A 115,343-nucleotide genomic window follows, 5' to 3' on the forward strand; every position below is an offset into this window, starting at 1 on the left:
ATGCCTCTCTGAAAATGGAACGGCAGCGGGGCACTACCTATCAATCTGGAGATGATTTTGTAGCGGCTTTTGCTCAATCAGACCCAGGGGATGTAACTCCCAACACCAATCTTGACAACACCGGTCCCGGGGCTACCGATGTTGAAACCACGAAAATTATGGGAGAGCGACAGTTGCAGGTAGCGCAACGCCTGTTTGATGCAGCCAGCACGCCCTTGATAGGGCCGATTGACTCACGTCAGATCTATGTGGATTTCAGTAACTTGGAAGTAGCTGACAGATTTACCGGAGCAGGTGTTCAGCACACCTGCCCCTCGGCCTATGGCTATTCTTTTGCCGGGGGTTCCACCGAAGATGGTGGTGCGCATTTTCTGTTTGAAGAAGGCATGACCGAGCAAAAGGCCTGGTTGGACTGGCTGATTCGCGCGGTGACAGGTGCCCCCAAATGGACTCAAGCGGTGAAAGACTGCCAGCGACCCAAGCCCATCCTCTTTGAATCGGGTACCGGAAACCCGCCCATGCAGTCCCAGATACACACGGTAACCATTGCCCGCATCGGTCAGTTAGTCATTCTTGCGTTGCCTGCAGAGGTAACGACAATGTCCGGTCGACGTCTAAGAGAGACCGTGTTGGCAGAGCTGGGTGACTGGGCGCAGTACTATCAACTGGCTGGCTATGCCAATGGTTATGGTGGCTATGTGACAACGCCGGAGGAGTATCAACTGCAGCAGTACGAAGCTGCGCACACCCTGCACGGGCAGTGGAGTTTGCCCGCCTATCAGCAAGTTGCTAGCGAGTTGGCTCAGGCACTGGATGCAGGCTCGCCCCTAGATTCAGCATTGGAATATGACGACTGGCGTGGAAAGTCGCTCGGACAGCCTCTGCCGATGGGTACTGCGCTCAATGACAAGGCTGGCACGCGTCTTGGGCAGACTAAATCACTGAGTGACGTTAAGGCTTCTGCTGGGGATACCGTGCTCGTAGAGTTCTGGTCAGCAAATCCGACGGCAGCTTATGGGGCAGTGGACAACTTTATGGTGGTTGAGTTCAAGACTCCCAATGGCTGGCTACCGGTAGCACATGACGGTGATTGGAGTACCCGTATTAGCTGGAGCAAGAAGGCTGGTGGCTATCTCGCCCATGTTTCCTGGCAAGTATCAGATGAGGTGAGAGCCGGGACTTATCGTCTTGTTCACTTTGGATACGACCCAATCCATGGACATTTTTCGGGACGCTCCGATGAGGTTCAGGTTAGCCGGATTCAGCCTTGAGAGTATTGTCTATAATTGTCAGAGTTTAGTCGGGTTACTGTGCCGCTGTATACGTAGCGCGACGCCCTGTATATGCTTACCTGAAGTCCGTAGCAATGGAATTAACTGATGAATAGAATACTGCTAACAATAATACTTTTAACGGCAAGCTTTCCCGGTTTCAGCCACGATGTTCCTGCACCGCCTAAACCGCTGGCATTGGATGATCTGATGAGTGCGTTCGGTTGGGACATGTCAAAAACAGAGATCACGACTGAGAAGGTTAGTGACAACCTCTATGTCTTGTTTGGGCTGGGCGGCAATATCGCGGTCAGTGTTGGCGACGATGGTGTGCTGGTTGTGGATGATCAGTTTCCCCAATTAATGCCAAAAATAAAGGCTGCGATTGGCAAGGTTGCCGCCAAGAAAGATGGCAATGACGTGGACTTCGTTATTAATACCCATTGGCATTTTGATCACGCTGAAGGCAACCTCACACTGGGGCCTGAAGGAACCTGGGTGGTCGCTCAGACGAACTCCAGAGAGATGATGAAAAACGATCACCTGATTAATCTGGTTAGCGCCTCTTACGAGCAGAAAGCGTATCCCGAAGACGCCTGGCCTGCGATTACCTACGACGACACCATGCACTTCCACTTTAATGGCGAAGATATCGACTTGCTCCACTTTGGCCCGGCACATACGACCGGTGATACCGCGATCATCTTCCAGAGCTCAAATGCGGTTCATCTTGGGGATGTCTTCAACAATGCGGGATACCCCTTTATCGACGCTGGTAACGGCGGGACACTGGATGGCGTGATCAAATTCTGCTCTGAAACGCTGAAGCTGATTAATGAAGACACGACGGTTATTCCTGGTCACGGGCCGATAACAGACTACCAGGCATTGTCAGATTATATTGCCATGTTGACGACAATTCGCGAGCGTATGATGACGTTGATAGCAGCGGGGGCTACGCTTGAAGATGTCGTGGCTGCCAATGTCACGCAAGACTGGGATAAAAAGAACGGCGATAGCTCAGGTTTTGTAAACCGTTCTTATATGAGTCTTACCCATAAGATTGTTGATCGCTAGTGACTGCGAGATAGTGCTTACATAGCAAGAATAGTCATCAGCACACTGGCGAAAGCCACTGGCTGATCAAGCATCAGATGGTGCCTGGCATCTGGGATGGCGATCATTGGTATATGGCCGCCACCGCACTCGCGAACATAGTCAGCAGAATCTGCATCGAATAAGGCGCTTTGCTCGCCGTAAACAATCACTAACGAACCAGGTGCGCTGGCGATTCGCTTACCTTGGCCCAGTAAGCGCTCATGCAAATCATTGCTGTGTTCGAAGACGCTGGGGTGGAACTTCCAGGACCAACCGCCCTCAACCTCTTGCAGAGAGTGGTAGGCCATGTAGTCAAATAGATACGCTTCGTTTACCTTTTGCGGCGGCGACAAGACAAAGCGGCCTTTGGCAGTTTCATAGTCCGGGTATATTTTATTCGGACGTTTAGGGTCCTGAGATCCCGGGCGTTTGTTGTTGTCGGTATGCGCCTGCAAACGCTCAGGGCGCAGGGTCATGAGATCGCAGATGACCAAGCGTGAGAAATGCTCGCCGCGCTCTTCCATGGCGGTCAAACCGATGCCTCCGCCGTAAGAATGAGCAATAATCGTCGGTTTTTGTTGGTTATCAAATAGCCCGGTTGTTGTGGCGACATCCATTAATTCCTGCAGGCGAACCTGGTCTGGATACGAGTCGCGTGTGCCGGAATCTCCCATACCTGAAAAGTCGTAGGCTACAACGTGGAACTCCTTGGCTAGCAGCGGTGCGATAAACGCGAAACACCGCGAATGTGCCAAAAAACCGTGCAGTAGCAAAATGCCAGGATTGGCTGGCTTGCCCCAGCTAAAATAGTGTACTGGACAGCCCCCCGAGTCCAGCCAGCCCTCGCTGCGCGGCATGGTAAGCGCGTCTTCAAACCACTGTGGGGTGTTGCTTGAATCGGCTGGAATCTCGACAGAGAGGTCCGGAGATTTCGCTATAGTAGTATTCATAAACAGGGGCTCAGAAAAACCAACGCAGTAGTTTACAGTAAAGTGATGCGATATAGACCTCATCTGCGTGCGACCAGGTTAATGTTTGATCATTCTCGATAAACCAGCGTTCCAGTGGCAAGTGCTACCGTGGGAGACCTCATAGAAGTACAAAAGTGCCAATAGCTGCTATGATTTCACGAGACGAAAACGATGAGAATCGCACTGAATGGAATTTCTTGCTGCTATCGGTAGTTGGATATCAGAGCACGAGTCAATGCTGAGTGGCGCGGCGGCCATCATCGTATTGTTCGGTGTGTTGATTTCTGGACTGAATTTTCTGCTGAGGCGGCTGGCGAATTCCAGGAAGCGCGCCGAGGCTGATCTTGAAGTTAAACACGATAAGAAAATTTCCCTCGCTGATCTAAGTGCTCCTGCGCCATATCCGATTAATCACGCCCAGAGCGATGGTTTGCGGATAGCCTATGCCCAGTTTGGCCAAGGTTCTCATAATATTCTTATCGCGCCGGGCATCATCTCGCACCTGAATATAATGTCCAACTTGCCGCCATTTCGCGAAACCGCTGCGGCGTTGGCCAGCTTCGCCAATATAGTAACGTTCGATAAGCGCGGCCAGGGGTTATCAGATCCCAGTCTCACTGTGCCCAGCCTGACTGAGCGAGTGCATGATATTGAAGCCGTGCTGGACGCCGCCGGGATGGATAAGGTGATTCTCTATGGCGTATCGGAAGGTGGCCCTATGTGCGTCAAGTTTGCACTCGACCACCCCGAGCGGGTGCAAGGCCTGATTTTGGTGGGCACCACCGCCCGTTGGTTGCAGGGGGCGGATTTTCCCAGCGGCATACAAGAGCGTGCACTTGACGCCATGGTGCCCGCCTGGGGTACAGCCAAGCTAAGGCGAATCTTCTTTCCCAGTATACCGCCGGAGACAATGAGCGACGAAACTTATAAAAGCTTTGAGCAGCTCGTTGCAACACGCAGCTCCGTCAAACAGTTGGTAGAGTTTATGAAAGAGACTGATGTTCGAGAACTTTTGCCGCAACTGCGGTGCCCTACGCTGGTTATCCATTTCGCCGGGGACATGGCTATCCCAGTGAGACTCGGTCGAGCTATGGCAGATGCGATACCCAATGCGGAATTTCTAGAGCTGCCTGGCACTGATCACGCCGACTTATCTTCTTCGCCTGCGGGCATTGAAAGGATTAAGCAGTTTACCGAGAGCCTCCAGATATAGGCATCGTTCTATTACTACTGCTCACATATAGCACTCAAGCTCACCCCAGTGCGAGTTAGACGTCCCCAGGGGCGGGTTCCATGCAGTCGCCCCAGCAACCAATCTATCTAACGCGCAAAGGTATTTGTGGTCTTATGGTTCAGAAATACCTGCGAGAACTCTCGTCGCGCGCTCAAGTTTCCGTTTGCACGATAGCCGTTGCGGGCACTTTCGCTTGATGCGATGAGACTATTAGGTGTGAATAATGGAAGGCGATGTACTATCCTGCATTAAATCAATTCTAAAGGAACGTCCTATGAAGTCTTTGGTAACTATTGTTTTGTCTGCTTTGTTAATCGCTATGCCAGTGACGAGTTATGCACTGTTCGGTAAGGATGACCCGGATAAGGAGCGCAAGGAGTTGCAGGAGGCCAGACAGTCCGCGCTCGACAAGCTTTACGAGGAGAAACCGTCTGCACGTCAGGAAATCAAAGGTGCCAAAGGCTATGCAGTATTTTCCAGCTTTGGTATGAACTTGTTTCTGATTTCTACTGAGCGTGGCAGTGGCATACTGCGCGATAATCGCAACGGCAAAGACATCTATATGAAGATGTTCTCCGGCGGCGGCGGCATTGGTATGGGTGTGAAGGATTTTAACGCCGTGTTTATCTTTCACACTGTTGCCGCCATGGAAGATTTTCGCGCTGGCGGCTGGGATTTCGCCGGGAAGGCAGACGCCGGTGCTGAATCCGGCGGCAAAGGCGCAGGTGTAGAAGCAGCGGCCACGGTTGTACCGGGCACTACGATTTATCAGCTCACCGATGCAGGTGTTGCGTTGCAGGCAACTTTGCAAGGCACCAAGTTCTGGGAAGATGATGACTTGAACTAAGGTCTGCAGTGGTTAGAGCGGATTGCGCACGCCGTCCGTTAGTGTCAGGTCAGGGGCTGTCACGAATTACTCTCCTGACCTGTTGCCGAGCTCTGGACCGTGTGAATGTGCACATCGCGCTGCGGAAAAGGTATGCTGATGCCCTCGGCGTCAAAACGTAGCTTAACAGTGCGTATCAAGTCCCAGTAGACATCCCAGTAGTCATCGGTCGTGGTCCAGGCCCGAATGATAAAGTTTACCGATGAATCTCCCAGCTCGTGCAGGCGGATAAGTGCTTCCGGCTCCTTCAAGATCATAGCGTTTGAGCTTACTATTTCTTCCAGCACACGCTCGGTTTGCTCGATGTCATCACTGTAGGAAACACCAAAAGTCAAATCCACCCTGCGCGTAGACTGCTTGGTAACATTGCGTATCACGTCGCCCCATATCTTATTATTGGGCACTACAATTGTCTGGTTATCCAATGTCATGATCGTGGTATTGACCAGGCTCATCTGCGCTACCTTTCCGAATACGGTCCCGGCTTCTACAAGATCACCTACATCGAAAGGACGGTAGAGTAGGATCATCATTCCTGAGGCGAAATTAGACAGGGTGTCTTGCAGGGCAAAGCCGATAACGAAGCCCGCTACGCCCAGGCCAGCCAGCAGCGGTCCAAGCGTAATGCCAACCTGCGAGAGGGCGATAAGAATACCCAGCACCATAATGGAATTGCTGGCTATGGAAACAATCATTCGCCGCAACAACTCAGATAGATTTAGCTGTGATTTGAGTAAGCTGTGCGTCACCAAACGCTCGACCAAGTTGGCCAACTTACGGGCAATGAACACGATCACTATGAACAGGAATAGATTAAATAGCAGGGAAGGCGCTTGATCTGACAAGGCTTCGACCGCGCCGCTCCACCAGCTGGCCAGTAAGCCAATCACCACGGAGGGCTTGAGGACATCGGTGGTGATTTCGCCAGTGGACTGAAGCACCAGGGCGCGATACTGGGTAGTATCCAATTCCAGAGTATCCATCATAACAATGACCGCCTCCAAAGCAGCAGCCATGCTAGCTACCCGCCCTTCGGCCAATTGCAATTTCGCGCTCAGCTCTGTGTCACCGGGCAAAACCTCAACGCCTGCCTTCAGAGCCACGACCTGGTCTGCTGTAGCTTCCAGTAAAATGGAGTTACTCGCGGCGCGGCGTTTGACGACAGTGCGCACCGATTCCAGCCGGGCGTCTACCGCGAGCCCATAGTCTCTCGACAGTTCAATGCCGCGAATATCGGCTTCCAGCACCTGGTCCAACAGACGGACGGACCTGAACCAATGTGTGTAAGCCGCGGCCTGTTCTGCGGCCGACAAGCTCTGCTCTGGCAATTTGACCCTGGATAGCAGTGAGGCCAGGGCCTTGTCGGCAATAGCTTCATGGGCCGTTAGCAGCTCTTGGACAGCGTTGTCGAGGTCGACGTTGTCAACGCCTGATTCTTGCTGCTGCTGGGCTGCTTCCACCAAAGCGACGCCATCTTCCAGCAGGGTGCCCCAGGCTCGCGCCAGTCGCGTCTCGAGAATGGTTTTAGTGATGCCGTCGGCGCCGGCGATTCGGGATTCAAGATCCGCAATATCTGCTCGTTTTGCATCCAATGCCGCCATATCCATCGCCAGGCTCTGCGCCGCGGCTTCAACCGGTAACTGCTCGGTTGTAGCCGTCGCAAGGCCCGTTGCAAGTAGCAGTGCGACGCCCGCTAACAAGCTCAACCACACACGGCTGTGCGGATGCTGCCCGGCACTGGGGCCGATAAGAGAATATCCAGCAAAATGGTCAATTATCTTCATGTGCCGCCAACCCAAGTTTGGTGTGTCAATTAGAAGTCATCGCAGTCTACGGATATGACTCCGCTGCGTCATCAACTTTGGCTTTTTGGCGGCTGGTGTATTCCTAAATGAGCAGGGCTCAATCAGGGGGAGGGGCGCGCCACTGGTCGCCTATCACTGGATCCTCGTCTATGTTTTCGTCACTTTCTGTATTCCGTTGCCAGGAGTATTGCTTGCGTACTGGTTTGGGGTCCCAGTTGCGGAATGCGTAAGCAAGCATTGCACCGGCCATCGCTCCGAAAAAGTGAGATTCAAAAGATACTCCGGGATCGCGGGGTAAAATCGTCAGCAACATTCCGCCATACATATAGAACGCTATCATCAGCAACGCAGCTGAACGTCGGTCTCGGCGCAGAATGCCGCTGACAAACAAATAGAAGAATATCCCATGCGTCAGTCCGCTGGCGCCGAAATGGTAGCTGCTCCTGGCAAACAGCCAGACACCGGCCCCGGACAACAGCCAGATGCCTGCCAGAGCCCAGAAACGGGATTTAGGGTAGCCGTACAGCAACATCGTTCCCAAGAGCAGTAGTGGCAAGGTATTGCCTATCAAGTGTTGCCATGAGCCGTGAATGAGGGGCGCACTGGCAATGCCAATTAGTCCACTCAGGGCTCTGGGGTAAACACCCAAATCATACAGTTCTAAGCCGAGGGCAGATTCGAATAGCTTTAGTGTCCATAGCAGCGCAGCGAAAGATGCGGCGATGATAAGGCTGTTGCGTAGCGAACTGTTCGTGGGCATTCCTTATCATTGGGGGTGAAATTGCGATTTTAAAGGGGGTTGGCGATCGACCTCCTCTAATCATGCGGTTGCGCGAAATGACGGCAAGACGATTTTTTCGGGCTTGCCAAATTTGTTCATCAATCGAAGGTAGGTCATAAAAAAACCTGCCGAAGAAACGCGACTTGAGGAAACCCTGCAGTTCTTCATTGCTCTTGAACCGGGCAATCTTCCGCTTTTTGCTCGGAGCGCGTCTGCCTTACGATGCGCGCTGCGAGAGGCTGGTACTGCCCAGAGCATCCGTTCCATTTCTTGCGGCCGCTACTAGTGCCACTGCACCAGTAGTCTTTGCCATCATCGAGAGTCTTGCTGTCTATCCAGGCAAACATGGCATCAGCAAAGCGTATGTTTTACATTGTAAAATATACGCTGTAATATAAACGCATGCCAAGAAAACCGCTCTCCCAAATTGATATCGACAGCTTTCGTAGCGCCTATTGCAAAACCGCCTACGAGCTCTATCAACGCGACGACTATGAATCAGTCACTATGCGCGGAATTGCCAAGGTTATGGGCTGTAGTCCGATGATGGCTTACCGCTATTTTGAAAATAAGGAAGATGTGTTTGCTGCGCTGCGAGCCGATCTATTTCATCGCCTGGCGCAGGCTTTGGAGGAGGTGCCGCTTACTCTGGAACCGCTCGCCCGTCTGGAAGTCCTGGGGCGCGTCTATTCGAGCTTTGCACACGAGGCGCCGCACGCATATCGGCTTCTTTATGTCGTTAACATCCATCAGGCTAAAAAGTACCCGGAGACAGACAAGGCGCAAGAACGAACTCGGAAAGTGCTGTTTGAAGCGATACTGCGTGCCGTTGAGTCAGGATCTATGCAAGGCAACCCTACCTTGCTGGCTCATACATTCTGGGCCTGTATACACGGTCTGGTGTCGTTGGATCTAGCCGGACAGCTTACACAAGGGCACAGTTTTGACGAACTATTGCCAACGATGATGAAAAGTCTTTTAGCTGGTAGTCGCGGCATCTGAGTGTAGAGAGGTAAAGAAAATGAAAGAGTTTGCAGGAAAAACAGCGTTAATCAGCGGTGGTGCGGAAGGCATTGGCCTGGCGATTGCAAAGGCGCTGGGCGAGCAAGAAATGAATATTGTGCTAGCAGATATAGATGAGGGGAATCTGGAAAAAGCTGCGGCGGAGTTAGATCGGTCAGGTGTGCCCGTGCTGGCCGTAATGCTGGATGTTGCAGAAGAGGCGCAGTGGCAAAACGTGGCTGCTCAAGCCGCGGCACGTTTCGGGAAAATCCATATGCTGGTCAATAATGCGGGTGTGGGTGGCGCCGCGGGGTCAATTGAAAGTCAGAGTAGTGACACCTGGAATTGGGCCTTGAGCGTCAATCTCATGGGCGTCGTTTTTGGTGCCAAAACGATTGTGCCGCTAATTAAGGCGCACGGTGAGGGCGGCTGGGTGGTCAATGTCGGGTCGATGGCGGGGATGGGGGGCGTACCCTATAGTGGTGCCTATACCGCCACTAAATCGGCAGTGGTGGCGTTGTCTGAAAGCTGGGCCGGAGAGCTCAAAGGTCATGACATTGCAGTATCGGTACTATGCCCCGCCTTTGTGCAAACCCGTATCTACGACTCTAACCGAAACCGGCAGGCGCGCTATCAAAGTCAGCAGACTGAGGCGACTGACCCAATTGATTTTTTTGGTAAGGCGAAGGCGGCAGTGCAAAATGGAATCGACGCATCAATTGTCGGTCAGCGATTGGTTGAGGCACTTAGGGCCGGGGAGCTCTATATTTTCACCCATCCCAATTATCGACCCGTAGTTGCAAATCGCTCAAAAATGATCAACGACGCTTTTGAGCGGGCAGCTCAAAGTCCGTTATTGCAAGATATTGTTAACCAAAAATTGGAAATGCTCTGACGGCATTCTAGTCTGTCTGGCGCCCATAAACGCACTATTGGAGAGGAAACCCCATGCCTGAAATGATACTACTCGGATGGATACACACCATCATTGCGATAGCGGCTCTAATTGCCGGCTATTACACGCTGGCCGTTTACAAAGTCATAAAGCCTGATCAACTAACCGGGCGGGTTTATTTGATTTGTACATTCCTTGCTGCAGCGACGGCACTAATGATATATCAGCGCGGCGCTTTCGGGCCCGCTCATGCTTTGGCAGTGCTCACCTTGCTGGCTCTAGCGGCCGGGTTCCTTGTGACCAGGATTTCTGCGCTTTCAAAGATTGCCGACTACTTTCAGGCATTTTGCTTTTCGGGAACCTTGCTGTTTCACATGATCCCTGCCATCACCGATGGCTTGCTGCGTCTTCCCATAGGTGACCCGGTATTGACCAATCCCGAGGCGCCTCTGTTGAAGATGTTCTATCTGAGTTTTGTGGCCGTGTTTATCGTGGGGTGGATATTCCAGTGTTATTGGCTGAACAAAAACAGTGATATCGCCTAGTTATCGCGCTGGATTTAGCCCAGTGGTTTGGCTGTCTTACCTCGCACGGTAAGTAAACTTGTGCACTCTGCGCCCTCGATCTCCTGTGCCATACTGTAATCCAGCTTTTCGCTACCGAGTCTATAGGCATGAAAGTATTGGCGCGCTGGTTCGTTTACCCACTGTTGGGTTTCATTGTGTTGGTTCTCACTGTCGCCCTGAGCTATCGCAGCTACAAGCAAAGTAGCATTGAAAATGAGACTCAGATTGTTTCTCCGCGCGGTATTCAAACTCTTGAGCTGGTTGAGTTAAACGGGCTGCAACAGTGGGTTAAGATCCGTGGTCACGATACAAGTAATCCGGTACTGCTGTATTTGCACGGCGGCCCGGGGATGCCGGAGTTGCCCTTCTCACACTTGTTCGACCTCGAGATTGAAGAACATTTTACCGTGGTTCACTGGGACCAGCGTGGCTCTGGAAAGACCAGGCGCCAGGGCTTTAGCAATAAAGACCTAACGGTGCCTGTGTTCATAGATGACACGCTTGCTTTGACCAACCATCTTCGAGCCCGGTTTCAGCAAGACAAGATTTATCTGGCAGGCCACTCCTGGGGTTCTATGCTTGGAACTCTTGTGGTGCAAAGAGAACCGGAGCTATTTCACGCCTATATTGGGTTGGGGCAGCTAACAAATTTGCACGATAACGAAGTGGTATCGCTCAATTTTGTCCGCGAAGAGGCTGTTGCTGATAACAATAAAGCTGCCATAGCTGAACTTGCTGCGCTGGCTCCCCCATATACCGACGACATTGGTCAACTGCGGGTACAGCGTAAGTGGCTCTACTACTACGGTGGAGGGTTTCGCGGTCTGGGATATGCAGATATTTTTCTGGCTGTTTTTACATCCCCCGATTACTCTCTGGCTGACACTTACGCCATGTTAAAGGGCTTGGACGTGTCAGCGGTAATGTGGCCCGAAGTTGCCAGGTATAATCTGGAAGAAACGGCATTAGACTGGCAAGTGCCGGTGTATTTTTTGGCCGGAAGATACGACTACAACACTCCTTCAGAGCTTGCTGAGCGCTACTTTGAGAAGCTTAGCGCGCCGCGGAAGGCGTTCATATGGTTCGAAAAATCTGCTCACATGATGAATCTGTCCGACCCACAGTTTTATCAGGACACTATGATTAATAGAGTACTGGCTGAGACTCAGTAGCCCCAAGATCAAAGAGTGATATGCCAGTGGTGAAGAGCTACCAGAACGTTTCGAATCAACCCCATGCCAAAAGATTGCGCCACTTCCTAATAATATTGGGGCCTAGTGGAATTCATTTATTTCATTTTCTATGCTCAGGAATATTTCTTCAGCTTCAAGAATCTCCTTTTCATGTCTAAGCCACTTCTGGTTTTCCGGTGCTGTTAGTGTGTAGCGTGATTGCGGAAAACCTTGCTTCGCAAAGATTTCCATTCTAGGCCCAAAGGGTATCTCAGCGAACTGACAGAGTCCTTGAAGAGAATCGCTGGGCGATTCGATTAAGGTCTCATAGCTTATTGTGGTCCAGTCGGTTTTTGGCAGTTGAGAAAGGTCCTGCATAATTTTCTTGTTTGTCGCGGCCCATTGCCAAGCGGCAATCTCGGCTATTGATTGGCCGTGCACGTCACGCCATCCTTCCGGCAGCAATAGTGACCAATCTGGTCCGCTCCAATCGGGCAGGTTTCGGTAGGTAACAAACTTCTGTGAATTCCATGCGTCAATCATGCTGCCAATATTTGATCGTGCAGAGCGATGTAGATAAATGAATTTGGCATCAGGAAACATGGCGCGGAAAAATGCAATTCGTAAAGAATTCTTAGGAGTTTTCTCCAAGAATCGTATTGATTTAGGTTGGTACTCTTCGGGTGTTTGTTCGTAGCCAGTACCACCGGGGTTTTGAAGTCTGGCCATAAAGGCCTCCATTAACTGCGCGCCTATCTGTGGAGTATAATCGTCCTTTCCCAGCTCATTGGAGGCAAATTGTCTATTGGCGGGGTGAAGCGAGGAGATGGATTCGACTTCGCGCTGGCTCTCGTCTCCAATGGTCCATAGCCCCTTGTTTCGTTGCAATGCTTCGAAAAGCATTGTGCTGCCAGACCGCGGTGCAGCGACGATAAAAATCGGCTGTTCGAAGGCGGGTAGGCTGAACCTGGCAATGTACTCGTCAAGAGTAAGACCAGATCCAGCCTTGTTTGTATCCACGAAGCTTGTACTAGCTTGTGCTACGGTGTTTTCCGGTTTCAATGCAAGCGCGCTCCGGTCAAACCGTTGCGGCGCGGCCTCACTAGTCATGCTCGTAATCCAGGCCGCGGCCACCGTGTAGACGTCAGCGCTATTGCTGTCGAAACTGGCGTGCTTCAGCAGAGGTCTAATTTTGGCCTTAATGCGCTTAATCAGTAGCTGATAATGAGGGATATACTCAGTGAGGTCCCAATATTGCGCCCAGTAACCAGCCCAATCATGTTTGAATAACTCGATTGCCTGCATCAGGTCGACAAACAGCTTGGGCGACGACCTCTGAAACTGTCCAAGGTCGGAAAGAAGTTCGTTGCACATAGCGTTAACTTCGTCAGGAGACCTAACAGGTAGCGAGTTGAAGCGCTCTAGAGCAAAGTGATTATCGGCTGAATTCTGGCTAAATGGATAGTACTTGATGGCTTGGTGCTGCTCTTGATCTGCGCTACTGGGGTCCCATCCAGATTTTACGGTTGCCCAGAATTGCGAAGAGCCCGCCGTATCTATAACCAGATGAACTCTATCGACGCCGCTGTTGTTGTAGACGGCATGCTCTCTCCAATTATCAAAGGTCCAGGCATCTCCCGCAGCCATGTGGATATCGATATTGTCTATGGATGAAAAAATGACGTCAGGGTGAGTGATGATTGGTATGTGAATACGTAGGCGGTTTCGCCAGGCGTAATTTCCATCGCTGTGTGCTGGAACATCACAACCCGCTTTTAGACGCATTAATCTTGTGCGCCCAACTACAGTCCCAAATGCTGCCATAACCTGCTGTATATAGGGGCAACGCTCAAGCGCTGATGTTGGCTTCATCTCACCCTCGAATAAATTATTATTCTCTCCGTCGACCGAGATAAGAGGCAGCGCGGTGTTGCCGGTTTCTCTCTGGGGGTGGTATTCCCAGTCAGCTTCACCGAACTGCATTGCTTCGCCCTTCAGTCGCTCAATGTCAAAACGCAGCGGGAGTTTTAGAAATGCGGAGCTTAATCTCATCTATCTTTCTCTAGTTCAGGGAGTAACGAAGCGCCATCTAGACGGCCAAATGCTGCATACAAGCGCTTGGTTTAGTCCGGTGTCATCGCGAGCACCTTTCATATGCTCTTCGAGTGAGCAGTTCATGCAGTGGTGATAGAAATCATGATCGGACATCATATTGCGGCAGGACAGGAAACTGAAATATCTTTGAAGCGCATGGGCTCCTGTTCGGATTCTGAGGGGCCATAGATGCGTAAGGGACTGATATGCAACGGTGCTGACGCCGATTCGTTGAATACAGAAATTGAATCTGTACGCGTTAACTGTTTCATTGGCTTCCTTCCATTTTTATTGAGCTAATTCGACAGCTTTTCTCAGCGAGAAATGGTGTCGAAGAAACTCTATGTAGGCTCCCCAGACCATCGAATTTCAATGGTAAATCGGGAGTCTAGCATGCACGGATAGTGGCTGGAGGCCTAATGCCGGAGTATCCACAGGTAGAATAGCGTGGCGCAAGCCAGGCCGCTGGCGCCCCCATAGAATACTGTCAACATCAGCCAGTTGGCGCCACGCAGATGGAGGTCATGCATGCCATGATAAAGGCGATGAGCTGCATGGAAAGCAGGTAGGACAATACACACCAGGATGAACAGAGAACCCCACCAGGAGCGGCAAAATTCAAGCGCCAGAGAATAGCTAAGTATTGGGAGTTCAGCGACTCCCAGCGGTGCTATAAAGCCGGTGATCAGCACTGCGGCCGGTAGCAAAAAAGCGACAACCATGCCGCCGGCGCCAAACAGGCTCCAAACTATGGGTTCATGCGAGCGAGGATATTGACGCTGTGGTTTACTTTGTGATGATAGCATCGCTTCAAGCCCCCCACGCGATGGCGAGGCCCAGCAGCGCCGCGGTCAAGATCAGCAGCCCCAGCCACTGACCAATTAGCATCAGTCTTTCTGGCATGGTCCATGTGCCAATACGCACGACCATGATTTTCGGTGCCAGCTTAAACCAGGTTACCGCATGATAGACGACAGCTGTCAGAACAATCATTTGAAAACCGACTGCTGCAGGATGACTTAGACTGTTCAGCCAATCGCTCCAGGCGGCCTCGCCCTCACTCAGGCTAACCAGGCCGCTTAAAAGCAGCAGGCAATACAGCAGTACCCAAACGGCGGTAGCTTCACGTATCAAGTACAAGGTAAAAAATCGATTCTGCAGCCACCACCAGCGCGATTGCTTATGTTGGTAGGGCTTGCGAAACGTCTGTTTATGCTCGTGATTTTCTGTCATTCCTTTTCCCCACTCTTGGACAGTGACAGGAGGTTCAGCATGTAATCTGTGGTACTGGCTGCTTTGCCCTGATTAATCGCTGCAGCAGGGTCGACCTGCTTGGGGCATACCTCTGAACAATAACCGACGAAAGTGCAGCTCCAGACGCCTTCTTCGGCATTCAGAAAAAGCGCTCTTTGCTCCTGTCCCTGATCACGCGAGTCGCGGTTGTAGCGTGAGGCTAATGCCAGCGCAGCCGGTCCGAGAAAGTCTGGATTGCGCCCAAACTGCGGGCAGGCCGCATAGCACAGTCCGCAATTAATACACTGGGAGAACTGTTGGTACAAAGAAAGCTCTGCCGGTGTTTGTATAAACGCTTGGTTGATAGGCTGACTCGTGTCCAGTTCCTGTGGGTCGTCGCGGATAATGTAAGGCTTGATGGTTTCCAGATTCTCCACAAAACCTGATATATCCGATATCAGGTCCCTCTCAATCGGGAAGTTGTCCAATGCGGCGATATGCAATTCAGAATAATCTCGCAGGAACGCTTTGCAACCGAGTTTGGGCACACCATTAATCATGAAACCGCAGCTGCCGCAGATAGCCATACGACATGACCAGCGAAAACTCAGGCTGGGATCAAGGTGATCCTTAATATGCTGAAGCGCTTCAAGCACAGAGGTATCTGCGGAGAATGGCACCTGATAATGTTGGAGCCAGGGTTCGTTGTCTTGCTCGGGACGGTAGCGCTGTACGGTAACTTTCATTATGTCAGCGGAGGGGGCAGCGATATTCATTAGAGTGCCTCCTTCTTGTCATCTGCGGCCGCGCCGTATGCGCGTGTGGCTGGCGGTGAGCGGGTAATAACCACATCCTGATAGTCGATGGTGGGAGCGCCGCTGTCACTTCGAAAAACCAGAGAGTGCTTTAAATAGTCCACGTCATTGCGCTGGGTCCAGCCTTTTTCTGCGCCATCGAGGCGTTGGTGAGAGCCTCTGCTTTCCTTTCTATTACTGGCTGAATGCGCCATGGCTTCGCCTATATCCAATAGAAAGCCCAGTTCGATCATGCCTAACCATTCGGTATTGAAGGCGTGGCTGCCATCTTTCATCCCAATACGTTGGTAACGCTGCTTGAGCTCGGATATCTGCTGGCAAGTGGCCCGCATCGACTCCTCCTGACGATAGATGCCAAGGCCTGTTTCCATAGTCTCGGCCAGATCATTGCGAACGTCAGCGAGGCTCTCGCTGCCCTGTTGATTTTTTATTGCTAGCCAACCGTTTGCTCGCGCAGCCACATCGTCCTGGTGCGCTTCGGGGTTGGCGGTTGCCGTGCCGCGCGCAAAACGGGCGGCCTGTTCTCCAGCTACCCGGCCGAGGACGCACAGTTCAGCCAGCGAGTTAGAGCCCAGGCGGTTGGCTCCATGGAGGCCTGAACTGGCGCATTCCCCAACAGCGAAGAGTCCTGGCATGCTGGTCTCAGTGTGAATATTGGTGGGTATGCCGCCCATGGTGTAATGCACTGTAGGGCGCACAGGTATTGGGTCGTGTACTGGGTCAACTCCAAGATAGGCCGAGGCCAGCTCGCGAATAAACGGCAGCCTCTCGTTGATTTTGGCTTCGCCCAGATGCCGAAGGTCAAGATTTACGGCGGTACCTCTAGGTGTTTCAACCACTCGTCCTTTTTGTTCTTCATGCCAGAACGCCTGACTGAGTTTGTCCCGCGGCCCCAGTTCCATAGTTTTGTTTCTAGGGTGACCCACGGGAGTCTCCGGCCCTAAGGCATAGTCCTGAAGATAGCGATAGCCGTCTCGATTCGTCAGTACCCCGCCCTCGCCGCGACAGCCTTCAGTCATCAAAATCCCGGATCCCGGCAGACCGGTTGGGTGATACTGAACAAACTCCATGTCACGCAAAGGTACGCCGGCACGATACGCCAGTGACATACCGTCTCCAGTGACGATGCCGCCATTGGTATTGAATCGATATACGCGAGCAGCGCCACCGGTTGCGATAACAACCGCTTTGCCGATAAATCGGGTGAACACACCCTCGGCGATATTGATAGCCAATACGCCCTGAGTAACTCCGTCGTCGATAAGAAGGTCGGTAACAAAGTATTCATCGAAGCGCTGAATAGACGGGTATTTGATAGAGGTTTGAAACAATGTGTGGAGTATATGGAAGCCGGTTTTGTCCGCGGCAAACCAGGTTCGTTCTGTTTTCATGCCGCCAAAGGCGCGCACATTGATGCTGCCATCCGGCTTGCGGCTCCAGGGGCAGCCCCAGTGTTCCAGACGTAGCATTTCTTGTGGGCATTGCTCGACAAAATACTCAACGACGTTTTGGTCAGCCAGCCAGTCGCTGCCGGATACCGTGTCATTGAAATGGTCGGTAAAGGAATCATGAGATTGAATCACACCAGCTGCACCGCCTTCTGCTGCAACCGTATGGCTGCGCATGGGGTATACCTTCGATATCAGCGCGATAGTAAGATCGGAATCAGCTTCCGCGGCTGCAATAGCGGCTCGCAAACCACCACCGCCCGCACCGACGATAATGACATCCGCATGAATCGTTCTCATAGCCGCGTACCCTGCCTGCGATCAAGTAAACGCCCATTTTGCTACAAACCCATCGGCAGGGCGTTGATGTGCATCATTGGGCGCGTTGCAAATTAGCCGCTAGCCATCGGAAGAAGGCATAGTCGGCTGATCGCCATAACCGACACCGACGACTAAATTGTCGAAGCGCCGGTAATATCTGGCTGCTGCTCGACTATTCCCGCTTTGAAGAACGCTGGTATTGGTATGGACTTGCGTGTGTCCGGATCGACAAAGACCTGAGTAAGCCCCCCCTTTGCCAACAGTGTACCGCGGGCATTGTCGTATAACTCAAAGGCAGCGTCAGCACTAGAGTTGCCTAATCTGGAATATCCCACGCAGACGTTAACTTCCGCGTTGCCGCCAATTTCGTCCACGTAGTCACAATGAATATTGACAGTAAAAATCAGGCACGGCAGTTTGTGTGGGTTCATAGCCCCCAGCCCCAGTTCTTCCATATAGCTGCCCAGAACTTCGTCGGCATAGACCATATAGTTGGCGAAATACAGGTGGCCCTGTGCGTCCATATCGCGGAAGCGGACTTTTACAATTTCGCTAAATGGTAGTGAAGTTTGTGTGGCTGTACCCATAATATCGTCGCTCGAGATTGAGTGACTATCGTACCTCAGTTGAGCGCTGTAAGTCAGCGGTGCGGCAAGAAAGCGGGTTTTGTGACCGCGGTTGTCGTACCCTATGTCGAAGGGCTATTCGCCCTGAAATTGGATGGTGATACGTCACCATTCGTTGAACTTTCATGTGGGGGCGAAGTTGATGAAGAAGTTGGCAGTAGATGGTCGGTTCTACAAAGGCCGCGGGCTTGCTTTCGCTCATTGGTTGCGTAAGCCATTGTTGTTACTGATGGCTGGCATGCTAGCCATGGTTACCCATGCCAGTGACTATGCCTTGGTGATAAACCACGGGCGGGTAATCGATCCCGAAAGCGGACTCGATGCCACCCGACATATCGGGGTTCGCGACGGTACTATTGTCGCGGTTTCGACAGCGCCGCTGGTCGGCGACATTACTATAGATGCGACGGGGTTGGTGGTCGCGCCAGGTTTCATTGATCTTCACACACACTCACCGACACAGTTAGGGCAGTATTATCAGGCTTTTGATGGCGTCACTACGGCACTCGAGCTTGAAGCCGGACATTACCCCTTACAAAGTTATGGAGCGCAGATTAGTAGTGAAGCGATGATTAATTTCGGTGCATCTGCAGGCTATATCGGTATGCGCTTGTTCGAGAAAAATGGTCTGGTGATGTCAGGTGGTATAGGGCAGCCAAAGCCGGAGGGGTACAAGGGGTGGAAGACAGCACTGGTAAACCTGATCTGGGGTAACGATGCCGCGTTGGCGCCGACTCTGCGGGAGACGGCGAATCTGCAGGAATTGTCCCAGCTACGGAATTTGCTTGAAACTGATTTGGCGCAGGGCGCGCTGGGCGTCGGGCTGGCACTGGACTATATCAGTGAGGCGGTTGGCGATGCCGAGATAGCTATGATTTTTCAGGTGGCGGCGCAAGCTGGCGTGCCTGTGTTTGTGCATGTTCGGCGCGGCATCGATGGTGATCCCGCCGGTTTGAGGGAAGTGATCAGTCTAGCGGCGCAATATGATACATCCGTACACGTTTGCCACATCAGTCACAATGCCATCAGTAATCTAGACCTGTTTCTTGTCGAGGTGGCGGCGGCGCAGGAGCAGGGGGTTGATATCACTACTGAGGTGCTGCCGTATAACGCAGGCTCAGCGCTGATCTCCTCCGCGGTATTCAGCCGCGATTGGCAAACCATTTTTAATATCGACTATGCTGACGTCGAATGGGCGGCAACGGGAGAGCGTTTTGATAAAGCCATGTGGGATGACTACCGCGCTGATCATCCCCAGGGTCAGGTTATTCACCACTATCTGGAAGAGGCGTGGACCCAGCGAGCGGTGATCGAACCGGGTGTGATTGTGGTCAGCGATCTGCTGCCGATGGAGAGTAAAGATAAAAACGTAGCGCCGCATAACGGGGCGTTCAGCAAGGTGCTCGGGCGCTACGTTCGCGAAGAGCAGTTGCTCGATCTCAGCACCGCGCTGGGTAAAATGACCATTTTGCCCGCTAGGCGTCTTGAACACTTTGCAGAGGCTTTCCGGCGCAAGGGTAGGATACAGTTGGCTATGGATGCCGATATCACCATTTTCGACCCACTGACAATAATGGACAATGCCACTTATCAACAGCCCTACCGCGAGGCAGATGGGATCGCTTATGTGATCGTAAACGGCCATGCAATTATCGCCGAAGGCAAGCGGGTAGAGAATAGTTTCCCCGGTAAACGCATTTTGGCAACAAGCAGTGATTCAACCAACCAAGGTAAAATTCATGATCGGTAAAGAGCGTTATCCCCACTTGTTTGCCCCGCTGGATCTGGGCTTCACTCAGATTAAGAATCGAGCGCTGATGGGCTCTATGCACACGGGTCTGGAAGAAAGTGAAAACGGCTTTGAACGGATGGCTGCATTTTTTACTGAGCGGGCCCGAGGTGGTGTAGGCATGATTATTACCGGTGGCATCTCACCGAATATGGAAGGTGGGGTGGGGGCCAAGTTGGAGACAGCGGAAGAAGCTGCTTCACATAAAACGGTCACTGATGCGGTGCATGCGGCTGACCCGGATGTGAAGATATGTATGCAGATTCTGCACGCCGGGCCATTGGCCAATTCCCCAAAGGTTGTTGGGCCCTCGGCTGTTAAGTCACGAATTGCACGGACTACCCCTGTCGCGCTCGATGAAGAGGGTATTGAGAAGCAGTTAAGAGATTTTGCCAACTGTGCTAGCAAGGCCAGGGAAGCCGGCTACGACGGGGTGGAAATTATTGGTTCTGCTGGATATTTACTGAGTACTTTTTTGGTTGAAAAAACCAACCATCGTACTGACCAATGGGGTGGCTGCTACGAAAATCGCATGCGTTTTCCGGTGGAGGTGGTGCGCAGAGTTCGTGAGGCCGTGGGCGAAGATTTCATTGTCATATTTCGTATCGCCGCAATGGATATGCTGCAGGGCGGAATGTCCTGGGATGAGGTGGTACAGCTGGGCAAAAAGGTCGAGACCGTGGGAGCCAATATTGTGAGCACCCATTTCACCTGGCATGAGTCGGCAGTGCCGACGATTTCTACGCGGGTACCGCGAGCAGCATTTGTTGGCGTTACCGGGCGCTTGCGCCAGGAATTGAATATCCCGACCATTACCAGCAACCGTATCAATATGCCTGATGTTGCTGAGCAGGTGCTCAGTGATGGCCATGCGGATATAGTATCTATGGCACGGCCAATGCTGGCGGACGCGGATATTGTCTTGAAGGCCCTGGAGGGTAGAGAGGACGAAATAAACACCTGTATTGCCTGCAACCAGGCCTGTCTCGACCACACCTTTGCCGGCAAGGAAACCAGTTGTCTGGTCAACCCTCGTGCCTGCCACGAAACGGAGTTGAACTATGAGCCTACCGACGCACCCAAGCGCATCGCGGTTGTGGGTGCCGGTCCTGCTGGTCTGGGTTACGCGACCGTCGCGGCGGAGCGAGGCCATAAGGTCACACTGTTTGATTCCAGTCACGAGATTGGTGGGCAGTTTAATCTGGCCAAACAGGTGCCTGGCAAGGAGGAGTTTCATGAAACCATTCGATATTACAATCGTATGATTGAGGTGTTGGGTATCGACCTACAGCTGAATACCCGGGTTGATGTACAAGGGCTTACCGCCGCAGACTGGGATGAAGTCGTGATTGCCACGGGCATTGAACCGAGGGTTCCAGACGTGAAGGGGATAGATCACCCCAAAGTGGTTAGTTACACCGATGTTATTCAAGGCAATGTTCAGGTTGGCAAAACCGTTGCTGTGATGGGTGCAGGCGGCATTGGTTTTGACGTTGCTGAGTTGATTTTGCACAAAGGTAAGTCGGCGGCTCTGGATATCGAGGTTTTCGCCAAAGAATGGGGCGTCGATTTCGACAATCATCCGCGCGGTGGTGTCACTGGGGTTGAGCCCCAGGTGGCTAAGGCCGACAGGGAAGTGTTTTTGCTCCAACGCAAGTCGACACCGATTGGACGCGGTCTGGGACGAACCACCGGCTGGACCCATCGTATTTCACTGGCCCGGCGCGATGTAAAAATGATCAACGGCGTTGAATACCTTAAGGTCGACGATGAGGGCCTGCATCTTTTGGTCAACGACATGCCGCAGCTGTTGCCTGTTGATACGGTGATTGTGTGTGCCGGCCAGTTACCGCTGCGCAAGCTATACGATGAGCTGCAGGGCAGCGGTTTGAGTGTTAGCTTGATCGGGGGTGCTTATGAAGCGCTGGAGTTGGATGCCAAAACTGCGATTAAACAGGCCAGTTATCTGGCAGCCGCGGTCTAAAACTTGTTGAAGTGAGCCTCAAAATGCCTCGCCCACTGATACATGAACTGCGTCGCTATCAGCGGAGCGGGCAAAGTCGACCCTTAAGTTGATGCGCTTGGCTTTCAGCACCATAAAACGCAGCCCGAGGCCGTAGCTGGGAATAGGCTCATTATCGCGAATGCCGCTAAATGAGCTGCCGACATATCCAACACCCGCAAAACCGACTATCCCCCAGCGTTCACTCAATTCCCAGCGCGCCTCGCCCTGAGCTGAGGCCGATACGGTACCCAGGTAATCCGTTGCCGAGAAACCACGGAGTTTGACGGTACAAGCATCCCAAAGTGGCGTCGTTCCGCTGCGGCGGCATGCTTGGGCTTCCCAGGCTAAGACAAGGGATTCGGATTGCTGATGATAAGATTTTAATACGCTGGCAAGTGACTGATACGTGTCGTTGCTGCCGATCGCCTCGTCGTTGAACAGAGCGTCCAGTTTGAAATAGAGGCCACTCGAGCTGTTCAGTGGGTTATCACGTTGATCATACTCAACGTAGACGCCCAACCCCACCGAGCGCACATTGCCCGCCTCATCGAAATCTGAGTTGGATGAAGTTACCACTGAGCTCTCTATGCTTTGATCGGCGTCAACGACTCGAGTAAGAACACCGCCGTACCAGTCGCCTTGCAGGCGTCTGGCCAGTTTCGCGTAGAAGAACGTGCCTTCTATCCTCCAGTCCAGATTCTTTTCGCTGTTGGTTTGGTCTGTAGTCAGCAGCGTGAGCTTAAGGTCTGCCGCGCCTGCGCCTCCCGTAAAACGCCATTTGTCATCTCGCCAATAGTTCTGCTGTACCACGGCAAAAGCTTTGCTCTCGTTGCTGGTGTACATAGCGCCAATGCCGGTGACGGAGGCAGGCTGCAGTTTCTTTTGCGCTTCGGATTGCGGATAAAAGTAGGCGGCGCCGGCAACCAGCCCCGTTCCCAGCGTTGGATTTGAGATTGGGATTGGAACGGCTACGAAGTCTCCACGCTGAAGTTTTAGATTGGTTTTATCTTCTCTAATATCCGGGGCTATTCCTGCACGTGTATCAGTCGCGTCATTCTGCGCGATAGCTGCAGTAGTCGACAAGATGGTGAGACAGGCGATCGTAACAAGCAGTTTCAAAGTTCAACTCCAGATGGGTGGGGGCTGTGACGGGAGAAAAATGGTCCTGGAAAAATAATGCAGTCATACCGAGACCGGGAGGATACTCTATAAGAGTGTCGCAACTAAAATTTTTCGACATTCATATAAACGGCAAATCAAATGATCTCAGCTGCATTGGTGATTATCGAACAGCTTCTTTCGCTCGCCAAGCCGCAGTACACTGCGCTCTCCGATGATTAACATTTGTATAGGCCGCTACGTGGAACACAGAAAACTGGTACTACCGGAATTTCTTAATGATCAGGGCTACCTGTTTGGAGGCAACCTGCTTAAATGGGTGGATGAGTCTGCGTATATTACCGCCAGTCTGGATTTTCCGGGTAATCGCCTGGTTACGGTGTCCTTGAGCGAAGTGAACTTCAAGAACCCGATTCACCCGGGGGAGTTGCTTTGTTTTGACGTACAGTTGGTGCGACGTGGCAATACCTCGGCGACCTATAGTATTGAAGTCATTGGTGAGAAGCTGGCCGACACCAAAGCGCCACTGTTCGTCACCAAAATCACGTTCGTTAATGTAGCCCCTGACGGGCAACCTATGGCGCTGTCTCTTTCAGCTGATGAGGTTGCTGGTAAGTAAATACTCTTGATCCGGGGGCATGCTCGCCTGAGGGTGCTGCAGGCACAGTTAGAGTTAAATGAATGGGCCTGCGTTTAAGCGTGACTCACTAATGGGTGCTCAATCGCTAGCAAGATGTGGGGTAGGCGCCGAGCGCTTAATTCCGAGCCGGGAAGGCAGGGCCTGCAGGCTTTCAGGCAACGCCAACATGGCCGGGGTCACAATCAGTGTAAGCAGCGTTGCAAAAGACAGTCCAAAAACGATGGCCTGAGATAGTGGTGCCCAAAACATGGCCATCTCACCTTCGGCGGTAATGGTCCTGGATGTAAGATCTATCGAGTATCCGCAGGCCAGAGGTAGCAGGCCGAATACGGTGGTGACGGTTGTCAGTAGCACGGGTCGCAGGCGTTGTGCCGCTGCCCGCACGATCACGGCGCGAGTGTCCAGTTCCGGGTGCTGGGCCCGCACGTGGTTAAACGTGTCGATCAGGATAATGTTGTTGTTGACCACGATGCCAGCCAGGGCAACTACTCCCACACCGGTCAAAAGTGCGCTGAATGGATTTGAAAGCAGCAACAGTCCTAGCAGTACGCCGGCTGTCGACATAATCACCGCCAGCAGAATGAGTGCGCTCTGATAAAAATTGTTGAACTGAGTCACTAACAGGATAAACATCAGAGCAAGTGCCAGCAGAAATGCGGCGGATACAAATGCCATGGAGTCTGCCTGCTCTTCATTAGCGCCTCGGAAGCGGATGTTCAGGGCTGGATCAAAGTCTTGTTGCTGCAGCCAGTTATCGATCTTCGCAACCATGCCGTCGGCCATCACGCCATCTCTCACGCTGGCACGAATCAGTTCTACCGGCAGGCCGTCAATACGCTTGAAGGCGTCGACACCGGGGGCCGGTTGAATTTTCACGAAGTTGCTCAGCGGTATCATGCCCTGAGCAGTGCTTACCCGCAGCTCTTCCATAGCTCGAATGCCGCGCTCACTACTGGGATAGCGCACTCTGATATCGACGGCGTCGTCTGCGTCGTCTGGTCTGTATTCTCCAACTTTGACGCCGTTGGTGACCAGCTGGACTGCCAGACCAGCCGAAGATACGTCAGCACCGAACAATGCGGCCTGTTTGCGGTCAACTTCGACCCGCCATTCGATGGAGGGCAGGGCCGCCGAATCATCAATGTCGACTAACTCAGGCAGGGAGTCTAGATAAGCACGGACGCGGGTCATTGCCGGTTCCAGCAGGGGACGGTCCTGCGAGGTGAATTCTATTTGTATGGGTTTGCCTATCGGTGGGCCTTTTTCAAGTGGCTGTACTTCCACATGAATACCGGCCAGCCTATCGGTACGTTGGCGGATTTCCCGGATGATCGCATTGCCTCCGAGGTCGCGCTGTGATTCCGCGTAGAGCTCCAGAAACAGTGATGCGATTCGATCAGAGCTACTACCCATAAAATCATTGCTCAGACCTGGCAGTGAGGTCTGCGTGTTTATAAAGCGGATGCCGGGGATTTCCAGTATCTCTTTCTCTACGTCGAGTACCAGATCATTGACTTCGCTGGCAGAGAAATTCCCGCGTGCCAGTACCGAAACCTGAATAAACTGAGGGTCCGCATCAGAGAAGAAGATAGTGCCAACGCCAAACTTGCCGTAGGCCCAGAAGATACTAACAAGAACACTCGCAACGATGCCGACTGCCAGGATTGGCCGACCGCATACAAGGCTAAGAAAGCGAGCGAAGCGGCCAGTGAAGGTCTTCAGTTGAGTGGGGTCGCCAGACTCCAGCACCTGCTGCGCGTGTACCACTTCGTTGTTGTGCATGGAGGGTTTACCGAATAAGGTTCCCAGCACTGGTCCAAAGAGAAGGGCGTAGAGCAGCGATCCAATAAGCACCGTGAAGACGGTGACTGGCAGGTAGCCCATGAATTGGCCCGATACGCCCGGCCAGAACAACATCGGTAAAAAGGCGGCTAGAGTGGTTGCTGTCGATGCTGTGACGGGCCAAAACATGCGTTTAACAGACTCTGCGTAGGCCGACTTGTGGTCCATACCTTCACTCATCATACGATTGGCGTACTCGGTGACGACAATGCCCCCATCGATGAGCATGCCCAGGCCCAATAACATGCCAAACATGACCATGAAATTAAAGGTATAGCCGAGCAGGTAGATGATGGTGACCGAGAACAGTAGAGAAAAGGGAATACCGAGGCCAACAATCAGGCCGCTGCGAAAGCCCATAGTAGCGACGACAAGAACCATGACTAGCGCAAGCGCTGTCAGGATATTGCCTTCCAGCTCACGCACCTGTACCGCGGCGAATTCGGCCTGATTTTGAGAAACGATCATCTCGATACCGCTGGGTATACCGGTTCTAGCGGCTTCTACGATCTCAAGGACTTCTTCGACGCTATCGATGACATTGGCATTGGCGCGTTTCTTTACGCTGATAGAGATTGTCTCACTGCCGTTGTAGCGTGCGAAGCTGGAGCGATCTTTGAAGGTCCTGCGCACGGTCGCTACGTCCTTCAGCGTCACCACACTGCCTGCTGAGCTGCGCAGAGGTAATGCCAGAACATCTTCGGCCTGCTCCATAATCGCCGGCACCTTGACCGCGAAGCGCCCATTTTCCAGTTCTATGGTGCCGGCAGGAATCAGCCGGTTATTGCGCTGCAGAATGACCAGTAACTCTTCTGCTGAAAGGCGGTACGCGTTGAGGGCATCTGGATCGATAACCACTTCCAGCACTTCCTCCCGGTGCCCTTGCAGGTCGGCACTAAGCACAGCAGGAACCGACTCGATCTCCTCTCTCAGCGCCAGAGCGGCTTGGTACAGCTGCCGTTCGCTGGCGGTTTCGCTGATAAAGTTTATTTGCAGCATTGGGAAACTATCAGCCGTAAGTTCTTCAACGAATGGCTCTTCAGCGGTGGCCGGCATCTCCGCTCGTGCCGCGTCTACCGCTTCTCGCACATCGCTGAGCGCTTTGCTCAGGTCCTGTGATACGTCAAACTCAATGAAGGCTGAGGCCATGCCTTCGGCCGCGGTAGATTTTAGTTCAACGATGCCCTCTAGCTTGCGCAGTTCGATTTCGAGAGGTTGCACCAGCAAGCGCTCTGCATCTTCCGGCGAGATACCTTCGTGCACTACGCCAACGTAGAACAACGGAAGGTCGACATGCGGATCATTAGCGATAGGCAATGCCAAGCGCGCCATCACACCGATCAAAACCATGATCACCAGTAGTGACATGGTGGTGCGGGTGCGACTGATAGCAGTCTCTATCAGGGAGGTCATCGGCTGGCGATGCGATTGTTCACTTTACGCATGTAAACCGGCTCTACCAGCTGGCCGACAGTCACGTACTCCTGACCGACCGTAATCAGGTTGGCAGTATCGGGCAGCCCGGTAATCCACACACCGTCTGCGGCGTCCTCGATAATGCTTACCTCATTGAATTCGACGCGATTCGCCGCATCCAGGGTTCTGATGCCCAGCGCACCGCTGTCGCTTAGGGTCAGCAGTGAGGATGAGATCAGGTGGGCGTGCACCTCATCGAGCCCAACCTCAATGTTGACGGTCAGCCCGGACCTGAGGCTGTAGTCTGAGTTATCCACTGTGATCTCAACAGGATAGGTACGGGTAACAGGATCGCTTTGCTTGCCAATAAAAGAAAGTTGCCCGCTAATCGCGCGGCCATTTCTAGTATCGCCGGACACCGTGCTGCCGAGCTCCAAGCTCTCGACCTCTGCTTCCGTGACATGTGCCAGCACCAACATGGGATTGAGGTCCATCAGAGTGGCGCAGGAGGCGCCTGGCGTCGCGTAGTCGCCTACATTGAGGTGAATGTGCTCGATAACGCCGTCAAACGGTGCGGTGATACGGGTCCTCTCCAGGTTCAGCACCTGCCGATGCAATTCTGCTCTGGCGGCCTCCTGGCGTGCCTCGGTCGACGCTGTAGCTACCTCAGACAGCAGACTTTGCTTGCCCAGCTTCAAGCTTCCGGCATGCTCGATTCTGGCTTGCTCATACCCGGCGCGGGCTTCTGCAACGGCAACTTCGCGGTCATCTACCGTTATTTCACAGAGCAATTGGCCCTGACTAACGCGCATGCCTCTCTCTACCGGCTGGGAAATGACTTTCCCGGCGATTTCAGCGCTAACCTCCACGGTTCTTTTACTTTCGGTGCTGCCACGCAGAACCACGTGACGCGTTCGCAGCTCTGAGTTCATAACGGTCACACGAACTTTGCTGAGTTCGTTTTGCTCGAAACCAATAGTCTCCGGGGCGGCACTCACAGCCTGCGGCGTAGATTTTGTGTCATTGGTAATGAGGCCGGATCCCAACCACAGCAACAAGACTATTGCGATAATCGAAGCGGAGACGATGTTCTTGGACATACTTGGTTTCCTGGTTGCCGAGTTTGATCGGCTGTAAAAATGGTTGTTGGGCTTCTGGCGAGTTATTGCGCGGGCATAACCGGCCTTTAATGATGCTTGTTACGCGCAATAATCCAAATTGGACGACTCAATTTAGTGATTTCCAGTGACGTTCACGCAAGCGGACAAGATTGGCCTAGAGAACGTCTAGCTTGTGGCGCTCGACTGGAATCGTGGAGGCTGTACGGGGGTGTCACATGCGGGGGGTATCAGGTATTTAGAGCAAACAAAGGGCCGTACACTCTCGTGAACTGCACAGGGTTCGGGGCGAGAAGCCCCTGGGGGTTCTAGTCCATGATCGTGACTCCACCAGTTGCTACGCTATTCATTACGCCGAATACCTTCAGATCACCTTTCTCAGCCAGCCAGCCAGCCCAGACAACAGGGTGCTGCGCTCCAGTATATTGGCGAGTGTGCTGGTCAGGTTGCCCACTTCAACGCTGTCACAAGCACCTTTGACCGCGCCGCACTCGCTGTGGCCTAACACCAGTATGAGCTTCGAGCCTGCCACACTGGCGGCACATTCCATGCTGCCCAGCAGATCGGTGGTAATAAAGTTGCAGGCAATTCGCGGCGAGAAGATATAGATTTCACGAAAGTCAGGTCTATGCGATCTTCTAGGACGAATATCTTTATATTTACGCTGTATAGGTCTGCGGTGACTAATCACCTTTGGGCGGGGTCGCTCGGAGAGTAGACGCCTCTTAGCGCACGTAAGCGCGAGGGCTGGTTCCCGTCCAGCGCTTGAACGCGCGAAAAAATGAAGATGGATCGGAGAAGCCGGCACGGGTGGCTACTTCATCGACACTCATAGAACCCTGTACCAGGTAGTGGATTGCGGTGTCACGTCGGACGGCGTCCTTGATGGTTTGATAAGTACTACCTTCACTCAGCAACCTTCGCTTCAAGGTAGTGGGTGAGCAGTCCAGCGAACTGGAGATACCCTTGAAACTAGGAAATTCGCCTGCGACTTTTTCCTTGAGGATATTTCGGATTTGCGCAGTCAGGGTCTCGTCAGAGTCGAGTTCCGACATCAAATGAATACCCGCGTTCTGGAGAAAAACACATAAGCTTTGTTCATCCTGCTTGATTCTTGCGTCCAAATAGTCAGAATTAAAAAGGATGTAGTTTTCCTGTTGCGCAAATTTGATTTTGGCGTTGAAAAGTGAATTGTAGTCGCTGGCGTAAAAGGGACGTTTTCGTCTGAGGCTAACTTCTTCAATGAGCACTGTTTGGTCCGTTACCCAGCTACTCAGTCTATGGGCAACAGCCAGCGCTAGCATAACAAACAGATCTTCTGAGTAAACTTCTGCAGCTTGTGGCGTAAGCGTAAGTCTTGCGTAGCGTGCTCCGCGCGTAAGTTCCAACGATATTCCTGGGTTGGCTATCGCGGCATATTTGGCCATACGTTTTAGAAAATGCTCTAAGCGTTCACAGTTGATGCAAGCGTGACACAACATGGCAAAAGTGCCAGGTTTCATTGGCTTTTTAAGCAGGCCAAGGTTCTCGTCCTGAAGTTTCAGGGCCACATAGCCTGTAAAGCGAAGATAGTCAGAGCGTGGTATGCGAGCTTTTTCCTCCTGGAGGAGTTCTTTGGGGAAAGCAATTTTGCTCAAAAACACCTCTGGATCGCAGTCGCGATGCGCTAGTGCGTCCAGCATCGTGCTGATGTAGTGTGCAGGGACAGTTGTTATCTCCATTGTCGCCTAAATCGACCCTCCCAAATTATCTTCCAACAAACCTCGGCGCGAGGAAATCCGTGTGATAAAGGTGCAGCTTCACCTATGATTATCGCACTTTGCGGACGTATGCAGGTCAATACGCCCGGCGGCAACGCTCTGGTTAGAATATAGAGCACCATGGCCTCTAGAACCAGAAATATTGGTCCCTGCGGCCACTCCCCTGATCGAACCGGAAGCGTACGATAAGCGCCAAAATGTTCATGCAACAGGGCGACGCAGCAGGGCTCGGCTTAAAGCCGGGAGAGTGGCGGGCAATCTTGTGTCAGGGGCGGTTTTCCAAGGACTTTCACGATATCCATAGAGGGTAACAATAAGATGATTAAAATCACCAGCAGGAGCTTCGTATTCACCAGCATGGCTTTGGCCATCACCGCAGCGTTAGATGTAGCAGCACAGCCGATGCTAGAGGAGGTTATCGTAACCGCCACCAAGCGTGAAGCGAGCATGCAAGATGTGCCAATTGCTATCTCGATGATGAATGGTGAGAAAATCATGGAGCAAGGTATCCAGTCTCTGGAAGAGCTGGCTATCTTTATGCCTAATGTCCATATTGCCGAGGGAGGAGCCGGTGATCAGTTGTTTATTCGGGGCGTTGGCTCGGGCATTAACTACGGGTTTGAGCAGTCTGTAGGAACCTTTATCGATGGCGTTTACTTCGGCCGGGGACAGGCGTCGCGTAGTACATTTTTGGATATCGAGCGGGTTGAGGTATTGAAAGGGCCTCAGAGTACTTTGTTTGGCAAGAACACGGTGGCGGGGGCCATTAACATCACGACAAGGCGGCCGACCGATGAGTTTGAGGGGGTCGTGGAAGCCACCCTAGAGCCCGAATTTGACGGCTGGAGCACCACGCTCACCCTTTCCGGTCCACTCAACGATAACTTTGGCGCTCGTTTGGTGCTCAAGCAAGAGGAAACTGATGGCTACATGAGCAACACCTTCACCGGCGATGACGAAAGAACTGTAGAGAACACAGTAGGCCGCCTTGTTCTCGCTTGGACTCCATCCGATAGTCTGGATGTAACGTTGAAGTACGAAACGGGTGAAACAAAGGCACGCGGCCGGCAGGATGTGGTTTCAATTGCAACAGACTTTGCGGTTGGGCGATATCAGGCTGCTGACCCAAATTTTTCCGCCGGTTTTGGTTATGACAAGTCTTCAAAGAATATCGGCGGGGTGCGGCCCGATACCGATGTCCATGACAGCGAATGGAACATTGTTACGCTCACCGCGGAGTGGTTGGTTGGCGAGCACTCGATCAAGTCGATCACTGGCTACGTTGATTATGAATTCAGCAATTATCTGGACTCCGATTACGGTCCGCTGGCTTTTCTGGGGCGGGGACGAGATGAGAAACACGAGCAGTTCACGCAGGAATTTTTACTTTCCTCCCCCACGGGCGGCACTATTGAGTACTTGGCGGGGCTCTATTATCAGAGTGAAGAGTTAGAGCACGAGCGTTACACAGACGCGGTATTGTCAGCTGCCGGTATCGGGACTGGTAGCTTGGATGCCAGCGGTCTCGGAAACTTTGAGCAGGATGCGGAAACACTGTCGGCATTCACGCAGCTTACCTGGCACATTAGCGATTCGTTCCGGGCAATAGGTGGCCTTCGATACTCGGCTGACGAGAAAGAGATGACCAAGGATGCTTTCGTTACGGATCTGTTCACCGATACGCCAAATAATCAGCTGGCCGGGATTTATGATCAGGTTTTGAATTTTTCTACGGATCATTTCATGGGGCCAGACGGCGCGACAGTCTGTGAAGGCGTAGCCTACGTCTGTACCGATTACCCAGATTTTGATAACGAGCGTACGGAGAGTCACTGGACTGGCGACGTGACGCTACAATGGGATGCTACCGATGAGATTATGACCTACTTCAAAGTAGGTAATGGCTACAAGGCGGGTGGTTTTGATGAGGCAAACGGTCGCGGGCTTATTGATGCACAAGAGTACGGTGATGAAACAGTTCTGTCCTATGAGCTGGGTGCCAAGCTGGATTTACTGGATGGCCGTGCACGTATGACTTTTGCTGCATTCCAGAGTGAATTTGAAGATCTGCAAGTTAGTGCGTTTGATGGAAATGCCGGCTTTATTGTAGGCAACGCTGCAGAATCTGAAGTGAAAGGCCTGGAAGTTGATGGGATGCTGGCGATTACCGATGAACTGACCTTTATGGCCAGCCTGGCTTATCTTGATGCCTCTTACACTTCCTTTGAAGATGCGGCATGTAATGAACCGCAGGTACAGGAATTTATCGCCGCGGGTGGTGCTAGAGCGGATTGCCTACAAGATCTCTCAGGTGAGGCACTGCAATTTTCGCCTGAATGGTCGGCCCACATTGGTTTGGATTACGCTACGCAACTGGGTAGTAACATGGAGCTGCGCATGGGTCTTGATGCAATGTACTCAGACGCCTATGAGGTTGCCAACGATCTTGATCCCGCGGTCGCCCAGGGTTCTTTCAGCAAGATTAACGCGCGTATCGCCTTACTAAGCCTTGAGGACACCTGGAGCGTTGCGGTATTGGGTAAGAACCTTACCGATGAAGCCACCACGACGTGGGGCAATGATGTACCGTTGGCGGGGCAGGGCTTCAGTGAGACCTACTTTCAGCATATTGATGCACCGCGCAGCTATGAGTTGCAGGTACGGTATCGATTCTGATCTTCAAATATGACTGAAATCTGAGATCTTCAATTAGTTTGTTTCGGGGCTCAATGAATTCGGGCTCCTTTTTAGAGGGTGTGATGTGAGTGAGTACTCCCAAGAGGATCGACAGGCTATTTGCGCCAGTTTCGCGCGGCTGCTTGAAGAGAACGCTAACGAGCCCAAGCTGCGTGAGTTGATCGAAACCCGTTCGGGGTTCGATCGCGAGCTGTGGCAGAAGATGGCCGATATGGGCCTGACGGGCATTACAATAGCTCCTGAGCACTCCGGCGCCGGCGGCAGTCTTGAGGAGGTTGAAGCACTGCTGGAAATTGCAGGCGGCTTCTTGCTGTGCGGGCCGTTTATCGAGAGCTGCGTGATTGCTCCGGCGTTATTACTCGCCTGCGAAGACCAGGAGTTTGCTGGGCAGCACCTGCAGGCTATTGCTGCCGGCAGCTCAATATTCGCGGTCGCGGGTTGTGGAAGTTCGGGTGATTGGGACGAGCTGCCAGACGTAGTTGCAGAGCAGCAAGACGGTCACTGGTGCCTTAGTGGCAGTGCCCATTTTGTTGCTTATGCCAACGTTGCCGATCACTGTTTGGTCGCCGCTAATGTCCAGGGCGAGATCGGAGTCTTCCTGGTGGCTATGGAGGATCCTGCCATAACCGCTACCTTGCATAAAAGCTCTGATCCAACGCAGCGACTGTCGACTTTAAGCTTCGATAGTGTTCGAGCCACTCGCTTGGCGGGAGTAGACGAACAGGCGTGGTCCGGGGCTCTTGTCAACGGCTTGGTGGCACTGGCCGGGGAGCAAGTGGGTGGGGCCCAGCGAATTTTTACTATCACCATTGAATATCTTAAAATCCGGCATCAGTTTGGCCAAGCTATAGGTAGCTTTCAGTCGCTGAAACATATGGCTGCAGACCTTTTGGTTGAGCTGGAGTCTGCAACCAGCGTCGCTCGTCATGCGGCTCGCGCCATTGCCGCAGGCAATGAAGACGCAGCGACGATGAGCTATCTGGCTGCTTTTACCTGCGCAGACAACTATCGAAGAATCGCTGCGGACGCCATTCAGTTGCACGGCGGTATTGCTTACACCGTTGAGCACCCCGCGCACTTGTACTGGCGTCGGGCCCAGTCCGGACAATGGGCTTATTGCTCATCTGATCGACTGCGCGACTTGTATCTCGCTGAAATGGAGAAAAACCATGAGTGATAACGTAAAGATTGCCGTTGAAGAATGGTTGGACAGCCACTGGGACAGTGAGAACCGAAGAGAGCTTGGATCTCAAGCCTACGACGAGCGCAGCTGGTTAACGAAAGTTGTTGATGCTGGATATGCCGCGCCATCGTGGTCGCGAGAGTGGTTCGGGCTCGGTTTGAATGGAAGAGACGTTCGAGATATTGAAAAAGCTTTTCAGAAAAGGCATGCACCCGGTTGGGGTAGAGACCGTTTTCATCTGGGTGCAATAACCATCTACAAGTTGGGGAGTGATGAGCTAAAAGGCGAGCTTCTGCATAAGCTTCTTTGTGGCCCCATTTGCTGCCTTTTGTACTCTGAGCCGGGCGCAGGTTCGGACATGGCTGGCATTCGCACCCGGGCGGTTAAAGATGGCGAGGATTTTGTCGTTAATGGGCAGAAGGTCTGGACGTCAAATGCGAAAGAGGCCGAGTACGGCATGTTATTGACGCGTACTGATATCGATGTTCCGAAGCACGAAGGTATTACGTTTTTTATCTTCCCGATGAAACAGGAGGGAGTAGAGGTTCGTCCGATCAATCAAATCACCGGTGAATCTGAGTTCAACGAGGTTTTTATTACTGATGCGCGAGTGCCAGAGCGCTATATTATTGGTGAGTACAATGAGGGGTGGAAATCTTTTCAGGTAGCGATCGCCTCAGAGCGGCTGATCATGGGCATGGGTGTTACGGCTCGAAGTAGCGGTTTAACCTCGGACAAGTCGCCAGCCCTGCTCAGGCTCGCGAGAAAACATGGCAGACTGGGAGAGGCCAGTCTAAGACAAGAAATTGCTCAGGCACTGGCATATCGTCAGCTCAATACTCTAAATATGCAGCGTGCTGTTGAAGACATTAAGCAAAATGGTATGTCGTCGTTGATGTCTTTGGGTAAGTTGTCCATGTCTCGAATTCAGCATGGCGAAGCTCGAATTTCCGCCAAGATACTTGGCCCGCAGGTTTTACTTGAAGACGAAGAGGACGCTCGCAATGCCAATTTTGACGCCGCCAAGGCGTATATGAATTCCATTGGTGGCGGTACCGATCAAATTCAGCGAAACATTATTGCAGAGCGTATTTTGGGCCTGCCCAAATCTGCTGATGTCGATCGTACAATTCCATTCAAGGATGTGAAAACCAGTTGATGCGATGTTCATGAGGATCGCGATACACCGCTTAGAATGCAGGCGGCCCTCATTAAGCAGGCCTGTCAGGCCGGGTCAATCATGCAGTCCCATGTATATCCCAAACACAATCACGTGAGTGTATTGGCTCCTTCTACACGGGACTCGGTTCCAGTTGTTAGTGCTGCCTTTGCCGGCGAACCTATCCCCGGTAACTGTGACAGCTTGCCGTCTAGGGCCTGCAAGCGCAGAAATCTGCGGCATGCGTATTACGGGCCAACGCCTTACCCCAGGGTACGTCTGATTCGATAAAGACTAGGTGAAAATTGCTTTGATGCGGGTCAAGTGCGATCAGGGGTGTCGTTCATAGGCCCTATTTCGGCCGTCACGAGAGGGCGGGGTTGCCCCGTCCTCTCGCATAGATCAGAAGGTCAAAAATATCTTACTGAGGTGAGTGCCTTATGCTGAGGCCTTACGGCGACTTGCCAGGCCGGTCAGTCCAATAAGAGCGGAGCCGAACAGCCAGGCTGCTGCGGGCAGTGGTACCGGTGACACCTGCGAAAATTCAAGATTGTCATAGAACACGCCAGAGCCGTTGTTGTTGGTAGAAGTAGCCCCGAAGCCAAATGTCAGGTTATCGCCAGCCATGTCAGCGGTAATAGCTAGTTCGACAAAGTATCTCATCCATTCTTCTGGCAAATCGGTGGTGTCGTTTGAACTAAAGCGTTCCTTTCCGTCAACAAAATCTTGCGACAGAATGTAGGCAAAAGCACTGCTATCGGCTTCCAGGTTTCCCATCTTCGCGTCATAGCTAAGCCTCCAGATACTGCCGACATCTTCTGCGCCAATTTGCTGCTCTTGGTAGGTCGAGGCTGCAACGTAACCGCCAAGTTGTCCATCCTGGTTGTTGTAATCGCTGTATTTAGACAGTACTACATCACCCTGACTGGGGCCGCCTTGGCCTGTCGCTACTCCCTGGATGGAGCCCGGATCACCATTGGCGGCAGGGTAAGGACCGTATTGGCCGAGGATAGCAGCAGTCGTGTTGTTGTAGGGGTTGCTTGCATAGACGATGCCGTAAATCTGCCAGCCGTCAGCATCCAGATCGTTCACAAAGCCATTGTCGGGGTCTGAAAAACCCTGATTGGGTGTCATGCCCTCAAAATTCTGGGTATAGGTTGTCAATGCGGCGCTGCTGACGGGCGCAAAGGCAACTGTTGTGGCAAAGACCAACGCGGTCAGCGCGGCTCTCTTATGCATATTGTGTGTCATATTCAAGTCCTGTTTTGTGCTAATTATTACTATTTGAGGCCATACACTACCATTCAGCGCGGTGCTTACCTCAGGAATTGCGATGAACGGGCTCTTTTTTGAGACTAACTTCAAGCTTGCGTGTCGGCGAGATAAACCCTCCGTAGCGCCAGACTCTGCAAAATTCAGGGACAAGTTGTGCCTGAAAAACTGTCATTGCTTCAAAGTGACGCTCGATAAGGGCGGGGCGCTGAGCGCGACATTAAAGTGGGTGGCAGCGGCTCCGCGGGAGGCTTGCATAAATTGAAACCGGCAACAATAATATTTTGCGTGTTCCCACGCTCGGAGTAACTAGATTGTCAGATAATGATAAGGACCCACTTGAATCCCCATGGCTGCAGCGCCTGGAGCAGGTAGAGAGCGAACTCGCCATTCGCAACTTGATAGCCCGCTATGGGATGGCGGTGGACTGCGGTGATGCGGAGGCGGCGGCGGCACTGCATACTGAAAATTGCATCTACGAGGTATCTGCGCCTGGTACCGGCCGTGACGACGCGGATATGCACACTCAGCCGAGTCTTGTAATGGAAGGGCGCCAAGCGATTCGCGATATGGTGTTGGGCGCCGGCCATCAGGCGCTGCTGCCTTTTTGTGCCCACACCGTGGGCCCTTTGGAGGTCTCAGTCGCTGGCGATCGCGCGACTGCCATGGGTTATTCGCGGCTTTATCACGATGCAGGCGGCGTCACTCGATTGATGCGCCTGGGCTTCAACCGCTGGCACTTGCTCAAGCAGAACCAGCGATGGCGTATCGCGTGTCGCACGTCTTGCCCCATTGGTAGTGAAGCGGCGCAACAATTGTTGCGTGATGGTATTGGGGACTGGAGTGATATTTAGTGACAAGGTGGTGGCGATCACCGGCGTCGGCCAGGCAGCTTTCAGCGTCTTCATCAGCCAAGTGAGTACGCAGTGTTTCCAGGCGCTGACGATTGGTGCCCATATCGCTGATTCCAAGCCGGGAGGACGAGCGCATCTGGATCACACCGGCCTGCTCATCAAACAATAACTGTACGTCATCACGAAACCGCAGCAGAGGTGTTTTGACCACAGCTTGCACAAAGTCATCCGAAGCTATAGTAATGGTCCAGTTTTTCTGACCAGACAACCATCGCTTAAGAGACTCCCACTGCTCTGCTGTGGCATGCAGTGGTTCAATGGCGCTACTGCCTTCGCCAATCTGACTGTTGACGCAGTTGGGCAGCCCACCGCAGGGTGGCAGGCTTGCTTCGGCAGCAGGTTTTTCTGGTGCACTGGTGCAACCAAAGAGTAAAACCGTGATCAAAGGCAGACAGAGTCGGTGTGTTTTCATACTATGACTTTAACGCGTTCCTACACAAAGTAGTATCCACAGGTATCTATTATGTCCAGACAATCTGTTCGACCCAGTGTATGTGCCACACTCCTTCTGAGTCTGCTGTTTCTGCCGCTGTCAGTTAGCGCGGCACTCGACCTGAAAACCTGGACCGACCTGCTGGCTGAGGCGGTGACCGACGGTGCGGTGGACTACAGTCGCTGGGATAAAAATGCCCGCTTTGACGCATTGGTCGAGCAGATTGCTACCGTCGACACTGGCGCAATGAACCGTCAACAGAAGCTGGTGTTCTATATCAACGCCTACAATATCCTTGCCGCTCAGGGTATTCTCGATGGCAACTCACCTGACGGTTTGCTGGCGCGCTATGCTTATTTTAAACGTGATACCTACCTGGTCTCAGGAGCCCGCATTACGCTCCATGCGCTAGAGCATGAATTGATACGACCATTGCAAGAGCCACGTATTCATTTCGCTATTGTGTGTGCCAGTGTGTCCTGTCCCATTCTGCAGAGTGAGGCCTATACGCTCGAGAATTTGGATCAGCAGCTGCAAGCTGCAACGACGGAGTTTATCAACGACCCGCGGCGCAACCAGTTTGATAGGGCCAACGCTTCGGCGAACCTATCCAGCATTTTCAAATGGTTCGAAGAAGATTTTGTGGAGGCAGCAGGCTCGCTGCAGGCCTATCTGGCACCGCTGGTTGAAAACGAGGAGGTAGCGGCGCTGCTGGAAGATGAGGCGTTCAAGATTCGGTATCAGAGGTACGATTGGAGCCTGAACGGGACGCTTTCTTTACCTTGATTTGCTGCGGCGATTAGCGCTTATACTGCGTTGGGCAATAGCCTCTACTGACGTGTGGAGAGCGAAGTTGTAGATGCTTGGTTTTGCGCCCGCTTACGCGCTTGCGCCAGAGTCGGAACGAGCGTGGTTTAAGGTGGCCCCGCATTAACGCAATCACGGCAGATTCATTAAGACCAAACAACGTCTCTATGGCTTCAAATGGTGTGCGATCTTCCCATGCCATTTCTACTACACGCGACACTTCGCTGGAATGCAGGCACACATCTTTTGGGGGTGGTAGTGGGTTCATATCGGCCGGTATTTCGATCATAACGTTGCGCAAATGTTAAAAGGACTATACGGCGTCAGCGAGTGAGCCGATGACTATACGGATAAAAAGAAGTGGGCTTATAGAGACAGCCGAAGTTGCCAAGCGCGGAAAACAAGGAGTTACTTAAACGACGCTGCGCCGAGCGCGGGGAGTGATTCCCCGGAGTTGCTTGAAGCACCACAGAACCTACTGTGGAATAAGGTCCGGTCGATAGCGAAGAATATCTTCCAGGGTAATAGTAGAGCCAGCAGCTTGCCCTGCCGCCTGTACCTCAGGCTTTTGCATAGAGAAAGTGTCAAAGTAGTCAGCGCAGTATTCAAGCCACCCATTTTTGAAGCGGCGAACGCTTGCACCCCAGGCCATTTCCACCTCTTCACCATCGGGTAAAACGGCCACCTGTTTCCACATCTGTACTGATGTCTCACCGTTCCACAAAATCTCTGACATGGGCTGAAACGTGATATTGCCCATTTTGCCCATTACATCGGTCATCCACGCACGGATCTCCGCCTGTCCCTCAAAGCGACCGAAAATTGGATCGATATACACTGAGTCGGTTGGGTGCATAAGATCCGCAACCACATTGAAGTTCATTGTCATTACTGGATCATTGTGAATGGCATGCAACTCATCATGGCTCAGGCCGCTGGCCTGCTCCAGCACGTCCGGTGCAGAGCCGTCACTGTGAGCCTGCGCCCGGCTCTGGGCCCAACTTGCCGCCGCCGCAGTTAGCGGCTCTGGATCGCCCCGATCTACCGTGGGCCAGTTCATCTGCGGATAGTCTGGCAGAGGTTCTGGTTCTGGCATGCCTTCCGGTAATACGGCATCAGCAGGCGGTGGTGTGCGGCTCGACATAGTGTCATAGATATCCGCCACCCAGGTCATCCAGCCATCTTCAAAGCGGCGCACGCTAAGACCATCCGCCAGCGGTATTTCAACGCCATCCAGCTTGGCTACCATTTTCCATTCATCGATGATCGCCGCGCCGTTATTAAATGATGCTGATTCTTGCTGCGGGACAAACTCAATAAAAGATATTTCTGCCATAGTCGGAAGCAGCCAGCCACGAATATCCTTCTGGCCATAGTTGGCACCAAAGATTGCGTCGAAATACATGGAATCGTTGGGACGCATAAAATCGGCCATCACTTCCAAACCGCGGCCATCAAGGTCGGGATGTGCCAGTACGCTCATCATCGCCTCGGAATCCAGACCACTGGGCGAGGTAACTATACGGTCCAGAGTCATCTCCTGGTCCTTGCGCTCACTCATGTAGGCAGTCACAAAGGCATCCTGCTGTGCACTAAAAGTTGGCTCTTTACTCATACCAAATACTCACGTTGACTAATTATTATGAGCTGAGCATAGACGAGCTGAAGAAAGATTTCCAGAAAACCGGACAATTTGACGGTTTTAAAGCATAGGCAGGTTGGCTTCGTCTATGCCGGCAACTCAACGACCGAAATGAGTGTCCAGGTGGGCTAGGTACTTAGGGTGGGATAAGTGTATGAACCCGGAGGCTAAATTCCTCCGGGCTCACAATCAGGTTACCGATGCTTTAAGCGGAGACCTAGTTGGTTCTATAGTTCAGTGTCAAACCGTAGGTCAGCGGTGGGGCATTGATACCGACAAACCCGCCCATAAGCGGGGCATCAAGGGCAACAACCTGGTACTCCTCGTCCAGCAAGTTGCGGCCCCACAAGGTCACCTCCCACTTGTTATTGGGACCTTGTATACCCAGGCGAGCGTTGACCAGCTCTGTCGACTCCTGCAGCAGGCTTTCATCTAAATCCGATGCCATGTAGAACTCGTCGCTGTAGTTATATTCCAGTCGCGCAAACCAGCCCATGTTATTGCTAAATCGATCCGCAAGCTGGATGTAGGTGCTGGCAGTCCACTCTGGGGCGTTATCCAGTGGTTTATCCGTCAAATCCTGTACGCAGTCTGCGGGAACAAATGGGCTGCCACCGGTGATTTCAAACAGCATTGCGGCTGTACACTCACCCTTTTTGAAATCGGAGTAAGTAGCATCGTTGTAACCCACGGCCAAACCTAAGGTGGCAAGAGAATTCGGAACGTACACCACGTCTAGCTCGACCCCTTTACTTTCCATGGAGCCGGCGTTGCGGACCGTAATGTTGCCCCCATCAAAACTCTGGGATTGGAAGTCTTCGTATTCCACCAGAAATACCGTGGCGTTGACCTGTAAACGACGCTCTAACCAGGTGCTCTTTATACCAAGCTCGTAGTTGGTTGATTGCTCATCATCGAACTCGGGGTCGACTCCAGATGCGACGCGCAGCTGGTTAAAGCCTCCAGATTTAAAGCCCTGACTGGCACTGGCGTATAGCATCACGCCTTCACGTGCAAACCATGACAGCGAAACAGTCGGCGAGAAGTCACTGGCGTCGCGTTGGTCGTCGTAGAAAGTATCGGCCCCGGCGATAGGCGGCGCATCAATGCCCAGTGCGTTTGTGCCAGTAGCAATTTGACTGCCAACGCGGGTCTTTTCTTCGTAGGTTACACGGCCTCCCAAAGTCAGTTTCCAGTCTTCAGAAAATGTCCAGTTGGTCTGTCCAAAAATGGCGGCACTGGTTGTTTCATGCTTATTGGTGTCGGTGTTGATGGTTCCATCGGGGAAAACAAAACCGCCTGCAAACAAGCGGCCTGTTAACGCGGTAAAACCGTTGTCAGAAACGGTGTCCATGCTCGACCCATACAGAAACACGCCCACCTGATAATCCCACTTATCTCCTTCGGGGGAGGTAATGCGGAATTCGGTGGAGTACTGGTCTAGTTCTACGTCAGTAAAATAGTCAACCGCATCATATTGAGTAAAGTCCCCATCCCAACTGCTGAAGGACTCATAGCCTCGATAGGCAGTAATCCAGGTCAGGATGGTCTCATTGTCGAGCTCTTTGACCCACTCGGCGGCGACGCCGTAGACCTTAACATCGTTAACAGAATCAACGTTTGTGGCAATTTTTCGATCAAATCCATCCGCGTTGCGATCATAGGGAATGCCGGTAGCAGCTTCATAGGCTGATGGGGGTAGTCCCAAGGAGGAACCGTCACCTTCATGATCCAGCACGTCCGGCGTGCAGCATGTTGAGTCATTCTCAGAATAGTCCAGGGTAATAGTTAAATCACCAGCGTTGTCCATAGCAAACAAGGTACGGGACTTGAGCCCGTATCGGGATGCATCATTAATGTCTGCGCCGGTAACCGTATTGGTTGCCAGCCCGTCACGCTCAACCCAGTAACCAGAAAGGCGAGTAGCGTGTCCGTTGTCACCCAATGGCACGTTGACCATGCCGCGCAGTTCATGCGCATTGTAGTTTCCCAGTACCCCTTCTACTTCAGCTTCGAACTGTTCTGACGGTGCTTTAGAAATAATGTTCAATGCTCCAGCCGCGGTGTTCTTGCCGTAGAGTGTGCCCTGTGGGCCGCGTAGAATTTCAACGCGCTGAATGTCCATCAAGTCCGCTACGCTCATACCCGCTCGACCCTGATAGACGCCATCGATAAAGATACCGACGCTGGGGTCGATGCCGGCATTGGTGCCGGGCGATCCGATGCCGCGAATACGGATAGAGGTAGAGCGTGAATCTGTAATTGGGGATATTTTTAGACTGGGCGTGTATTGCTCTAACTGCTTCAGATTTGTGGTACCACTGTCCTTGAAAAACTCATCGGTGAAAGCCGCGACGGAAATGGCAACTTCTTGTAGATTTTCCTCTCGGCGATTGGCGGTTACAATGACCTCTTCTAGTTCCACCACCTCTTTGCCTGAGTCAACTTTTTCGGTTTGAGCGAACAGCAGCTGGCTAAAGCCAGCCCACCCGATTAAGACTAGCGTTACACTCTTTCTCATGAATCCCTCACCAATTTAGTTATGCAACATCGATCTGACTGATCATGTTTAACCTTTGGATCTACTTCTTATAATTTTTATATGTGGTTGTAGCTTATAGCTAAAGCCAGGGCTTGCTGAAATTATGATTTCTTATAATTGTGAAGCCAGTGTACGTTTCATTGGTCAGATTGCCAATGCGTGTCTCAATGGCCGCCAGGCAGGTTGAGATATTGCTGAATGGCCACACGGTATTGTCGCCAGCGTTTATAACTATGCGGCTCTAGTCAGAGCTCTGCACCGGCCCTTCATGGGACTGTATCAACTGATACCAACCCGAACCCCTTATCGCCATCGGAATGCCGCCTAACTTTTTGCCGGTTTCCAGGTGTCGCTTGCGCCCTGCCCAGGCATCACTATCCGCTTGCCAATCGTTGAGCACTTGCTCGGCCTCTTCGTAGGTTTCCGCCTCCACCTCATACAGGGAGAGGTAGCCCGATGCTGTATCAATATCCAGATGAGGCCCGCTGAGCTTGAACACGCTGCCCCGAATCATATGCGGACAATGGGCGGTGTCTTCGATGTGCTGATCGATGAACCATTCATCGAAAGCCGCTTGGTCTTTATCAGATTGTGGCTCACAGAGTCCAATAAGAACAAAGCGCGGCATGGCCTATCTCCTTGTGGTCAGTTGAATACGCGAAAGTATAGTGCAAATTTTCCTGTGCGCTATTTGTCTTCCGCCATTCGCGAGCTGGGTGAGACTATTATCCTGCAAACTGATGAGCACATTGAGCAGCAGTAAAGTGGCATTGGCCTGTCGATGCTATGTTGTCGGTAGAGGATCCATGATGGATTTCACTGGTCCAGTTGGGTTAACGTGTCAGCCGTCCATTTTTCGCTCATCAACCAGGCTACAACGCTTATGAATTTCTCGAAACTGTTCGCCTTGTTAATCCTTGCCGGCATGTTGGCGGCCTGTACTGCAGGCGATAGCCCAGCTGAGTTGAACAGCAGAAAAAATAGTCCGTTGGCGGCGGATATTTTTGGTAATGCCGATTACCCAGCGATGGCTTATGGTGGCTATCGTGGTGAGAGCCGAGAGATAGCCCCTACTGCCGCGCAGTTGGCGGAGGATATGAAGATCCTTGCCGCTGTCGGGGTCAAAGTCCTACGTACCTACAATACCTCGCAGTTCCCACAGGCAGCGCTGCTGCTGCAGGTGATCAGCGACCTTAAACGCAGTGATCCCAGCTTCCAAATGTATGTCATGTTGGGCGCATGGATTGAGGCCTCCAATGCCTGGACCGATACTGTTGACCATAGCAAAGGTAATCAGAGCAATAATTCTACAGAGATCAATACGGCTGTCGCATTGGCGAATAAATACCCGGATATTGTGAAGGCAATAGCGGTCGGTAACGAGGCTATGTGGCCCTCGGCGGTGGAGTATTTTGTTTCCCCCAAAATTATTTTGGAGTGGGTTACGCATCTGCAATCGCTCAAGCTAAACGAAGAGTTGCCAGAGGGTGTCTGGATTACCAGCTCGGACAATTTCGAGTCCTGGGGTGGAGGCAAAAAGTCGTTTCAAACACCAGAGCTGGCCGCGCTCGTCAAGGCGGTCGACTTTGTGTCAATGCATAGCTATCCGTTTCACGACTCATTTTATAATCAGGAGTACTGGGGTGTTCTAGGCGACGAAGAAGAGTTGAGCAAACAGGCTATGACCAAAGCAGTAATGCGCCGAGCTGTGGCATATACGGCGTCACAACACCAAGCGGTTGTTGATTACGTCTCGAGCCTCGGCATTGAAAAGCCAATTCATGTCGGTGAGACAGGCTGGGCGTCTAAGGATAGCGGTGTCTATGGCGAAAATGGGTCTAGAGCCGCTGACGAATACAAGCAAAAGCTGTACTACCAATACGTACGGGAATGGTCTGATCAAGCAGGCGTGACCCTATTCTACTTCGAGATTTTTGACGAAATTTGGAAGGAACCATTGGATCAAGCAGAATCTGAAAATCACTTTGGTCTGGTTAGGATTAATAACGAAGTGAAATACGCACTTTGGGATTTAGTGGACGAAGGAAAATTTGATGAGCTAACTCGCAACGGAGAGCCGTTAGTGAAAAGTTTCCACGGTGATTTTTCGGCGCTTTTGCAGGCGTTTCAGCACCCGCCCTTTAAAAGCCAGAGGGCGCTAAAGATGATTTCCACTACCAAGCCGAATTCGATTGCCGGCGAAGTGGTCAGCGAAGCCAACTATGTGATTGTTCACGAGACTATGAGTCCGTCTAGGAACACCGCTGCGCGTTATCCGAGTGCGCCGCTCAAGCTGATCGCCTGGGAGGACACTTCGGAAATTGAGATGTCACACCACGGTATCATCAAAATTGTGCCCAGAGCTGGTGACTGGTGGGGAGCAGGTCTTGAGCTGCAGTCAGAGGTTGGTGAAAATCTTTCCAAATTTCGCACGGGTCATCTGTCCTTTGAGGTACGTGGTGATGCTGACGTGGCCTTTAGTATTGGTTTTCAAACGGGTCGCTGGCTGGCGGGTGACCAGATTAACAACTTTACCGCCTTTGGGCCGGGCACCGATTATCCAGTGAGCGATCAGTGGACGCGCTACCGTATTGCAATCGCGGATCTGGATGCCGGAGGCGATATAGGCGATGTTACAACTCTGCTGGCATTATTGGGCCAACATGGGGAAGTAGATAAGCAGATTTTCTTAAAGAATATTTACTATTCGCAAGACTAGCCGGGCGCCTGTCTACCAGCACGATAGGGAAGAATCCTGGATAACGGAGGAGCTGCTATGGCACGGGGTAAATTTGGTGTTGCATTGACCTAGTGGTCTCATAGCAGGTTTGGCCGGCTCACTTTGTATTGGCCGGGCAAAAGCCAACCCAGCCAATAATCTCAGCTGAGTATCGGTCATTTCAAACTCGGATTTAGTATCTTCTCTGACGTATTGATGCCCAATGTGGTAAAAAGTGTTCACAGACGAAACATCCTACTCGACAGCTGCGGTAAGGAAGCAATAACAATGAAAAAATTGAGTCTAGTTGATAAAGGCTTTTTGGTCAGCGAGACCAAAGACACGCCCATGCACGTGGCGGGCATTAGTCTTTATACGTTGCCGGAAGGGGCGAATGAACAGGAGTTTCTGCATAGTCTGGCGGAAACTCTGCGCACACCTGAGACCTTGCTTTCCCCGTTCGGTGATCGCCTGCGTACTGGCCGTATGGGTCTCGCCGGTGCCACACACTGGGAACCAGATCCCGAGTTGGATATGGACTATCACGTCCGTCACTCGGCGCTACCAAAACCTGGCCGTTATCGTGAGCTGTTTAACCTGGTATCTCGACTGCATAGCACGCTATTGGATAGGAGCCGACCGCTCTGGGAAATGCATTTGATAGAGGGCTTACAGGATCGCCAATTCGCGGTCTACACCAAAACTCATCATGCTGCGGTAGATGGGGCTCGTTCAATTCACATATCGCGCAGCATGCTATCTTCGAATCCCAACCACATCATGACGGAATCGCCACTATCGCTGCAGTCTTGGGAAAGGTACAAATCGGCACTGACAATGGGTAAACCGCCAGAATATGGTCACGGCGACCTGCGTAATGTTTCCGATATGCTGAAATCCAGCTTCGACAGTAGCAGCAATATATTGCGAGCGGTGAAGGGATTTGCTGGCGCATGGAGTGGTGAAGGCGAGCTGTCGCTACCGCATTTGAAAGTGCCTCGCAGTTCGCTCAACACTCCAATTAACAGTAGTCGAAGATTCGTCGCACAGTCGTGGCCCTTCGCGCGCATTAGAGCCATGGGAAAAGCCCTGGGCGGCACCTTCAACGATGCCGTTCTCGCCATGTGTGCTGGCGCGCTGCGTCAATATTTGCAGACCCATGCAGAGCTGCCAGATGATTCCCTAAAAGCGATGGTGCCCGTGTCCCTGCGACAGGAAAGTGATTTGGAGTCGGGCAATGCTGTGGCCACTATTAGTGCTGATTTAGCCACAAATATTGCCGACCCTGCGGAGCGATTCAGAACCATACGCGCCTCGGTACAGGCCGGAAAGCAGTACTTTTCTGAAATGACCCCCAGTGAAGTAGAAATGGTTAGCCTGATAATGCAGGCACCCGCATTGCTGTTGATGCCCATGGGACTAATCTCTCAGTTGCCGCCCTATAACGTGACCATCTCTAACGTGCCCGGGATACGTGAAACCATGTATTGGAACGGCGCAAAGTTAACCGGCTCCTACCCACTGTCTATTGTGACTGACGGTATGGCAATGAATATTACGCTGGTCACCAATGCAGACAAAGTCGACTTTGGCATTATCGCCTGCCGCAGGTCAGTGCCGCAGGTGCAGAGACTCATAGACTATATGGAACTGGCGCTGTCCGAATTGGAGGAAGCTGCGGGGCTGGTTTCTGCCAAGCCAGAACCAAAAGCGCCAAAGAAACGACGCGCTCCAGCCAAGCCTAAAGTGAAAGCCGAGCAAAAAGCGGAGATCAAACCCAAAGCAAAGCTAAAAACCAAGGCTAAACCCAAGACCAAGGCTAAACCCAAGACCAAGGCTAAACCTAAGACCAATCCAACTCACGCAAAGAAGTAGCGATTTGAATCAAGAGTCCATTGGCATCCGAGCTTCCGCAGGTCACGCCATGCGTCTGAAATTTCTGCCTAGCTGAGTTCATTTTCTGTGTATTGGTAGTAATTGGAAATCGCCAGTCCCGCCGCAACGCTGGTGAATGGGTCATGCTCGACCACTTTGCCTCTAAACTGGTTGTCCAGTATGTCCTTGACGGCTGGAATTAGTGAGGAGCCTCCGGTGCGAATAACAAGATCTATATCGTCCGGCCGACAATTGGCTTTCTTGAGGATCACGGTGATCGCCTGCTCAAACTCCAACAGTAAATCAGAAATAATCATCTCAAACTCCCAGCGCTCAACCACCACCTGAATATCTATTTCTGGAATATCCAGGATGGCTGACTCCTGAAACGAAAGCTGCGCCTTGAGCTCTTTGATTGAATCAAAAACCTGATAGCTGTAGTTTTGCAGGATAAGATCATAGAGGCGCCTGAATTTCTCTGCGGCTGGGTCCGACTGCCCCATGCGGTCCATTACCGGAGAGGTATACTTGTTCTGATTGAGCGTATAGCTGATGGGCCAATTGATGAGTCCTTCTTCAAAGTCGCTGAACGGAAATAGGGTATCGATTTCTGCGCCATCCACTACTCTTCTCCAGCGCTCGCCTTTTCCCAGCAAGGGAAACAGGAGTTCTCTAAAAATAGTCTGGTCAATTCTGTCTCCACCTAAAGCAATGCCATGAGTAGCAAGGACCTGAAAGGTGGAGCCATCGCGCTGCAGCACGCTAAAGTCCAGAGTGCCGCCGCCGAAGTCGACGGTTAGCACCAACTCATCATCGCTCTGTGGATTATTGTGCAAAAAACTGAGCGTGGCCGCTGTGGGCTCCGGACAGTAAGATTGCTCCGAGATGCCTGCATAGCCATAGGACTCGCCCAGGCGATCCAAAGCAATGCTATTGCGTCCACTTCCAGTACCCTCAAAATTAACGGGGTGGCCCAGGCAGGCGTGCGTGACCTTATCGCCTACGGCTTTTTCAATCGACTTGCGGATCCCGACAAGAATTGGAGTGACTAAAGCAACCAGTGTAAAAGTCTTGTCAAACACGACTGTTCTTTCAGTTTTTGTGTTTCCCAGTAGTCTTTTTGTGCCGCGGAATAATCTACCCGGTAGATTCGAATCGTTGAATGCCTGCCCGTAGACTGTAGCGGTATCTGACTCCCCGGCACCTCCCATCGCGCTCTCACCGCCGCCGGCACCAGAGCGCGCCTCGCCGAGTACCTCGAGGCTAAGTTCCACCTTGCGGCCCACATTGCCCTCAATGTACGCATCTATGGCTAGTTGGCCAATAGAGCTCTGATAGGCCCTGTCGATATAATTGGCCGACGGCATAACGCTGTCTGGTGCCGCCAATTTGACGAGCCTGACATGCTCGCCATCAAATATGGCGGCAGCACTATTGCTGGTGCCGAAGTCTATGCCGATACCGGGTTTGGCGGATTTTTTGGAAGTAAATAGCATTCAAGGGTCGCAGGGTAGTAAGCAGTTTGCTCTGGTGTCAGCAATTATAGGGTATCTACAGCTTTGCTTTGGCGTTTATTTTGCTGTGTATCCGATAGTAATGCCGAATAGATACAGATAAGATCGCCCCTCAAATCAGTGTCCCCCAAAAGAAGCGAATTTTCATGACCAAAAAGATGGAGCTCTTGGCACCAGGTGGTGATGTTAATGCTATCAAGGCAGCTATAGTAGCGGGAGCAAATGCGGTGTATTGCGGCCTTGATACCTTCAATGCCCGTAACCGAGCGAAGAACCTCTCATTTGATGATCTAATCGGGGTGGTTAGGCTGGCGCATAGATATCAGTGCGAAGTTTTTTTGACGCTAAATGTAGTGATTTTGGAACACGAATTGGCGGGCATGATCAAGCTGTTGAATAAGCTGGTAAACAGCGGAATCGACGGCATCATAGTGCAAGACCTTGGCATGTTTAACCTGGTCAAAAAGCATTTCCCGAGCCTGGATATACACGCCTCAACGCAGCTGACAACGCATAATGAAGGCCAGATTCAGTTCTTGTCTAAAGTTGGGGCGTCGCGCGTTAACTTATCGCGTGAACTAAACCTGAATGAAATCAGGGCGCTAACCAAAGTCGCGCATGATACGCAGGTATTAACAGAAGTTTTTGTGCATGGGGCATTGTGCATAGCATTTTCCGGCCAATGCTATTCAAGCTCAGTGAGTGTTGGTAACTCCGGTAATCGTGGTCGCTGTAGTCAAGCTTGCCGTGATGAATATGAGCCCACAGCTACTGGCAATAAATTTCCACTTAACCTGAAGGACAATTCAGCCTATTTTGATTTGCCTGAGCTGGTCGATGCCGGCGTTGACTCTCTTAAAATCGAAGGACGCATTAAGGGTGCACAGTATGTTCATACTGTGGTCGATAGCTGGCGACAGCAAATGGATACCTTTGTTGAGACCGGAAAGTTGCTGGAAGACGATTCAAGTCTCTATAAAGTGTTTAATCGAAATTTCACTAACCTCTTTTTGCAGGGTGATATGAAAAAGTCGATGTTTATCGACAACCCGCGCGACCACAGCTTCACACACGCCAATGAACAAAGTAATGCGATCTCGGTTGTTGAAATACAAGAAGTTCAGGATGATCTGGCTCAGGAGAAGAACGCTATAGGCGAGCTTGTAGATGAGAAAATCAGATACCTGAGTATCGAGAAGCCGAGGCTGCAATTGAACTTCACTGGAGAGTTTGGCGCGCCTTTAACGGTAGCAGCGATTGTCACAGAACATGCCTTGCTGGATCAGGATAGCGAAGAGCAGTTGTTTGCCGTTCAAACCGACATGACACTGATTGAAGCTGGACAATCCTCCCTGGATCGCGCGGCTGTCGAAAAACGTTTCAAGACGTTTAATAACTCTGGTTACTGTGTTCAAGGCTTCAATTTTGAAGGTTTGGATGAAGGGCTTACTATTCCCTTTAAAGAACTAACGTTACTGAAAAATCGGCTGGCCTTTCTACTAAACGGTTCAAAGAACGTGATTCCCGCGGCTGAAATTGCCCCTTTAAGCCAGCATGCCAAAATCGAAGAACAGCCAAAAATGTCGATTTTGATTGCGGATGTGAACGACATTTATCTAACAAGTGAAACCGATGCCGACGTCTATTTCAAGCTGCCTGAGAGCTTCAAAGTCGGCAGTCGAGTATACATCGACATATTTCTGGAGAATCCCAGCCTGATTCCGTGGTTCCCTGCGGTGCTAATTGGTAAGGACTACTTGGAGGCTATTAGAGTACTCGAGGAAGTGCGGCCAAAGCGTATCGTCAGCAACAATACCGGTATAGCGTACAAAGCGTTTTCAATGAATATTGACTGGATAGCAGGGCCTTTCCTGAATACCACCAATTCCTACGCGTTGCTAACGCTGCAGGAGGACCTCAATTGCAAGGGTGCTTTCATCTCCAACGAAATTAATCAGCAACAAATACGCAATATTCGGCGGCCTGAGAATTTCAAACTGCTTTACAGCATCTACCACCCGATTCTGATGATGACTAGCCGTCAGTGCTTCTTTCAGCAAACGGTCGGCTGTAAAAAACCCAGTATCGAAGACGGCTGTATGCTGAAATGTGAGAAAGCCACGTCTATTACGAATGTCAAAGGGGTGTCATTTGCAGTCGATAAGCAGAAGGGTGGTTACCCGAGTATTTACAATCATGAGCAATTTCTGAATATTGATGCCGTGAAAGACTTTTCACATTTATTTGATGAGTTTTTTGTAGATCTAACCAACATTGGCAGTGGGTCAAAAGAGATGCCAGACAAGCTCCAGTTACTGCGTCACTTTGAAAATGTATTGAACGGTGATCGTGAATCAGGTGTTCGCTTGCATGAGGCGGTAGCGATTTCGACCAACGCTCAGTACAAGCAGGGATTGTAGCGTTGTCATCTCACCGGCTAAGCTAAACCCGATGCGATATCAATATACTTCGGCTTCTTTAGGAATCAATTAGATCTGGTAGGCCTAATTTTCCCCGAGTAAAAAGGTTTCATGGCAATCTAACCACAGCGGATACTTGGCCATGGCTTTTGTAAACAGCGGCGCTTGTAAGTGGCGGTTTAGCCAGTCCCGCAACTTGGGATACGGCGACTGCAAGTACCATTTTCGATCAACGCGGGCGAACTGACGTATAAACGGCAGCAAAGCATAGTCAGCCAGGCTAGCTTGATCTCCCATCAAGTAGTTCGCATTTTCTAATCTACTTTCTAGCTCCGCAACAAATTCTTCACAGCGCTGACGATCTGCCACTTCCGATTTTTTGTGAAACCGCTTGGCCAATTTGTAGACTTCCAGGTTGGGTTTGAATTCCTTGTCGTTCCTCCTGATAAGCGCGAGCATAGCCTCCAGTTCGCTCGAGTCTTCTCCCTGCAATAAATTCTCAGGATCGCTTAGTTTCAGTGCCCACAACATGATGTCAACGCTTTCATCAATTATGGTGGCATCACAGTTCTCTACGGCAGCTGCAGAGTGATCGATGACTAATACGGGTACCGTGCCCTTGGGCGATACTGCGAGCATCTCTGCAGGTTTTTTCTTGGTGACCACCGCGCGAATTAGAACTGACTGCTGAGCCAACAAAATGCCTAATCGGGCGCGCATCGCGTATGGGCAGTGCTGCAGGGAATATAGTATGGGCAAGTTTGAGTTGGATTGGGGCATTAGGGGTAGCCAAACTGCTATTGGAGTACATGAACTATGTCATCACAGATCGACTGAGTCATCAAGCTGGCGCTCTGACTGGCAGTTTCTGGGGTTGTGCGATGCTTCCGTGACACTATCTCCTCCTAAAGACCTGTTTTGTAACGATGCGGCTGCAGATAGAGCATAGCGCAGGCTGTTCAGAATTAGCCCGCAGCTGTGATAGCATGCAGCCCGAAAAATTCTTTGGAGTGGTCATGCATAAAATTTTGGTAGGAATCCTTCTGGCGATAACAATCAGCGCCACAGCCTATGGTCAGAGTAGGAAGGCGGGGGATTGGGAAGCGAGTATTATGTTCAGGTCACAAAGCGGGGAGGGATTTGGTGCCCCCGAAGGGCCAGACGAGGCAAACGTCAAATTTTCCAGTGACAGCGGTTGGGGTTTCACCTTGGGTTATAATTTTAGTGAGCACCTGAACCTGGCCTATGAATTCAGCAAGAATACACCGAGCTACAACACCAGTTTCCGCGATGCTGAAGGCGATCCACGCACCATCAACCATACAGCAACCTTCTACACCAACAATTTTAATGGTACCTATCACTTACTGAAGGGGCCAATAACGCCCTTTGTTTCAGCGGGCCTGGGCTGGACCAAAATTGATTCCAATATTAGTGACGGTAGGGGCTACTGTGTGCCAGATTATTTCTGGGGCTGGTATTGTTACTCCTCCTCCTATGACACCACCGCATTCAGCTATAACGCCGCCATCGGCGTGAGAGCTGATCTCAGCAGCAATATTTTTCTGCGCGCCAGCTATGGTCGCCAATGGCTGGATGAAAAAATTGGTACAGACAAACCGGAGTTCGACATCGGTAAGGTCGAGCTCGGCTATCGTTTCTAGGCGGAGCTTTAGAGGGCGTGGGTTAGCCCTGTTTTACGATCTTGTAAGTCGTCTACGCAAACTGCCTGGCCTTGGTAAACTGAAACGGCCTTGCCGGTAGAGAAAATCGATCGACGAGGCCAGTCCGAGCCAGCCATAGATTCCATTGCCCACTTCACCTAAGTCATCTAAGCTGGGAAGGTTCTGTCCTAACAATAACAAACAGGAGAACCAGTCTTGGCGCACAGTCTGGGAGATGTATTTGATGGTATAGCGCGGGTGGTCGACCCTAATAGCCCTGCGTTGGTTCATGGTGATCGTGTCATCAACTGGCAGGCATTTGACCAGCGTACCAATAACCTCGCTCGATCGATGCTCGAGCGAGGTATTGCTAGCAATGACAAGGTGGCTGTGTTCTCGCGCAATTGTGCCGAGTACAGTGAGGCGATTGTGGCGGCTTTCAAGAGCCGTACGGTCCACCTTAATGTCAATTATCGTTACACACCGGAGGAGCTGTTTTACATCTTCGACAACTCCGATGCGGCGGTGGTGTTTTTCTCCTCGGAATTCGCTCCACAAATGGAGGCCTTACGGCAACAGCTCGACAAGGTCCGTTTGTTTATCGAGATTTGTCCACTGGGCCAAGAACCGTTGTATGAAGGTGCCTTAGCCCATGAGCAATTGGCGCTAGCAGGTAGCGGCGCGCCTTTAGACATAGAGCGCTCGGGAGACGAGCTGTTTTTCCTTTATACCGGCGGTACTACCGGTATGCCCAAGGGTGTGATGTGGTCTCACGAGGCTTTTCGGCAGATTGGCGCGGGTCGGGCGGCACTGGCCGGGCGAGACTACTCAGATCTCACTAGTACGCTGGCGAGTATCCAGGCGAACCAGTCGCAGGCGAGGATGTTACCGGCCTGCCCCCTGATGCATGGAACTGGCCTGGTAAGCGCGCTGCTGACTCTGCTCGATGGCGGGGCAGTGGTTACTATGGATAGCGCCACTGGCTTCGATCCCCACGAAATGTGGCGCACGGTGGCGGGAAAAGGCGTCACGGCTATGGCTATTGTCGGTGATGCCTTTGCGAGGCCACTGTTAAAGGCGCTGCGGGAGCAGCCCGGCCGCTACGACCTCGATCATGTGAACTCTATAACCTCGTCCGGCGTGATGTGGAGTAGGGAGGTCAAGCTGGGCCTTCTCGAACATATGCCCAATGTCTTGCTGGTAGATTCCTTCGGCGCGTCGGAGGCCATCGGCTTCGGTTCCTCTACCATGGCCAATGGACGGGAAACGACAACGGCGCGATTTGAAATTGGTGAGCACTGTAAGGTCTTTAACGAGCAGGATCGTGAGGTGTTAGCGGGTAGTGGCGAGCCGGGCTATATCGCCCGCGGCGGCAGTATTCCTTTAGGTTATTACAAGGACCCAGAAAAAACCGCGCAGACATTTCGCATCATAGATGGTGTGCGTTACTCCATTCCAGGTGACTGGTGCACCGTTGATGAAGATGGGGCGATTACATTATTGGGCCGTGGCTCGGTATGCATTAACTCTGGTGGAGAGAAGATATACCCGGAGGAGGTTGAGGAGACTATTAAGTCGCTTGAAGGCATTAATGATGTGTTGGTGGTAGGCGTGCCTGACGAACGCTGGGGTGCTGCGGTGGTAGCTGTGCTTGAGGGGTCGCAACTGCCTGAGGATCAGATTAAGGCTCACATTAAGGATCACCTTGCGGGCTACAAGGTGCCGCGCCATTTCCTGTACAAGGAAGACTTGGGGCGAGCCCCTAATGGCAAGGCTGATTATAAGGCGATTCGCAACTTCGCCCTCAAGTCACTGGATCTGACCTGATACTGAGTCGCCTGAATGTGTGCAACAAAACCTATAAACGTGATTTATTCCATTCCAAAATAATTATCAGGAGCCGAAACGCTGTGAAAGTTGCTAGTACATTATCGAAAATTCTGTTTGTCACACTGGCGCTAACGGTAGGCAGTTCGGGCATCGCGCTGGGCGATTCAGTCGCGCTGTCTGCAGATGTTCTCGAAAAATTGCCTCATGATCGAAAGGGTAAAGTACTGATATATGGAGCCTATGGCTTCACCGGTACTGGAATCTCACGCCTGGCTGCAGACTACGGGATCACGCCGGTCCTGTCGGGTCGTAATGAAACCAAGCTCAAGGCGCTGGCCGAAGAGGTGGGTTACGACTACATCACTTTGAGTTTGGATGACAATCACGACAATCTGGTGCGGGTGCTCAATCAGTTTGAGCTGGTAATGCATATTGCGGGGCCCTATACCTATACCTCTGAGCCGATGATCAATGCAGCTATTGAAGCGAAAACGCACTACGTCGACCTGACGGGTGAGAACCACGTTATACAGGCGCAGCTGGACCGGGATCAGGAGTTTCTGGATGCAGGTATCATGGTGATGCCTGCTGTGGGTTATGACGTCGTGCCAACGGATTGCCTCAACCTCTACGTCGCAGGCCAGCTAGATAATCCGATCGAGCTCACCGTAGTGATGAACGGTAACTACACTGCCGTCGAAGGAGCGGCGGCCAGCCGCGGTACGCTGAAGTCGGGCCTGGAAATGCTGTCGCGTCCTATATTGTCACGCCAGAACGGCGAAATGGTAGCGATGGGCCAGCCTAAGGTGATCACACGCGAAGTCGACGGACAGACAGAGACGCTGGTGCAGATACCCTGGGCCGATATGATGACTTCTTGGGTAAGCACCGGTATTCCTAACATTGAAATCTACCAGGTCCAGGAGGGTGAACTGCCTGGCTGGGTGCTCTGGGTTGCCCAGCGAGAGTGGGGCAAGAACCTGCTGATCTGGATGATAGACAAGTACTTTCCGGAGGGCCCACCCCCTGAGGCGCAGGCGAAACGGCAGACTCAGCTGGTGGCAACGGCAATCAACGCAGCCGGTGAAAGCTTCAGTGCTGAGATGATTACTCCAGAGGCCTACTTGCTGACATTCCACAGTTCGCTGATTATTGCCCGGAATATTATTGATGGGCAGTGGGAGCCTGGCTTCCAGACTCCAGCGAAGGTTTATGGTCCCGGTTTGGCGCTGCAAGTGCCAGGGGTTAGTCGGCGCGATCTCTAGCCCGAGCTCCTGGTATATTCTCAAGCTATTTTCTCGACAGCTGTAACCTTTTTGGCCGCTGCGGCGAATTACTATGCAGGTGGCTCATTGGAAGCCCCTTAAACATAATCACCCAAAGCAATCACCCTAAGAGGGAATTTTCATGACAATTAAAGCAAGATACTTTGCCGCCGGAGCACTGTTGTGTGCATCCTGGTCGGCACAGGCAGCCAACGTACAACTGACTGTCAATGTTGAGAGCCTGGTTCCAGCCAACAGCGTTTCTTTCGCGCCATTACACGTGGGATTCGGCAATGGCAGCTTCGACTCTTTTGACCTCGGTTCCGCTGCGGGTGACGCGATCAAGTCGGTTGCCGAGGGAGGCAGTGGGTCGGCGTGGTTTCCTGCCTTTGAAGCTGCTGACTCTGGCGCCGTGCTTGGTTCGGTCGGTGGTCTGCTGCAGCCAGGCGGTACAGCCAGCAACGACTTCACCGTAGACACCGATAGCAACAGTTACTTTACTTTCGCGTCGATGGTTGTGCCTAGTAATGACTTCTTCATCGGCAATGACAACCCGATGGCCTACAACTTGTTCGATGATCAGGGTGGTCTGCTACTGACTGAAATCGTGATTACAGCAGGTGACATCTGGGACGCTGGCTCCGAGGTCTTCGACCCCGCTGCTGCAGCCTTTGTTGGCGACAATAGCCTGCGCGCAGACCAGAATTCAGTGGTTGCGTTTAACTTCGCTGAGCTGTTTGGCTTCAATGGCATGCTGACGGGGGCGGGCTACACATTTGATTCCCAGTTGACGGCTGATACCGAAATCTATCGAATCGGCTTTACTCCAAGCCCTGTACCTCTGCCGGCTGCGTTCCCGCTGTTTGCAGCGGCACTTGCTGGACTGGGTTTCACCAAGCGCGCCCGCAGAAAGGCTTAGCGCTAGTTAACCATCCTGGCTTCCCGGCTTCTGCCGGGCAGCCTTCCCTATTTCCCGGATAGAGCGCATAAACGGGCTGTATTCGCAGCAGTTTGGCGCATTGGGTGCTGATTTGACGGTCTCTTTGCAGCACAATATTGTCTGAGGATCGTGGAACCAGGCAAGGCATGTCGTGGTCAAAGGGCTCGGGAGACGCTAAGGCGTCCGAATTTTTTTAGCCGGGCTGATTCACGCGGAATGACTGAAGACTCAACTAAAGACATCGATTCTGAGGAGGATCGCTGGGCGAGGCTTATGCGCAGCGCGCAGGCGGGCGATGAGGCAGACTATAGAGAATTACTTACCGAGCTGGCGCATGTTGTGCGTCGTTACCTGAGCAGCCGATTCGGGCGTGCGGAATTTGTCGATGACTGCGTACAGGATTGCCTGGTGGCTATTCATGAAGCGCGTCACAGCTATGATGCTGGACGGAAATTTCGACCGTGGTTTTTTGCTATCGTTCGCTACAAGGCAATCGATGTACTGCGCGGACAGCGGCGCCGTCGTGATCTTGTAACACGGCAGGCTCACGAGCAGCTGTCGACGGAGCAAATACTGGAGACAAATCCGCTTGAAGCGCAAATAGTCTCTGGTTATCTGTTGAGGGCACTTTCACCAGACTATCGTGATGCGATCATTCTGACCAAGCTTAAGGGTTACAGCGTTACCGAGGCGGCGGCGCAGTTGAAAATTTCGGAGGGTGCTTTGAAGGTCCGGGTTCATCGCGGCATAGGCCGCTTGAAACGCCTTGTAGAGGCAGAAAAATTATGACTTCAGATGACGACCTTATACAGGCCCTGAGTCGCAATCTTCAGGCGGTCGCGCCGCCGGCGCGTATTGATCATATCTGGCTGGGATGGTTGGTGTTGAGCGCTGCGTTTGTCGTTGGCGTTATTCACTTGATGGGTCCGGTACGGGACAGCTCCCTGGATCAGTTACTGTCAGGTGGGCGTTTCACGTTTGAAACGGTGCTGGGTATTACAGCTTTCATCGCAGGTTCGCTGGCGGCGTTTCGTTCAGCGGTACCCGGTGGACTCTCTCGATGGTTGGCCCGCATTGCCGTTGGATTGCTGCTCGCTTGGATCGGTTTCTATCTGTTCGGCCTCTATAGCCCGGCGTTGGAACCCTCTATGGCGGGTAAGCGTGATCGGTGCGTCTGGGAAACCTTTGTTTATGCTGCTCCACCGATGCTTGTCGCCATCGGTTTGATCCGGCGGTACTGCCCGCTGCAACCGTTTCGAACCGCAATGGCAGCCGGTATTGTAGCGGGCATGCTTCCAGCGCTCTATATGCAACTGGCGTGCATGTATGTGCCAGCGCACATACTGTCGTTCCATATTCTGCCCGGTCTGCTGGTAGGGCCAGCTGCCGTGGGCGTTGCCTGGGTCTGGCAGTTCGCGGTTGCCCGTCGCTCCCAATAGCTAAAGATGACTGCTATAGATCAGTATTCAACGCGCTGGCGTTCGGCCTATTAGGGCATAGCGGTCAGTTCCTTGTACAAAGGTCGTATGTCACGGTAGCTTCGAACCAGCATCCAGAGCATTCTAGCCCAGCCTGTTGCGCCGATTACTGCTGCCCGAAAAGCTCGCAATATGGCCGTAAGAATTCTACAACTGAGATGAAACGCGACGCCAAAATGGCGTAATCGGGTGGTTGCTGCGATTAGATCCTGGGCATGAGTCTCCGCAGGAAAAGTAACCCGCATATCACCGTCTCGGGCCAGTAGAATTTGCACTTCGGTTTGTGTCTTTATCTGTCCGGTGGCGTACTGATTGACCGACTCAGTGACCGTTTTCAGCGCTAGTCTGGCGATTTCAAATGCCTTCATCGAATAACGAAAGAACGCGCGTACGATGTTATGCCCGATTTCCAGTATTTTTAGCAAGCCGCGGCGTAACCATTTCCAGAGTCGACGGGCTCCGTCCCATAGTTTCATGCCAAGGCTCTTTCCTTTCGTCCATGCGCTATCAATCTGCTGGTGAGTCTGCAATCTCTCTGAGACTTCACGACTAAGTTCTTTGCTCTGAAGCTCATTCTCTGGTGACGTTGTCTGGTTGCTGCTGGCGCCTGCTTTAGTTGCCGCAAGACTCGGCTCGGCCAGAGCTTTGAATAACTCGGGTGTTATGCATTCCTCGAGGCGTGCCTTGTCCCTTTCTTGTTGCCGTCGCTGAGTCTTGGAGATATCTGAACCTGACGTCACTTTTGCTGGACCAAACTGAGCCCAGAATTGACTCAGCGCAGCGCTGACTTTGCGATTGCGCCGTGTTGTGCTGCCGGCAAATAAGTAGACAGGGAAATTTCGCCTTGGATTAATGTCGATGTTGAAGCCTAGCAACCACAATTCAATCTTCGCCAGACAGACCAGGAAAGATTGAACTTCGGGGTCGGTAATTCGACGTCTTTCCTTGCTAAGCTTTAGATAAGAAAAGACCCATCTTTGCCTGCCACCCACTTGCTGTCGTTTGCCCGCTGCGGCGACAGCTTCAAGTAACTGGTCCTGATCAAACAGCTTGTGGATTGAGTCAAACAGCGCTGGCTGAGGCCGGTCGGGGGCTTCCAGTTTAAAGCGCAGGCAAATACGCCAGAATTTTTCCATAGCCTCCGTCGGGAATTCCTCAGACTTTAGTTTTGACGTGGGCTTTCTGTTCAGGAAACCTAGCGACCACAGCCGAAGTCGGGTTGCCCGAACCAGCGCGGGGCGAGGGGTATCATCATCAAAATATTTGGCAACGTTGGTAGGGTTTTCAAAAGTTACCAGCTCTTGCAGGGCTTGCCAGGTTTGTTCGCCGCTCCATTGGTCTACTCCAATTCCTGCACCGCTCTGAAACAAAGTAATCGAGTGGAGAAAACGTTCCCGCTCCTCGCGCTGGGGCGAACTAGCGAGGTCACCTGAATCTTCCAAGTAACCCAGTAGCCACAGTCTCTCAGCAATAACCGCTTCTCGTACCAAGTTGGCGCGCCCTTGTAATGCCTTGCTTTTATCTTCTGCGGCTACATCAAGGATTGCGTCGCGCTCCGCCGCGCCCAACAGATCTTCCAGGTCGGCGTAGTCGTCCAACTGCGGTGGTTCTTGGGTAGAGAAATCACTGGGGGCGCGCAGCCCACCGGGAAATTCAGGTAGGGCCACTATCAGTCAAACACGCCTTTAACGAGTTCGGCTAGTCCAAGCCGGGTCTCCAATCCGGACTCTACGGCTGCGGTGTGCATTGCCAGTGCACTGGGTGACACATCTTCGCTAGACAGGAAGTTGTATGAGTCACCATCAAACTGAAAGAAAGCCTCTGCGACCAAACTTATTGTACCCGCTGCTCTGGCAGCCTTCACGGCATCCCGCACCCTGTCCATGCCGTTAACATCGTCGGGGAGACTGTCCAGATCTACCGAAACTGAACCTGTGTAGGTTTGTACGTGGAGGCTACTTAAATCGTCAATAGCGTCCCCTACTTTTTTAAACGCTGCACGTATACTCATCGCATAGTCCTCTTTAGTTTTTAGTTTCGTTAAAGTATTTCGGGAGGTGGGAAACGGAAGTTCTCCCATTTACCGTCAATGTCTATAGTTACTTCATTCATTAATTCCAAGTCACCACATGCCAAACGGTTTTCAACCCAGGCAATGAGCAGCGCTGGATTAAATCTAACTGGCATCGGGAAACTGCGGCGACAATACCTTATTTGAATTTGATCTGTGCACCTGACCTTGCGGTGAAGTTCATGTACGGCCGCTGCGAGAGGCATAGAGTGGTTGGTCCTTCATTCAATTAATGGATAAAATTAGAAAGTACGTGCCCGTGAGTCTAGTACATCTTCCAGTGGCTGCAAGCAGCGTCAGTATATACTGCGCATCGAGGAACGCTGGAACCAGCAAAAATCCGGCAATTCTTACTTCTAGCGCCGTCGTGCAATTGTATGTGCGTGCACGACTCTGGTCACGTATTCGCGCTAGCGGGCCCACTCTATTAATTTAGCGACGCAGGAGCCGGGTCCAAGGCAAAGGTAGCGACAGCTGTTCGATACCGGGTGCTTTTGGCTCTGAAATATATTGGATAACGCAATAATACCTGACTCTAATATTGAGGTCGGGAAGTTAAGCTGTGTGGCTGTGGGTCCCCGTTCACCTTGCAACTCATTCTGAGCTTGTCGCGTTCGAGCGCAGGGCCTTGTGAAGCAGCGTTCTCGATTATTTTTTTGGGGCTAAACATTCTTGCGAAGGCTGGCAACGCTTACGGTTGTCTGTTGGCGGTCGGATCCAGCTGGTAGCGAAAAATGTCGATCATTTCGCTGGCTATTGCCGTTGGGGAGTTCTTTCCGGGATGGTACCAGGTTGGCGCCCAGTTCAAGCTGCCCAGAATAGTAAGCCTGAAATAGCGACGGTCGATATTGGCCGGCAATGGCAGGGTGCTGATCAGTTCGGAGAAAAGCTTTTCATAAGAGTCCCTCTGGGCAATAAGTTCTGACCTGAGGGGCTCCTCAAACTCTCGTGTAAATTGTGGTGTCACCACCAGACTGAAGGGACTTTCACTCAGCAGTATTTCCAAGTGCGCGGTACACGCCGATGTGAACCGACCCCAGGGCTCTGGAGGTGACTCCTCAAGTGCTGCCACTACGGCACTGGTAACTTGCTCTACGCCTTTTGCGTGAACAGCTATGAGCATCGCTTCCTTGGACGGGAAATGATAGTACAGCGAGCCCGACAAAATGCCGACTTCAGCAGCGATATCACGTATAGAGGTGCCGGCATAACCTTTGCTGGCAAATAATCGAGCAGCCGCTTCCAGTACCTTGTTGCGACGATTGTCGCCGCGGGCTTGTGTATTTTTTGCCCTAGGGGGAGGCATCGGTGTGCCCTCTAAATAATGGTGGGCGACTATATCAGTCTTGGTAATACTGTTTGAAGAAATCTATGGTTAACACGTCAATAACCTTGTTGTCTTCGTCGAGTATTTCAAGCATATCTGGGCTAGTGCCCTGGAAGCTTGCGTAGACGGTCATGCCCTTTTCAGACGCAAATGGTGTGTGTGCACTGCCAGGAGGCTCATAGGAATAGGTCCCCTTGAAGTGCTGTTCCTCTCCCTCGCGGTAGCCCCAGAGGCCATCCAGTGTGTAGGCTACGGCAGTACAGCAATGATTGTGTTTGGCGAACTCGGCATGGGGGTCTTGCTTGAACAGAAAATCCACGCGATGGCGTTTTTCGTCGATGACTAACACCTTCAGGTAATTGCCTGGCTGGCCTTCTACCTCGCGCCACTCCATCAGGTTGCTGTTCGCGTTTTCGATCTCGCCATAGAGTGTACGGCTCTTGCTCTCGAGGATATTACTTGACTGCATGGGGGTCACCTTGTAAATCTAGCAAACGCTTGGTCGGAAAATTATATACTTCTATCGTCACTAAAGCACTCGGGTGCAGGCTATGCAAAGAAACCTGGTAAGTCCTTGATTCCTGCGGCCGAGCCGAGGGTCATGCGCTTTGATTTCGGCGCCGACAATTAGTTTGCCTCCAGAATAATTACCGAGCAGGCGGCCTCGTCGAAGCCCATAACGCCGCCGCCATTTTCAGCCAGCGCGTAGCGGGCGCCATCCACCTGGCGTGCACCGGCTTCTCTTCTGAGTTGTTCCGTGAGTTCGGCAATCATAGACAGTCCCGTCGCTCCCACTGGGTGACCTTTGGACACTAACCCTCCTGAGGTATTAATGGGCAGTTGACCTCCAGGCCCGGTTGCGCCGCTTTCAATAAAAGCTCCGCCTTCTCCTTCATCACAAAATTCCAACATCTCCGACTGATAGATCTCACAAAAGGAGGTCGCGTCGTGAACCTCTGCCACATCAATATCGGCAGGTCTAATGCCGGCCTGAGCGTACGCCTTTCTGGCAGCGAATTTGCTCAGGCCCGGTTCTTCAAGCGTACGATATTTACCACCAGACAAGGTGGTTGCGGCGACCCTGACAGCTCTGGCCTGCACTGAACCTGGCAAACGCTTGAACACTTTTTCAGAAACCAACAGTGCCGCTGCGGCTCCGTCACCCACCGGTGCGCACATCGCACGAGTTAGTGGCGCTGTTACAGGTCGATCGGCCAGAACCTCTTGTGCAGTCATTTTGAATCTGTACTGGGCGCGGGGGTTCAAGGCGCCGTAACAGTGATTTTTTGCGGCGGCGACAGCAATTTGCTCAGCAGTCGTGCCGTAACGCTTCATATGATAGCTCGCTTGCATGGCGTAAGTGTCCATGAATATCGTGCGGTCAGGGGCCGGTTCAAATGCTTTTCCAGCTTCAGCACCTGCGTTGCGATAGTATTCTTCCCATTCTTGAGGGTCGTACTGATCGATGCCGCCGCAATACAGCAGGTTGGTCTTTTCCGGGTTGTCCGGAAAGTAGGTCTTCTCAACACCCAGCGCCAAGCTAACGTCAGTTGTGCCGGACATGATGTCCTTGCAAGCACCATTAAAGGCCATCGAGGCGGTGGCGCAGCCACCCTCCACATTGGTAACGGGTACGCGTTCCGGAAATAATCCTTCGCGAACCAGCGGTGTGAGAGCGACTTGCCCACGAATGCTGCCCTGCTGGTCTGTCCACATCCCGCAATTACCAAACCAGCAGGACTCTATCTCACTGGCGGTAATTGCATCTGCATCTTGCATCACCTGCAGGTAAACCTCTCGAGTCAGCGCCTTGATGCTGTCTTCCGGGCGCTTGCCAAAGCTGGTGCTGACGGCGCCGATTACATAGACCCCGGTCACGATTGGCTCCAATAGGGGGTGCGCAACTCGCGTTTGATCACTTTGCCAAGAGCGTTCCGAGGGAACTCATCACGCAGTTCAATGGTGTGTATACGCTGTGTTTTTGCCAGTTGAGAGTTTGACCATTCGCAGATTGCGTCAAGGTCGGGGGTTGCGCCGGGTGCGGCGATTATCAGTGCCAAGGGTGTCTCTCCCCACTTATCGTGTGGAATACCAATCACAGTAGCCTCGGAAACGTCGGGATGTTGGCCTACCACAGTCTCGATATCCTTGGGAAAGATATTAAACCCTCCGGACAGAATCATGTCTTTTTTTCTGTCCAGAATATAGAGAAAACCATCCTCGTCGACCTTGCCGATATCTCCACTTCTCAGGAATGTCCGGTTTCGTTCATCGCGCCAGATTGCTGCGGCGGTGATCTCGGGCTTGTTATGGTACTCCCGCATGAGACCAGCGCCATAGCCGACAATCTCTCCGGTTTGGTTGGGTGGAACTTCGTTATCTTCTTCATCAATGATGCGTAAGTCGAAGCCAACCACGGGAGTTCCCACGGAGCCTTTGTGGTCCATTTGTTCAGGCCGGCAGATGGTGGCGAAGCCTTCGGAGAATCCATAGAGTTCAAACAAACCGGGCGTTATGCGTTGGAGAATTGCGTCTCGGGTATCGGGTCGCAGCGGTGATCCCGCCGATAAAATTTGGTTTAACGAAGATATGTCGTGGTCATCAAGTGCTGGAAATTCCAGTGTGGCCACAAACTGGGTAGGCACCATGAAGGAGTGGGTCACTCGCTCACGTTCAACCACGCTGAGCCATTCCCGGGGGCTGAACTTCTCCATCACAACGATAGTGGCACCGACAAACATAGGTGGCAGCAACATAAACCAGGTGCCATTTGAATACAGCGAGGTGGTGGCCAGCGCAATCGACGTGTGCGTGAAACGGAGTTCCAGCGCGTTAGAATAAGACCAGTGCTGTCGCGCGCGATGGGTCTGCACGATGCCTTTTGGCTCACCAGTCGTGCCCGAGGAATATATAATATTGAACTCGTCGCCCAGATCATATCTTACCCTCGGCTCATGATCTGGAGCGTCTTTCAGCCATTGTCGATAGTCCTGCCAGCCCGTGGCCTCAAAGCCATAGCCTATCTTGCCGTCAGTGCGCAGTGAGTCAACCTTAGCGGTGGCAGACTGGGCCAGCTCGCTGGCATCTGCGCTAGCAAACAGCACCTGTGCTCCGGAATCCGTGAGCAGGGTTGCTATCTGTTGATCGGTGAGGAGTGTGCTGATCGGCACTACGCAGGCGCCCGCCTTGGTAATGCCAAATAGAATCTTGAACATCTCCGTTGAATTGTTCATCAGTATGGCAACTTTGTCGCCGCTCCCGATGCCCATCTCCAGCAGTTGATTGGCAATACAATTCATTGCGCTATTCAGTTCTCGCCAAGTCAGCCGGTCATCTCCGCAGACCAAGGCGAGGTGGTTGCCACGGAAGCGAGCATGGCTGGCCCAAATCTCCGGCAGGTAGACCTGCGTGTCATCCAATTGAGCCATCATTCCCCCAGAAACAACCAAATGTTCGCTTGGTTAAGCAATAGCCTCATGCTAGCATATTTCTCTTACCGGACCAGTGAAACGAGAGAATTCTGCATGCCTAAAGATCAATCATCGGTGCATGACGCGACGCTTATTTACGATCCCCGGGACCCTGCCACCATCAATGATCCTATCCCGCATTTACGCCGATTACAGCAATCTGAGCCCGTCTACTGGTCGGACGTTTTGCGCGCCTGGGTCATCACCCGCCATGATGATGTTAAGCAAGTCCTGCGTAATGACAATTTCTCTGCCGATCGTATCTCGCCGTTTTATGAAGCGATGCCACCGGAACGCCAACAGCCTATCAAGGAGCTTATACGCTACTTGAACACTTGGGTTGCGTTCAAAGATCCACCAGAGCATAGCCGCTTGCGCCAGCTTATGAGAACGGTATTTACGCCTGAGGCAGTGGCTGAAATGTCGGACTTTATTGGCGCTGCGGTTGATCACCTGCTGGCAGAACTTAAGGGCAAGAAACAGATAGATTTTATTGAGGAGTTCGCCTATCCGCTGCCTGCGATGGTCATTCTCGAGATGCTGGGTTTGCCCCAATCAGATATGGAGCGCTTGAAGGACTGGTCAAATAAGATGCAGCTGTTCATCGGTAGCGCGACCACTTCACCGCATAAGTATGCATTGGCGGAAGAGGGTGCGATTCAAATGGCAGCGTACTTTAGGCAGATTATTCGAGAGCGCGAGGAACATCCCGGTAGCGATATCATTACTAAACTGCTGGCTATGCGTGATTCCGATGGCACATTAACTGAAGACGAAGTGATCGGCACGTCAATGTTGTTTCTGTTTGGTGGGCATGAAACCACTACTAACCTGATTGGCAACGGTGTTCGCTCATTGCTCCTGCATCCCGGCCAATTAGCGCTACTGCGGGATAGACCTGAGCTCATGGAGAGTGCCGTTGAGGAGATGCTTCGCTATGACGGACCGACAGGAGCATCTGTGCGTATCGTCAAAGAATCTCATCAGTTTCATGACAAATGGCTGGAAAGTGGGCAGCGTGTATTCGTCATGATCCATGCCGCAAATCATGACCTGGATGCCTTCGATGAGCCTGATGTATTCGACATCTCGCGCAAGCCGAACCATCATCTAACATTCAACTACGGTGCGCATTTTTGCATGGGCGCGCCTCTTGCGCGACTTGAGGGAAAGATTGCTATCAGCCGGTTGATCCAGCAATTTCCGGACTTGAAGCTAGCTGATGATGAGTACGAGTATATGGATACTATGATTATGCGTGGAGTTCGTAACATGGCCGTTGAGCTGGGCGACTGATCGCAGCCGAGCGCCTGATAGCTTCAAAACGCTAATCAGGCATATAAGCCAGTCTCAAGGCTCAGACCGTTGTCCCTATGAGTACCCTGTTCGCTACGTTAATTACCGCTCGCGCAAAAGTACGTCCTGATAGCCAGGGCCTGCATGTTCAGCGCGCTATCAGGCGTGTAAGGTTCAGGTGACTAATCAATAGTGCCATGCAGACAAAAATCCCCAGCTGAGCGAGAAACTCAAAGCTGGGGACGTGGATACCCGCTTTTACTTAGTCAAAAACGTATTGGAGACGGGTTTGGAAAATATCCGCATCCTGACCTGTGACATCCTCTTCGATCATGGCGTAGTTGGCGCCTATACGAACTCGATTGTTGGCGTACCAGTTGATACCAACGAGATAAGATTTTGCCTCCCTGTCACCGAGCCCTTCGTAGTCACCATCACCGTCGTTATAGCGGGCGAGCACTTCCCAGGCACCATAGTCACCGGTTGGTTTAATACGCTTAAACTTACCGTCTTTATAGGGGCGAGATTCTCCGGTAATCACCCAGCCTGCCTGGAGGTAGTAAGTATCCACCTCGGAGCTGCCTTCTGTTGCAAGCTGGCCGTTGAAATATTCAGTCTGAACATGAAATGCGCCTAATACAGCTGCGGCTTCAATGTTGTATACATCTTTTAGTCCAAACCTTTTGCTCTCTTCGGTAGTGTGAACAAAACCCGCACCAAAGTGTAATACATTGCCATCGTTGTTAATGGGTGCAGCGGTTAGTCGGCCAATAATTGCCAGGTCTTGAGAGCCAAGGTCTTCAATGGGGTCACCGGAATCAAATAGAGCCGCTTCCGCTTCATAGGCGCCGACACCGTAGGTGAACATGCCTGATTTACCGTGGAATTGAATACCCACCTGACGATCGAAGATGAAGAAGTTAGTCGATGCAGAACGTTCAAGAGCCGTCATGTCATTTGAGCTAGTGAGTCGCTCCAAGCTAAAGGGTGCATTGTGCTTACCCGCAGTGATATTGGCAGTGCTGCCAAAACCTTTGTAGGTAACATAAAAGTCTTCGACTGTGCCGCCTCGGCGGAAGAGACCGCCGCGATTATTGTCCAGGTTTAGCTGTGTTTTATAGGCCCAGTCATCAGACTGACCTTTTAGATAAATCCGTCCTCGGCGAATATAAGTATCGTTAACAACGTTCTCGCCGTTGATATCAATATTTGCATAGTCCCACTGAAGGCGACCGCCGATCGCAAAAGACTTATCGCCATCGATAGAGGCTACTTTAAGACCGCTGCCGGTCCTGCTGATGGCAGCATTCTCTGGAGTCATGTTCTCAACCTGTTCGCGGGTGAACACGACCTCCTTGATCGTTTCCGCATTGGCCGCCTTAAGCTCTGCGTTTTCGGATTCTAGCGTATTCAAACGCGTTGCGATGGCCGCCAACTGTTCCTGCAAAGCCGCGAAATCCGCGTCACTGACCGCAGCCTGTACTTGTATTACAGGACTTATTAGCGCCATTGACGCCACAATAGTTCGAAGTTTCATAGCTGGGTTCCCCTGTTTTCCGTTCGCCGCAATAAATTACATACGGCAACAATGTTGCCGACTGATGGCAATGGTATTTCAGGTATGTGACAGAAATGTTACAGGCGCAGGGTATTTATGGGTGCTGGGGAGCTAATCGGTCGATCTTGAGGGGGCGGGCCTTGGCTTGCGGCCAGATCACTGACTTACAGGGCCGTAACGACTTAACTCGTCACGGCCGCTAGAAGACAGCGTTATCAACGTCTGCGTTTGAGTGCGGTCAGACCTGCGATAGCGGAAGCAAACAGCCAGACTGCGGCAGGCAGCGGTACCGGCGCCAGTGGCAAGCGCATGTCGTTAACAAAATCCACTGCAAGACGGACCTTGGTTAGATCTACAATCGCGTCACTCCGGGTGAGGGTGATGGTTCCACTAAGCTCCCATTCTTGAGTAACAAAATCGAGATTATCTCCCAGCAGCCACTGGCCCACGCGGCCCGGGGGGTCTATCAATATGGTGCTCGGCGTTGTCGGCGTTACTGTGCCATTGAGCAGCGGATCACTGCCGGGGATAATTTCCACGCCGGTCAGTGATAGATTGGACAGCGTCGCACTAGACCCTGCAACTTCCTGGGACCTTAATTGCAACTGGAGTCCGTTGTATTGCGTTATGGGTGCTATGCCGTCAATGGTCGCGGCGGAAATAGATCCAGGAGCACAATTACCTCCCCAGCATAAAACACTCGGTGATCCGGCAAGCAGGTCGTCTATGATGAAAGTGAAGTTTCTGCCACCGACCAGGTTGTGCTGGATCGAGAAATTCAACGGCATACCCGACAAATCAGCTGCGTTGCCGAGGTCGTTAACCAGCGATCGCGAGGGAATCGTTTCCTCTCCCGCTATCAGATATTGGTCATTGGCACGAAAAGGATCGGGGCTTGAAGAAATCAGGTATTCGAAGCCACTCAATGCTGGCTCGTCAATTTTACCGGTGGGTTTCTCTAACTGAAAGAAGGTCGACCAATCGTTGGTGACCCTCACGGCTGCGGTCGCACTGGTACTAATAGCGAGCAAACCTAGGGCTGTGCACAGCACCAGAGTAGGTGAGATTTTTTGGTTATTGGATTTCATTTAATATACTCCAAGATTGCATGCGCATCTCGGGGCTAACTCAGGTATTCCCTTCCTGCTCAAGCCAGCAAACGCGCTAAACATAAGAATAAAGAAACGAACTTGGATCTTGCTGCAATATTCACGCCAGAATGGGAAATGCTCTATTTTTCATAGACATGGAAATATCGACTTCACCGGCAAAGCGGCGAGTGTAAAAAAACCTGACACTTTGCAGGGTTTTAGACGGAGCTGTCCAGCTCGCCTCTGGGCGGACTACTCAAATGCGCGTTCCATGCACATTCAATCGGGCAGTTTCAGCTATTTAGCCCCGCGTTAACCAAACAAGCACAGTCGCTATCAGGTCACGGAACCAGTCGATAATGGGGTCGAATACTGAGATTTCTTGCTCGTCACGTAATGCGTGCGCCTCGTGAAGAACGTACGCATAAATCGCCTCCACATCGTACCTCGCTCTGGCTTTGTGGATCCCAGGCGGTGTCACCACTATCTATTTTCCATCGCTGGCCATTTCATGTTTCCGCAGTCCTGCGCATAACTGTTGAATCGAAGCCATCGGCAGGGTTTTACCAATCTAAGCGCTCAAGATATTGAAAATAGAGTTCGACGCTCTCATGGCACTACATTGCAATACCTGCCTAGTCCTTTCATCCCAACACCAAAAGAATGCTGAACCCCCGTCAGGGGTACCCGCAAATTATTGGGTAGTTAACGGGTAGGCCACGCCTTCGTACACGGTTCCCCAGATTTCGATGTCCTTGAGCCGATGTAATGGGGTTTCGTAAGGATCTTCCTCCAGAACGGTAAAGTCCGCTTTTTTGCCGGGCTCAATCGAGCCTATTTCACTTTCAAGTCCCAGGCTTCTCGCTGCCTCTATGGTGATTGCCTCCAGAGCCGTCTGCAGGGGAATCACCTGATGCTCGCCCCACTGATTGCCATCGCTGGCAATTCGGTTTGCGGCAACCCAGGCCAGCGTAAGTGGTTGCAAGGGAGCCATGGTGAAATCAGAATGAAACGAAATACCAACCCCAGCTTCTAGCAGTCCTCCAAGTGGAGAAATATCTTCAGCCCTGCTTGGCCCGAGACCGTGTTCAGCGTAGATAGGTGCCAGTTCGTAGAGATAGTATGGGTTATTCGAAACCGCGATATCCAATGCCTTGACGCGCGCATGCTGGTCACCTCGGGCGTAGCCGTAGTGCTCCAGTACGATGCGGGGGTGCTGCTGCGGTTCGGTCCCTCGTAACAACTCTATGTCATCCAGAACTTTGTCGAGGCCCGCATCCCCATTTACGTGAATATGGATGTCCCAGCCAGCGCGCCAGAAAGTCTGCAGTAGCTTTCGCTGATCTGGCGGAGGAATCATCCACTCGCCGTGATGCCCGTCCAGATAGGGTTCAGTCATCTGCATGAGTTGACTGTAGATTGCACCGTCGGCGTAATACTTGACGTGTTTCACAACGCGAATCTTGTCGCCGGATTTACGCAGTAGCTTATCCGCAGCTGCTAGCACCTCATTCACAGAATCGAGCCGGTTGCTGAGGAACATTGCGTTGGGCACCAAAACAAAGCGATAAGGCTTGTTATACGACTCCCACCTGAGGGTCCAGTACTCAAGGAATGTGCTGACTTGCGGAAAGCCTTGCTCCCCGACTGTAGTAACACCCCCCCGATGAATGAGATCACTCATCAGTGACATGCCTTGCAGATAACTGGAGGGAGCCGCGAGCTTCTTTATCATTGGTTGGCCCAGGGAAAATAGGGCTGCCTCCCAGATATGTCCGTCTTGCCAGTTACTGTGAGGCTCAGCGGCAAAAGCTTCCTTCGATAAACCCAGCAGTGCGAGCGCTTTGCTGTTGAAGAACATTTCATGCACCGAACGCTGCCAGAGCATAATCGGCCGCTCAGTGGACACCTGATCAAGTAACGCTCTGTTCATAGGGCCGTGATACGGCTCATGGTAACCCCATGCCATCAACCACTCATCAGTTGGAATCTGCTGGTCAAGCTGCTTCAGTCTGGCAAGAAAGGCTTCTGCGCTGCGAACTGGCTCCGAGAGACCCTCTGCCGTCGGCCAAGCCATGGCGGCTACTATTTCCATTGGCAGGATGGTGGCTGCAATAGATGGATGCACATGCGGATCTATGAATCCCGGCATGATCACCTTGTCAGCGAAACGATTATCGACACGGGTGTCCTGATCCAGGAATTGTTTCTGTAAGTCAGCTAGATTTCCTAGCGAGACTATATGATCACCCCGTACGGCTAGTGCCTCAGCCGTGGGGAGCTCTGGATCCATTGTAATAATGCTTCGCGCTGTAAAAATGGTAACCGTGTCATCGCCTGACCCGGTACAGCCGGAAATTGAACCGAATAGAGTAAAAGCGGCGAGGGCGACTAGTGTGTATAAATTCAACAAGGCATCTCCTTGAAACTGACCTGAGTCCACTTGTTTGGCTTAAAGAGGCCCGGATTCAAAGGACCATGCTAACACGCAGTACTGGCAAGTGAAGTTGTCAAAATTGATAGATTCGGGCCATAAATACGTTACCAACATCGCCGACTCTGTTCTTGACGCTTAGCCGTCAACAGTTGGCCAGCGTCTTAAGACTCCGTCAGGGAGTTGGTGCAATTCTGCATTGCCTCTGTCAGCTTAAGAAAAATCGCTGAAATTTCCTGATAGAATAAAAGACTCTAATGACCCCTATAAAATGATGGAAGCAACAACATGCCAGAGACGGAATGGGCCTGGGCCTGGAATTGGTGGGGTGCACTGGTCACCATCAATGTAGTGAACCTGATGGCCTGCGGTTTTTTGTTTTCCAGGTCGTGCCACTCGACTGACAATGAGCACGCACGCTACGACAAGCTTATGAGAAACTTTGGTGCAATCTTCATTATGGTTGCAGTTTACCGCTCTGTCTTCGTCTCCAGCTACCTGAACCAGTTAGCCTGGTTCGATACACTTGCCAACAGCTCTCTGCTCATTCGGTTTTTTGCTACCTTCGCTGAAATTTCTTTTGCCTCGTTGATCATGCTGGCACTGTTGCAACTTAATAAAGAAGTTCCCGAGTCTGGCCATGGAGGCTCAGGGCGTCCTCGTTGGTTTTTCTTGGCGAGAACACCTTATATACTTTTTTTCTGCATTTTTGTTGCCCAGTTCTTCGCCACCACGGCAGCGATAACTAAGATCGACGTTTTCTTTGCCATTGAGGAGACGCTATGGGGGATTGCGTTTGTGTCGATCTTGCCGCTGACCTTGGTCCAGCTTGCAAGAGTCTACTCATATAAGGATGAAAAAACGCGAAAAGAGTTGAAGCTGTATCGGGTTTTCACCCTGATGATGGCTGTGTTCACGGTTGGCTACTGTGCCTATTCACTGCTGTATCACTTGCCTATTGAAATTTGGCCCCGCGCCATTGCGCATTGGCAGATGGAGAACCCGACACCGGCCATTAGAACAGGGGCGCAGGCCGTCAGTGATGCGTTTTTCATGGTCAATGAAACCAAGGACCTGGCAACCTGGGGTGGCTTCGGCTTTCTGATTTGGCACAGCGGCTACTTTAGCCTGTGTGGATGGATGGTACTGTTTCTGATGACGGGTCCCAAGAGGTTGAAAATAAGTCGGTAGTGGTTATCACCGCAGACTTCACTTAATGGGTCAGAGCGGGGTTTCAGAGGCTCTGGCGCGCCAGCAAGGACGCCGCGGAAGATCGACCGGTATAATCATGCATTGCCATTATGTGCTCCAGGGCCACTGGGCCGGCCTGAGGTCAGTCAAAGGTTAGCTTGTCAGTGCCTTGTAAAGTCCAGCGTGGCTACGGTTTCATAATGGAAAGTAGACGGGAACATATCCAGAAGGCTCAAGTGCGATAACGCAAATTTGCCTGTCAGGCTTTGAATGTCGGCGGCAAGCGTCTCAGGATTGCAGCTGACATAGATCAGGCGTTTTGGCTTTAGTTTCCTAACCCACGAATTGAGTGACGGAAATCCCTTTCGGGGCGGGTCCACCAGCATCAGATCAAATTGTTTTAGGCGCTGGCGCTGCAGAAAGCGCGGCAGCGCATCATCGTCATACAGGTTCATTGTCATGAAGTCGGCGTGGCTTACACCACTCAAATCGACCATGCGGCGAGGTACCGGATTTTCGGCGATGATGGGGTTGGACAAATTGCCGCTGCCGGAAAAGACATCCAATACATGCTCAAATGGCACAGCCAGGGCCAGCTGTTTAACCCTATCAACCAGGATTGTATTTACTGCCTGATTCACTTGGGTAAAGCCACCGTCTGCATAGGGTTTGTCCCAGCTGATATTGACCCGCTCATCCTGCCAATAAATTTCACAGTGACCGTTGCCGCTGTGTTCCTTGGTCCAGCTCTTGTCTTCATACAAAGCCTTCAGCTGTGCCTGTAACTGCGGCACCAGAATCTGGCAATCAGGTATTTCGTTCACTTGATCTGTCAGGCCGTCCAACATGCCAAGGTATTTGTGCCGATAGTGCAGTTGTATTCGGTTGCGATAATGCTGGCGTTGCGGCGCCTGCACGAGATCGATTCCTGCAGCCGGCAGCTCCAAGTTTTTGAAGCAGTCCTGTAACGCCGACTTTTTAAATGCTAGCTCGGTGGAGTAATCGGTATGCAGAAAGTGGCAGCCAGGGCAATGCTGAAAATGCCGGCAATCCGGTTCGATGCGCTGGTCCGAGATGCGCTCCAATGCATCGAGCCTGGCGATGCTAACCTTCCTTTTTTGCTTTAGCACCTGTGCGCTGCCGGTTTCTCCCGGTAAGGTTTTGGCGATAAAACTAATTTCCTCATTCAGCTTGCTGACGCCCTGACCGAGGCTATCGATATTCTCGATCTGAAAATCAATTGTTCTTGGCTGGGTACTCCCCGCTTTTTTCTGTTCTCGAAGTCGTCTGCGTTTGGCCACGGTAATCACTATCGCTGTATTGAATGACCCATTCTAAAGCGAAACCAAAGCTCTCACCATGCCGGGGGGTTATTGACGGTGGATACCTTTCGCACTGATCTACACGTGACCCTGAAGTGGAATATCTGGCGGCTCCCTATAGGAACTGAGTTCGTGGCAGACCAGAGCCCATTGTGCTCTCGTCTTCAGCAGCAGAGTGCTCGCCTTGAAGGCGCCCTGAGGGTATTCTTGGCGGCTTGTTTACTGGCTGGCTTTTATGAAAATTTCCGTACGTCGCTTCATACCCTTTCGTAAGCGCGACATTGTCGAGATGCTTCTGCAAAAGCAGCCATATGATGATGACGCTCGATTTCGTCAGTTCTGCGAGATTCTACAAAGTGTTTTCCACTTTGACTATCACCGGCGCCTGGAAGATCTTAAAGACGCCTATGCGCCACTGAATCCTGATCGGGATACGCGTGCTCCAGTGGGTATTGCCGAGGCATCTTCCGCCGACTTCGCGCGGCAAATGGAATCGCTGCTGGAACGAGCCAACTACGACCGGCTGACTGACGCCGACCTGCAGCGCGCGTTCGAAGAAAACTCTCTTTTCAAGCTGCAGCTGCATGTGGACTTTGATGATTTTGAGGAAGTGCTGCTATTTACTCGTGGCGAATACCAAAAGCAGGAAACGGTTAGTCAGCTGTTCGGCCTGTGGGCGCAGAGTGTCAGCTTTAGCAATTTTGACCGGGTGGTCATTTACGTAAAACTGAAGGCCGACGCATCGCTGCAGCAGCGTCCGGATCGTACCGGTATCACCATGCTGAAGCTGTTTCAGAACGTGCCCAAGGCCGATATTGAGATGCTGTTCCCCAATACCCGGCTCGGTATGCGGATGATTGACAAGCTGATTATCGGTGTCCCGGCCCTTGCCGGTGGCGTGGTGGCCCTGAGTACCAAAATCGGCGCCTCGATGATCTTGCTGGGAGCACTGGTGGGCTACTGGCTTGGTTTGAGCGCCGAACCGGTAGAGCTGAGCCGTGCCACCGCATTGGCATTAATAGCCGGGATAGCAGGACTCGGTAGTTTCATCTGGAAACAGTTCAGCAACTTCAAAAACCGTAAGCTTCGGTTCCTGCAATCACTGACCGAGAATCTGTATTTCAAGAATCTGGACAACAACGCCGGGGTATTCCATCGTCTGGTTGATGATGCCGAGGAAGAGGAATGCAAGGAGGCCATACTCGCCTATAGCTTTTTGCTACGTAGTGAGCAACCGCTAACACGCCAACAGCTAGACGCTGCTATCGAGCAGTGGCTGCAGGACCAGTGGGACTGCACGATTGATTTTGAAATTGATGACGCGCTGGACAAGCTGCGCAAGCTGGGTCTGGTCAGTGGTGAGCAGACTCTGCTCGCGCTGCCACTGGTCGAGGCCTGCGAGGCACTGGACCAGCGTTGGGACAACTACTTCACCGAGACAGATTACCTGTAAGGCCATTGCCAGGCGTAAAACTTTTCCTCGCTATTCCCTGGCTGGACCGCCATCGAGCTACTGCAGCAGGCCGCAGGAGCAGGGGCTAACAAGCCTCATACTGACAATAAGTGGTCAGCTAACGGGTCAGGGGTTGGTGTCAGGTTTTTTAACACTTATACATCTTCTAATACGGCAGAATGAACTAAGTCATTGATTTATAAGCCATGGCATAGTTGTTGCATAGGATTAGCTGGTACACAAGCCCGTGGTACTTGGAATTCATTAGACGGGCCATATTCATTTCACGGAGTAGTATTATGACGAGATTACACACAGTAGTGCTCAGCCTGCTGGGGGGTGCTTTACTTTCAGCTCAAGCCACCGCCGCTACCATCTGGGAGCCCACCGACGTTGATGGCACTGGCAACGTCAACATAGTGCAGTTCGAACCGATCCTGTCCTTGAATGGTGGCACATTAGCGCTGTTTGAAGACACTGATGCACTGACCGATGCCAACGCTCTTGTTTTAGGATCTGACGGTGGTATTTTTGCTTTCACCGATAACCTGGACGGCAGCTTTGGTGTAGAGGCATTGGTAGCCAATGTCTCACAAGGCAGCACCACTATAGACGGCAGTCAATTTGTACTCGGCGTTAACTGGGGCAACGGATACGTCGCAGATGCTGGTTGGACTCAAAACGGCGGTGATCTAACCACCTTCGTCATTGAGTGGACCGATGGCCAGAATGCTGGTGCGTCTCTGGCTGTTGACGTGAGCCCGGTGCCACTACCTGCTGCTGCATGGCTTTTCATGTCGGCTGTCGGTGGTATGGTTATCGCCAAGCGTAAAGCGCCAGTTAAGGCTTAACCGCAACAAAAAATCACCCCGCTAGAACACCGGCCGCTTGTATAGGCGGCGGGTCTAGCGGGTCTTGGTCAATTCCACACTTTGCCTCTTTGTTATATTGCATTCCAGCCCAGCTTACAATCGCATAGCTGTCGCCAAAATAGTCTCTGACCTCAACGCAGCAGCCTGACATCAAACCAAGGGGTTACCCCTCAGCCAGCGCTAGTATCACCGCCTCCGCAGGCGGTACCTTGCCCTCTACAATCCTGCGATAGGCGGCCTGAGCTGCCTCCGGAGTCTCTGCTCGATGAACACTCATCCAATTGCCATCGATCGCCGCATCGACAAACGCAGTCAAAGCCGCATCAGACTTGATATCCATCTGTTCGTGTCCCCACTTGTCCAGTAGCTCACTGATTACCGTGGGGGCAAAAAACATCTCTAATTTGGGACTAAGCCGACGTGCCGCCCAAGTCTTGATTGAGGCCGGCGCTACCATATCAATTAGCATCTTCACAAAGCCGGAGGGGCCAAAGGCGGTAAACACCGAGGCCTCGGCATCTGCATGGGTGCCGCCAACCGCGAATGCTTTGACAAATTTGTCCTTACCGCGTTTATAAATGGCAGCATCGCCAGCAACATCTACCAGTAGGTGCTTGAGCTCGGTATCGTCGGGCAAAGCGTCTTCGTAGCAGATCACCAGATCATAAAGACCGGTTGAGCGAACAAAGGCCTGATTGCTTTTTGCGGTATAGCCGACCACGCATTGCAGCTCCCCAGAATCGCGCTGCTCCCGCAGCAGCTGCGCAGTGACCAGCGACAGCTTGGAAGAAGCAGAAGTCAGAACCACGCTGTTGGCACCGTAAAATGCATGCATTTTCAGTAGTTCATACAGGATAAACCCGCTACCGCCACCCGGGGCTGACGTCATGGCCAAGTCAGCTTTTGGGCCTTCTCCCGCAATCGGTGAGGTGCCCCCCGCAGCGACCGTGAGAAAGCCGTTGTAGGCCTGGTTTATCTTGTCGCGCTTGCCGCCAAAGGCCTGAAATCCTTCGGCTGTTCTCCGAGCCTTCATCTGTACCACATTGGTCATGTGCAAGAAGCCGCGATACTGCTCACCGACGGTAAACTCCGGGTTGGCACTCTCGATGATTGTTGCCACACCCCAGGCTGGCACTATGGCCAGGTCCTTATGCTCTTCACTCAGAGGATATACCGAGAAGAATTTGAGAAAGGGTGCCTCGCCCATCTGTGCGTAAAACAGATTGTTGGCACTCAGTCCGACCTTGTCGACTCGCAGCCTTATCTCATCATGCTCCAGTGGCGGCAGTTCATCGCGCAATACCAAGGTTTCGGCCAGAGTTTTGCGTTGTGTCGCCACCGTTATTCTGGCTACAGTGCCATTCATGAGAACCTCCGTCTTGAATTTGTCCGGACCAGTTAAGCTCAGCAGGCTTATAAATCCAGCAGCAAGACCCGAGATGGCTGCGGTTTGGATGCTTAACGCGCAGAGGTTGGGTATCGCTTGGCTTCAAAGCCAATTTGTGAGGGCCGAGCTTGAACCTATTGGATCAAGCTCCCTTCGAAATCGATCAGGGAAACGCAGTGCTGCACCTGCAGCCACTGCGCTGGCGGGGTTAGCTACAAGCCACCGGAGACAGTCAGTACTTCACCGGTCACCCATTCAGCTGCGGCTGAAGCCAGATATATGGCAGCCGGGGCGATGTCTTCTTCGCGACCCATTCGACCCATCGGTATTTGCAGGTGTTGAACAACTCCAGGCAGCATTTCGTCTGTGAGGTTCATGGCTTCCATCAGTACTTCGGTAGGTATCGGGCCGGGCGCTATAGCATTGCACCGAATTTTTGGTGCCAGTTCTTTGGCCAGGGATTTGGTCAGGGTATGCACACCCGCCTTTGCGGCAGCATAAGGGCCATTGGCAATAGACGGATTAAAAGCCTCGATCGAGGAAATATTAATAATGGAGGAACCCGCCTCCATGCGCTTGGCGGCCGCTATGGCGCCGGCCCAAACCGCCTTCAAATTGAGTCCAGCTTGAAAGTCCCACTGATACTCCGGCACGTCGATTAGATTGCGCAGGGTACGATCATCTGCGCCGCCGGCATTGTTCACCCAGATGGTTAACTTGCCCATCTGCGCTACTGTCTGTTCGGCCAGGTTTTCGATTTGCGCCATGTCCATCATGTCAGTGGTGATCGCCAGCCCGCGTTGCCCCAGAGCAATCACCTCTTGTGCGACAGCTTCTATTTCCTCGGTGCGACGCGCGGCCAGCACAACGTCGGCGCCGGCTTCTGCCATACCCAAGGCGATAGCGCGACCGATGCCACGGCCACCACCGGTGATGACTGCCACATGGCCATCCAATCTGAACTTATCCATTGTGCTCATAGTTTTCTCCATTATTATTTGTAGACCAATAGGGTGAGGATTCTGCCAGAGATGAATCCAGATGGATAGCGTGGGCAGCGCTTCTGGCTTGTTTCAAGTCGGTCTTTCCTTAAAGGATCCGCAGCGCTAGGTGTATCAACGCTTGCGGGCTGCTGGGCAGTTGGGCGAGGGCGGACTGGTTCTCGCCTCGTGTGGCTATCCGTCATTCCTGTGATGATGCATAGCGCCGACAGTAGGGGTAGAAAATCTTCGCACAATAAGCTCGGCGGCCCCGCTGCCTGGAACAGGTTCTTTGCGGATGCCGAGAACGCTGGAACCCGGGTCAACCTCGCACATATGGGAGGTAATACTTCAGTGCAGGGCTCCACTGAGAACTGGACCGAAGTATTTTCCCAGACCATGCAGCAACCTGGCTCGGAGAACTTGTACGGCGATCTGGGGGCTGGACAAAGCTGGCCAAGGGCGAAGGTTCTGCAAGATTAACGGACGTTCTGGGTACGGCAGTAAGCGGCAACCAGAAAGTTGAGGATCGGGTTATGTTCGGCACCGACCGGTTGGTGTTGTCGGCGCATAATGGCTGGCGGGACTATCGAATCAACTTCCAGAATGTCCTGAAGTCACAGATTAGTCAGAGCCAGTTGGACAAGATCATGTTCGCCAACTCAGACGCACTTTTCAAAGTCGGCGCTGTGGACGCGCCCGTGCCCTGCGTTACGGCTACAACTTCATAGTCATCGCTTTGGTTCTTTCTCGACCTCTGGCCACTGGCTGATTACTGCTTTCACCTCAGGCTCAGCTTGTCAAAATCTTTACAAGGCGCGTTCAGCAAACGCCCCATGCACGGTGGAGTTGCCTTATTACAGAGCACGATACGCCGCATTTTGGGGCGGCAGCTTCGCAACAAACTCAAGGTGAACCCAAAAACTGCCCTACAGACCCCTAATTCAGGCTAAATTCAATTTTGGCACGACTATTGCTAAAGCTTTAGTGGCGACAGGGACGTCGCCCTACATTTGACTGTTTACGGGTAACAATGCCCTCCAGCTGCACCTAGCGCTGGCGGGCATTTTTTTGGGGGAAATATGAGTAAAACCACACGCGTTATGATTACCACCGCGCTGCTACCATTGGCGCTGGCTACTTCTGTGCAAGCGGCAGATAATTTTTCTGACGGCATCGCCAGTATGGTAAGCGATGGCAAAGCGTCAGTCGACTTCCGCTATCGTTTTGAAGGAGTCGATGACGAAAATTTTGACAAGGATGCCAAAGCCTCGACGTTGCGTTCACGGCTGACCCTGGAAACTGCTGCGTATAAAGGTTTCACAGCAAAGTTGGAGTTTGACAACGTGTCCGACATTGGCTCGGACGAATTCAACTCCACCACCAATGGTAACGCCGAGTATCCAGTTGTCGCTGACCCCGAGGGCACCGACTTGAACCAGGCATGGGCGGCTTATCAATTCAATACGTCTACTGCCACTTTCGGCCGGCAGCGAATAACTCATGGCTCCCAGCGCTTTATCGGCGGCGTTGCCTGGCGCCAGAATGAGCAGACCTACGACGGTCTGCGTGCGGTCATCAAGCCCATTGAATCACTTGCGATTGATCTATCGTACGTCTCCAGAATTAACCGCATCTTCGGTCCCAATGATGGCGCACAGCCCTCCAAATGGAAAGGCGACAACTGGTGGTTACGCGCGGACTACAGTATTACAGACAAGCACACCCTGACCGGCTTTGCTTATCGAATTGATGTCGATGAGCAGGACGGCTACGCAAGCGGGCGTACAGTGGACAACTCCAATGACACTTATGGCATAGACTATCGCGGCAGCTTTGGTCCGGTGTCGGTGGCTGCTAGTGCGGCGAGCCAGACTGAGAGTGGCAAGAGCAATCTATCTTACGATGCCGACTACTACATGGTCGAACTGGGTGCCAAGCTAGTAGGCGTGAACTTCAAAGCCGCCTATGAGGTGCTTGGATCTGATAACGGGGTCGGCTTTAAGACACCGCTGGCGACGCTGCACAAATTCCAGGGCTGGGCTGACAAGTTTCTTGCGACTCCAGCAGACGGAATAGAGGATGCCTGGATTGGCGCAACCGGGAAGGCAGGTCCTCTGAAGCTGGGAGCTTTCTACCATGACTTCGCGGCCGAGTCTTCCAGCGTTGACTACGGTACTGAGATCGACTTGGTAGCAACCTGGCCAGCGACGAAGGTACTCACGCTGCAAGCAAAGTATGCCAAGTTCTCCGCCGATAACTCAGGGCCACTGACCGATACGGAGAAGTTTTGGTTAACCGCGCAGCTAAAACTCTAGCTTTAAGCGGGCGGCGATACTTCAAGTACCGCTGCCCGTTACACCGCCTGCGGGAAACAAGCCCGTATCTGCAGTACCGGTGACCAATTGCAACCCATCATCGCCGCGTGTCATGGTGCTCGATGATACCGGTGAACGCGCGGCCATGGTTGAAATCAGTCTGGCGGCAGCCGGCTTCAAAGTCGTATCGGTACTCAGCAGCGCCAGCGGACTCCTGCACCAAATAGAACAGCATCGTCCCGATGTCATTGTCATCGACCTTGAATCACCCGACCGCGACGTACTCGAAAGTTTGACCATTGTTTCGCACCATAATCCAACGCCTATTGTTATGTTCTCGGAGCGAGATGACCCTGACTTTATTGCAGCTGCGATAGACTCAGGAGTTACCGTTTATCAAAACGACGCCCTTGACCCCAACCTGGTGAAAACCGTGGTTCAGGTCGCAATGCGGCAGTTTCAAAGCTTCAACATGCTGCGCCAGGAACTTCTGCAAACTCGCACCGAGTTGGAAGACCGCAAGTTGGTGGAGCGCGCCAAGGCTCTTCTTGCCAAACACCGGGCTATCGACCAACAAAACGCTTACAGCTTGATTAGAAAACTGTCCATGAACAGCAATAAGACCATCGTCGATATATCGAGAACCGTGGTTGCAACACTTGGGGACATGGATAGTTAGGGAGCCAATATACTCATGCAGATAATAAACAGATCCAAGCTGCCACCAGCAGAGAAGTCAGAACTACAACTTGGCTATATCCGGCTAACCGATGCAGCACCTTTGATTGTCGCCAAAGAACAGGGCTTATTTGCTCAGCTGGGGCTGGATGTCACTTTGCGTAGGGAGGTTTCCTGGGCCAACCTGCGCGACAAAATTGCAGTGGGTACACTAGATGCAGCGCAAATGCTGGCGCCGCTGCCGCTAGCAACCGCCCTGGGTATCGGCGGTATGCGCGCAGATATGGTCACCGGGTTGGCGCTTAGCTTGAACGGTAATGCGATTACAGTCAGCGCCGCTCTGGCGGAATGCTTGCAGCTTCTCGGTGCCGCCCCGGAAAAATCTGCGGCGTCCTCAGCACATGCACTACGCAAATGGTTGCAGGAGGACTCCCGCTCCCTGACCTTGGCCAGTTCACACAGTTTTTCCTGTCACACCATACAGCTGCGCTGGTGGCTGCGCAGCGCTGGTATTGATCCTGATCGGGACCTGAAGATTATCGTGCTGCCACCAGAACAAATGGTCGATAGCCTTGCCCGCGGCGTTATCGACGGTTTCTGCGTAGGAGAACCGTGGAACTCGATCGCGGTGCAGCACGGCATTGGCGCAGTGCAGGCCAGCGGTTACCAGGTTTGCAACAATATGATTGAGAAAGTGCTCGGTGTTACCCAGCACTGGCACAACCATCACCCGGCGACTCACCTGCGCCTGCGCATAGCGCTGATGCTAGCCTGCCAGTGGCTGGCGGAAGAAGACAACAGATTGCTGGCTGCGGATCTGCTAGCGCGTCCCGAGTACCTGGATCTGCCAGTGCATCAATTGCGGCCCTCGCTGAGTGGTGACTTTCAGTACAGCAAACACAGCGGCCTGATTAAGCTGCCACATTTCCATGTGTTCGGCCGTTTTCAGGCCGGCTTCCCCTGGCGCTCGACTGCAGAATCTCTACTCGCCGAATGCAACAAGATGCTGGGCCGGCGCGCGACCATAGAGGAGACCAGAGCATTGGTGCAGCAGACTTATCGCACCGACCTGTACCGTGAGGCGGCGCGTTATCTCGGCATGGCCTATCCAGAGCATGACTACCTGCCCGACTCGGCTCACAGCACCGCTTGGGAGATGGCGCCTGGCGTTGAGTTAGGCCCCAACGAGCGCCTCTAGCTCTGGCTCGAAGTAGTGCGGACTGCTCCGTTATAGTGCGCCGGGCTCGATTCAAAATAGTAAAAGCGCCACCTGGTTCCGCTAGCTATCCACTATCTATATGATTTTTAAGGGAATATAAAAACTGGCACTGAGATTGCAATGTTGTTGGTAATTGCAGTTTTTACTAGAGCTGCCATTAACTCTTTTTCAAGGTCCATTTAAATTTCAGGGTAATAGTGCCCACTCCTTCAGGCGTAGTAGTACGCCTGATGTAGTGGGCTTTTTTTTGCCCCTCGCAAAGCAGAGGTAACCATGCAAAGACGACTCCACCACTCTCCCGTAGCAACGCTGGCGCGAAGACTTCGTTGCCTGACACTGAATCTGAGTGTGGCGACAGTGCTCATACTGGGCGCTACCGCAGTGCAGGCCGAGTTGGGCGAAGCAGAAAAGGATGAACTGACTTTTGGCTTCATCAAACTAACCGATATGGCGCCGCTGGCGATTGCCTATGAGAAAGGCTACTTCGAAGATGAAGGCCTCTATGTCACGATCGAAGCACAGGCCAACTGGAAGGTGCTGCTCGACGGTGTAATTGACGGACAGCTAGACGGTGCTCATATGCTCGCCGGACAGCCATTGGCGGCGACGATCGGCTTTGGTACCAAAGCACATATCATTACTCCCTTTAGTATGGACCTGAATGGTAACGGCATCACCGTTTCCAATGCCGTCTGGAAGGAAATGAAAAAGAACATTCCGGTGGCTAACGGTAAGCCGGTTCACCCCATTAGTGCCAGCGCACTGAAACCTGTAGTCGATCGGTATCGCAGCGATGGCAAGCCCTTCAAGATGGGCATGGTATTCCCCGTATCTACCCATAACTATGAGCTGCGTTACTGGCTGGCAGCTGGCGACATACACCCTGGGTATTACGCACCCCATAAAGGCGACACCTCCGGCCAGATAGACGCTGAGGCGCTGCTTTCTGTAACACCACCGCCGCAAATGCCGGCAACGCTAGAGGCGGGCACCATCCATGGTTATTGTGTTGGTGAGCCCTGGAACCAGCAGGCCGTCTTTAAAGGCATTGGCGTGCCGGTTATCACCGACTATGAAATCTGGAAGAACAATCCTGAAAAAGTGTTCGGTATCACCCGCGAATTCAGCGAGAAGTACCCCAACACCACGATCCGTATCGTCAAAGCTCTGCTGCGCGCCGCTTACTGGCTGGACGCTAATGACAACGCCAATCGTCCCGAAGCCGTTGAGATTCTGTCGCGCAGTGAGTACGTTGGCGCTGATTACGAAGTGATCGCCAACTCCATGACCGGTACCTTTGAATATGAGAAAGGTGACAAGCGTGAGGTACCAGACTTCAACGTATTCTTTCGCTATAACGCGACCTACCCATACTACTCGGACGCCATCTGGTATCTGACTCAGATGCGGCGTTGGGGTCAGATCAGTGAGCCCAAGTCTGACGACTGGTATAAGGAAGTCGCCAGTAGTGTCTATCGTCCGGACCTCTACGCTGCCGCAGCGCGCGAATTGATTGCCGAGGGTATTTTAAAGGCCAGTGATTTTCCGGATTTTGCCACCGAGGATGGCTTCAAGCCACCGCAGTCGGAGTTCATTGACAGCATCATCTATGACGGCAACGCGCCCAATGCCTATCTGGAGAAGTTCAAGATCGGCCTGAAACAGGAAGTGCTCTGATCATGTCTGCAGGCGAGCACACAGCACCGAGCAGCGACGCCCTCGCGGGTGTCGCTGGCACGCGCTTCAATTGGGAGAAACACGTCAATCGCCTGCTGCAGGTCATTGGTCTGCCGCTCATTGGCATTGCGGTCTTCCTGATGATCTGGCAGATGGGCGCCGCCTCCATTCAAACCTCACTTGGTCAGTTTCCTGGTCCGGCTCAGGTTTGGGATCAGGCCGGTACGCTCGTGCAGGAGCACATACGCGAGCGCGAGAAGGCGGGCGAGTTTTATGAGCGCCAGGAAGTACGCAACGCCAAAAAACTGGAAAAGAATCCTGATGCCAGCATCAAGTGGCGAGACTATACCGGCAAATCGACCTTCTTCGACCAGATTTTCACCAGTCTTTATACTGTAGCGGTGGGCTTTATCCTCGCCAGCCTGATAGCGATTCCGGTGGGTATTGCCTGTGGACTTAACGAGTCTTTCTATCGCGCGTGCAATCCTATTATCCAAGTCTTCAAACCAGTATCACCGCTCGCCTGGCTGCCGCTGGTGACCATGGTGGTTAGCGCTGTCTATACCTCGGAAGACCCGCTGTTCGACAAGTCGTTTCTGAACTCCGCATTTACGGTAGCCCTGTGCTGTCTCTGGCCAACGCTCATTAATACTACGGTCGGTGTATCCAGTGTCGACAAGGATCTGGTCAATGTCAGCCGGGTCATGGCTCTGCCTACCCTGACTCACATCAGGCGCATTGTGCTGCCATCTGCAATTCCCATGATTTTCACCGGGCTGAGGTTGTCGCTGGCCACCGGTTGGATGGTGCTGATTGCGGCGGAGATGCTGGCGCAGAATCCGGGTCTAGGCAAATTTATCTGGGACGAATTTCAGAATGGCAGCTCCAATTCGCTGGGCCGCATCATGGTCGCGGTAGTGGTTATCGGCTTGACCGGTTTTGCCTTGGACAAGTTGATGTTGATCCTGCAGAAGCGGGTTAGCTGGGACAAGCACGCAACCCTGCGCTAGCGCGGTTCGCTGTAAACGGAGAGTAGTTATGCAAGAAAATTACCTGGATATCAGCGGCGTCGGTATTGAGTTCCCTACCGACGAGGCCCCCTTCAGGGCATTACAGGACATCAATCTTAAGATCAGCCGGGGTGAGTTCATCTCACTGATCGGCCACTCCGGCTGCGGCAAGTCGACCCTGCTGAACATTGTCGCCGGTCTCGAGAATGCCACCGAGGGCGGCGTGATACTGGAAGGTAAAGAGGTTGATGAACCCGGGCCAGACCGAGCCGTGGTGTTTCAGCATCACGCACTGATGCCCTGGCTGACTGTTTACGAGAACGTTGAGCTGGCGGTCAGGCAAGTGTTCAAGGGGAAGAAAAACCGCGCCGAAATGCGTGAATGGATTGAGCATAATCTGCGGCTCGTACATATGGAACATGCTGTGGGCAAGCTTCCAGCGGAGATTTCCGGTGGCATGAAGCAGCGGGTTGGTATTGCCCGCTGCCTGGCGATGCAACCCAAGGTTCTGCTCATGGACGAACCTTTCGGTGCGCTGGACGCGCTGACCCGCGCTCACTTGCAGGATTCACTGATGGATATTCAGGCCGAGGTGGGTAATACGGTCATTATGATTACCCATGACGTGGACGAGGCCGTGCTGTTGTCAGATCGTATTGTCATGATGACCAACGGTCCTGCCGCTACCATTGGAGAGGTGCTGAAGATCGAACTGGAGCGGCCCCGGGACCGTCTGGCACTGGCGGAGGATGCCGGTTTCAACCACCACCGTCAGCAGGTGCTCAACTTCCTCTACGCCAAGCAGAAAAATCCCGAGACGCTCAAGCAGGAGGCGGCGTTAGGGGTAGCTCAAGAATCTCCAGCATTGGCAACGCCTCGCGCGACGGAGAACAAACTCAGCAGCGAGCAGGCAGCATAGGAACTCTCAAAATGACAAAGAAACCCCTGAAGGTTGTGGTTGTTGGCAATGGGATGGTCGGCCATCACTTTACCGAGGCCCTGGCTCACAGTAACGCTGTTGTCACTATTACAGTCATCGGTGGCGAGACCAGACCCGCGTATGATCGAGTTCACTTGTCGGAGGTCTTTGCCGGCAAAGAGCCAGGTGAGCTTGCTCTGACCAGTCGCGAGGCCTACCAGGCCATGGGTGTTAAGGCTCACTTCGGTGATCCGGTCAGTCGTATTGATCGGGAACAGCAGGAGGTGATTACCGCAGGGGGCCAGTGTTTTGCTTACGACAAGCTGGTGCTGGCAACGGGTTCCTACCCGTTTGTACCGCCCATTCCGGGTGGCGACCAGAAAGGCTGTCTGACCTATCGGACCATTGATGACCTGGGTGAAATCAAAGCCGCAGCGGCAAACGCCAGGACCGGCGTTGTGGTTGGCGGCGGCCTGCTTGGACTGGAGTGCGCCAATGCACTACTAAACCTGGGTCTGGAGACGCACGTTGTTGAATTCGCACCTGGCCTGATGGGTGTGCAGCTTGATGACGGCGGCGGCCGCATGCTGAGACGCAAGATTGAAGCACTTGGCGTCCACGTGCACACCAGTAAGGCAACCCAACAAATCGTTGCTGGCAGTGAACATGCTATGGCCATGGAGTTTGCCGACGAGAGCCGACTGGAGACAGACATGATTGTCTTTTCTGCAGGCATTCGCCCCTATGACCAGTTGGCTGCGCAGGCAGGTCTGGAGCTGGGCGAGCGAGGCGGCATTGTGATTGACTACAACTGCCGCACCAGCGATTCCAACATACTTGCCATCGGTGAGTGTGCGCTTTTTGGCGGCCGTATCTTTGGTCTGGTGGCACCGGGCTACCGCATGGCAGAAGCGGCGGTGTCGCAGTTCACCGCTGAAAAACTCGCTTTTCAGGGTGCCGATATGAGCACCAAATTAAAGTTGATGGGGGTGGACGTCGGCTCAATAGGCGATGCCCATGGCCGCGAACCCGGCTCCATTGCCTGGGTATTCAGCGACGAACGTGAAGAGATTTACAAGCGTCTGGTGGTCAATGCAGCCGGTGACAAGCTGCTTGGTGCGGTGCTGGTAGGCGACTGCAGCGAATACGACAGTCTGTTGCAGTACTTCCTTAACGGCATCGACTTACCGGCGGACCCAGCCAGCCTGATCCTGCCTAACGTGGAGGGTGCCCCCCAATTGGGCGCTGCGGCGCTGCCGGCTTCCGCCACTATTTGCAGCTGCCACAATGTGAGCAAGGGCGATATCGCTGGAGCCTTCGATGTAGGCTGCTGCTCGCTGGGTGATATCAAAGGCGCCACCAAGGCCAGCACCGGTTGTGGTGGCTGCGCTGCATTGCTCAAGACCTGCGTTGACGCTGAAATGCTTGATCGTGGCATGAGCGTAAATACGAGTATTTGCGAGCATTTTCCCTATACCCGACAGGAGCTGTATCACCTGATCAGGGTTGGAGACATACGCGATTTTGACAGCCTGCTCGAGGCCCATGGCAGCGGCCTGGGCTGCGATATCTGCAAGCCGACGGCGGCTTCAATTCTTGCCAGTTGCTGGAACGATTACATCCTCAAGGAGCAGCACACGGGACTGCAGGATACGAACGACCGCTACCTCGCCAATATGCAGAAGAACGGTACCTATTCTATCGTGCCGCGCATCGCCGGCGGCGAGATCACCCCGGCCAAATTGATTGTACTGGGAGAGGTCGCTCGTGATTACGACCTTTATACCAAGGTTACCGGTGGTCAGCGCATCGACCTGTTCGGCGCGCGTGGCGAAGATCTGCCGGCCATCTGGGAGCGCCTTATCGCCTCAGGATTTGAAACCGGACATGCTTACGCCAAGTCGCTGCGCACTGTGAAGTCTTGTGTCGGCAGCACCTGGTGTCGCTTCGGAGTCAGCGATTCTGTGGCGATGGCGATCACTATAGAGAACCGCTACAAGGGCCTGCGCTCACCGCACAAGCTCAAATCGGCGGTGTCGGGCTGCACCCGGGAATGCGCCGAGGCGCAGAGTAAGGACTTCGGCGTTATAGCCACCGAGAATGGCTGGAATCTCTATGTGTGCGGCAACGGGGGTATGAAACCACGGCACGCAGATCTGTTTGCTACGGACCTTACCGATACTCAGCTCATACAGACCATCGATCGCTTTCTGATGTTTTACATTCGCACTGCCGACCGCCTGCAGCGTACCTCGGTCTGGCTGGATAACCTCGAAGGCGGACTGGACTACCTCAAGGCGGTGATTTTGGAAGATAGCCTCTCTATTGGCGCGGAGCTGGAAGCTGAAATGGAGGCAGTGGTAGCAAGTTACCAATGCGAATGGCGCACCACGGTAGAAGACGGTGAGAAGTCTGGCCGCTTCGCCCATTTCGTCAACAGTGAGCAGGGTGACAGCAACATAGTCTTCGTCAGTGAACGCGACCAGCCCAGGCCAGCTACAGCAGCAGAGCGTGACGGCGATAAAACCGACATATTGGCGACAGGGTAAACAGCTATGAAGCAGTGGGAAACAATATGTCAGGTCTCTGATATTCCGCTTAACAGCGGTCGAGCGGCGCTGCTGGGTAAGCAGCAGGTCGCGGTTTTCAGAATCAGCAATGCGGGCATTGAAGAGTTCTACGCTATCGACAATCACGATCCGTTTAGCGGCGCCAACGTTATTTCACGCGGCATTATTGGAAGTCTGAAGGATCAACTGGTAGTCGCCAGCCCAGTATACAAACAGCATTTTTGCCTGCGAACCGGAGCCTGCCTGGAAGAAAATGTTCAACTGCGGACCTGGAAAGTACGCACACAGGGCGACAACGTTCAGGTAGGGCAATAACATCATGCTATTTGGTAAACGCAAGAAGAAACCGATCAAGCTACCGGACAAGGGCGTGCAGGAATGGAAGTACGCTACCTGCGGTTACTGCTCTACCGGCTGCGCGCTTGAGGTTGGCCTGAACGCCAACGGCGAGGCCGTCACAACTCGCGGCGTGGCAGATGCCCCTGTCAATCGCGGCAAGCTGTGTATCAAGGGTATTACCGAGGCGGGTATTTTTAACGCCAGCGGACGCGGCACCGAACCGCTGGTGCGCGCCCAGCACTGGGAACCTTGGCAGACCACTGACTGGGATAGTGCGCTTGATCACAGTGCCAGCGAAATGCAGCGCATCGCCGAGCAATATGGTCGTGATGCGGTAGCCATCGTGTCTACCGGGCAAATTCTGACTGAGGAGTTCTACACTCTGGGCAAGCTGACCCGTGGACTCATCGGCACCAACAACTATTGCGGCAATACCACGTTGTGCATGGCGTCTGCCGTGTCGGGTTACAAGCGCTCATTTGGCGCCGACGGGCCGCCAGGTTGTTATGATGATTTTTCTGACACCGATTGCCTGCTGGCCTTTGGGTCTAATCTTCCGGAACAACATCCGGTTATTTACTGGCGTTTGAAAGAAGCCCTTGAGCAGCGCAAGTTTCCGATTATTGTGGTCGACCCGCGGGTCACCATGTTCGCCCAGTTCGCGGATATCCACCTGCCCATTACGCCGGGCACTGATCTGGTTCTGCTAAACGCGCTGGCCAACGTGATCCTTGAGGAAGGTCTTGCGGATGAAGATTATATCGCCGCTTACTGTCACGGCCGCGAGGAATTGCAGTCCTTGTGCCAGCGATATGATCCAGCTACTGCAGCGGGTATCTGTGGTATTGACGAAGATACCATCCGTCAGGTTGCCAGACTCTACGCCAGCGCCGGCGCAGCCATGAGTATCTGGACCATGGGTATCAACCAGAGCACTCACGGCTCTGATGGCGTCTGCGCCATCAATAACCTGAACCTGATTACCGGCAATATTGGCAAGCCGGGCGGTACTTCCCTGTCCATTACCGGGCAGTGCAACGCCATGGGCACCCGCGAGTGGTCTTCCACCTCAGGCCTGCCCGGCTACCGCACCCTGGAAAATCCGCAGCACCGGCGTGAGGTGGCAGAGTTCTGGAACGTCGATGAAGGCTTCTTCCCGCCCAGCCGCGGGCTCGCTATGACCGACATTTTTCCGGCCATAGAGTCCGGTCAGATAAAGGCGCTGTGGCTGGTTGCTACTAACCCGATGACCTCCATGCCCAATACCGCGCGCATGCGCCGCATTCTGGAGAAGCTGGAGTTTTGCGTAGTGCAGGATTCCTACGCTGATGTCGAGGCTAACCAATATGCGCACGTCTACTTGCCTGCCTCACTCTGGGCTGAGAAGGAAGGTACTTTCACCAATACCGAGCGGCGGGTCAATCTGGTCACTCAGGTCAAACCACCGCTGGCAAATTCCAAGCCGGATTTGTGGATATTCAATGAGATGGCTAAACGTTGGCCAAAATCGGAAAAAATGACATTCCCCGAGACTGCCAGCGAGGTATTTGAAGAAATGAAACTCCTGTCGACGGGAACGGGTGCTAACGGCGCGCCGCGTAACCTGGATATCTCGGGAATGAGCCATGAAGCTATCTTGCAAGCGCGCGGCCTGCAATGGCCAATGCGCGCCGGCGACAGCAGCGGTAGTGCCAGACTCTATGCCGATGGCGTTTTTCCGTACCCGGACGGCAAGGCCAAGCTGTTGGCTATGGAGTGGAAGGACAACAACGAAACGCCAGACAATGACTTTCCTTTCTGGCTCAATAGCGGCCGCGTGGTAGAACACTTCCACACGCGTACCCGTACCGGAAAAGTAGGTAATTGCAACAAGTTCAGCCCAACCGCCTATATGGAGATAAACCCCAAGGCGGCGCAGGACCAGGGCATCAATCACATGGACTATGTGCGTCTGGTTAGCCGCCGCGGTGATGCCATAGTTCTGGCGCAGCTCACCGAACGGGTGCCCTACAACATGGTATTTGTGCCGTTCCACTACCACGATTGCGTTAATCGCCTGTCACTGGGTCTTCTGGACCCGCACTCGAGGCAGCCGGCTTTCAAGCAATGCGCTGTCAGAGTGGAGCCAACTGATCAGGAGCAGGCCGCGCGTATGAACCTGGAATTGAGGGCCTACTGATGAGCGTTGAAATTTTTGAAGCCATTACCTCACAGCGATCTTCCGAATCAATATTTCCGCTGCGTGACAATGAGCCGGAATATGGCAAGCTCAATGATCCCACTAGTGACGAGCGTAATCGTTACGGCAAGCTCATAGCCTTGACTGACCTGGTTGATCAGGCAGAGTCGCTGAACATTAACGGCGTTACTGAAAAAGGATTTAATCCCAACCGTAACAAGCAACACGCATTTCACTTTACTGCTGACAACTGTATCGGTTGCCATGCCTGTGAGTCAGCTTGTGCAGAGAAAAACGACACGCCGGCGCATTTGAGCTTTCGCTCAGTGGGCTATGTAGAGGGCGGTACCTACCCGAACTACACGCGCATGAATATCTCAATGGCTTGCAATCACTGTGATGATCCTGTTTGCCTGAAAGGCTGCCCCACCAACGCCTATACCAAGCACGAGGCTTACGGCGCAGTCATTCAGGATCCGGACATATGCTTCGGCTGTGGCTACTGTACCTGGGTCTGTCCCTACAATGCACCACAGCTTGACCCGGAGGCGGGTCAGGTTGAAAAGTGCAATATGTGCGTAGACCGGCTTGAGGTGGGGCTGAAGCCGGCCTGTGTTAGCGCCTGCCTGGGCAATGCGCTCGACTTCGGCGTAGTCGAAAACACTCCGGATAACCGCGAGCAGATAAACACCAGTATCCCCGGCTTTCCCGACCCGGCGATATCGCACCCCAATATCCGCTTCCAGCAAACCAAAAGCATGCCCCGGGAGATGTCTCGCACCGATTCAGCGCCCATCAAGTATCGCCGCGACGACGCTACCGGTAATTACAAGCCGACTCTGGATAGCAAAAGCGGCAGTGCGCGCCAGTGGAACCTGGCCAGACTGAGCAGTCGGGAAAATCCGCTGGTGCTATTCACGCTGGCGAGTCAGGCTGCGATTGGCACTTTCGTCATCAGCTGGCTGGGGTGGTTCGGAGCCAGTTCACTGGCGCCCATCGGTCAAATGGGTACCTACCAGAGCCTGGTGCTAGTCAGCCTGTTCCTGATTGGCGGCGGCCTTGGTATGTCGGCGCTGCACTTGGGCAAACCGGTACGGTTCTATCGAGGCTTCAACAATCTGCGCTACTCGCCCATGGCGCGCGAGGGCGCCTGCGCTGCACTGTTCATGGCATTTGCCGGTCTGCACTGGCTGGCCAGTGTTGCGCAACTGCCAGTTCTTAATGAGATGCTGCCGGCAATCGCGCATGTACAGGGTCTCGCTAGCGTAACCGCCAGCGTTACCGGTGCAGCAGCATTGCTGGCAGCTGCGGGTACCCTGTATTACATGTACCGATGTTATCGAATCAAGGCTCGACCGTTTTGGGACCATTGGCAGTCTGGTAGTGCTTTTGTCGGTGCCACTGCGCAGCTGGGTGCCGCTGTCTGCGGTACTTTCGCGCTGCTCACTGGTTCTGCAGACGCGCCGCTTCTGTCGACACTCGCAGCCATTATGCTGTGCGGTACGGTAGTGGAGGCAATAGGGTTGATCGCCCATGCTCGGAGCATGACGCTCTCTGCTTCCGAAGGCGCTGTATCACACTACGCGCAGACGACCACTTTCGGTAAAACCTGGTTGCTCAGAAACTGCAGTCTCGGGCTACTGTTATGTTTGCTGGCGGTTTTCATTGTGCAGCCTGCTGCCTGGCTATGGGTAGGTGCAGTTGCGCTAAGCCTGGGCGCCGCGCTGATCAGTCGGGCTCTGTTCTACGTTTTGGTGGTTCCCACTACAATGCCGGGCGCTTTCTTCTGGAAAAACAAAGGCTTCGAAGAGCACGCTCGTGATATCGGTCTGGCCAATCTGCCGCAGACCGGTGTCTCACCGCGTGGTCATTAGAGTCCCAGGGCAGACAAACCAGGGTGATCAATAGGGCGTGGTCCCTGTGGCCAGCGGAACTTGCGATCTATTTCAGCGATCGCCCAGTCGTTAATACTGGCGTGGCGGGTTTGCATAAGGCCCTGCATGTCGAACTCCCAGTTTTCGTTACCGTAACTGCGGAACCACTGACCCTGATCATCATGCCACTCGTAAGCAAATCTGACAGCAATACGATTGCCGGCGCAGGCCCATAGCTCTTTGACCAGACGATACTCACACTCGCGTTGCCATTTCTCCGTGAGGAATTTCTCGATCGCAGCACGGCCGCTAAAGAACCTGTTGCGATTGCGCCAGATGGAGTCTGGCGAATAGGCCAGCGCAACCGCTGCGGGGTTCTTGCCGTTCCACGCGTCTTCCGCCTTTCTAACCTTCATTTCCGCATCTTCCAGGGAGAAAGGCGGTAGTGGGGGACGTATATTTTCTGTCATACTAGATCCTTAAGAAAGAGGGCGGCCAGGCGCGCGCCGCAGTTTTCTACCAGCTTTTGTAGGGCAGGAACTTCCCATTGAGAGTCAACAGCACACGATCACCCTTGGGATCTTCGATCTTGTCCACTTCCATACTGAAGTCGATGGCGCTCATAATTCCATCGCCAAACTTTTCCTGTATTACTTCTTTGAGTGTCTCGCCGTATACGCCCACGACCTCATACAGTCGGTAGATCAATGGGTCTGTAGGCACGGCCTGGTCCCAGATTTTGGTTGGAAAGGCTTCCAGCGCCTTGGCCACTTCTTCGCCCAACCCAAGGTACTCGGCGATCGCCGCGGCCTTTTCGGGAGGCGCGCTGTTCATGCCCAGACAGGCAGAAGTCAACCATACAGGCGACATGCCGGTATCTTTGCCAATTGTCTCCCAGCTCAAACCTTTTTCGAGTCTTGTGCTGACTATCAGGTCGGTCATTTCCAGTTTGTTCATAAGGCCTCCTCGGCTTATTAATTTGCAGCCACCAGGGCCGCTGTTTCAGTGTTAGTTGAGTTTTCATTGCCCACCCCGGAGATACTGGGGTCGATAAATGTTGGAGCCTGGCTGTCGCCGGTCTTTCGTTCACCGGAACGGTTGACCAGAAAATTGACCAGATAGTTTCTGATTTTGTAGTAGGCGGGGTCTTCAACGATCGTGGCGCGTCCGCGCGGTCTGGGAATGTTGATCTTGACCGATTCAGCCACTCCTGCCCGCGGCCCATTGCTCATAAGAAGTATGCGGTCGGCGAGCAAAATTGCCTCGTCCACATCATGGGTGATCATGAACACGGTTTGTTGAGTTTCACTCCAGACCTTGATCAATTCATCCTGAATCACGCCTCTGGTCAGTGCATCAAGCGCGCCGAAGGGTTCATCAAGTAACAGGAGTTTCGGGCTGGTGGCGAAGGCTCGGGCGATACTGACGCGCTGGCGCATGCCCCCGGAGAGTTCAGACGGCTTGCGTTGCAGTGAGTCAGCAAGCCCCACCATCTCTAGATAGCGCCTGCTGTGTTCAAGCACCTCCGCCTTACTCCATTGCGGCCAACGCGCTCTTACCCCGAAGCTTACGTTATGCAAGGTCGACAGCCAGGGCAGCAGGCTATAGTTCTGGAATACCACGCCGCGGTCCAGGCTAGGGCCGCGGATCTCCTTGCCTTCCATGATAATGCTGCCACGCGAGGGCATGTCCAGGCCTGCAAGGACATTGAGAATGGTGGACTTGCCACAGCCGGAGTGTCCGATTATGCAAACAAACTCTCCCTTCTCGATTCCAAAATTAACATCCTCGAACACCACCAGTTCGTCGCTCGCGGAGGTGTAAATCTTCGCCAGCTGTTCAATGCTGACAAATGGCTTGCTCATTGTTTACTCCTTGTACTGAACCAGTTTTTCGACTCTGCCCAGTGCAAAGTCGAGGGCCATCCCCACCAGGCCAATCATTAGAATGGAGAAGATGACGCTGTTGAGATCGAGGTTGTTCCACTCATTCCAAACGTAGTAGCCAATGCCGGTGCCACCCACCAGCATTTCTGCTGCGACAATCACCAGCCAGGCAATACCTATGGAAATACGCATACCGGTCAGTATGGTCGGCGCAGCCGCTGGCAGAATCACAAGGAAAGCGGTCTTGATTTGGCTCAACTCATGCGTTCGCGCTACAGATATCCAGTCATTACGCACATTGGCCACGCCGAAAGCGGTATTGATCAACATCGGCCAAATGGAGCAGATAAAAATCACGAAGATAGCTGACAGTTCAGAGTCCTTGATAATAAATAGCGCTAGCGGCATCCATGCCAGCGGGGAAATAGGCCGCAGCACCTGTATAAACGGGTTGAGTGCCTTGTGCATAAGCGGCGACATACCGATCAGGAATCCCAGCGGAATTGCCACCAATGCGGCGGCAAAGTAGCCGGTGAGAACCCGATACAGTGAATACGCCAGTTGAATACCGATACCCTTGTCGTTCGGGCCCGCATCGTAAAACGGATTGCTCAGCTCATCCCAGGCACGACCCGCTACCTGTGAGGGAGGCGGTACCCGTGCTTCCTGGTCGACGCCGCCCATCAGTATTTCAAACTCGGTCAGAGCTTCGGTCGCAGCGGGCGGTTGGTTCAGCGCCTCCCAGAGGCCCAGTAGGGCCGCCAGAAGACAGACTGAAACCAACGCGGCCCTGACATTCAAGCTAGCCATGCTATGTCCGTTTGATCGCGAAGCTGTTGATGTACTCTTCAGGCTTGTTGTAATCGAATTCCTTACCCATAATTGTATAATTCTGATAAGTGCTGGAGGGAGGTGTGTAGCCCAGGTCCTTCATCACCTTACCGGTCTCTGCAGCCACATAGACCCGCTCCGCGATACCTTTGTAATCAATGTCTCCGTCAACATAGCCCCAACGCTTCATCTGCGTCAGAATCCATACCGCCATCGAATGCCAGGGGAACGGGTCGAAGTCGATCCGGTCCGGCACGTCGTGTACTTTTTGCTCGATGCCATCGACATAGCGTCCGGTCAGCACTTGCCTGACAACCACCTCGGGTTGGTTGAGATAGTTTTTCGGCGAGATAGCCTTGGCGATCTCGGCGCGATTTTCAGCTTTGGCTGAGTAATGTGTCGCATCGACAATAGACTTGAATAGCGCTGAATAGGTATTGGGCATTTCAGTTGCGAACTTCTCGCTACAGGCGAAGGCGCAGCATGGATGTCCCTCCCATATGTCCTTGGTCAAGATGTGCAGAAAACCTATCTTTTCGAACACCGCTCGCTGATTGAAAGGGTCTGGCGACAGGTAGCCATCAAGATTGCCGGCACGCAGGTTGGCAACCATCTCCGGCGGGGGCACAACCCGAATCTGGATATCTTTGTCAGGGTCGATTCCATGTTCAGCCACATAGTAACGTAGCAAGAAGTTATGCATGGAGTAATCGAATGGTACCCCGAACTTAAAGCCCTTCCAGTCCTTGGGGTTACGCTTGTCCTTGTGCTTGTTGGCAAGCACGATGGCCTGGCCGTTGATATTCTCGACAGCCGGCATGATGTAGGGGGTGGCGGTTGAGCCTGCGCCCATACTCATGGCGAGCGGCATAGGCGTCAGCATGTGGGAGGCGTCGTACTCGCCATTCAACGATTTGTCTCGGGCGACAGCCCAGCCGGCTGTTTTAATCACGTCCACATCAAGCCCGTACTTGGCATAAAAACCCATGGGCTGAGCCATAATAATCGGCGTGGCGCAGGTGATGGGTACAAAGCCCACCTTGAGTTTGGTTTTTTCCAGCGGCCCTATTGAGTCTTTTACCGCGGCTTTCACCTTGTCCAACGGAATCATTGAGCCCAGCACTGCCGCTAGTGTGCCGCCGCCCACCAAACGGATAAAGTCGCGGCGGTTGGCGTCACTGTGCCCGAACACACCTCTTACAATGGCGTTCTCTACAGCCCGGTCCATCATGTCTTCACTGCTGTCGAAGCTGTCCGCAGCAGCCGTGGGCGCTGCGTGGCTATGCCCGTGCCCCGCCTCCGCCTGACGTTCCATAAGCATTTGACGATCGCGGTCGCTCAGCGACTGACCGGACCGGGCTTCTATTTTACAGATGTCGCAGACGCAGCTGGCCGAGTGGGTCAAACTGCTGTCCGCGTCGAAGGGATTGCCTAGACTCTTGTTGCTCATTTTTGGTGCTCCTGCCTTTTCGTAATGACTTTTGGTGATCCGTTCTGGTGCGTGCGAAAAACGCTAGTACCCAAAAAGCGGGCTACGGGTTTCTCGTGGCGCTTGCCTGTCTTAGGTATCGCAAGTTGCATGCCAGTTTTTGGAATCGCGCTAAAGACCTGTTTTTAAAGGCTTATCTGGTTTGTACGTGAAAACAGAATGGCTACGTGATTTCGTAATTTACGAATTTTAGTCGCGTGGTATATGAAATTTCGTAATTTGGCTCGATACTTGCTGTGTTCTGTTCACTACGAATCAAAGAACGGCGGGATTATGGATCGCTTCTACAATTACTCGGCAGTTCCACAAATCGTTGTGGACCCAATTCTGGACGTGATCATTGAGGTCAATCAGGAAGCTTGCCGACTTTTGCAACGTGACCGGGATAGCCTAAAGCAACAGCGTGTTACAAGCCTGTTCCGGACTGATCTACCAAGACTCCATGCGTTCACTCAGGAAGTGCTGGAGAACACCCGAGGGTTTTGTGATGAGCTACAGATAGAGATTGGCGGGCAGGCGAGTGGGGTTGAAGTGATTGGCCGATCCAGTCAGGCAGGCGAAGAAAGCTTTCTGCATCTAGGCCTGCAACTGCTTAGCGAACTTACGGTGCGGCGCAGCCGGGCCGATGCGCTGGATATCTACCATTCAGGTCTGGGGCATTGGAATAGAGTGGCCAGCGTTTTTCGCGAATTCGAGCATGAGAATCGCTTGCTTCTGGATGCAGCCGGAGAGGGTATTTATGGGGTAGATAAGGCTGGCAACACCACCTTCGTCAACCCCGCGGCGCGGCGCATACTCGGCTATACGCTGGAAGAGCTAATCGGACGCAATATGCACAGTACCGTGCACTACAGCCATGGTGATGGCTCGCATTTTGAGGTCGACGAATGCCCGATTTTTGAGTCTCTGCGTGATGGTAAGGTTCACACCGTCGACGATGACACCTTTTGGTCGCGCGCTGGTAAACCAATTGATGTTGAGTACACCAGTACGCCCATACTGGAAGGCGACGAGATTGTCGGTGTGGTAGTCATCTTTCGTGACATTTCTGAAAAGAAGGCGGATCGCAAACGACTTATGGAGGTGCTTGAGGAAGTGGAGACACTGAAAAATCGCCTCGAGCAGGAGAATGCCTACCTGCAAGAAGAAATCAGCATTGAATACAACAACCATCGTATTATCGGCCGCAGCGCGGGTGTTCAAAATACAATCAGACAGATCAACCTGGTGGCGCCGACGGGTGCTACCACGCTGATTGTGGGGGAGTCTGGCACGGGCAAAGAACTGATAGCGCGTTCCATTCATGAGCAAAGTGAACGCTCCGAGCGACCACTGATTCGAGTTAACTGTGCTGCGGTACCTGAAGACCTGTTTGAGAGCGAATTTTTCGGCCATGTTAAAGGAGCCTTTACCGGTGCAACAGGGGACCGACCTGGTCGCTTCGAATTGGCCGACGGAGGCACCCTGTTTCTAGACGAAGTCGCAGAAATACCCTTACATTTGCAAGGTAAGCTACTGCGCGTGCTACAGGAGCAGCAGTTTGAACGGGTCGGCGAATCTGCCACCCGCCACGTGGATGTTCGTATTGTTGCAGCCACCAACAAAGATCTACGCCAACTCGTCGACGCAGGTAAGTTCCGCGAAGACTTATACTTCAGGCTCAACGTATTTCCGATCACTTCGGTACCCTTGCGCGAGCGAAGGGAAGATATCCCCCTGCTGGCACAGCTCTTCTTGCAAAAGGCCGCCACTCGCGCCCACAAACCAGACCTCAAGATTTCCCTGAGTGAAATTGAAAAACTTGGTAGTTATCATTGGCCGGGAAATATAAGAGAGTTGGAAAATGTTATTGAGCGTCAGGTTATTCTGGCACAGGGAGACGCGATCAGGATGGATGATTCACTAATATCGTCGGATCAAATTGGCGCGAGAACATCACTACAGCCGTTAGGCGAACTTGAGTCCGAGCCCCAGAATAAGCAGCGTCAGCGTCGGAATATCTTAATGGCGCTGGAAAAATCTCAGGGCAAGGTGTTTGGTAAAGAGGGTGCAGCCGAGCTGCTTGGCATCAAACCCACGACCTTGGCGTCACGGATCAAGAAATTACATATCGACCCACGTAGTTTCAAAAATGCGTAGCGAAAGTCGACTGCAGGATATAGCGCTGTCGAAAAATCTGCGGGCAAAACGGTAACCGCTGCAGCAGTGTCATAGCAGCCGCATCGTCAGATCGACCGTGAGGCGCGGAAGCGCAGGGCAACCTGCGGTCCTAAAGCCTCCTTGTGTCATTTAATCTTGCCATTAGTCCTTTTTATCTCAACCCACTCTCATCATTCGACCAGTCATAGGACACTGTTACAAGACGCGTGCTGCACCTGCTCGCAGTCTGCGCCCGAGTAGGACAGTAAGCGGATTACGAGATAAATGAAGATACTTGCAGTAACTGCATTGGCGACGGTGCTCCTAAGTTTTGTCACCTCCTCACACGCAGCTTACCCGATCTATGCAGACGGTGACCTGGCTCCTCTGGGGGACCCCGACGGCATCATTAATCTTGCCGATTACCTGGTTGCCAGCAATATCGTCATGGGGGAGGTCATCGCCGGGGAACTTGAGCTCGCCCATGGAGATCTTTACCCACGTGGGGCCCCCGACGGCCTCATCAATATTCAGGACTTGCTGCTACAGCAACAGTTGGTGCTCCAGCAACACGGCCGCTTCAGCGAGACTCTCGACCTGTTCATACACGGGACTGAGACAATACAGTCAGAAGCAGGCGGTAGTGCCGCGTCTACGACACTGAGGGTGGGTGCCTCAGCAGGCCCGGGCGCCAGCATTATCAACGAGCCGAATTACACAGACCCACACGATAGTAGTAACACCGTCTGGTATGTCTCCATTAGTGGTGGCGCGGCTAATGCGTACCTGGGTACGGCCAACCTGAGCGCCGACCCGGTGTTCGATACCGGTTTTGACCTCTCCGGCGAAGGCTCGGGCCAGCTGGTATTCGACATCAGGGTGAATAGCCTGTCACCCGGGGCTGTGTTAACCGTCAAGATCGACAGTGGATTCCCGAACCTGGGCCAGGTAGCGCTGCAAGCCTCCGATTACGAGGTCGGCAACTGGAGCAGAGTAGCGATCAATTTTGCCGACCTGCTCGCTGATCCCGGCCCGGGTTCCGGCGTTGATCTGTCTAACGTGATCAATATATTTGTCATTGAAGTGATGGGTGGCAGTGCTGACTTTTTCCTCGACAATATCTTTGTCAGCCATGCGTGCGCGGATGTGAATGGTTGTAATGCGACGATTAAGACCAAATCTGTGCTCGACACTGATGGTGACGGAGTCCCCGACCGTAGCGACCTGTGCCAAGGTACACCGCCTGGCTCACTGGTAAACCCTGCGGGTTGTCCCATCGTGGTCAATGATGCCGATAATGACAGAGTGCCCGATACCAATGATCTATGCCCTGGAACACTGGCAGGCGCTGTTGTGGACACAACCGGATGCCCAATCATTGCTACGTTGCTCAGCGCCACTGCCACCGCTAGCTCTTTGGGTACAGCTGGCGGCGCGGCTTTTGCGGTCGATGGCAATCGGGCAACCCGCTGGGAATCAGGGTTCGGGGTTGATCCTAGCTGGATCACGCTCGACTTGGGTGCCAGCTATGCGTTGTCAGAGGCGATCATTCACTGGGAAGCGGCGAATGCAGAGAGCTATCAGATTCAGGGTTCGGCAGACAATAGCAATTGGACGTCGCTATACAGTCGGACCGGCGGTGCCTTTGGAGAACGCACCGATACTGCGGCTCTGTCCGGCGCTTATCGTTATGTGCGGATGTATGGCATCGCCCGCAGCAGCCCCTATGGCTATTCGATCTGGGAGATGGAAGTGTATGGTTCGGTCGCAGCCGATCAGGATGGCGATGGTGTAGATGACAGTCGGGACTTGTGCCTCGCTACTCCGTCGGGCAGTGACGTAGGTACTGACGGCTGCATATTCAGCGATGCAGACAACGATGGTATCGGTGACAGACTGGATCTTTGCCCTGGCACGCCTCCAGCATCTCTGGTCGATAGCAGTGGTTGTACCGTGGTTCTCCCTGTCAATGAAGTATCATCTATAAACGACCGATTGGCTGGTGGCGATGGTTCCAGCCGGCCCGGCTTCACCCTTTACGTTTTTGACAATGACATCGGCTCAGCTGGCAGCAATTGCCATGACGCCTGTGCCATCAACTGGCCGCCTCTACTTGTCACTGATGGCGGTGCCACTGGCGTAGCCGACCTCAGCACGATCACACGCAATGATGGCGCACAGCAGGTTACGTATGCTGGCAGGCCCTTGTACTTCTTCAGCGGCGACGCAGCCCTCGGAAACACTAACGGTGACGGAGCAGGTGGTGTGTGGCATGCCATTGATTACCTACAAACCTATTCACCGCTGTTCGACAGCACCACCGCGCTGGAGCCGGCGCTGCAGGTCGATACCCCAACGGCGTTGATAACCCGCCTGGCTGACCGCGCCCGTGACCGCCACGCGCGAGAAGCCCAGTTCAAGACCTATGACCATTACCTGTCTTTTTACTGGGAGCATCGCACGGCTGAAATCGAGATCGTCGATACCATCGGCAAAGGCGGTAACACCATTACCTTTAATGTCACTACCCAGTGGAAGGTAAGGACCCTCGAGGCGGAGTTGCGTTTTTTCCAGCTGACTGCGGCCATTTACGCTAACAACGGCGTAATGCAGCGGGTCCGGGGTCTGGACGTCCCCGGTGAAGATGCCCGGCACTACACCCGCAGCCTGAGTTATAACCAGAAATTCAACAGACCGCTGCAGGTGGGCGACCGCCTCGAGTTCGAGCTGAGTCAGTTTCTCGATGCCCCTCCCAATGGCAGGGAAAATTATTACGGCACCGCCATACTCTATATCGTCGGCCAGGGCGTCGTGCCTTGGGAAGCGCGAGCGGGGCAGGGTGATAACTCCTATCCCCTGCCGGCAGCTGGAAAGCTGGGCGGCGACACTACGCTGAATTACCAATATTCGGATGAGCCGGACAATCACTTCATGCAGATGCCGACCAACCTGTCGAACATTAATGGCCAGGTCTTTGTGCTGGGACGCCGGGTGCACCATACCGACTTCGAGGACGGCTCCCATAACGAGGCGATAACCAATCCCCCCTTTACTGAGCTGGCTGGCAAGCTCGGCAATAATTATATCGATCACTCCTGCGTATCTTGCCATGCAAGAAACGGCAGGGCGCTGCCACCGCTGACACCCGGCCAGCCGCTTGCCGGTTATGTCGTCAGGGTTGGTGATGCCAGCGGCAACCCGGATCCGCACTTGGGTGCCGTGTTGCAACCGGAGACTATCACCGGCGCCGCGGAAGGCGGGGTCAGCATCAGCAGCTGGAGTGAGAAAGATGGTCTGCGTTCACCCAACTACAGCTTTACCGGCGTGACTCCGGCCAACTTCTCAGCGCGCATTGCGCCACAGCTGGTCGGTATGGGGCTGCTGGAGGCCATAGCGGACGCCGATATCGAGGCACTGGCTGACCCGCAGGACAGCAACGCAGATGGCATCTCCGGCCGGATACAGCTGGCGGTGGATGCTGAAACCGGACAGAACAGAATAGGGCGTTTTGGCTGGAAAGCCTCACTGCCCACAGTAAGGCAGCAGGTGGCGGCAGCATTCAATACCGATATGGGCGTGATGACATCGGTTTTCCCCGATCCTGACTGCGGCAGTGCACAAACCGACTGCGGACCCTCTGGCTCCGAGTTGAGCGATGAGCACCTCGACGACCTGACCGCTTATGTTGCCCTGCTGGGGGTGAGTGCCCGCCGCGACCTGAATGATCCAGTTGCACTGCAGGGTGAGGCGTTATTTGCCAGTGCCGGCTGTAACAGCTGTCATACAGATACCTTCCAGACATCACCGTATCATCCGCATGCGGAGCTGCGTAGCCAGACTATCCATCCCTATACCGATCTGCTACTACACGATATGGGACCTGGCCTTGCTTCAACCTTGAGCGAAGGCAATGCGTCTGGCGCGGAATGGCGCACCGCGCCGTTGTGGAATATCGGCCTGACTCAAGGTGTCAGTTTCGGCGAGGGTTACCTGCATGATGGTCGCGCGCGAACCCTGAGTGAGGCAATCTTGTGGCATGGTGGAGAAGCGGAAGCCTCCAAAGAGGCATACACATCAATGTCGGCGAGTGACAAAGCCGCCCTGATCGCCTTCCTCAAAAGCCTGTAGGGTGGCGCGAAAGAGTTCTCGATGGTAGGTTGAGCGTATGTTGGGAGTCGTTCTAAGAACATTGATCACCGCGCTGGGCATCTGGCTTGCGGCATATCTTGTGCCCGGTGTCAGTGCGGCGTCCACCGGCGCCCTTATTTGGGCGGCGATAGCGCTAGGCCTCATCAACGCCTTCGTGCGGCCTGTGCTGGTGTTACTTACTCTGCCTTTCACCGTTCTGACTCTCGGGCTGTTTTTGCTGGTCCTCAATGCCGGCATGCTCAACCTGGCGGACTGGTTTGTGGATGGCTTCGAAGTAGTTGGCTTATGGAGTGCGGTGTTCGGTGCCATCGTGGTTAGCCTGGTCAGCGGCCTGTGTTCCAACTTTATCGGTCCCAAGGGAAGCTACGAGGTAATGGTGGTTAGGCGCGGCGGTTAAGTTTGTCACCTGGCATCCTCAACACGCAGGCAGGGTCGGCCGCTTGAGACTGTCGCAGACATTATAGAACTGGCGGTATCGGCGGGAATATCCTCGGTACGCATTTCTGGTTCGCGAGTATCTTGGACAGGTTTACTAGTGCTCCCTATAGGCATAGTGTATCGAAACTGCCTATGCATGTGGCACACCAGTTGGTAGACAAAGGCTGAAATGAATTCCAACAGTCGTTCAGACATCAAAGTGACCGTTGACTCGCTGAAACTCAAAGCCAGCGAAAAAACGGGCCTGACAGATTTCGGTGCAGATACCTATAGCGCAGCGCTGACTGCCTGGGTAGAAGACATTAATGGACCTGTTCCCAATGCACGGGGGCGAAAATTTTACGCTAGCCTGGCGGTCAATGATCTTGCGCGGAGACTTGAGGTGATGGACTGCCTGAAGCAGCACCCCGAGATAGACGATGTCGTCATTCCACCCATACTTTATATTACCGGCCATGAACGTAGCGGCACTACTTTGTTGCACAACCTGCTATCCCTGGACGAGAACGCGCGATCACTAAAACGCTGGGAGTTAATGCGCCCAACGCCACCGCCAGAGGCTGCCACCTACCAGACCGATCCACGCATTGCGGAGGTGCAAGCACCCCAGGAGAAACTGCGCGGCACTTTACTGGAGCATATGCACTGGGTTGACGCCGAAGACCCCGAGGAGTGCACCTGGGGCCTTCTGAACTGCACCAGCTTTCTGGCTCAGTCGCCTGCTTGCGTGCTGCCAAAATGGGCTAACTGGCTTGCTACTGCCGATATGACTGAGACATTTGTCGAGTATCGTCGCCTCATCAAACTACTGCTGTGGCGCAATCCCGTGGGAGAGTCTGGCTATTTGGTACTGAAGGCACCCCAACATGCCGGCCTGGTAGATGTTATTGCTGCAATTTTTCCTGAAGCACATTTTGTATTCACCCATCGGGATCCCTACCGGGTCTTTACCTCATCATGCGCATTGGTCAGTCATACCAATGAGTCCTTCATCGAGAGCAAAGAACTTTTCAACCCCGGAAATAGTGGAGTGACCATGATGGTTGATCGATGTGAGCGAAAACTCACAGCTATGGTCGCCCACCAGGCAACGTTATCGAGGCACATCAGTAGTGTCGACTACCCGGAGCTCATCGATAATCCGTACGCGGCTATTAAGTCTATCTATGAGCAGGCTGAGCTTCCCTCCCCAGCGCATCTGCAACAACTGATTAGTGATTTTCTTGGGGAGCAGAGGGCCGGGCGCAGGGCCAAGCCTCCGGCGAGGATGCCCGACTTTGGCTTTGACCACGAGCAATTTTTACAGCGGCCAAAAATCTCTGACTATTGTCGGTGTTTTGGAGTTCGAGCGGAGTTGGCCAGGACTGCTGGCTAGCACAACCGGTCACCTTAGCGCGGCAGCTACAAGCCTCTGGAGGCGTGCAGCACTTCTCCAGTCTCCCATTCTTCAGTGCCCTTTACTTGTCAGAACCGGCTTTAAGAGGCGGCGGCAATAACAAAGGCAATAAGCGGTTTTTTCATGCCGTAGAGTCTCTTGGTGGCGGCTGGTTGCGAGCGATGTGACAGCCGAGCCCGTAAGAGCGTCTCTTCAGGAGAGGCTTCAGTGGTAGTTGCCTCTTTAGTGTTTCTTGTATTTTGGTATTGGGTGCCGACGCTTCAGCGCGCTCAAATATTTCGTATCGGTTCACGAACTCTCAGAACGTGGATCATCCTGTTTACCCCGTAGCAGTTTCCCGGGTAATGCCCCGGTAGCCTTGTTGTTCTCGTAAATAATCTGTCCCGCCTTGATGGTTGCACTGATCCCATCGGCATCCTGCAGGAAGCGCTTGCCGCCGGCGGGTAAATCATAAACAACATGAGGCGTATGTAACGCCAGCGCCTCAAAGTCGAGGATATTGATGTCCGCCTTCAATCCTTCTTCGAGCAAGCCGCGATCTAGTAGAGAATAAAGTTCGGCTGGCTGGCGGCATAGCATGTTCACGGCCTCGGCCAGGTCAATCATGCCCTTTTCCTTCACCCACTTGGTCAACACATAAATATTGGCACTGGTGTCGCAAATGGATCCAACATGCGCGCCACCATCGCCGAGAGCAGACACTGTATTAGGGTGCTTGAGGAGGGTGGGGATGTTCTCGGTGAAGTTCACTGCGGGTATGTAGACCAGGTTGGCACCGTCATTGCCGAGGAAGTAGTCGTAAAGCCATTCCTCTGGCTCGCGGCCCTCTCTCTCAGCGATTGCTGCGACACTGCTACTGCGCTCCGGCAGGTAATTGATGGGATCTTCCAGTGGATACATTTTGCTGAACCGACGGTTGAAAATCTCGACAAACACGTGCGGGTTCTCGTTGTCCTCCGCGAGAATCTTGGCTTTTAATGCAGGGTCCGCGAGCGCTTGCTTACGCGCTTCCCAATCGAGGTTGTCCAGAGCGGCGAAAGACGGGCGTCGGTAAAAGCTGTGCATAGAGCCAGGAAAACCCATCAGAATACCAATAGGCCGTGACAATACCTGGCCGCGTATATCCAATCCCTGAGCTTGCGCATTTTCCAGCCTGTCGAGCTGTTCGCGCCACTGTCCTGCTTGCCCACCGGCTGTCTGTCCGCCCAAGGCACCACCGACATCAACTAAAGTAAACGTACCTTTGGCGCCCGTTTTAGCACTGGTCTCAGCCAGAATGCTGAATTCGTCATCCGCATCAACCCAGTCGGAAATAAACTGGAACACACTGCCTCTTTCCCCAGACAGCGCTTCGCCCAATTGCTTCAGTTCATCGCTTGCGGCTTGGTAAGTAGGAATAAACTCACCCGTCGCGCTGCGGTGAACCAGCGTTCTGGAAGTAGAAAACCCAACTGCGCCTGCCGCTACGCCTTCGCGTATGAGCGCCTGCATTTTCTGTATGTCATCCGCAGTCGCTGGCTCACGGTTAAGCGCCCGTTCGCCCATGACATACACGCGCAGTGGCGCGTGTGGAAACAAAGCCGCAACATCTATGTCTATATCTCTTTCATCAAGGGCATCCAGATACTCGGGAAAGGACTCCCAGTTCCAGGATAATCCCTCGTCCATAATGGAACCCGGAATCTCTTCCACGCCTTCCATTAGCTTAATCAGAACATCGTGGTCTTCTTCCCGGCAAGGCGCAAAGCCTACGCCGCAGTTACCCATTACAACGGTTGTGGTGCCAAGGTTGGAGGAAGGTTTGAGATGAACATCCCAGGTGGCCTGCCCATCATAGTGGGTATGAACATCGACAAAGCCCGGGGTGACAATCTTACCCCGCGCGTCGATGACCTTATTAGCCGTACCCTCTATATCGGGGGCGATCAATGCAATGACACCGTTTTTTACGGCGATATCGCAGTTCTGAACAGCGCTGCCGGAACCGTCGTAGAGCTCGCCGTTTTTAATGATAATGTCATATTCAGTCATATCCAGCTCCAGGCCTATTATGTCTTGTGCTCAGCATAGTGTATGTCAATTATTGATGCAGGCGGCAATGACTGAGTATCAGTGCCCCTCTTATGCATTATCCCAAGAATGCTAGTCGGGCAGCGATACCAGTCCCTTTAAGTCTTCCGGTGAAGTCAGTCGCATTGCCACATCAGGCAGCGGAAACCAGATTGTCGGCTCCTGTACCTCGCGAATGTAACTGGCGATACCGGGCTGCTCGGCAATATGTTGTATGTAGGTGTCCAGTTGCCGAAATTCGGTGGAGAAGACCTGGCGATCAAAAGCCTTGAACCAATTGCACAGTACATTGAATGCCCACAGATCTGCCGCGGTCATTGCATCTCCCACCATGAAGCCACTGTCACTATGATTGGATTCCAGATAATTCACAAAGGCCGATAGCTGGTTACGATACCCGTTGGTGGCCAGCCCCCAGGGCTCGCCACCCATGAAGGATTCGAGGCGTGCCTGGGCAACATCGTCGGCGATATTCAGGCGAATATTTACCGGCAGCAAGCCATTGAAGTGAAACAGGGCGTCATAGCAATGGGCCAGTACTGCCTGTACAGCAATACGCTCTGACTGGTTAACACCGAGCATCCCAGCACGCTCTGCCAGCGTTGTGACAATCTGCATGCTCTGATCGAGATAGACTTCCTGATCGACGTAAAGCGGCACATGGTGATTGCGAAAGGCGTGCTTGAGGATTTGCGTGCCATCGGGCCCGGGAGTTATCCAGTCCATGATGGTAACTGGCACGTAATCGTAATCGATTTTCTCGAGATGCAGCAGCACCCGAATCGGCCAGGCTATACCGACAATATTGAAGTACACCAAAGTAGGCTTGCTTACCGAGTCTTGACTCAAACCCTTCACCAGCGACACCAGTTGCGCGACCCTGTCTGTCATAGCAATCTCTTTCATAGTGGATGTGTTGCGGTGATAAAACGCCATGTTCATGATGCGGCGGGTATACTGAGCAGTATTGCACTGAGGAAGCTGCCATGGCTACTGCATTTACTCATCTGGCGCTGCATGTTCGTGACCTGGAGGCCTGCATTGAGTTTTACCGGGACTACGCGGGAATGGTTCTCACCCATGACCGAAATGACAAAGGCAAACGGATCGTTTGGCTGGCAGAACCCGGTCGGGAGAAGGAGTTTATCGTGGTGCTGATCCCGGGCGGGCCAGGACGCAACCAGATAGACACAGATTTTTCACATCTCGGCTTTGCCGTTGAGAGCATTGCTGCAGTGGACGCCATTGCCCAAAAAGCGCGCGCTGCCGGCCTGCTAGAGTGGGAGCCGCGTCAGGAGCCTTATCCGGTTGGCTACTATTGCGGTATTCGTGACCCGGACGGGAATTTCGTAGAATTTAGCTACGGGCAACCACTGGGGCCGGGCGCGCCTATCCAGTAAAGTACCTGACTGGTCAGAAGCGTCAGAGCATAATTACTCAGTCATCAAAGCCCAGAAAAACCGCGGCTTCTTCGACACTCTTACGCTCTGAGTTGACCGCATTGGCCGGAAAGCTATCATCCGGCCAGCCCAACGCAACAGCCTTCATGATCACCTGATCATCCGCAATATTCGCGTGCTCGCGCACGACTGGCGATTGCATAATGCCCTGGCTGTTGATCACTGCGCCCAAGCCACGCGACCAGGCCGCATTGACCAGCGCTGTGGTGACTGCGCCACAGTCAAAAGCCGTGTCATCGCTGTCTGCCAATACGCGGTCATAAGTGATAATTACACAAACCGGAGCATCAAACTGGCGGAAACCGCGCAGCACCCAGTCCATACGTCCCTCTTTATCTTCACGCGCAATGCCCATGGCGGAGAATAGTTGTTTGGCAACGCCAACCTGACGGTCGCGATGTTGACCCTCAAAGGCCTGCCCGATACGAAACTCACGTGAATGCGGTACACCTGCCAGATTGCGCTCCGTATTGCCTGCCCGAATATGGTCCAATGGCTCGCCGGAGATGACCGTAAAATTCCACGGCTGTGTGTTCATCGACGATGGCGAACGCATAGCCAGTGCCAAAATTTCTTTAATCAGCGCTTTCGACACTGGGTCGGGTTTATAACCTCGAATGCTGCGGCGGCCGAGAATGACATCATCAAACTGCATTTTTAATCTCACTGTATGGATACGGGGTCAGTTTACCTAACTGCGCCCAGGGTAGCGCCAAGTTTCCTGCGAGAAATTGCTAGAATCGGCGATAAACATTATTTAATGCGGGCATTTGGCTGGGCGGGATTGTTTGCATGAGAAGTGAGATACTCTTGAGCTAGCGCCCGGTAGTAAGCTGCTAGGGAGAATTGATGGAAAGTTTGAGTGGCACTATCCCCATAGCACTGCAACCAGAAGTGGATGCTGCTCTGGACGTCAATCCTGAGCTGGACTCACCTGGGACTTCCCTGGCGGCGGTTCATAAGCCTGCTGGTGGCAACTTCAACAAACAACTTCAGAATGTGAAAATACCCTGACGCGGTCGCTACGACCGGTAATGGATAATTAGTTCGCCGCAAGGTGAGCGTTTTTTAACAGTAGAGGACAGACCATGGCATTATCTAAAAAATTGGCTGCAGAGTTTATTGGTACTTTTTGGTTGGTACTGGGTGGTTGCGGTAGCGCAGTACTGGCCGCAGGATTTCCGGATGTGGGTATCGGCCTGTTAGGCGTTTCACTGGCCTTCGGTTTGACGGTGCTAACCATGGCATTTGCCATTGGCCATATTTCGGGATGCCATCTCAATCCGGCAGTTTCCATTGGCTTGTGGTCGGGAGGTAGATTCTCAGCCGGTGAGTTGGGGCCCTATATTGCAGCGCAGGTAGCCGGGGGCATTGCCGGGGCTGCCGTTCTCTACGTCATTGCGTCTGGGCAGGCTGGCTTTGATGCCGGTGCCGGTTTTGCCTCCAACGGTTTTGGTGAGCATTCTCCAGGAGGCTACAGCATGACCGCTGCACTGGTCACCGAAGTCGTCATGACCTTTATGTTTCTCATGATCATACTGGGTGCTACCGACAAGCGGGCCCCTGCCGGCTTTGCGCCTATCGCTATTGGACTGGGTCTTACCCTGATTCACCTCATCAGCATTCCCGTGACTAACACCTCGGTCAATCCAGCAAGAAGTACTGGTGTGGCCCTGTTCCAGGGTGACTGGGCTATGTCTCAGCTGTGGTTGTTCTGGCTGGCACCCATCGTCGGCGCGGCTCTGGCGGGGATTGTCTACCGTTGGTTTGAGGCCGATGATGCGGGTTGATTGATACCTTTGTCTCACGGTGATTAAACGCGTTGTCGATGGGCGGCATCACCGTGAGCGTGGAGCGATCCGCCTCGTGTGCATCAAATTCGGAGCCCGCTAGACTACCCTGGCGGCGCCGCCATCTACCGGAATAGCGGCACCTGTGACATAACTGGCGGCCTCAGAAGCGAGAAAAATTATCACGTTAGCGATCTCTTCTGCGTGCGCGAGTCGATTTAAGGGAACCTTATCGGTGATAGTGGCCAGTACTTCTGCTTCTGAGACCCCGTGCTCCAACGACTGATGTTGCAATAATCCGTTGACACGATCGGTGTCTGTCCAGCCTGGGCATACGGTATTGACCAGCACGCCACTCTCGGCGACTTCGCTGGACAAGGTTTTGGCCCAGCCCAATACAGCCAGGCGCAAGCTGTTAGACAGCATCATGTTGTCCATGGGTTGCTTGACGGAGTATGAGGAGATATTGATGACTCTGCCCCAGCCTGCCTTTTCCATTTCAGGTAACACCAGGTTGGTCAGCCTCACGGCGGATTGTACGGTGAGCTCGAAGCTATTGGTCCACTGTGATTCTGTAATCGCTTTATGGTCACCAGGTGGAGGGCCGCCAGCATTATTGACCAAAACCTGAATCGGGCCGTGGGCTGATTCAGCGGCCTCAACCAGTTCCGCGACCTGTTTTGCATCGGTTACATCTGCCTGTATGGCTAGTAGCTGCCCGCCGGTAGCGGCGACCAGTTCCTCATGGGCCAGCTTGAGGCCGTCTGCATCCCGGGCGCATATCGTAACCTTGGCCCCCTCGCGCAAAAAACCCAGTGCAGTGGCCTTGCCAATGCCTTTGCTGGCAGCTGTGACTAGAACAGACTTTCCTTGTAGGCCAAAATCCACAGTGGTTGCTCCTTAGACGGTTGGTGTGTGGCGGTCGGCGAGGTACGGATTGTCGACGCTAAGATTTTTGTACAAGACACCGCCCTTCATCACATCGAGCCGCTTGTGATCCTGCAGAATCCTGACGTCCGTCAGTGGGTTTCCGTCGACAATTATCAGGTCTGCGAGCGTGCCTGCCTCAAGAGTTCCCTGGCTCCCACCGGGGTCTGCGGCAAGACCGCCATTGCGAGTCGCGCAGATCAGCGCTTCAGCGGGCGACATGTCGAACAGGTCGACGAAATACTCCAGGTCGCGAGCGTAACTGCCGTGTGGCGCAATACTAATTCCGTAATCCCCGCCAACAACTAACTTGACGCCTGCGGCTCTGAGTTTGCCTACTGAGACAATGGTAGCGGCGATTTCTTCTTCATAACCCTGCTGGCGAACGGTTTCCCGGCTAACCCCCAGCGTCTCGCATAATTCGACGTAGCGGATTTCCCAGGCCAATGCCGGTCCAACAAAGACTCTGTCTTTTCTCTCGGCAAGCAGCGCGACGGCTTCGTCGTCGAGATAATTGGCATGCCCGATGAGGTCTGCGCCAGCGAGCACAGCTTGCTTGACGGCGGCAGCTGAGCGGGCGTGACAGGCAACACGCAGATTCCTGCGATGAGCTTCGTCGACCAGCGCATGTGCTTCTTCATCCGTTAAGGACAGCTCTCCGGGGGGATTCTGTGCATTGATGGCTTCACCATCGATAAATATTTTTACGATGTCCACGCCCTGCTTACGTTGCTCGCGAATCGCTTTGCGCATAGCCCAAGGGCCATCGACAATATGGCTCAGGCCGCTGCCAAGATCGACGTTGCTGCCTGTTGCTCCAATATCCCGCCCAGCGGCTAATAGCCGAGGTCCTACAATTTGACCCTTGTTGATGGCCGCTCGTAGGGCGATATCGATCATGAAGGTAGAGCCAAAACTCACGGCACTGGTAAACCCGGAAGCCAGCATCAGGCGTGAATTTCTTACCGCGACTATCATGGCCTCTTCAGCGGTAGTCTCGCCAATAGCGAAAGGACTTTCGTCCGCGAAAGAAAGATGCGCGTGAGTCTCGGTCATGCCCGGCATAACGAAACGACCTTTGACGTCAGTCACCTGGGTGTTCGGGGGCAGGGGGGCAAGCCCTGCGGCCGGGCCCGCATAGTTAATGGTGTCTCCGTCGATTAACACCGCGCCGTCATTTATAACGGACTCATCAACAGCGCAGAACAGGTCGCAGTGGGTTAAAAGTTGTGGCTGGGGCATAGCTTTCTCGATGGTTTGTTGGTTTTATTGAACCGTCTGGCTTCAGTGATTCAGACGTAGCAGTTTCTCAGCGTTAGGCGTTAAAGAGGCAGCAAATACGCCTGCCGCTGGTGGTGTGTCCCAGCCCCCGAAATTGGTGCCGTACACCAGACGTTCATGCCCAACCACCTCCACTAAGCGATCGTGGGCGGCCTCGCCATCCACATGGGCATCGAACCATAGTTTCTTAACCATGGCCTCAAGCCCATGCTCCTGGATCGACTCGGGCACCCAGTTACCAAACTTTGCCATGCCTTCAAATCGGTCAAAAAAGTACGGTAGTCCACCACCGCCGTGAGAGATACAGATATCAACCTCGGGGTGGCGATCAAATACACCGCCAAACAATAGTGTGGCGCAGGCGACCATTTCTTCGTACGGATAGCCCAGCAGGATTGAGAGGTTGAAACGATTCAGGCGATCGTCTTCAGGGCCCTTGTCGCCGCCGGTAGAAGCCGGGTGCAGGAACAATGGCACGTCGAGAGCAACCAGATTCTGGTAAAAGGAATCCATACAGCTGTCGTCGAGTGTGTGCGGGAAATGTGTGCCCGTATAGGCGGCAACCAACCCCAATTGCTTCACGCAGCGTTCCAGTTCGGCGTTGGCGGCATCAATATCCTGCATGGGCAGGCAAGCTGCACCAAGGAACTTACCGGGATGTAAGGAGACCAGCTCCGCCATCGCATCATTATGCACCTGGCAAAATCGGGTGGCTGTCTCTGCGGGAATATGATGGAACATAGTAAGTGGGTTGGGTGACAACATTTGCAGGTCAATGCCATCCTGCGCCATTCTTTCCAGGCGCAGATCAGTGTCCATGAAAACCGTGCCACTATAGTCCAGTGGCTTCATCTGGTAATCACCGATACGAAAGAACGGCACGCCATTTTCGTCCTTTGAAAGTTCGGGGCCGAACTTGCCAGCTACACCGAAGCCTGCCTCGAGCACTATGTGGGCGTGTAAGTCTATAACTTTGCTCATTGCTGTTTTCTCTGGTTAGAAACAACGGATATCTCGACTCAGTATAAGACAAATAAAAGGGCTGTCGTGGGTAAATGTCCTCAGGAATACGAGTGAAGCTATTGCCAAGGTAAATCACCGAATGGGTGCTGATAAGTCAAAGCATCCTGTAATGCCACTACAATAGTACCCTACAGAATTCATGGGCAGTGCTGTTAGACTGTGCGCTCAACTAATTAGGAATATCCCATGCAGCAACCAAATTTTGCACGGCAACAAACGGGTTTCGTAAGCTCATCCAAGGCTCTGGGGCTGCTGGTCGGCGCCATCGCGCTAGTTCTAATCAGCTCCTACGGCGTGATTTCCGATGAAGCCCCGGAGGTCTCCTTCGACGGCCTGCATCTTGAGGACAGCTCCAAGGTGGCCCTGGCCTACGTAAAACCCGACGCTGATTTTAGCGTCTATAACAAATTTCTGATGCTGGATGCCTATGTGGCCTTTAAGAAAAACTGGCAGCGTGACACCAAGGTGGCTGGACGCAGAGTTTCCAACAAGGACATGGAACGGATCAAGCAGGAAGCCGCTGAGCTGCTGCATGAAACCTTCAAGACTGAGCTCGATGAGAAGGGTGGCTACGAGTTTGTCGACAAAGCTGACGACAGTGTATTGATACTGCGGCCGGCGCTGATTGACCTTGTCATAACTGCACCGGATATCCCCGTTGCCGGTCGAGTGACGCAGTATGTGGCATCTGCAGGTTCCGCGACCTTGTTCCTCGAAATGTACGATTCGGTAAGCGGTGAAATTCTGGCTCGAGTAGTCGACCGCAGGAACATGCAGGACTATGGGCACGCTCGCTGGGCGAATAGCGTCACCAACCGTCAGGATGCACAGCGTATGTTCAGGCGTTGGGCGCAGTTACTGCGCACGGGCCTGGATGAAACCCGTGCCGAAGCGGGCCAGCCTTCGATGACTCCAGCAGAGTAACGTTTAGTAGGGTGCTGACAAGTTAAGCGCCAATGGGTGATAGA

The 115,343-nt window shown here is 52.9% G+C and carries 94 protein-coding genes (1 of these 94 only partly in view); 49 read left to right on the forward strand and 45 right to left on the reverse strand.

Translation table 11 applies throughout. The features are described from left to right. Positions 1-1,271: the 3' portion of a neutral/alkaline non-lysosomal ceramidase N-terminal domain-containing protein gene (locus EYC98_RS07215; protein WP_279244643.1), read on the forward strand. It extends 715 nt beyond the left edge of the window; the window shows 1,271 of its 1,986 coding nt (coding positions 716-1,986); its start codon lies beyond the left edge, outside the window; its stop codon occupies positions 1,269-1,271. Between the two features lie 108 nt (positions 1,272-1,379). Further along, positions 1,380-2,348 (forward strand): MBL fold metallo-hydrolase, encoded by a 969-nt coding sequence (locus EYC98_RS07220; protein ID WP_279244644.1) that lies wholly within the window; start codon positions 1,380-1,382, stop codon positions 2,346-2,348. Between the two features lie 17 nt (positions 2,349-2,365). On the opposite strand, the gene EYC98_RS07225 is transcribed toward EYC98_RS07220, so the two are convergent. Beyond that, positions 2,366-3,319, reverse strand: coding sequence for an alpha/beta fold hydrolase (locus EYC98_RS07225; protein ID WP_279244645.1), 954 nt, complete (start codon positions 3,317-3,319; stop codon positions 2,366-2,368). Positions 3,320-3,527: 208 nt separating this feature from the next. Here EYC98_RS07225 and EYC98_RS07230 point away from each other — a divergent pair, with 208 nt between their 5' ends. Both EYC98_RS07230 and EYC98_RS07235 read left to right on the forward strand, forming a co-directional pair. Further along, entirely contained in the window at positions 3,528-4,553 is a 1,026-nt protein-coding gene (locus EYC98_RS07230; RefSeq protein WP_279244646.1) for an alpha/beta fold hydrolase, read from the forward strand. A gap of 295 nt (positions 4,554-4,848) precedes the next feature. Beyond that, positions 4,849-5,421 (forward strand): lipid-binding SYLF domain-containing protein, encoded by a 573-nt coding sequence (locus EYC98_RS07235; protein ID WP_279244647.1) that lies wholly within the window; start codon positions 4,849-4,851, stop codon positions 5,419-5,421. 59 nt (positions 5,422-5,480) lie between these two features. On the opposite strand, the gene EYC98_RS07240 is transcribed toward EYC98_RS07235, so the two are convergent. Then, positions 5,481-7,244 carry a mechanosensitive ion channel family protein gene (locus tag EYC98_RS07240; protein ID WP_279244648.1) on the reverse strand — a complete coding sequence of 588 codons (1,764 nt, stop codon included), beginning with the start codon at positions 7,242-7,244 and terminating at the stop codon, positions 5,481-5,483. A gap of 118 nt (positions 7,245-7,362) precedes the next feature. Continuing rightward, positions 7,363-7,836, reverse strand: a complete 474-nt coding sequence (locus EYC98_RS07245) for a rhomboid family intramembrane serine protease (protein WP_420887170.1) — start codon at positions 7,834-7,836, stop codon at positions 7,363-7,365. Positions 7,837-8,448: 612 nt separating this feature from the next. Between EYC98_RS07245 and EYC98_RS07250 the strand changes: the two genes are divergently transcribed. From EYC98_RS07250 to EYC98_RS07265, 4 genes are all read left to right on the forward strand, one after another. After that, positions 8,449-9,048 (forward strand): TetR/AcrR family transcriptional regulator, encoded by a 600-nt coding sequence (locus EYC98_RS07250; protein WP_279244650.1) that lies wholly within the window; start codon positions 8,449-8,451, stop codon positions 9,046-9,048. A gap of 19 nt (positions 9,049-9,067) precedes the next feature. Continuing rightward, positions 9,068-9,943 (forward strand): SDR family NAD(P)-dependent oxidoreductase, encoded by an 876-nt coding sequence (locus EYC98_RS07255; RefSeq protein WP_279244651.1) that lies wholly within the window; start codon positions 9,068-9,070, stop codon positions 9,941-9,943. 53 nt (positions 9,944-9,996) lie between these two features. Then, complete coding sequence (locus EYC98_RS07260) at positions 9,997-10,488, forward strand: hypothetical protein (protein ID WP_279244652.1); 492 nt, start codon at positions 9,997-9,999, stop codon at positions 10,486-10,488. Positions 10,489-10,616: 128 nt separating this feature from the next. Next, positions 10,617-11,681 (forward strand): alpha/beta fold hydrolase, encoded by a 1,065-nt coding sequence (locus EYC98_RS07265; RefSeq protein WP_279244653.1) that lies wholly within the window; start codon positions 10,617-10,619, stop codon positions 11,679-11,681. Positions 11,682-11,783: 102 nt separating this feature from the next. On the opposite strand, the gene EYC98_RS07270 is transcribed toward EYC98_RS07265, so the two are convergent. The 6 genes from EYC98_RS07270 to EYC98_RS07295 all read right to left on the reverse strand — a co-directional run bounded on the left by EYC98_RS07270 (position 11,784) and on the right by EYC98_RS07295 (position 18,179). Beyond that, positions 11,784-13,733: a sulfotransferase gene (locus EYC98_RS07270; protein ID WP_279244654.1), complete on the reverse strand. Its 1,950-nt coding sequence runs from the start codon at positions 13,731-13,733 to the stop codon at positions 11,784-11,786. A gap of 458 nt (positions 13,734-14,191) precedes the next feature. Further along, entirely contained in the window at positions 14,192-14,581 is a 390-nt protein-coding gene (gene frdD / locus EYC98_RS07275; RefSeq protein WP_279244655.1) for a fumarate reductase subunit FrdD, read from the reverse strand. Between the two features lie 4 nt (positions 14,582-14,585). Beyond that, positions 14,586-15,008 (reverse strand): hypothetical protein, encoded by a 423-nt coding sequence (locus tag EYC98_RS07280; RefSeq protein ID WP_279244656.1) that lies wholly within the window; start codon positions 15,006-15,008, stop codon positions 14,586-14,588. Continuing rightward, positions 15,005-15,784 carry a succinate dehydrogenase/fumarate reductase iron-sulfur subunit gene (locus tag EYC98_RS07285; protein ID WP_320415541.1) on the reverse strand — a complete coding sequence of 260 codons (780 nt, stop codon included), beginning with the start codon at positions 15,782-15,784 and terminating at the stop codon, positions 15,005-15,007. The genes EYC98_RS07280 and EYC98_RS07285 overlap by 4 nt, the downstream gene beginning before the upstream one ends. Next, on the reverse strand, positions 15,784-17,571 hold the full coding sequence (frdA, locus tag EYC98_RS07290) for a fumarate reductase (quinol) flavoprotein subunit (protein ID WP_279244657.1): 1,788 nt from the start codon (positions 17,569-17,571) through the stop codon (positions 15,784-15,786). Before frdA ends, EYC98_RS07285 begins: the two co-directional genes overlap by 1 nt. 152 nt (positions 17,572-17,723) lie before the next feature. Further along, positions 17,724-18,179: an acyl-CoA thioesterase gene (locus tag EYC98_RS07295; protein WP_279244658.1), complete on the reverse strand. Its 456-nt coding sequence runs from the start codon at positions 18,177-18,179 to the stop codon at positions 17,724-17,726. Positions 18,180-18,360: 181 nt separating this feature from the next. Between EYC98_RS07295 and EYC98_RS07300 the strand changes: the two genes are divergently transcribed. Together EYC98_RS07300 and EYC98_RS07305 are read left to right on the forward strand one after the other, a co-directional pair. Beyond that, positions 18,361-19,968 (forward strand): amidohydrolase family protein, encoded by a 1,608-nt coding sequence (locus EYC98_RS07300; protein ID WP_279244659.1) that lies wholly within the window; start codon positions 18,361-18,363, stop codon positions 19,966-19,968. After that, complete coding sequence (locus EYC98_RS07305; RefSeq protein WP_279244660.1) at positions 19,958-21,991, forward strand: oxidoreductase; 2,034 nt, start codon at positions 19,958-19,960, stop codon at positions 21,989-21,991. The genes EYC98_RS07300 and EYC98_RS07305 overlap by 11 nt, the downstream gene beginning before the upstream one ends. A gap of 18 nt (positions 21,992-22,009) precedes the next feature. Here EYC98_RS07305 and EYC98_RS07310 read toward each other — a convergent pair whose 3' ends face one another. After that, on the reverse strand, positions 22,010-23,131 hold the full coding sequence (locus EYC98_RS07310; RefSeq protein ID WP_279244661.1) for a BamA/TamA family outer membrane protein: 1,122 nt from the start codon (positions 23,129-23,131) through the stop codon (positions 22,010-22,012). A 241-nt stretch (positions 23,132-23,372) separates the two neighbouring features. Here EYC98_RS07310 and EYC98_RS07315 point away from each other — a divergent pair, with 241 nt between their 5' ends. Beyond that, the gene (locus tag EYC98_RS07315) at positions 23,373-23,750 is read left to right on the forward strand and encodes an acyl-CoA thioesterase (protein WP_279244662.1); all 378 of its coding nucleotides are present in this window, start codon (positions 23,373-23,375) and stop codon (positions 23,748-23,750) included. Between the two features lie 99 nt (positions 23,751-23,849). Here EYC98_RS07315 and EYC98_RS07320 read toward each other — a convergent pair whose 3' ends face one another. From EYC98_RS07320 to EYC98_RS07335, 4 genes are all read right to left on the reverse strand, one after another. Next, entirely contained in the window at positions 23,850-27,026 is a 3,177-nt protein-coding gene (locus EYC98_RS07320) for an efflux RND transporter permease subunit (RefSeq protein WP_279244663.1), read from the reverse strand. After that, entirely contained in the window at positions 27,023-28,129 is a 1,107-nt protein-coding gene (locus EYC98_RS07325) for an efflux RND transporter periplasmic adaptor subunit (protein WP_279244664.1), read from the reverse strand. Before EYC98_RS07325 ends, EYC98_RS07320 begins: the two co-directional genes overlap by 4 nt. 382 nt (positions 28,130-28,511) lie before the next feature. Continuing rightward, complete coding sequence (locus EYC98_RS07330; RefSeq protein WP_320415542.1) at positions 28,512-28,955, reverse strand: carbonic anhydrase; 444 nt, start codon at positions 28,953-28,955, stop codon at positions 28,512-28,514. Next, positions 28,873-29,868 carry an AraC family transcriptional regulator gene (locus tag EYC98_RS07335; RefSeq protein ID WP_279244666.1) on the reverse strand — a complete coding sequence of 332 codons (996 nt, stop codon included), beginning with the start codon at positions 29,866-29,868 and terminating at the stop codon, positions 28,873-28,875. Before EYC98_RS07335 ends, EYC98_RS07330 begins: the two co-directional genes overlap by 83 nt. A gap of 357 nt (positions 29,869-30,225) precedes the next feature. On the opposite strand from EYC98_RS07335, the gene EYC98_RS07340 reads away from it, so the two are divergent. The 3 genes from EYC98_RS07340 to EYC98_RS07350 all read left to right on the forward strand — a co-directional run bounded on the left by EYC98_RS07340 (position 30,226) and on the right by EYC98_RS07350 (position 34,946). Further along, positions 30,226-32,583, forward strand: coding sequence for a TonB-dependent receptor (locus EYC98_RS07340; protein ID WP_279244667.1), 2,358 nt, complete (start codon positions 30,226-30,228; stop codon positions 32,581-32,583). 85 nt (positions 32,584-32,668) lie between these two features. Further along, positions 32,669-33,781, forward strand: coding sequence for an acyl-CoA dehydrogenase family protein (locus EYC98_RS07345; RefSeq protein ID WP_279244668.1), 1,113 nt, complete (start codon positions 32,669-32,671; stop codon positions 33,779-33,781). Next, positions 33,774-34,946, forward strand: a complete 1,173-nt coding sequence (locus tag EYC98_RS07350) for an acyl-CoA dehydrogenase family protein (protein WP_279244669.1) — start codon at positions 33,774-33,776, stop codon at positions 34,944-34,946. Before EYC98_RS07345 ends, EYC98_RS07350 begins: the two co-directional genes overlap by 8 nt. A 438-nt stretch (positions 34,947-35,384) precedes the next feature. Here the strand turns inward: EYC98_RS07350 and EYC98_RS07355 are convergent, their stop codons facing one another. Continuing rightward, positions 35,385-36,197, reverse strand: coding sequence for a VPLPA-CTERM sorting domain-containing protein (locus EYC98_RS07355; RefSeq protein WP_279244670.1), 813 nt, complete (start codon positions 36,195-36,197; stop codon positions 35,385-35,387). 335 nt (positions 36,198-36,532) lie between these two features. Between EYC98_RS07355 and EYC98_RS07360 the strand changes: the two genes are divergently transcribed. Continuing rightward, entirely contained in the window at positions 36,533-37,072 is a 540-nt protein-coding gene (locus EYC98_RS07360; protein ID WP_279244671.1) for a nuclear transport factor 2 family protein, read from the forward strand. Here EYC98_RS07360 and EYC98_RS21725 read toward each other — a convergent pair. Beyond that, positions 36,963-37,544, reverse strand: coding sequence for a DUF1499 domain-containing protein (locus EYC98_RS21725; protein WP_420887162.1), 582 nt, complete (start codon positions 37,542-37,544; stop codon positions 36,963-36,965). The genes EYC98_RS07360 and EYC98_RS21725 overlap by 110 nt on opposite strands. A 51-nt stretch (positions 37,545-37,595) precedes the next feature. Here EYC98_RS21725 and EYC98_RS07370 point away from each other — a divergent pair, with 51 nt between their 5' ends. Further along, complete coding sequence (locus EYC98_RS07370; protein WP_279244673.1) at positions 37,596-38,351, forward strand: DUF547 domain-containing protein; 756 nt, start codon at positions 37,596-37,598, stop codon at positions 38,349-38,351. A gap of 13 nt (positions 38,352-38,364) precedes the next feature. Here the strand turns inward: EYC98_RS07370 and EYC98_RS07375 are convergent, their stop codons facing one another. The 4 genes from EYC98_RS07375 to EYC98_RS07390 all read right to left on the reverse strand — a co-directional run bounded on the left by EYC98_RS07375 (position 38,365) and on the right by EYC98_RS07390 (position 43,184). Beyond that, the gene (locus EYC98_RS07375) at positions 38,365-38,661 is read right to left on the reverse strand and encodes a TIGR03643 family protein (protein WP_478219247.1); all 297 of its coding nucleotides are present in this window, start codon (positions 38,659-38,661) and stop codon (positions 38,365-38,367) included. A 186-nt stretch (positions 38,662-38,847) separates the two neighbouring features. Then, positions 38,848-39,987 carry a nuclear transport factor 2 family protein gene (locus tag EYC98_RS07380; protein ID WP_279244674.1) on the reverse strand — a complete coding sequence of 380 codons (1,140 nt, stop codon included), beginning with the start codon at positions 39,985-39,987 and terminating at the stop codon, positions 38,848-38,850. A 244-nt stretch (positions 39,988-40,231) separates the two neighbouring features. Beyond that, positions 40,232-42,535 carry a TonB-dependent receptor gene (locus EYC98_RS07385; protein ID WP_279244675.1) on the reverse strand — a complete coding sequence of 768 codons (2,304 nt, stop codon included), beginning with the start codon at positions 42,533-42,535 and terminating at the stop codon, positions 40,232-40,234. 262 nt (positions 42,536-42,797) lie between these two features. Continuing rightward, the gene (locus EYC98_RS07390; RefSeq protein ID WP_279244676.1) at positions 42,798-43,184 is read right to left on the reverse strand and encodes a hypothetical protein; all 387 of its coding nucleotides are present in this window, start codon (positions 43,182-43,184) and stop codon (positions 42,798-42,800) included. A gap of 255 nt (positions 43,185-43,439) precedes the next feature. On the opposite strand from EYC98_RS07390, the gene EYC98_RS07395 reads away from it, so the two are divergent. After that, positions 43,440-45,275 (forward strand): glycoside hydrolase family 17 protein, encoded by a 1,836-nt coding sequence (locus EYC98_RS07395; protein WP_279244677.1) that lies wholly within the window; start codon positions 43,440-43,442, stop codon positions 45,273-45,275. Positions 45,276-45,563: 288 nt separating this feature from the next. Beyond that, positions 45,564-47,150, forward strand: a complete 1,587-nt coding sequence (locus EYC98_RS07400; protein ID WP_279244678.1) for a WS/DGAT/MGAT family O-acyltransferase — start codon at positions 45,564-45,566, stop codon at positions 47,148-47,150. A 68-nt stretch (positions 47,151-47,218) separates the two neighbouring features. Here EYC98_RS07400 and EYC98_RS07405 read toward each other — a convergent pair whose 3' ends face one another. Beyond that, positions 47,219-48,646 carry an Hsp70 family protein gene (locus EYC98_RS07405; protein WP_279244679.1) on the reverse strand — a complete coding sequence of 476 codons (1,428 nt, stop codon included), beginning with the start codon at positions 48,644-48,646 and terminating at the stop codon, positions 47,219-47,221. Between the two features lie 164 nt (positions 48,647-48,810). Here EYC98_RS07405 and EYC98_RS07410 point away from each other — a divergent pair, with 164 nt between their 5' ends. Further along, positions 48,811-51,084: a peptidase U32 family protein gene (locus EYC98_RS07410; protein WP_279244680.1), complete on the forward strand. Its 2,274-nt coding sequence runs from the start codon at positions 48,811-48,813 to the stop codon at positions 51,082-51,084. An 84-nt stretch (positions 51,085-51,168) separates the two neighbouring features. Here EYC98_RS07410 and EYC98_RS07415 read toward each other — a convergent pair whose 3' ends face one another. Next, complete coding sequence (locus EYC98_RS07415) at positions 51,169-51,864, reverse strand: glutathione S-transferase (protein ID WP_279244681.1); 696 nt, start codon at positions 51,862-51,864, stop codon at positions 51,169-51,171. Between the two features lie 236 nt (positions 51,865-52,100). On the opposite strand from EYC98_RS07415, the gene EYC98_RS07420 reads away from it, so the two are divergent. The 6 genes from EYC98_RS07420 to EYC98_RS07445 all read left to right on the forward strand — a co-directional run bounded on the left by EYC98_RS07420 (position 52,101) and on the right by EYC98_RS07445 (position 58,222). Next, entirely contained in the window at positions 52,101-52,748 is a 648-nt protein-coding gene (locus EYC98_RS07420; RefSeq protein ID WP_279244682.1) for a porin family protein, read from the forward strand. Positions 52,749-52,964: 216 nt separating this feature from the next. After that, positions 52,965-54,575, forward strand: coding sequence for an acyl-CoA synthetase (locus EYC98_RS07425; protein WP_279244683.1), 1,611 nt, complete (start codon positions 52,965-52,967; stop codon positions 54,573-54,575). An 83-nt stretch (positions 54,576-54,658) separates the two neighbouring features. After that, entirely contained in the window at positions 54,659-55,843 is a 1,185-nt protein-coding gene (locus EYC98_RS07430) for a saccharopine dehydrogenase family protein (RefSeq protein ID WP_279244684.1), read from the forward strand. Between the two features lie 142 nt (positions 55,844-55,985). Further along, positions 55,986-56,762 carry a spondin domain-containing protein gene (locus EYC98_RS07435; RefSeq protein ID WP_279244685.1) on the forward strand — a complete coding sequence of 259 codons (777 nt, stop codon included), beginning with the start codon at positions 55,986-55,988 and terminating at the stop codon, positions 56,760-56,762. A 237-nt stretch (positions 56,763-56,999) separates the two neighbouring features. After that, on the forward strand, positions 57,000-57,572 hold the full coding sequence (locus EYC98_RS07440; RefSeq protein WP_279244686.1) for an RNA polymerase sigma factor: 573 nt from the start codon (positions 57,000-57,002) through the stop codon (positions 57,570-57,572). Next, positions 57,569-58,222, forward strand: coding sequence for an NrsF family protein (locus tag EYC98_RS07445; RefSeq protein ID WP_279244687.1), 654 nt, complete (start codon positions 57,569-57,571; stop codon positions 58,220-58,222). Before EYC98_RS07440 ends, EYC98_RS07445 begins: the two co-directional genes overlap by 4 nt. Positions 58,223-58,272: 50 nt before the next feature. On the opposite strand, the gene EYC98_RS07450 is transcribed toward EYC98_RS07445, so the two are convergent. The 6 genes from EYC98_RS07450 to EYC98_RS07475 form a co-directional block, all read right to left on the reverse strand. Beyond that, on the reverse strand, positions 58,273-59,928 hold the full coding sequence (locus EYC98_RS07450; RefSeq protein WP_279244688.1) for a hypothetical protein: 1,656 nt from the start codon (positions 59,926-59,928) through the stop codon (positions 58,273-58,275). Positions 59,929-59,930: 2 nt separating this feature from the next. Further along, positions 59,931-60,272: a hypothetical protein gene (locus EYC98_RS07455; protein WP_279244689.1), complete on the reverse strand. Its 342-nt coding sequence runs from the start codon at positions 60,270-60,272 to the stop codon at positions 59,931-59,933. A 751-nt stretch (positions 60,273-61,023) separates the two neighbouring features. Continuing rightward, on the reverse strand, positions 61,024-61,638 hold the full coding sequence (locus tag EYC98_RS07460; RefSeq protein ID WP_279244690.1) for a TetR/AcrR family transcriptional regulator: 615 nt from the start codon (positions 61,636-61,638) through the stop codon (positions 61,024-61,026). 34 nt (positions 61,639-61,672) lie between these two features. After that, entirely contained in the window at positions 61,673-62,128 is a 456-nt protein-coding gene (locus tag EYC98_RS07465) for a cupin domain-containing protein (RefSeq protein ID WP_279244691.1), read from the reverse strand. 158 nt (positions 62,129-62,286) lie between these two features. Further along, entirely contained in the window at positions 62,287-63,537 is a 1,251-nt protein-coding gene (locus tag EYC98_RS07470) for a thiolase family protein (protein ID WP_279244692.1), read from the reverse strand. Then, positions 63,534-65,087 (reverse strand): class I adenylate-forming enzyme family protein, encoded by a 1,554-nt coding sequence (locus tag EYC98_RS07475; protein WP_279244693.1) that lies wholly within the window; start codon positions 65,085-65,087, stop codon positions 63,534-63,536. The genes EYC98_RS07470 and EYC98_RS07475 overlap by 4 nt, the downstream gene beginning before the upstream one ends. Before the next feature lie 96 nt (positions 65,088-65,183). Between EYC98_RS07475 and EYC98_RS07480 the strand changes: the two genes are divergently transcribed. Beyond that, positions 65,184-66,425, forward strand: a complete 1,242-nt coding sequence (locus EYC98_RS07480) for a cytochrome P450 (protein ID WP_279244694.1) — start codon at positions 65,184-65,186, stop codon at positions 66,423-66,425. 262 nt (positions 66,426-66,687) lie between these two features. Here the strand turns inward: EYC98_RS07480 and EYC98_RS07485 are convergent, their stop codons facing one another. From EYC98_RS07485 to EYC98_RS07495, 3 genes are all read right to left on the reverse strand, one after another. Next, entirely contained in the window at positions 66,688-67,962 is a 1,275-nt protein-coding gene (locus tag EYC98_RS07485) for a porin (RefSeq protein WP_279244695.1), read from the reverse strand. A gap of 236 nt (positions 67,963-68,198) precedes the next feature. Then, the gene (locus EYC98_RS07490; protein WP_279244696.1) at positions 68,199-69,071 is read right to left on the reverse strand and encodes a VPLPA-CTERM sorting domain-containing protein; all 873 of its coding nucleotides are present in this window, start codon (positions 69,069-69,071) and stop codon (positions 68,199-68,201) included. A 697-nt stretch (positions 69,072-69,768) separates the two neighbouring features. After that, positions 69,769-71,484 (reverse strand): amidohydrolase, encoded by a 1,716-nt coding sequence (locus EYC98_RS07495; RefSeq protein WP_279244697.1) that lies wholly within the window; start codon positions 71,482-71,484, stop codon positions 69,769-69,771. Between the two features lie 456 nt (positions 71,485-71,940). Here EYC98_RS07495 and EYC98_RS07500 point away from each other — a divergent pair, with 456 nt between their 5' ends. Continuing rightward, the gene (locus tag EYC98_RS07500) at positions 71,941-72,699 is read left to right on the forward strand and encodes a hypothetical protein (RefSeq protein ID WP_279244698.1); all 759 of its coding nucleotides are present in this window, start codon (positions 71,941-71,943) and stop codon (positions 72,697-72,699) included. Between the two features lie 161 nt (positions 72,700-72,860). Here the strand turns inward: EYC98_RS07500 and EYC98_RS07505 are convergent, their stop codons facing one another. Then, positions 72,861-74,000, reverse strand: coding sequence for a class I SAM-dependent RNA methyltransferase (locus EYC98_RS07505; protein ID WP_279244699.1), 1,140 nt, complete (start codon positions 73,998-74,000; stop codon positions 72,861-72,863). 256 nt (positions 74,001-74,256) lie between these two features. Between EYC98_RS07505 and EYC98_RS07510 the strand changes: the two genes are divergently transcribed. Continuing rightward, positions 74,257-75,474, forward strand: coding sequence for a TMEM143 family protein (locus EYC98_RS07510; protein ID WP_279244700.1), 1,218 nt, complete (start codon positions 74,257-74,259; stop codon positions 75,472-75,474). 299 nt (positions 75,475-75,773) lie between these two features. Beyond that, positions 75,774-76,325, forward strand: a complete 552-nt coding sequence (locus EYC98_RS07515; protein WP_279244701.1) for a VPLPA-CTERM sorting domain-containing protein — start codon at positions 75,774-75,776, stop codon at positions 76,323-76,325. A 184-nt stretch (positions 76,326-76,509) separates the two neighbouring features. Here EYC98_RS07515 and EYC98_RS07520 read toward each other — a convergent pair whose 3' ends face one another. Beyond that, complete coding sequence (locus EYC98_RS07520) at positions 76,510-77,712, reverse strand: DUF2855 family protein (RefSeq protein ID WP_279244702.1); 1,203 nt, start codon at positions 77,710-77,712, stop codon at positions 76,510-76,512. 233 nt (positions 77,713-77,945) lie between these two features. After that, entirely contained in the window at positions 77,946-78,713 is a 768-nt protein-coding gene (locus tag EYC98_RS07525) for an SDR family NAD(P)-dependent oxidoreductase (RefSeq protein ID WP_279244703.1), read from the reverse strand. Between the two features lie 189 nt (positions 78,714-78,902). Here EYC98_RS07525 and EYC98_RS07530 point away from each other — a divergent pair, with 189 nt between their 5' ends. From EYC98_RS07530 to EYC98_RS07585, 12 genes are all read left to right on the forward strand, one after another. After that, positions 78,903-79,196: an amidohydrolase family protein gene (locus tag EYC98_RS07530; RefSeq protein ID WP_279244704.1), complete on the forward strand. Its 294-nt coding sequence runs from the start codon at positions 78,903-78,905 to the stop codon at positions 79,194-79,196. Between the two features lie 53 nt (positions 79,197-79,249). After that, a complete protein-coding gene (locus EYC98_RS07535; RefSeq protein WP_279244705.1) occupies positions 79,250-79,444 on the forward strand; it encodes a hypothetical protein in 195 nt (64 codons plus the stop codon). Between the two features lie 351 nt (positions 79,445-79,795). Continuing rightward, positions 79,796-81,031 (forward strand): alginate export family protein, encoded by a 1,236-nt coding sequence (locus EYC98_RS07540; protein ID WP_279244706.1) that lies wholly within the window; start codon positions 79,796-79,798, stop codon positions 81,029-81,031. 79 nt (positions 81,032-81,110) lie between these two features. Further along, positions 81,111-81,710 carry an ANTAR domain-containing response regulator gene (locus EYC98_RS07545; RefSeq protein ID WP_279244707.1) on the forward strand — a complete coding sequence of 200 codons (600 nt, stop codon included), beginning with the start codon at positions 81,111-81,113 and terminating at the stop codon, positions 81,708-81,710. A gap of 15 nt (positions 81,711-81,725) precedes the next feature. Beyond that, positions 81,726-82,907 (forward strand): CmpA/NrtA family ABC transporter substrate-binding protein, encoded by a 1,182-nt coding sequence (locus EYC98_RS07550; RefSeq protein WP_279244708.1) that lies wholly within the window; start codon positions 81,726-81,728, stop codon positions 82,905-82,907. A 294-nt stretch (positions 82,908-83,201) separates the two neighbouring features. After that, positions 83,202-84,605, forward strand: coding sequence for a CmpA/NrtA family ABC transporter substrate-binding protein (locus EYC98_RS07555; RefSeq protein WP_279244709.1), 1,404 nt, complete (start codon positions 83,202-83,204; stop codon positions 84,603-84,605). A gap of 2 nt (positions 84,606-84,607) precedes the next feature. Beyond that, positions 84,608-85,615, forward strand: coding sequence for an ABC transporter permease (locus EYC98_RS07560; RefSeq protein WP_279244710.1), 1,008 nt, complete (start codon positions 84,608-84,610; stop codon positions 85,613-85,615). Positions 85,616-85,643: 28 nt separating this feature from the next. Beyond that, positions 85,644-86,534 (forward strand): ABC transporter ATP-binding protein, encoded by an 891-nt coding sequence (locus tag EYC98_RS07565; RefSeq protein WP_279244711.1) that lies wholly within the window; start codon positions 85,644-85,646, stop codon positions 86,532-86,534. 11 nt (positions 86,535-86,545) lie between these two features. Further along, positions 86,546-89,083 carry a nitrite reductase large subunit NirB gene (gene nirB, locus EYC98_RS07570; protein ID WP_279244712.1) on the forward strand — a complete coding sequence of 846 codons (2,538 nt, stop codon included), beginning with the start codon at positions 86,546-86,548 and terminating at the stop codon, positions 89,081-89,083. A 6-nt stretch (positions 89,084-89,089) separates the two neighbouring features. Beyond that, positions 89,090-89,419: a nitrite reductase small subunit NirD gene (gene nirD, locus EYC98_RS07575; RefSeq protein ID WP_279244713.1), complete on the forward strand. Its 330-nt coding sequence runs from the start codon at positions 89,090-89,092 to the stop codon at positions 89,417-89,419. A 4-nt stretch (positions 89,420-89,423) separates the two neighbouring features. Continuing rightward, positions 89,424-91,622, forward strand: coding sequence for a molybdopterin oxidoreductase family protein (locus EYC98_RS07580; protein ID WP_279244714.1), 2,199 nt, complete (start codon positions 89,424-89,426; stop codon positions 91,620-91,622). After that, the gene (locus tag EYC98_RS07585; protein ID WP_279244715.1) at positions 91,622-93,496 is read left to right on the forward strand and encodes a DmsC/YnfH family molybdoenzyme membrane anchor subunit; all 1,875 of its coding nucleotides are present in this window, start codon (positions 91,622-91,624) and stop codon (positions 93,494-93,496) included. The genes EYC98_RS07580 and EYC98_RS07585 overlap by 1 nt, the downstream gene beginning before the upstream one ends. Here the strand turns inward: EYC98_RS07585 and EYC98_RS07590 are convergent. From EYC98_RS07590 to EYC98_RS07610, 5 genes are read right to left on the reverse strand one after another with little or no spacing between them, the layout of a single operon-like run. Continuing rightward, positions 93,493-93,966, reverse strand: a complete 474-nt coding sequence (locus EYC98_RS07590) for a nuclear transport factor 2 family protein (protein WP_279244716.1) — start codon at positions 93,964-93,966, stop codon at positions 93,493-93,495. The two genes, EYC98_RS07585 and EYC98_RS07590, sit on opposite strands and share 4 nt — an antisense overlap. Positions 93,967-94,012: 46 nt before the next feature. Beyond that, positions 94,013-94,453: a cyanase gene (cynS, locus tag EYC98_RS07595; RefSeq protein WP_279244717.1), complete on the reverse strand. Its 441-nt coding sequence runs from the start codon at positions 94,451-94,453 to the stop codon at positions 94,013-94,015. 17 nt (positions 94,454-94,470) lie between these two features. Beyond that, positions 94,471-95,361: an ABC transporter ATP-binding protein gene (locus tag EYC98_RS07600; protein ID WP_279244718.1), complete on the reverse strand. Its 891-nt coding sequence runs from the start codon at positions 95,359-95,361 to the stop codon at positions 94,471-94,473. Positions 95,362-95,364: 3 nt separating this feature from the next. Beyond that, a complete protein-coding gene (gene ntrB, locus EYC98_RS07605; RefSeq protein ID WP_279244719.1) occupies positions 95,365-96,192 on the reverse strand; it encodes a nitrate ABC transporter permease in 828 nt (275 codons plus the stop codon). Between the two features lies 1 nt (position 96,193). Further along, on the reverse strand, positions 96,194-97,663 hold the full coding sequence (locus EYC98_RS07610) for a CmpA/NrtA family ABC transporter substrate-binding protein (RefSeq protein WP_279244720.1): 1,470 nt from the start codon (positions 97,661-97,663) through the stop codon (positions 96,194-96,196). 312 nt (positions 97,664-97,975) lie between these two features. On the opposite strand from EYC98_RS07610, the gene EYC98_RS07615 reads away from it, so the two are divergent. The 4 genes from EYC98_RS07615 to EYC98_RS07630 all read left to right on the forward strand — a co-directional run bounded on the left by EYC98_RS07615 (position 97,976) and on the right by EYC98_RS07630 (position 105,803). After that, positions 97,976-99,841: a sigma-54 interaction domain-containing protein gene (locus EYC98_RS07615; protein WP_279244721.1), complete on the forward strand. Its 1,866-nt coding sequence runs from the start codon at positions 97,976-97,978 to the stop codon at positions 99,839-99,841. 285 nt (positions 99,842-100,126) lie between these two features. After that, complete coding sequence (locus EYC98_RS07620; RefSeq protein WP_279244722.1) at positions 100,127-103,969, forward strand: di-heme oxidoredictase family protein; 3,843 nt, start codon at positions 100,127-100,129, stop codon at positions 103,967-103,969. 37 nt (positions 103,970-104,006) lie between these two features. Next, the gene (locus EYC98_RS07625) at positions 104,007-104,387 is read left to right on the forward strand and encodes a phage holin family protein (RefSeq protein WP_279244723.1); all 381 of its coding nucleotides are present in this window, start codon (positions 104,007-104,009) and stop codon (positions 104,385-104,387) included. A gap of 210 nt (positions 104,388-104,597) precedes the next feature. Then, positions 104,598-105,803, forward strand: coding sequence for a sulfotransferase family protein (locus EYC98_RS07630; protein WP_279244724.1), 1,206 nt, complete (start codon positions 104,598-104,600; stop codon positions 105,801-105,803). A 309-nt stretch (positions 105,804-106,112) separates the two neighbouring features. Here EYC98_RS07630 and EYC98_RS07635 read toward each other — a convergent pair whose 3' ends face one another. After that, on the reverse strand, positions 106,113-107,855 hold the full coding sequence (locus tag EYC98_RS07635) for an N-acyl-D-amino-acid deacylase family protein (protein ID WP_279244725.1): 1,743 nt from the start codon (positions 107,853-107,855) through the stop codon (positions 106,113-106,115). A 111-nt stretch (positions 107,856-107,966) separates the two neighbouring features. After that, positions 107,967-108,785 carry a glutathione S-transferase family protein gene (locus tag EYC98_RS07640; protein WP_279244726.1) on the reverse strand — a complete coding sequence of 273 codons (819 nt, stop codon included), beginning with the start codon at positions 108,783-108,785 and terminating at the stop codon, positions 107,967-107,969. A gap of 95 nt (positions 108,786-108,880) precedes the next feature. Here EYC98_RS07640 and EYC98_RS07645 point away from each other — a divergent pair, with 95 nt between their 5' ends. Next, positions 108,881-109,294, forward strand: a complete 414-nt coding sequence (locus EYC98_RS07645) for a VOC family protein (RefSeq protein ID WP_279244727.1) — start codon at positions 108,881-108,883, stop codon at positions 109,292-109,294. Between the two features lie 37 nt (positions 109,295-109,331). Here EYC98_RS07645 and EYC98_RS07650 read toward each other — a convergent pair whose 3' ends face one another. Then, positions 109,332-110,009: a nitroreductase gene (locus tag EYC98_RS07650; protein ID WP_279244728.1), complete on the reverse strand. Its 678-nt coding sequence runs from the start codon at positions 110,007-110,009 to the stop codon at positions 109,332-109,334. A 194-nt stretch (positions 110,010-110,203) separates the two neighbouring features. Here EYC98_RS07650 and EYC98_RS07655 point away from each other — a divergent pair, with 194 nt between their 5' ends. After that, the gene (locus tag EYC98_RS07655; protein ID WP_279244729.1) at positions 110,204-110,368 is read left to right on the forward strand and encodes a hypothetical protein; all 165 of its coding nucleotides are present in this window, start codon (positions 110,204-110,206) and stop codon (positions 110,366-110,368) included. A 74-nt stretch (positions 110,369-110,442) separates the two neighbouring features. Beyond that, on the forward strand, positions 110,443-111,144 hold the full coding sequence (gene aqpZ, locus EYC98_RS07660; RefSeq protein ID WP_279244730.1) for an aquaporin Z: 702 nt from the start codon (positions 110,443-110,445) through the stop codon (positions 111,142-111,144). A 99-nt stretch (positions 111,145-111,243) separates the two neighbouring features. Here aqpZ and EYC98_RS07665 read toward each other — a convergent pair whose 3' ends face one another. Genes EYC98_RS07665 through EYC98_RS07675 form a run of 3 tightly spaced genes read right to left on the reverse strand, consistent with a single transcriptional unit; the run spans position 111,244 to position 114,333 of the window. Continuing rightward, positions 111,244-112,032: an SDR family oxidoreductase gene (locus EYC98_RS07665; protein WP_279244731.1), complete on the reverse strand. Its 789-nt coding sequence runs from the start codon at positions 112,030-112,032 to the stop codon at positions 111,244-111,246. A gap of 12 nt (positions 112,033-112,044) precedes the next feature. Then, positions 112,045-113,313 carry a metal-dependent hydrolase family protein gene (locus EYC98_RS07670; protein ID WP_279244732.1) on the reverse strand — a complete coding sequence of 423 codons (1,269 nt, stop codon included), beginning with the start codon at positions 113,311-113,313 and terminating at the stop codon, positions 112,045-112,047. 42 nt (positions 113,314-113,355) lie between these two features. Further along, the gene (locus tag EYC98_RS07675) at positions 113,356-114,333 is read right to left on the reverse strand and encodes an amidohydrolase family protein (RefSeq protein ID WP_279244733.1); all 978 of its coding nucleotides are present in this window, start codon (positions 114,331-114,333) and stop codon (positions 113,356-113,358) included. A gap of 228 nt (positions 114,334-114,561) precedes the next feature. Between EYC98_RS07675 and EYC98_RS07680 the strand changes: the two genes are divergently transcribed. Continuing rightward, positions 114,562-115,299, forward strand: coding sequence for a DUF3313 family protein (locus EYC98_RS07680; protein ID WP_279244734.1), 738 nt, complete (start codon positions 114,562-114,564; stop codon positions 115,297-115,299). The last annotated feature ends 44 nt before the right edge of the window (positions 115,300-115,343 follow it).

It is taken from the genome of Candidatus Litorirhabdus singularis, assembly GCF_026262625.1.
GTDB classification, from domain to species: Bacteria; Pseudomonadota; Gammaproteobacteria; order Pseudomonadales; family Halieaceae; genus Litorirhabdus; species Litorirhabdus singularis.

Coding starts and splice junctions, on each gene's coding strand:
- EYC98_RS07535 (WP_279244705.1), top strand. CDS start 79,250: ATGTTCGGCACCGACCGGTTGGTGTTGTCGGCGCATAATGGCTGGCGG.
- EYC98_RS07600 (WP_279244718.1), bottom strand. CDS start 95,361: ATGAGCAAGCCATTTGTCAGCATTGAACAGCTGGCGAAGATTTACACC.
- EYC98_RS07285 (WP_320415541.1), bottom strand. CDS start 15,784: ATGAATATCGCTGCCCCCTCCGCTGACATAATGAAAGTTACCGTACAG.
- EYC98_RS07305 (WP_279244660.1), top strand. CDS start 19,958: ATGATCGGTAAAGAGCGTTATCCCCACTTGTTTGCCCCGCTGGATCTG.
- EYC98_RS07525 (WP_279244703.1), bottom strand. CDS start 78,713: ATGAGCACAATGGATAAGTTCAGATTGGATGGCCATGTGGCAGTCATC.
- ntrB (WP_279244719.1), bottom strand. CDS start 96,192: ATGGCTAGCTTGAATGTCAGGGCCGCGTTGGTTTCAGTCTGTCTTCTG.
- EYC98_RS07220 (WP_279244644.1), top strand. CDS start 1,380: ATGAATAGAATACTGCTAACAATAATACTTTTAACGGCAAGCTTTCCC.
- EYC98_RS07460 (WP_279244690.1), bottom strand. CDS start 61,638: ATGCCTCCCCCTAGGGCAAAAAATACACAAGCCCGCGGCGACAATCGT.
- nirD (WP_279244713.1), top strand. CDS start 89,090: ATGAAGCAGTGGGAAACAATATGTCAGGTCTCTGATATTCCGCTTAAC.
- EYC98_RS07510 (WP_279244700.1), top strand. CDS start 74,257: ATGAAAATTTCCGTACGTCGCTTCATACCCTTTCGTAAGCGCGACATT.
- EYC98_RS07540 (WP_279244706.1), top strand. CDS start 79,796: ATGAGTAAAACCACACGCGTTATGATTACCACCGCGCTGCTACCATTG.
- EYC98_RS07475 (WP_279244693.1), bottom strand. CDS start 65,087: ATGGCTCAATTGGATGACACGCAGGTCTACCTGCCGGAGATTTGGGCC.
- EYC98_RS07645 (WP_279244727.1), top strand. CDS start 108,881: ATGGCTACTGCATTTACTCATCTGGCGCTGCATGTTCGTGACCTGGAG.
- EYC98_RS07480 (WP_279244694.1), top strand. CDS start 65,184: ATGCCTAAAGATCAATCATCGGTGCATGACGCGACGCTTATTTACGAT.
- EYC98_RS07455 (WP_279244689.1), bottom strand. CDS start 60,272: ATGAGTATACGTGCAGCGTTTAAAAAAGTAGGGGACGCTATTGACGAT.
- EYC98_RS07650 (WP_279244728.1), bottom strand. CDS start 110,009: ATGCAGTTTGATGATGTCATTCTCGGCCGCCGCAGCATTCGAGGTTAT.
- EYC98_RS07420 (WP_279244682.1), top strand. CDS start 52,101: ATGCATAAAATTTTGGTAGGAATCCTTCTGGCGATAACAATCAGCGCC.
- EYC98_RS07280 (WP_279244656.1), bottom strand. CDS start 15,008: ATGACAGAAAATCACGAGCATAAACAGACGTTTCGCAAGCCCTACCAA.
- frdA (WP_279244657.1), bottom strand. CDS start 17,571: ATGAGAACGATTCATGCGGATGTCATTATCGTCGGTGCGGGCGGTGGT.
- EYC98_RS07230 (WP_279244646.1), top strand. CDS start 3,528: ATGGAATTTCTTGCTGCTATCGGTAGTTGGATATCAGAGCACGAGTCA.
- EYC98_RS07520 (WP_279244702.1), bottom strand. CDS start 77,712: ATGAATGGCACTGTAGCCAGAATAACGGTGGCGACACAACGCAAAACT.
- EYC98_RS07260 (WP_279244652.1), top strand. CDS start 9,997: ATGCCTGAAATGATACTACTCGGATGGATACACACCATCATTGCGATA.
- EYC98_RS07655 (WP_279244729.1), top strand. CDS start 110,204: ATGGAAAGTTTGAGTGGCACTATCCCCATAGCACTGCAACCAGAAGTG.
- EYC98_RS07500 (WP_279244698.1), top strand. CDS start 71,941: ATGAGAAACTTTGGTGCAATCTTCATTATGGTTGCAGTTTACCGCTCT.
- EYC98_RS07265 (WP_279244653.1), top strand. CDS start 10,617: ATGAAAGTATTGGCGCGCTGGTTCGTTTACCCACTGTTGGGTTTCATT.
- EYC98_RS07675 (WP_279244733.1), bottom strand. CDS start 114,333: ATGAGCAAAGTTATAGACTTACACGCCCACATAGTGCTCGAGGCAGGC.
- EYC98_RS07620 (WP_279244722.1), top strand. CDS start 100,127: ATGAAGATACTTGCAGTAACTGCATTGGCGACGGTGCTCCTAAGTTTT.
- EYC98_RS07410 (WP_279244680.1), top strand. CDS start 48,811: ATGACCAAAAAGATGGAGCTCTTGGCACCAGGTGGTGATGTTAATGCT.
- EYC98_RS07225 (WP_279244645.1), bottom strand. CDS start 3,319: ATGAATACTACTATAGCGAAATCTCCGGACCTCTCTGTCGAGATTCCA.
- EYC98_RS07405 (WP_279244679.1), bottom strand. CDS start 48,646: ATGCTATTTACTTCCAAAAAATCCGCCAAACCCGGTATCGGCATAGAC.
- EYC98_RS07610 (WP_279244720.1), bottom strand. CDS start 97,663: ATGAGCAACAAGAGTCTAGGCAATCCCTTCGACGCGGACAGCAGTTTG.
- EYC98_RS07445 (WP_279244687.1), top strand. CDS start 57,569: ATGACTTCAGATGACGACCTTATACAGGCCCTGAGTCGCAATCTTCAG.
- EYC98_RS07585 (WP_279244715.1), top strand. CDS start 91,622: ATGAGCGTTGAAATTTTTGAAGCCATTACCTCACAGCGATCTTCCGAA.
- EYC98_RS07395 (WP_279244677.1), top strand. CDS start 43,440: ATGAATTTCTCGAAACTGTTCGCCTTGTTAATCCTTGCCGGCATGTTG.
- EYC98_RS21725 (WP_420887162.1), bottom strand. CDS start 37,544: ATGAAAACACACCGACTCTGTCTGCCTTTGATCACGGTTTTACTCTTT.
- nirB (WP_279244712.1), top strand. CDS start 86,546: ATGACAAAGAAACCCCTGAAGGTTGTGGTTGTTGGCAATGGGATGGTC.
- EYC98_RS07270 (WP_279244654.1), bottom strand. CDS start 13,733: ATGAGATTAAGCTCCGCATTTCTAAAACTCCCGCTGCGTTTTGACATT.
- EYC98_RS07335 (WP_279244666.1), bottom strand. CDS start 29,868: ATGGAGATAACAACTGTCCCTGCACACTACATCAGCACGATGCTGGAC.
- EYC98_RS07400 (WP_279244678.1), top strand. CDS start 45,564: ATGAAAAAATTGAGTCTAGTTGATAAAGGCTTTTTGGTCAGCGAGACC.
- EYC98_RS07235 (WP_279244647.1), top strand. CDS start 4,849: ATGAAGTCTTTGGTAACTATTGTTTTGTCTGCTTTGTTAATCGCTATG.
- EYC98_RS07355 (WP_279244670.1), bottom strand. CDS start 36,197: ATGACACACAATATGCATAAGAGAGCCGCGCTGACCGCGTTGGTCTTT.
- EYC98_RS07485 (WP_279244695.1), bottom strand. CDS start 67,962: ATGAAACTTCGAACTATTGTGGCGTCAATGGCGCTAATAAGTCCTGTA.
- EYC98_RS07440 (WP_279244686.1), top strand. CDS start 57,000: ATGACTGAAGACTCAACTAAAGACATCGATTCTGAGGAGGATCGCTGG.
- EYC98_RS07370 (WP_279244673.1), top strand. CDS start 37,596: ATGTCCAGACAATCTGTTCGACCCAGTGTATGTGCCACACTCCTTCTG.
- EYC98_RS07635 (WP_279244725.1), bottom strand. CDS start 107,855: ATGACTGAATATGACATTATCATTAAAAACGGCGAGCTCTACGACGGT.
- EYC98_RS07340 (WP_279244667.1), top strand. CDS start 30,226: ATGATTAAAATCACCAGCAGGAGCTTCGTATTCACCAGCATGGCTTTG.
- EYC98_RS07625 (WP_279244723.1), top strand. CDS start 104,007: ATGTTGGGAGTCGTTCTAAGAACATTGATCACCGCGCTGGGCATCTGG.
- frdD (WP_279244655.1), bottom strand. CDS start 14,581: ATGCTATCATCACAAAGTAAACCACAGCGTCAATATCCTCGCTCGCAT.
- EYC98_RS07380 (WP_279244674.1), bottom strand. CDS start 39,987: ATGAGTAAAGAGCCAACTTTTAGTGCACAGCAGGATGCCTTTGTGACT.
- EYC98_RS07560 (WP_279244710.1), top strand. CDS start 84,608: ATGTCTGCAGGCGAGCACACAGCACCGAGCAGCGACGCCCTCGCGGGT.
- EYC98_RS07240 (WP_279244648.1), bottom strand. CDS start 7,244: ATGAAGATAATTGACCATTTTGCTGGATATTCTCTTATCGGCCCCAGT.
- EYC98_RS07320 (WP_279244663.1), bottom strand. CDS start 27,026: ATGACCTCCCTGATAGAGACTGCTATCAGTCGCACCCGCACCACCATG.
- EYC98_RS07375 (WP_478219247.1), bottom strand. CDS start 38,661: ATGATCGAAATACCGGCCGATATGAACCCACTACCACCCCCAAAAGAT.
- EYC98_RS07630 (WP_279244724.1), top strand. CDS start 104,598: ATGAATTCCAACAGTCGTTCAGACATCAAAGTGACCGTTGACTCGCTG.
- EYC98_RS07350 (WP_279244669.1), top strand. CDS start 33,774: ATGAGTGATAACGTAAAGATTGCCGTTGAAGAATGGTTGGACAGCCAC.
- EYC98_RS07250 (WP_279244650.1), top strand. CDS start 8,449: ATGCCAAGAAAACCGCTCTCCCAAATTGATATCGACAGCTTTCGTAGC.
- EYC98_RS07415 (WP_279244681.1), bottom strand. CDS start 51,864: ATGCCCCAATCCAACTCAAACTTGCCCATACTATATTCCCTGCAGCAC.
- EYC98_RS07555 (WP_279244709.1), top strand. CDS start 83,202: ATGCAAAGACGACTCCACCACTCTCCCGTAGCAACGCTGGCGCGAAGA.
- EYC98_RS07615 (WP_279244721.1), top strand. CDS start 97,976: ATGGATCGCTTCTACAATTACTCGGCAGTTCCACAAATCGTTGTGGAC.
- aqpZ (WP_279244730.1), top strand. CDS start 110,443: ATGGCATTATCTAAAAAATTGGCTGCAGAGTTTATTGGTACTTTTTGG.
- cynS (WP_279244717.1), bottom strand. CDS start 94,453: ATGAACAAACTGGAAATGACCGACCTGATAGTCAGCACAAGACTCGAA.
- EYC98_RS07465 (WP_279244691.1), bottom strand. CDS start 62,128: ATGCAGTCAAGTAATATCCTCGAGAGCAAGAGCCGTACACTCTATGGC.
- EYC98_RS07565 (WP_279244711.1), top strand. CDS start 85,644: ATGCAAGAAAATTACCTGGATATCAGCGGCGTCGGTATTGAGTTCCCT.
- EYC98_RS07550 (WP_279244708.1), top strand. CDS start 81,726: ATGCAGATAATAAACAGATCCAAGCTGCCACCAGCAGAGAAGTCAGAA.
- EYC98_RS07325 (WP_279244664.1), bottom strand. CDS start 28,129: ATGTCCAAGAACATCGTCTCCGCTTCGATTATCGCAATAGTCTTGTTG.
- EYC98_RS07255 (WP_279244651.1), top strand. CDS start 9,068: ATGAAAGAGTTTGCAGGAAAAACAGCGTTAATCAGCGGTGGTGCGGAA.
- EYC98_RS07680 (WP_279244734.1), top strand. CDS start 114,562: ATGCAGCAACCAAATTTTGCACGGCAACAAACGGGTTTCGTAAGCTCA.
- EYC98_RS07670 (WP_279244732.1), bottom strand. CDS start 113,313: ATGCCCCAGCCACAACTTTTAACCCACTGCGACCTGTTCTGCGCTGTT.
- EYC98_RS07300 (WP_279244659.1), top strand. CDS start 18,361: ATGAAGAAGTTGGCAGTAGATGGTCGGTTCTACAAAGGCCGCGGGCTT.
- EYC98_RS07590 (WP_279244716.1), bottom strand. CDS start 93,966: ATGACAGAAAATATACGTCCCCCACTACCGCCTTTCTCCCTGGAAGAT.
- EYC98_RS07515 (WP_279244701.1), top strand. CDS start 75,774: ATGACGAGATTACACACAGTAGTGCTCAGCCTGCTGGGGGGTGCTTTA.
- EYC98_RS07390 (WP_279244676.1), bottom strand. CDS start 43,184: ATGCCGCGCTTTGTTCTTATTGGACTCTGTGAGCCACAATCTGATAAA.
- EYC98_RS07580 (WP_279244714.1), top strand. CDS start 89,424: ATGCTATTTGGTAAACGCAAGAAGAAACCGATCAAGCTACCGGACAAG.
- EYC98_RS07490 (WP_279244696.1), bottom strand. CDS start 69,071: ATGAAATCCAATAACCAAAAAATCTCACCTACTCTGGTGCTGTGCACA.
- EYC98_RS07385 (WP_279244675.1), bottom strand. CDS start 42,535: ATGAGAAAGAGTGTAACGCTAGTCTTAATCGGGTGGGCTGGCTTTAGC.
- EYC98_RS07435 (WP_279244685.1), top strand. CDS start 55,986: ATGACAATTAAAGCAAGATACTTTGCCGCCGGAGCACTGTTGTGTGCA.
- EYC98_RS07295 (WP_279244658.1), bottom strand. CDS start 18,179: ATGGGTACAGCCACACAAACTTCACTACCATTTAGCGAAATTGTAAAA.
- EYC98_RS07640 (WP_279244726.1), bottom strand. CDS start 108,785: ATGACAGACAGGGTCGCGCAACTGGTGTCGCTGGTGAAGGGTTTGAGT.